Source organism: Citrobacter sp. Cm038, from assembly GCF_030333105.1.
Classification (GTDB): Bacteria; Pseudomonadota; Gammaproteobacteria; order Enterobacterales; family Enterobacteriaceae; genus Citrobacter; species Citrobacter murliniae.
This window is the reverse complement of sequence record NZ_JAOWGO010000015.1, coordinates 1-83,665: the sequence shown is the minus strand read 5'-3', so window position 1 is coordinate 83,665 and position 83,665 is coordinate 1. Positions and strand designations below refer to the sequence as shown.

At 51.8% G+C, this 83,665-nt stretch carries 76 protein-coding genes and 5 tRNA genes; 20 read left to right on the top strand and 61 right to left on the bottom strand.

Annotated elements, in window-relative coordinates:
* Positions 1-112: 112 nt before the first annotated feature.
* Genes hemG through pepQ form a run of 4 tightly spaced genes read right to left on the bottom strand, consistent with a single transcriptional unit; the run spans position 113 to position 4,105 of the window.
* Positions 113-658: a menaquinone-dependent protoporphyrinogen IX dehydrogenase gene (hemG, locus tag OGY01_RS02305; RefSeq protein ID WP_284097280.1), complete on the bottom strand. Its 546-nt coding sequence runs from the start codon at positions 656-658 to the stop codon at positions 113-115.
* An 11-nt stretch (positions 659-669) separates the two neighbouring features.
* Entirely contained in the window at positions 670-2,121 is a 1,452-nt protein-coding gene (gene trkH / locus OGY01_RS02300) for a Trk system potassium transporter TrkH (protein WP_045449175.1), read from the bottom strand.
* A 38-nt stretch (positions 2,122-2,159) separates the two neighbouring features.
* Positions 2,160-2,774, bottom strand: a complete 615-nt coding sequence (locus OGY01_RS02295; protein WP_045449173.1) for an IMPACT family protein — start codon at positions 2,772-2,774, stop codon at positions 2,160-2,162.
* The gene (pepQ, locus tag OGY01_RS02290; protein WP_048223315.1) at positions 2,774-4,105 is read right to left on the bottom strand and encodes a Xaa-Pro dipeptidase; all 1,332 of its coding nucleotides are present in this window, start codon (positions 4,103-4,105) and stop codon (positions 2,774-2,776) included. Before pepQ ends, OGY01_RS02295 begins: the two co-directional genes overlap by 1 nt.
* Before the next feature lie 189 nt (positions 4,106-4,294).
* Between pepQ and fadB the strand changes: the two genes are divergently transcribed.
* Entirely contained in the window at positions 4,295-6,484 is a 2,190-nt protein-coding gene (gene fadB, locus OGY01_RS02285; RefSeq protein WP_286492326.1) for a fatty acid oxidation complex subunit alpha FadB, read from the top strand.
* A gap of 9 nt (positions 6,485-6,493) precedes the next feature.
* A complete protein-coding gene (gene fadA, locus OGY01_RS02280) occupies positions 6,494-7,657 on the top strand; it encodes an acetyl-CoA C-acyltransferase FadA (RefSeq protein WP_048223310.1) in 1,164 nt (387 codons plus the stop codon).
* Between the two features lie 152 nt (positions 7,658-7,809).
* Here the strand turns inward: fadA and OGY01_RS02275 are convergent, their stop codons facing one another.
* The 4 genes from OGY01_RS02275 to ubiD form a co-directional block, all read right to left on the bottom strand.
* Entirely contained in the window at positions 7,810-8,790 is a 981-nt protein-coding gene (locus tag OGY01_RS02275) for a LacI family DNA-binding transcriptional regulator (RefSeq protein ID WP_284097284.1), read from the bottom strand.
* Between the two features lie 7 nt (positions 8,791-8,797).
* Positions 8,798-9,736, bottom strand: a complete 939-nt coding sequence (locus OGY01_RS02270) for an ROK family protein (protein WP_045449165.1) — start codon at positions 9,734-9,736, stop codon at positions 8,798-8,800.
* A gap of 292 nt (positions 9,737-10,028) precedes the next feature.
* Positions 10,029-10,730: an NAD(P)H-flavin reductase gene (gene fre / locus OGY01_RS02265; RefSeq protein WP_045449163.1), complete on the bottom strand. Its 702-nt coding sequence runs from the start codon at positions 10,728-10,730 to the stop codon at positions 10,029-10,031.
* 40 nt (positions 10,731-10,770) lie between these two features.
* On the bottom strand, positions 10,771-12,264 hold the full coding sequence (gene ubiD / locus OGY01_RS02260) for a 4-hydroxy-3-polyprenylbenzoate decarboxylase (RefSeq protein WP_045449162.1): 1,494 nt from the start codon (positions 12,262-12,264) through the stop codon (positions 10,771-10,773).
* Between the two features lie 204 nt (positions 12,265-12,468).
* Here ubiD and rfaH point away from each other — a divergent pair, with 204 nt between their 5' ends.
* Positions 12,469-12,957 carry a transcription/translation regulatory transformer protein RfaH gene (gene rfaH, locus OGY01_RS02255; protein WP_200013160.1) on the top strand — a complete coding sequence of 163 codons (489 nt, stop codon included), beginning with the start codon at positions 12,469-12,471 and terminating at the stop codon, positions 12,955-12,957.
* 6 nt (positions 12,958-12,963) lie between these two features.
* On the opposite strand, the gene tatD is transcribed toward rfaH, so the two are convergent.
* The 9 genes from tatD to udp form a co-directional block, all read right to left on the bottom strand.
* Positions 12,964-13,746, bottom strand: a complete 783-nt coding sequence (gene tatD, locus OGY01_RS02250; protein WP_048223305.1) for a 3'-5' ssDNA/RNA exonuclease TatD — start codon at positions 13,744-13,746, stop codon at positions 12,964-12,966.
* Between the two features lie 41 nt (positions 13,747-13,787).
* Positions 13,788-14,579, bottom strand: coding sequence for a Sec-independent protein translocase subunit TatC (gene tatC / locus OGY01_RS02245; RefSeq protein WP_045449155.1), 792 nt, complete (start codon positions 14,577-14,579; stop codon positions 13,788-13,790).
* A gap of 2 nt (positions 14,580-14,581) precedes the next feature.
* A complete protein-coding gene (gene tatB / locus OGY01_RS02240; protein WP_045449154.1) occupies positions 14,582-15,130 on the bottom strand; it encodes a Sec-independent protein translocase protein TatB in 549 nt (182 codons plus the stop codon).
* Positions 15,131-15,133: 3 nt separating this feature from the next.
* The gene (gene tatA / locus OGY01_RS02235; RefSeq protein ID WP_045449152.1) at positions 15,134-15,388 is read right to left on the bottom strand and encodes a Sec-independent protein translocase subunit TatA; all 255 of its coding nucleotides are present in this window, start codon (positions 15,386-15,388) and stop codon (positions 15,134-15,136) included.
* Between the two features lie 78 nt (positions 15,389-15,466).
* Positions 15,467-17,107, bottom strand: a complete 1,641-nt coding sequence (gene ubiB / locus OGY01_RS02230; protein ID WP_045449149.1) for a ubiquinone biosynthesis regulatory protein kinase UbiB — start codon at positions 17,105-17,107, stop codon at positions 15,467-15,469.
* A complete protein-coding gene (ubiJ, locus tag OGY01_RS02225) occupies positions 17,104-17,709 on the bottom strand; it encodes a ubiquinone biosynthesis protein UbiJ (protein WP_045449146.1) in 606 nt (201 codons plus the stop codon). The genes ubiB and ubiJ overlap by 4 nt, the downstream gene beginning before the upstream one ends.
* A gap of 13 nt (positions 17,710-17,722) precedes the next feature.
* Positions 17,723-18,478, bottom strand: coding sequence for a bifunctional demethylmenaquinone methyltransferase/2-methoxy-6-polyprenyl-1,4-benzoquinol methylase UbiE (gene ubiE, locus OGY01_RS02220; RefSeq protein WP_045449144.1), 756 nt, complete (start codon positions 18,476-18,478; stop codon positions 17,723-17,725).
* A 94-nt stretch (positions 18,479-18,572) separates the two neighbouring features.
* A complete protein-coding gene (gene rmuC, locus OGY01_RS02215) occupies positions 18,573-20,003 on the bottom strand; it encodes a DNA recombination protein RmuC (protein ID WP_144243090.1) in 1,431 nt (476 codons plus the stop codon).
* 140 nt (positions 20,004-20,143) lie between these two features.
* Positions 20,144-20,905, bottom strand: coding sequence for a uridine phosphorylase (gene udp / locus OGY01_RS02210; protein WP_006686084.1), 762 nt, complete (start codon positions 20,903-20,905; stop codon positions 20,144-20,146).
* Between the two features lie 266 nt (positions 20,906-21,171).
* Between udp and OGY01_RS02205 the strand changes: the two genes are divergently transcribed.
* The gene (locus OGY01_RS02205) at positions 21,172-21,981 is read left to right on the top strand and encodes a dienelactone hydrolase family protein (RefSeq protein ID WP_048223301.1); all 810 of its coding nucleotides are present in this window, start codon (positions 21,172-21,174) and stop codon (positions 21,979-21,981) included.
* 84 nt (positions 21,982-22,065) lie between these two features.
* On the opposite strand, the gene metE is transcribed toward OGY01_RS02205, so the two are convergent.
* Positions 22,066-24,327, bottom strand: a complete 2,262-nt coding sequence (gene metE / locus OGY01_RS02200) for a 5-methyltetrahydropteroyltriglutamate--homocysteine S-methyltransferase (protein WP_048223299.1) — start codon at positions 24,325-24,327, stop codon at positions 22,066-22,068.
* 235 nt (positions 24,328-24,562) lie between these two features.
* Between metE and metR the strand changes: the two genes are divergently transcribed.
* The gene (gene metR, locus OGY01_RS02195) at positions 24,563-25,516 is read left to right on the top strand and encodes an HTH-type transcriptional regulator MetR (protein ID WP_045449138.1); all 954 of its coding nucleotides are present in this window, start codon (positions 24,563-24,565) and stop codon (positions 25,514-25,516) included.
* Here the strand turns inward: metR and OGY01_RS02190 are convergent.
* From OGY01_RS02190 to pldB, 3 genes are all read right to left on the bottom strand, one after another.
* Complete coding sequence (locus OGY01_RS02190; RefSeq protein ID WP_045449135.1) at positions 25,404-26,303, bottom strand: carboxylate/amino acid/amine transporter; 900 nt, start codon at positions 26,301-26,303, stop codon at positions 25,404-25,406. The two genes, metR and OGY01_RS02190, sit on opposite strands and share 113 nt — an antisense overlap.
* A gap of 75 nt (positions 26,304-26,378) precedes the next feature.
* Positions 26,379-27,179, bottom strand: a complete 801-nt coding sequence (gene yigL, locus OGY01_RS02185; RefSeq protein ID WP_045449133.1) for a sugar/pyridoxal phosphate phosphatase YigL — start codon at positions 27,177-27,179, stop codon at positions 26,379-26,381.
* Positions 27,180-27,194: 15 nt separating this feature from the next.
* Positions 27,195-28,211 (bottom strand): lysophospholipase L2, encoded by a 1,017-nt coding sequence (gene pldB / locus OGY01_RS02180; RefSeq protein ID WP_045449131.1) that lies wholly within the window; start codon positions 28,209-28,211, stop codon positions 27,195-27,197.
* 110 nt (positions 28,212-28,321) lie between these two features.
* Between pldB and rhtB the strand changes: the two genes are divergently transcribed.
* The gene (rhtB, locus tag OGY01_RS02175) at positions 28,322-28,942 is read left to right on the top strand and encodes a homoserine/homoserine lactone efflux protein (RefSeq protein WP_045449129.1); all 621 of its coding nucleotides are present in this window, start codon (positions 28,322-28,324) and stop codon (positions 28,940-28,942) included.
* A gap of 163 nt (positions 28,943-29,105) precedes the next feature.
* Entirely contained in the window at positions 29,106-29,990 is an 885-nt protein-coding gene (locus OGY01_RS02170; RefSeq protein WP_045449128.1) for an Rpn family recombination-promoting nuclease/putative transposase, read from the top strand.
* 39 nt (positions 29,991-30,029) lie between these two features.
* On the opposite strand, the gene rhtC is transcribed toward OGY01_RS02170, so the two are convergent.
* The 3 genes from rhtC to pldA all read right to left on the bottom strand — a co-directional run bounded on the left by rhtC (position 30,030) and on the right by pldA (position 33,503).
* Positions 30,030-30,650 carry a threonine export protein RhtC gene (gene rhtC, locus OGY01_RS02165; protein ID WP_045449125.1) on the bottom strand — a complete coding sequence of 207 codons (621 nt, stop codon included), beginning with the start codon at positions 30,648-30,650 and terminating at the stop codon, positions 30,030-30,032.
* Positions 30,651-30,713: 63 nt separating this feature from the next.
* Positions 30,714-32,543, bottom strand: coding sequence for an ATP-dependent DNA helicase RecQ (gene recQ / locus OGY01_RS02160; RefSeq protein ID WP_048223290.1), 1,830 nt, complete (start codon positions 32,541-32,543; stop codon positions 30,714-30,716).
* A 90-nt stretch (positions 32,544-32,633) separates the two neighbouring features.
* A complete protein-coding gene (pldA, locus tag OGY01_RS02155) occupies positions 32,634-33,503 on the bottom strand; it encodes a phospholipase A (protein WP_045449120.1) in 870 nt (289 codons plus the stop codon).
* A gap of 163 nt (positions 33,504-33,666) precedes the next feature.
* On the opposite strand from pldA, the gene yigI reads away from it, so the two are divergent.
* Both yigI and rarD read left to right on the top strand, forming a co-directional pair.
* Entirely contained in the window at positions 33,667-34,134 is a 468-nt protein-coding gene (gene yigI, locus OGY01_RS02150) for an acyl-CoA thioesterase YigI (protein WP_005133301.1), read from the top strand.
* Positions 34,135-34,185: 51 nt separating this feature from the next.
* Positions 34,186-35,082 (top strand): EamA family transporter RarD, encoded by an 897-nt coding sequence (gene rarD, locus OGY01_RS02145; protein ID WP_045449117.1) that lies wholly within the window; start codon positions 34,186-34,188, stop codon positions 35,080-35,082.
* 83 nt (positions 35,083-35,165) lie between these two features.
* Here rarD and corA read toward each other — a convergent pair whose 3' ends face one another.
* From corA to lptM, 8 genes are all read right to left on the bottom strand, one after another.
* Positions 35,166-36,116, bottom strand: coding sequence for a magnesium/cobalt transporter CorA (corA, locus tag OGY01_RS02140; protein WP_045449116.1), 951 nt, complete (start codon positions 36,114-36,116; stop codon positions 35,166-35,168).
* A gap of 154 nt (positions 36,117-36,270) precedes the next feature.
* Positions 36,271-36,327 (bottom strand): YsgD/CorL family protein, encoded by a 57-nt coding sequence (gene ysgD, locus OGY01_RS02135; RefSeq protein WP_212723238.1) that lies wholly within the window; start codon positions 36,325-36,327, stop codon positions 36,271-36,273.
* 213 nt (positions 36,328-36,540) lie between these two features.
* Complete coding sequence (gene uvrD, locus OGY01_RS02130; RefSeq protein ID WP_045449113.1) at positions 36,541-38,703, bottom strand: DNA helicase II; 2,163 nt, start codon at positions 38,701-38,703, stop codon at positions 36,541-36,543.
* A gap of 88 nt (positions 38,704-38,791) precedes the next feature.
* Entirely contained in the window at positions 38,792-39,508 is a 717-nt protein-coding gene (gene yigB / locus OGY01_RS02125) for a 5-amino-6-(5-phospho-D-ribitylamino)uracil phosphatase YigB (protein ID WP_045449112.1), read from the bottom strand.
* Positions 39,508-40,410, bottom strand: a complete 903-nt coding sequence (gene xerC / locus OGY01_RS02120) for a tyrosine recombinase XerC (protein ID WP_048223287.1) — start codon at positions 40,408-40,410, stop codon at positions 39,508-39,510. Before xerC ends, yigB begins: the two co-directional genes overlap by 1 nt.
* Complete coding sequence (locus OGY01_RS02115) at positions 40,407-41,114, bottom strand: DUF484 domain-containing protein (protein ID WP_045449108.1); 708 nt, start codon at positions 41,112-41,114, stop codon at positions 40,407-40,409. The genes xerC and OGY01_RS02115 overlap by 4 nt, the downstream gene beginning before the upstream one ends.
* Positions 41,111-41,935, bottom strand: coding sequence for a diaminopimelate epimerase (gene dapF / locus OGY01_RS02110; RefSeq protein WP_045449106.1), 825 nt, complete (start codon positions 41,933-41,935; stop codon positions 41,111-41,113). Before dapF ends, OGY01_RS02115 begins: the two co-directional genes overlap by 4 nt.
* Positions 41,936-41,971: 36 nt before the next feature.
* Complete coding sequence (gene lptM / locus OGY01_RS02105; protein WP_045449105.1) at positions 41,972-42,175, bottom strand: LPS translocon maturation chaperone LptM; 204 nt, start codon at positions 42,173-42,175, stop codon at positions 41,972-41,974.
* A 137-nt stretch (positions 42,176-42,312) separates the two neighbouring features.
* Between lptM and cyaY the strand changes: the two genes are divergently transcribed.
* Positions 42,313-42,633 carry an iron donor protein CyaY gene (cyaY, locus tag OGY01_RS02100; protein ID WP_045449855.1) on the top strand — a complete coding sequence of 107 codons (321 nt, stop codon included), beginning with the start codon at positions 42,313-42,315 and terminating at the stop codon, positions 42,631-42,633.
* Positions 42,634-42,728: 95 nt separating this feature from the next.
* Here the strand turns inward: cyaY and cyaA are convergent, their stop codons facing one another.
* On the bottom strand, positions 42,729-45,275 hold the full coding sequence (cyaA, locus tag OGY01_RS02095) for a class I adenylate cyclase (protein ID WP_045449103.1): 2,547 nt from the start codon (positions 45,273-45,275) through the stop codon (positions 42,729-42,731).
* A 396-nt stretch (positions 45,276-45,671) separates the two neighbouring features.
* On the opposite strand from cyaA, the gene hemC reads away from it, so the two are divergent.
* Genes hemC through hemY form a run of 4 tightly spaced genes read left to right on the top strand, consistent with a single transcriptional unit; the run spans position 45,672 to position 49,752 of the window.
* Entirely contained in the window at positions 45,672-46,613 is a 942-nt protein-coding gene (hemC, locus tag OGY01_RS02090) for a hydroxymethylbilane synthase (protein WP_045449853.1), read from the top strand.
* Entirely contained in the window at positions 46,610-47,350 is a 741-nt protein-coding gene (hemD, locus tag OGY01_RS02085; RefSeq protein WP_286492324.1) for a uroporphyrinogen-III synthase, read from the top strand. Before hemC ends, hemD begins: the two co-directional genes overlap by 4 nt.
* Positions 47,351-47,371: 21 nt before the next feature.
* A complete protein-coding gene (gene hemX / locus OGY01_RS02080; protein WP_045449100.1) occupies positions 47,372-48,553 on the top strand; it encodes a uroporphyrinogen-III C-methyltransferase in 1,182 nt (393 codons plus the stop codon).
* A 2-nt stretch (positions 48,554-48,555) separates the two neighbouring features.
* Positions 48,556-49,752: a protoheme IX biogenesis protein HemY gene (gene hemY, locus OGY01_RS02075; RefSeq protein ID WP_286492322.1), complete on the top strand. Its 1,197-nt coding sequence runs from the start codon at positions 48,556-48,558 to the stop codon at positions 49,750-49,752.
* Positions 49,753-50,292: 540 nt separating this feature from the next.
* On the opposite strand, the gene OGY01_RS02070 is transcribed toward hemY, so the two are convergent.
* The 18 genes from OGY01_RS02070 to trxA form a co-directional block, all read right to left on the bottom strand.
* Positions 50,293-50,369, bottom strand: a tRNA-Pro gene (locus tag OGY01_RS02070).
* 41 nt (positions 50,370-50,410) lie between these two features.
* A tRNA-Leu gene (locus OGY01_RS02065) sits at positions 50,411-50,497 on the bottom strand.
* A gap of 20 nt (positions 50,498-50,517) precedes the next feature.
* Positions 50,518-50,593: transfer RNA gene (locus OGY01_RS02060), tRNA-His, on the bottom strand.
* Positions 50,594-50,649: 56 nt separating this feature from the next.
* Positions 50,650-50,726 (bottom strand) — tRNA-Arg (locus tag OGY01_RS02055).
* A 102-nt stretch (positions 50,727-50,828) separates the two neighbouring features.
* A complete protein-coding gene (gene thrP, locus OGY01_RS02050) occupies positions 50,829-52,214 on the bottom strand; it encodes a bifunctional threonine/serine APC transporter ThrP (protein ID WP_045449093.1) in 1,386 nt (461 codons plus the stop codon).
* Positions 52,215-52,492: 278 nt separating this feature from the next.
* Positions 52,493-53,233, bottom strand: a complete 741-nt coding sequence (wecG, locus tag OGY01_RS02045) for a lipopolysaccharide N-acetylmannosaminouronosyltransferase (protein WP_286492320.1) — start codon at positions 53,231-53,233, stop codon at positions 52,493-52,495.
* Positions 53,233-54,588, bottom strand: coding sequence for an ECA oligosaccharide polymerase (gene wzyE / locus OGY01_RS02040; protein WP_286492317.1), 1,356 nt, complete (start codon positions 54,586-54,588; stop codon positions 53,233-53,235). The genes wecG and wzyE overlap by 1 nt, the downstream gene beginning before the upstream one ends.
* Positions 54,585-55,664: a TDP-N-acetylfucosamine:lipid II N-acetylfucosaminyltransferase gene (locus tag OGY01_RS02035; protein ID WP_045449088.1), complete on the bottom strand. Its 1,080-nt coding sequence runs from the start codon at positions 55,662-55,664 to the stop codon at positions 54,585-54,587. The genes wzyE and OGY01_RS02035 overlap by 4 nt, the downstream gene beginning before the upstream one ends.
* A complete protein-coding gene (gene wzxE / locus OGY01_RS02030) occupies positions 55,661-56,911 on the bottom strand; it encodes a lipid III flippase WzxE (protein WP_200013140.1) in 1,251 nt (416 codons plus the stop codon). Before wzxE ends, OGY01_RS02035 begins: the two co-directional genes overlap by 4 nt.
* A gap of 1 nt (position 56,912) precedes the next feature.
* Positions 56,913-58,043 (bottom strand): dTDP-4-amino-4,6-dideoxygalactose transaminase, encoded by a 1,131-nt coding sequence (gene rffA, locus OGY01_RS02025; protein WP_200013136.1) that lies wholly within the window; start codon positions 58,041-58,043, stop codon positions 56,913-56,915.
* Between the two features lie 4 nt (positions 58,044-58,047).
* Positions 58,048-58,725, bottom strand: coding sequence for a dTDP-4-amino-4,6-dideoxy-D-galactose acyltransferase (rffC, locus tag OGY01_RS02020; RefSeq protein WP_286492315.1), 678 nt, complete (start codon positions 58,723-58,725; stop codon positions 58,048-58,050).
* Entirely contained in the window at positions 58,722-59,984 is a 1,263-nt protein-coding gene (wecC, locus tag OGY01_RS02015; protein ID WP_048223267.1) for a UDP-N-acetyl-D-mannosamine dehydrogenase, read from the bottom strand. Before wecC ends, rffC begins: the two co-directional genes overlap by 4 nt.
* The gene (gene wecB / locus OGY01_RS02010; RefSeq protein ID WP_045449070.1) at positions 59,981-61,111 is read right to left on the bottom strand and encodes a non-hydrolyzing UDP-N-acetylglucosamine 2-epimerase; all 1,131 of its coding nucleotides are present in this window, start codon (positions 61,109-61,111) and stop codon (positions 59,981-59,983) included. Before wecB ends, wecC begins: the two co-directional genes overlap by 4 nt.
* A gap of 55 nt (positions 61,112-61,166) precedes the next feature.
* The gene (gene wzzE / locus OGY01_RS02005; protein WP_045449067.1) at positions 61,167-62,213 is read right to left on the bottom strand and encodes an ECA polysaccharide chain length modulation protein; all 1,047 of its coding nucleotides are present in this window, start codon (positions 62,211-62,213) and stop codon (positions 61,167-61,169) included.
* 12 nt (positions 62,214-62,225) lie between these two features.
* Positions 62,226-63,356, bottom strand: coding sequence for a UDP-N-acetylglucosamine--undecaprenyl-phosphate N-acetylglucosaminephosphotransferase (wecA, locus tag OGY01_RS02000; RefSeq protein ID WP_233617306.1), 1,131 nt, complete (start codon positions 63,354-63,356; stop codon positions 62,226-62,228).
* 203 nt (positions 63,357-63,559) lie between these two features.
* A complete protein-coding gene (rho, locus tag OGY01_RS01995; protein WP_002437993.1) occupies positions 63,560-64,819 on the bottom strand; it encodes a transcription termination factor Rho in 1,260 nt (419 codons plus the stop codon).
* A 78-nt stretch (positions 64,820-64,897) separates the two neighbouring features.
* Positions 64,898-65,026 (bottom strand): rho operon leader peptide, encoded by a 129-nt coding sequence (locus OGY01_RS01990; protein ID WP_071829085.1) that lies wholly within the window; start codon positions 65,024-65,026, stop codon positions 64,898-64,900.
* A 130-nt stretch (positions 65,027-65,156) separates the two neighbouring features.
* Entirely contained in the window at positions 65,157-65,486 is a 330-nt protein-coding gene (trxA, locus tag OGY01_RS01985) for a thioredoxin TrxA (RefSeq protein ID WP_001280776.1), read from the bottom strand.
* Between the two features lie 239 nt (positions 65,487-65,725).
* On the opposite strand from trxA, the gene rhlB reads away from it, so the two are divergent.
* Together rhlB and gppA are read left to right on the top strand one after the other, a co-directional pair.
* The gene (rhlB, locus tag OGY01_RS01980) at positions 65,726-66,994 is read left to right on the top strand and encodes an ATP-dependent RNA helicase RhlB (protein ID WP_045449063.1); all 1,269 of its coding nucleotides are present in this window, start codon (positions 65,726-65,728) and stop codon (positions 66,992-66,994) included.
* 7 nt (positions 66,995-67,001) lie between these two features.
* On the top strand, positions 67,002-68,486 hold the full coding sequence (gene gppA, locus OGY01_RS01975) for a guanosine-5'-triphosphate,3'-diphosphate diphosphatase (RefSeq protein WP_225760304.1): 1,485 nt from the start codon (positions 67,002-67,004) through the stop codon (positions 68,484-68,486).
* Positions 68,487-68,561: 75 nt separating this feature from the next.
* On the opposite strand, the gene rep is transcribed toward gppA, so the two are convergent.
* Positions 68,562-70,583 (bottom strand): DNA helicase Rep, encoded by a 2,022-nt coding sequence (gene rep / locus OGY01_RS01970; RefSeq protein ID WP_225760303.1) that lies wholly within the window; start codon positions 70,581-70,583, stop codon positions 68,562-68,564.
* A gap of 84 nt (positions 70,584-70,667) precedes the next feature.
* Here rep and ppiC point away from each other — a divergent pair, with 84 nt between their 5' ends.
* Positions 70,668-70,949, top strand: coding sequence for a peptidylprolyl isomerase PpiC (gene ppiC / locus OGY01_RS01965; protein WP_015960967.1), 282 nt, complete (start codon positions 70,668-70,670; stop codon positions 70,947-70,949).
* Positions 70,950-71,048: 99 nt separating this feature from the next.
* Here the strand turns inward: ppiC and ilvC are convergent, their stop codons facing one another.
* On the bottom strand, positions 71,049-72,524 hold the full coding sequence (gene ilvC, locus OGY01_RS01960; protein ID WP_286492314.1) for a ketol-acid reductoisomerase: 1,476 nt from the start codon (positions 72,522-72,524) through the stop codon (positions 71,049-71,051).
* 151 nt (positions 72,525-72,675) lie between these two features.
* Between ilvC and ilvY the strand changes: the two genes are divergently transcribed.
* The gene (gene ilvY / locus OGY01_RS01955) at positions 72,676-73,566 is read left to right on the top strand and encodes an HTH-type transcriptional activator IlvY (protein ID WP_048223261.1); all 891 of its coding nucleotides are present in this window, start codon (positions 72,676-72,678) and stop codon (positions 73,564-73,566) included.
* A 51-nt stretch (positions 73,567-73,617) separates the two neighbouring features.
* Here ilvY and ilvA read toward each other — a convergent pair whose 3' ends face one another.
* From ilvA to ilvL, 6 genes are all read right to left on the bottom strand, one after another.
* Complete coding sequence (gene ilvA, locus OGY01_RS01950; protein WP_045449849.1) at positions 73,618-75,162, bottom strand: threonine ammonia-lyase, biosynthetic; 1,545 nt, start codon at positions 75,160-75,162, stop codon at positions 73,618-73,620.
* A 5-nt stretch (positions 75,163-75,167) separates the two neighbouring features.
* Positions 75,168-77,018, bottom strand: a complete 1,851-nt coding sequence (gene ilvD, locus OGY01_RS01945; protein WP_045449050.1) for a dihydroxy-acid dehydratase — start codon at positions 77,016-77,018, stop codon at positions 75,168-75,170.
* 60 nt (positions 77,019-77,078) lie between these two features.
* Positions 77,079-78,008, bottom strand: a complete 930-nt coding sequence (locus OGY01_RS01940) for a branched-chain amino acid transaminase (RefSeq protein WP_045449049.1) — start codon at positions 78,006-78,008, stop codon at positions 77,079-77,081.
* A 17-nt stretch (positions 78,009-78,025) separates the two neighbouring features.
* A complete protein-coding gene (gene ilvM / locus OGY01_RS01935; RefSeq protein ID WP_286492313.1) occupies positions 78,026-78,289 on the bottom strand; it encodes an acetolactate synthase 2 small subunit in 264 nt (87 codons plus the stop codon).
* Positions 78,286-79,932, bottom strand: a complete 1,647-nt coding sequence (gene ilvG / locus OGY01_RS01930; protein WP_286492312.1) for an acetolactate synthase 2 catalytic subunit — start codon at positions 79,930-79,932, stop codon at positions 78,286-78,288. Before ilvG ends, ilvM begins: the two co-directional genes overlap by 4 nt.
* Before the next feature lie 139 nt (positions 79,933-80,071).
* Positions 80,072-80,170 (bottom strand): ilv operon leader peptide, encoded by a 99-nt coding sequence (gene ilvL, locus OGY01_RS01925; RefSeq protein ID WP_001311244.1) that lies wholly within the window; start codon positions 80,168-80,170, stop codon positions 80,072-80,074.
* Positions 80,171-80,523: 353 nt separating this feature from the next.
* Between ilvL and OGY01_RS01920 the strand changes: the two genes are divergently transcribed.
* On the top strand, positions 80,524-82,044 hold the full coding sequence (locus tag OGY01_RS01920; RefSeq protein ID WP_286492311.1) for a YifB family Mg chelatase-like AAA ATPase: 1,521 nt from the start codon (positions 80,524-80,526) through the stop codon (positions 82,042-82,044).
* A gap of 25 nt (positions 82,045-82,069) precedes the next feature.
* Here OGY01_RS01920 and maoP read toward each other — a convergent pair whose 3' ends face one another.
* Positions 82,070-82,408, bottom strand: coding sequence for a macrodomain Ori organization protein MaoP (maoP, locus tag OGY01_RS01915; RefSeq protein ID WP_003018025.1), 339 nt, complete (start codon positions 82,406-82,408; stop codon positions 82,070-82,072).
* 88 nt (positions 82,409-82,496) lie between these two features.
* On the opposite strand from maoP, the gene hdfR reads away from it, so the two are divergent.
* A complete protein-coding gene (gene hdfR, locus OGY01_RS01910) occupies positions 82,497-83,360 on the top strand; it encodes an HTH-type transcriptional regulator HdfR (protein WP_502873398.1) in 864 nt (287 codons plus the stop codon).
* A 103-nt stretch (positions 83,361-83,463) separates the two neighbouring features.
* Here hdfR and OGY01_RS01905 read toward each other — a convergent pair.
* Positions 83,464-83,539, bottom strand: a tRNA-Trp gene (locus OGY01_RS01905).
* Positions 83,540-83,665: the final 126 nt, after the last annotated feature.

Genomic DNA, 83,665 nt, shown 5'->3' with positions numbered 1-83,665 from the left:
GCCTGTAGTCCGTTGTTCCGTGTCAGTGGAGGCGCATTATAGGGAGTTATTTCAGGCTGACAAGGGGAAATTTAAAATAATCTTCCGACTGCGTATTTTTTATTCTTTGCGTTTATTTTAACAACGCTTTGTTGGTTAATTGGGCAATTTCCCGCGCAAAAATCGCGACCTGTTGCCAGTCGGTATATACGACTTCTTTACTTGTATCCGTTTCACCGCCCGACATCTTCATAATCAGTTTGATCATGACACGGTCATACCAACGATAACGAGGATAAAGTAAAGCTCCGGCAATCACCGCACTGCGGTCTGGTCGCCACGGCGAGCTCATCAGAAACTTGCGCGCATAGCTGTTGGTCTGCGGGGTACGCTTTTCCGGCTTACGAGCAACCAGGTTAACGGAGTAGAACGCACTCGGCATCGCATTCAGCCGCGTGGCATGCTTCTTCACGAACTCCTGAAAAGCAGTATGGTAATGACCGTAGCGAATTGATGCACCAATCACCACGCTGTCATAGTTTTTCCAGTCAGGCTCTTCGGTGCGATGCAGATTCACAACATCGGCCCAGACGCCCAGTTCTTTTAGTTCAGAAGCCAGATACTCGGCGATTTCGCGCGTTTGTCCATCCCGGGAAGAAAAAAGAATCAGTGTTTTCACGTGTTACTCCGTTATTCACGCCAGAAGGTAGGGGTAAAGAGTACCAGCAAAGTAAAGACCTCGAGACGACCAAATAGCATATTGGCAATCAGGATCCATTTCGCCACTGGGTTCATACTGGCAAAGTTGTCGGCAACAACGCCCAGCCCTGGTCCCAGGTTATTCAGGGTCGCAACAACAGAGGCAAATGCTGAGAAGTCATCCACACCGGTCGCTATAATTGCCAGCATACTGATAATAAACACCAGCGCATAGGCTGAGAAGAATCCCCATACCGCTTCAAGGATCCGTTCCGGCAGCGCACGATTACCCAGTTTAATACTGTAAACCGCATTGGGGTGGACCAGCCTTTTGAGCTCCCGGTTACCCTGCTTAAACAGCAGCAGGATACGAATGACCTTCAAACCACCACCCGTTGAGCCAGCACAGCCACCAATAAATGCAGAACACAGCAACAGTACCGGTAGGAACAGCGGCCAGCGGGCAATACTGTCCGTAGTAAACCCTGCGGTGGTCGCCATTGATACTACCTGGAAAAAGGCCTGGTTGATCGTCGTTAGCGCCGAACCATAGGTGTTGTGTACCCACAGCACCAGCGTACAGACAGCCACCAGCGTCAACTGCACACCGATGAACATGCGAAATTCCGGGTCACGCCAGTAGACCTTTAAACTACGCCCACTTAATAAAGAGAAGTGCAGACCATAGTTACAACCGGAGATCAGTAAAAAGATAGCAATAATCGTGTTAATAGTGGGGCTGTCGAAATAGCCAACACTGGCATCGTGTGTAGAGAAGCCGCCAATAGCAATGGTGGCAAAACTGTGCCCAATGGCATCAAACGCCGGCATCCCGGCAAACCATAGCGCCAGCGCACATGCAATCGTCAGCAGTACATAGATAAGCCATAACGTTTTTGCCGTTTCAGCAATACGCGGACGCATTTTATTATCTTTGAGCGGCCCAGGCATTTCTGCCCGATAGAGCTGCATACCACCGACGCCAAGAATAGGCAGGATAGCGACCGCCAGCACGATGATCCCCATACCACCAAACCATTGCAGCATTTGGCGATAAAAGAGAATGGCGTGCGGCAATGAATCCAGCCCCACCAGCGTCGTCGCACCTGTCGTTGTTAACCCCGAAAAGGATTCGAAAAACGCATCAGTAATCGTGAGGTTAGGACTTTCGGAAAAGATAAATGGTAGCGCACCCACGCTGCCCAGCACGGTCCAGAACAAGACGACGATCAGAAACCCTTCGCGGGATTTCAGTTCACCCTTTTCCTTACGGTTCGGCCACCACAGCATGGAACCAATTGCCAGCGCGACAAAGAAAGTTTGCGTAAATGCACGACCCGCACCATCACGGTAGATGAGAGCTACCAGTCCGGGGAGGATCATTGTCCCCGAAAATAAGATGACCAGTAGTCCAACGATTCGGGTTATGGCGCGAAAATGCATCTCTGCCGCTTCCTTAATTCTTCAAAATGAGGTGGGGATTATTCTTCAATCGCTAACAATTGCAATGAACCACGACTAAAATCCGCCAGCTTTGCCGAAAATTCATCCACTTTCGCATAAGGAAGCGCTACCCTGAGCCGAACAAATGCCTGGTAATCACTGGAAATTATTTTACCGTCAAACTGCCCCAACAATATTTCAATGCCAGCCAACTGGCCGTACTCACACTGCAAAGTATATTCGGTTAATGGCGTCTTGCGCTGCGTTGTTAACTGACGTAAAGCCTGATTCACGCCGCCGCCGTAGGCTTTCACCAGCCCACCCGTACCGAGAAGAATACCGCCGTAGTAGCGTACCACCACGGCGGTAATTTCACCGACACCGCTCCCCATCAGTTGAGCAAGCATCGGTTTCCCTGCCGTCCCCGCTGGTTCACCATCATCCGAGAATCCCAGCTGTTGCGAATCATTCGGCGCACCCGCCACCCACGCCACACAATGGTGGCGCGCGTCCGGGTGTTCCGCTCTAACTGACTCAACAAAGGCTTTCGCCGCTTCCACACCATCCGTATGCGCGAGCAGAGTAATAAAGCGGCTTTTTTTGATCTCTTCAACAACGCTAACCGGCGCCGCAGGGATTAACCAACTGTCCATTACGCCAGTTTTAAATCCCGCGTCATGTTTTCGACATTGCTCTCGTGGATAACCACGTTATCTTCAATACGAATACCACCGAACGGCTTCAGCGCTTCAATTTTCTGCCAGTTAAAGTGCTTGCTGAATTGCCCTTCGCGCCATGGCGCCAGCAGCGATTCGATAAAGTAAATACCCGGCTCGATAGTCAGGACCATGCCCGGCTGCAGCACGCGCGTACAGCGCAGGTAGGGATACTTTGATGGTGCAGCAAGGTGTGTACCGCTGTCATCCTGCATAAAGCCAGCAACATCATGAACCTGCAGACCCAGCGGGTGGCCAATGCCGTGCGGCATAAACGGCCCGGTGAGATCGTTCTCTACCATCGCCTCTTCACTCATACCGGTGATGATTTGATGTTTACGCAACAGCTTTGCAATACGTTGATGGAACTGAATGTGATAATCCACATAGCTGACGCCAGCCTTCATGGTTGCAATCAGCGCCAGTTCTTCGTCGTTAACGTCTTTCACCAGTTGCGCATAGTCGTTGTCGCTTTTCGCCGACCAGGTTCGCGTCAGGTCTGCCGCATAACCGTTGTATTCCGCGCCAGCATCCAGCAGGAAACTGCGGATTTCTGACGGCGCCTGGTGATCCAGTTTGGTGTAATGCAGTACGGAGGCATGTTCGTTGAGGGCCACGATATTGCTGTAAGGCACGTCGGTGTCACGATGACCCGTGGCAGTCAAATAGGCCAGGTTAATGTCGAACTCGCTCATACCGGAACGGAAGGCTTCTTCTGCCGCACGATGCCCACTCACCGCCATTTTCTGCGCTTCACGCATACAGGCCAGCTCGTAATCCGTTTTATACGCACGATAATAATGAAGATAGTCGATCACCCCTTTCGGGTTGATATTGCTGGCAGCGATGTCCAGTTGCAACGCACGCTCAGGAACCGGGCCGATATAACCAATATTACCGCGTGCAGCTGGCAGTTGGCCGCCAATACCATCGGCTTTTGGCAGCGCAATAATGTCAATTTCTTCCGTCCAGAAAGAGGTCGGTAGCGGTTCAACGTTGTGCCAGTAGTCGACCGGCAAGTAGAACCACAATTTAGGCTTATTAACGCCATCTACCAGCAACCAACAGTTAGGAACCTGCGTGACAGGTACCCAGGCTTTAAACTGCGGATTAACCTTAAACGGATATGGATGATCGTCGAGAAAAACGTTTAACAGCTCGCCGGAGTGAATAAGTAACGCATCCAGCTTAAAACGAGCCAGCGCATCGCGGGTCCGTTCCTGTAAGGTAACAATATGATTTTTATAGAGTGCGGCCAGTGATTCCATTATTTACCCTTCTGTTTTTTTGACCTCAAGTCACCGCATCTTAGCACATCGTTCTGTAGCTGCGTGATTTCTGCCGAGCGTGATCGAATCGTCATTTCTTTAATCATTCATTTGCATTTTATTAACATAAAATACACACTTCGATTCATCTGGTATGACCAGATCACCTTGCGGATTCAGGAGACTGACATGCTTTACAAAGGCGACACCCTGTACCTCGACTGGCTGGAAGATGGCATCGCCGAACTGGTGTTCGATGCCCCTGGCTCGGTCAACAAACTCGATACGGCAACCGTAGCCAGCCTGGGCCATGCGCTTGATGTGCTGGAAAAGCAGACAGATTTAAAAGGTCTGCTGCTGCGCTCGAATAAAGCGGCCTTTATTGTTGGCGCCGATATCACCGAATTCCTTTCATTGTTTCTTGTTCCTGAAGAGCAGCTAAGCCAGTGGCTGCATTTTGCCAACAGCGTCTTTAACCGGCTGGAAGATTTACCGGTGCCAACCATTGCCGCCGTAAACGGTTATGCGCTGGGCGGCGGTTGCGAGTGCGTGCTGGCGACCGATTACCGTCTGGCAACGCCGGACCTGCGTATCGGTCTGCCGGAAACGAAGCTGGGCATTATGCCGGGCTTTGGCGGCTCTGTGCGTATGCCACGTATACTGGGCGCCGACAGCGCGCTGGAAATTATTGCGGCGGGTAAAGATATCAGCGCTGAGCAGGCACTGAAAGTTGGCCTGGTCGATGGCATTGTTAAGCAGGAAAAACTGCTTGATGGCGCGATGGCTGTATTACGTCAGGCAATCAACGGCGACCTCGAGTGGAAGGCCAAACGCCAGCCGAAACTGGAACCACTGAAACTCAGCAAAATTGAAGCCGCAATGAGTTTTACCATCGCCAAAGGCATGGTCGCGCAGACTGCAGGTAAACATTACCCTGCCCCCATCACCGCGGTAAAAACGATTGAAGCCGCAGCACGCTTTGGTCGTGAAGAAGCACTGAATCTGGAAAATAAAAGCTTTGTGCCACTGGCGCACACCAGTGAAGCACGCGCGCTGGTCGGTATCTTCCTCAACGATCAGTACGTAAAAGCAAAAGCGAAGAAGCTGACTAAAGACATTGAGGCACCGAAGCAGGCCGCAGTATTGGGCGCAGGCATTATGGGCGGCGGTATCGCTTACCAGTCTGCCTGGAAAGGTGTGCCGGTTATCATGAAAGACATCAATGATAAATCATTGACGCTTGGTATGACTGAAGCCGCCAAACTGCTGAACAAACAGCTTGAGCGCGGCAAGATTGATGGTCTGAAAATGGCAGGCGTGATTTCAACCATTCATCCCACCCTCGACTATACCGGCTTTGAGCGCGTAGATGTGGTAGTGGAAGCGGTCGTTGAGAATCCGAAAGTGAAAAAAGCAGTACTGGCAGAGACCGAAGAGAAGGTTCGCCATGATACCGTGCTGGCCTCAAACACCTCCACTATTCCAATTAGTGAACTGGCCAGCGTTCTGAAGCGTCCGGAAAACTTCTGCGGCATGCACTTCTTTAACCCGGTGCACCGTATGCCTCTGGTAGAGATCATTCGCGGTGAAAAAAGCTCGGATGAAACCATCGCCAAAGTTGTCGCCTGGGCAAGCCGTATGGGTAAGACGCCGATTGTGGTCAACGACTGCCCCGGCTTCTTCGTTAACCGTGTGCTGTTCCCGTACTTTGCTGGTTTCAGCCAGCTACTGCGTGATGGAGCGGACTTCCGCAAAGTCGATAAAGTGATGGAGAAACAGTTTGGCTGGCCGATGGGTCCGGCATATCTGCTGGATGTCGTCGGCATTGATACCGCCCATCACGCGCAGGCAGTCATGTCAGCAGGCTTCCCACAACGCATGCAAAAAGATTATCGCGACGCGATTGACGCATTATTTGACGCCAGTCGCTTTGGACAGAAAAACGGCCTCGGCTTCTGGCGCTATAAAGAAGACAACAAAGGTAAACCGAAGAAAGAAGAGGATGCCACTGTTGATAGTCTGCTGGCAGATGTCAGTCAGCCGAAGCGCGATTTTAGCGATGAAGAGATTATCGCCCGCATGATGATCCCGATGGTCAACGAAGTGGTCCGCTGCCTGGAAGAAGGCATTATTGCCAGTCCAGCAGAGGCAGATATGGCGCTGGTTTACGGCCTGGGCTTCCCTCCGTTCCATGGCGGTGCGTTCCGCTGGCTGGATACACTCGGCAGCGCGAAATATCTCGATATGGCGCAACAGTATCAGCACCTCGGTCCGCTGTATGACGTCCCGGAAGGATTGCGCAATAAAGCACGTCATAACGAACCGTATTATCCCCAGGTTGAGCCTGCCCGCCCGGTTGGCGACCTGAAAACGGCTTAAGGAGTCACAATGGAACAGGTTGTAATTGTTGATGCGATCCGTACCCCGATGGGCCGTTCGAAAGGGGGGGCGTTTCGTAACGTGCGGGCAGAAGATCTCTCCGCACATTTAATGCGTAGCCTGCTGGCGCGTAATCCCGCGCTTGATCCTGCGGCTCTCGATGACATTTACTGGGGCTGCGTACAACAGACGCTGGAGCAAGGGTTCAACATCGCCCGTAACGCCGCGCTGCTGGCAGAAGTTCCGCACTCCGTCCCGGCAGTAACGGTCAATCGCCTGTGCGGTTCATCCATGCAGGCACTGCACGACGCGGCACGCATGATCATGACCGGCGATGCACAAGCGTGTCTGGTTGGCGGCGTGGAGCATATGGGCCACGTCCCCATGAGTCACGGCGTCGATTTCCATCCGGGTATGAGTCGCAACGTTGCTAAAGCGGCGGGAATGATGGGCCTGACGGCAGAAATGCTCTCCCGTATGCACGGTATCAGCCGTGAAATGCAGGATGCCTTCGCCGCACGCTCACACGCCCGGGCCTGGGCAGCGACACAGTCTGGCGCATTCAGAAATGAAATAATCCCGACCAGTGGCCACGATGCTGACGGCGTGTTGAAACAGTTTAACTACGATGAAGTTATCCGCCCGGAAACCACCGTCGAAGCGCTGTCCACCCTGCGCCCGGCGTTCGACCCAGTCAGCGGTACAGTTACTGCCGGAACATCTTCAGCTCTCTCTGATGGCGCAGCTGCCATGCTGGTGATGAGTGAAAGCCGCGCTCGTGAACTGGGTCTGAAACCACGCGCCCGTATTCGTTCAATGGCGGTTGTCGGCTGCGACCCCTCAATCATGGGTTATGGCCCGGTCCCGGCCTCAAAGCTGGCGCTGAAAAAAGCAGGGCTCTCCACCCGCGATATCGGTCTGTTTGAAATGAACGAAGCCTTTGCCGCGCAGATCCTTCCATGCATTAAAGATCTGGGACTGATGGAGCAGATTGACGAGAAGATCAACCTCAACGGCGGCGCGATCGCACTAGGTCATCCACTGGGATGTTCCGGTGCACGTATCAGCACCACCTTGCTGAACCTGATGGAGCGCAAAGACGTGCAGTTTGGTCTGGCGACGATGTGTATCGGGTTGGGTCAGGGGATCGCGACAGTATTTGAGCGAGTTTAATCAGAGAGTGTCATCTATTGCAGGTCGGGTAAGCGAAATGCCCCGGCAACCATGCCGGATGGCGACGCAATATCGTCTTATCCGGCCTGCAACGACAGCGCCACTGTATAACAATTAGTTGCCGTTTTTCCCGCCTGTCAGGGGCGGGTTTTTTATTTCACAGAACTGGTACGGACCACTAACTGCACGGGTAGCAACAAATTCTGTTCCTGCTGTTCTTCCAACAACAAACGCAGTGCTTCACGCCCCAGTTGCTGTTTATCAACGGCAATGGTGGTCAGCGGCGGATGTGACCAGGCTGCGGCATCAATATCATCAAACCCTACCAGTGAAAGATCTTCCGGGATACGTATACCTTGCTGCGCACACACTCGCTGAACCACCAGCGCTGCCGCATCGTTATAAGCAAAAATGGCATCGGGCGGCTCGGGCAACCTGAACAATTCGTTGACCGCTTCGACCAGTGATTGTTCAGTATCCAGAAGCGGTGGCGCAATGGCTTCATACTCTGGCGGCATCAGTAGACGAGCGTCATACAACGCCTGGCGATAGCCCTTCTCACGCTGGCGAATACTGTAATGAGAGAGTGTGCTGGCAAGAAAGGCAATGCGACTGCGCCCTTGTTCGATTAGATGTCGAGTGGCCAGATAGCCACCCTGGGTATTATCCGGATTGACGCATGGCAAACCAGGCACCCACAAATCCACCAGTACCATTGGCAGCTTCATTTGTTGCAGTAGCCCAAGCAGTTCAGGCTCAAAAAATCCGGCACAGATCAGCGCATCAGGCTGATGCAGCATCACCTGTTCACCCACTGCGTCACCAGGACCAATAGAGAGAAAGCTCAGCGCAATATTGTGATCACGACATACTTCTTCTATGCCCAACAACAGCGGTGAATAAAACGGTAATGCCCGACTAATGTTGTGCTGGCGATGCAACAAAAACAGGACGCGCCTGAGTTTATCGCTACGCAGACGGGAGAAATCGTAGCCCTGCTGTTCCGCCACAGAAATAATGCGCAATCGGGTATCCTCACGCAGCCCCGGTTGCCCTTTTAGTGCGCGGGAAACAGCGCCAACCGACACACCGCAGGCTTCGGCAATATCTCTGATTCGTACAGGTTTCGTCATTTCACTCTCATTGATCGTGCGTCATCATACGGGTAGTTGCGGTCGCAGGCTGTTGTGCACCCAGCCAGGCGGCACCACGTACGCCGCTGCTGTCGCCGTGACGAGCCTGGACAATCGGCGTGCGGCACTGTTTTCCAAATACGTACTGTGCCACCCGCGCCTGTAAGCCTGAATAGAGTATGCCAATATTGGATACTCCGCCGCCCAACACGATAACATCTGGATCAAGCGTATTGACCACGCCAGCTAACGCTCGGGCTAATTGATCGCAGTAGCGCTCCCATAGCAGGCAGGCGTCTACGTCACCAGACTCGACCCGTTTCATTATTTGAGGAACACCGGCATGTTGCGTGGTGTGATTCAGGTACTGACGCTCCAGGCCGCTGCCCGAAATAAAACTCTCAATACAGTTTAACTGCCCGCAATAGCACGTTACCGCCGCGCCGTCCCGCTCTTCATTGTAACGCGGTAGCGCATTATGTCCCCACTCTCCCGCACAGGCATTAGGGCCTGAGATCAAACGGTTATCGACACACAATCCACCACCGCATCCCGTACCAAGGATCACTCCAAACACTACTCCATACCCGCGCCCGCTTCCGTCCATGGCCTCCGACAACGTAAAACAGTTGGCGTCGTTGGTTACGGGCACAGGTATTCCCAGCGCCTGCTCAAGATCGCGTGCGAAGGGTTGTTGATTGAGCACCAGAATATTGGAGTTTTTTATTAACCCATCACTGTCGACTGCGCCGGGCACACCCACACCGACTGATAATGGTCGATTAACGGTCTTCATGGCTTTCACGATAGCGTCCGTGACGACCCGGAAAAAATCGCCGTAGCTCTGCTTTGGTGTACTGCATCGTTCGCGGTAAATAATCTCACCCGTGTTATCAATCACCACTGCTTCGATTTTAGTCCCACCAATATCCAGTCCGAGCCTCATGATTCCCCCATTCGCTTGACGCAAAATTATCTCTGCACAGACTGACTTTTTTGTTTACTAAACACAAAGACAGACATCACAAAATAGAATTTTGACGATAGTTTTTATATAAAAACATGGCAAATAGAGCGTCAAGGCAAAACACCTGTGTTTACTAAAAAATAACGATGAGGGTAATTCGTCACGAACGGGGAGATTCACAGAGACCGAACCAGCAATCTCAGCAATTCAGGGAGTGAGTGATCGGGCATTAACGACCTGAATGCGCCGGAAAAGCTCCGGCGCACCCTGCTTAAATAAATGCGAAAGCGTCGCCAAACAGGCGGTCTTCACGCGCGCTGCGTTCATTGCAAAACAGGTCGCGTGCGATTTTTGCCATCTCAAAACGTCCGGCGATATAGATATCATGTTCCGCCAGGGTACCGTAATCCTGCAATACAGCGGTTAATACTGTGCCCGTGCGACCACGCCAACCCGCTTCAGGTTGTTCCACCACTGGCTCAACGCGCAGATTAGGGTGATTAACTGACAGGGCTTCCAGCTCGGAGAGATCATAAAGATGCTTCTCTTCTCGCCCGCCCCAGTAAATCGTGACATCACGGTCTGGATTACGCGCCAGTGCTGTTAGCAAAATTGAGCGCACATAAGAGAACCCTGTACCGCCAGCGATCAGGATCAGCGGACGATTTTCATCATCACGCAGCCAGGCTTCACCGTGTGGAATATCGACCTTAATTTCCCGGTCTTTCAGAATTCGATCCATAACGGCCATGGCATAAAGATTTAGCTCAGAGGCGCCAACGTGCAGCTCAATGAATCCGTGCTCATCCGGTGTAGATGCCATGGAAAACGGACGCTTATCCCGTTCATCCATCACGACCATTAAATACTGACCAGCACGAAAGGAAAACGCCGCGTCTGGCACTAAACGAACGCGATATACGGTGTCAGTGATAGCTTCTACCGAGGTCACTTTACAGCTTAAGGTTGTCATGCGCTCTCTCTGTCGGATCAATAGGCAAAATGATCGCGCCTCAGGCGCTTTTGCCGTCATTAAAGATGGCCAATTCATCCCAAATTGCGTCAATACGCGCAGTCACTTCAGGATCTTTTTTAATCGGGCGTCCCCACTCACGTTGGGTTTCACCCGGCCATTTATTTGTGGCATCCAGTCCCATTTTTGAACCAAGGCCGGAAACCGGCGAGGCAAAATCCAGGTAATCAATTGGCGTATTTTCTACCAGAACCGTATCCCTTGCCGGGTCCATACGGGTGGTAATTGCCCAAATCACATCGTTCCAGTCACGTGCGTTGACATCATCATCGCAGACAATAACAAATTTGGTGTACATAAACTGACGTAAAAACGACCAAACACCCATCATGACGCGTTTAGCATGGCCAGCGTACTGCTTTTTCATCGTCACTACGGCCAGTCGATAAGAGCAGCCTTCCGGCGGCAGGTAAAAATCGACGATTTCCGGGAATTGTTTTTGCAGAATAGGCACGAAAACTTCGTTCAGCGCCACGCCTAGTACCGCAGGCTCATCTGGCGGACGGCCGGTGTAAGTCGAGTGATAAATCGCATCTTCACGCTGAGTAATGTGTGTAACGGTGAAAACAGGGAAGCTATCCACCTCATTGTAGTAGCCTGTATGATCGCCATACGGGCCTTCCGGCGCCATTTCTCCCGGCTCTATATACCCTTCCAACACAATCTCCGCGCTGGCAGGAACTTCGAGATCGTTGGAAATACATTTAACCACTTCGGTCTTGGTACCACGTAACAAGCCCGCAAAAGCGTATTCCGATAACGTATCAGGTACTGGCGTTACGGCCCCCAGAATCGTTGCCGGATCAGCGCCCAGCGCAACGGAAACCGGGAAACGTTCGCCTGGATGAGCCGCACACCACTCCTGATAATCAAGCGCGCCGCCACGATGAGAAAGCCAGCGCATGATGAGTTTATTTTTGCCAATCAGCTGCTGGCGGTAAATACCCAGATTCTGTCGCTCTTTATGGGGGCCCCGCGTTACGGTGAGTCCCCAGGTGATCAGCGGAGCTGCATCTTCCGGCCAGCAGGTCATTATCGGAATACGGTTTAGATCGACATCATCGCCTGAATAGATTTTTTGCTGACAAGGCGCACCGCGTAACCGCTTAGTCGGCATGTTCAGTACCTGCTTGAACTGCGGCAGCTTATCAAACAGATCGCGAAATCCTTTTGGCGGCTCAGGCTCTTTCAAAAACGCCAACAACTTACCCACTTCCCGCAACGCAGAGACATCTTCTTGTCCCATTCCCATGGCAACACGCTTCGGCGTGCCAAACAGGTTACACAGCACTGGCATTGAATAGCCTTTGGGATTCTCAAACAGCAACGCAGGCCCACCAGCACGCAGGGTGCGATCGGCTATTTCAGTGATTTCCAGATGGGGATCCACCGGAAGCGTGATGCGTTTGAGCTCGCCTTGCTGCTCAAGTTGCGTCAGGAAGTCGCGTAAATCGTGATATTTCATGGCGTCCATTGTGGCCTCTTCGTAAGCGCTTCATTATACGGCGTTCATCATTGCGATGCTGTATTTTTGTTAAATTAGCGTGAACTCTGGCGGTACATCTAAGCCCCGGGAGTATATACCCAACGGATTTCGAGTTGCTTTAAGTCGGGTATAATTAACTTAGCGCATGGCTTTTGTTATGCTTGCGCTCAGAACAAGCGGATAAGAGTTATTATGCAATCCTGGTATTTACTGTACTGCAAACGCGGGCAACTTCAGCGTGCCCAGGAACACCTGGAAAGGCAGGCGGTGAACTGCCTGACGCCTATGATCACCCTGGAAAAAATGGTGCGCGGCAAACGTACCACAATCAGTGAGCCACTTTTCCCTAATTACATGTTTGTCGAATTCGACCCGGAAGTGATCCACACCACGACGATCAATGCCACGCGTGGCGTCAGCCATTTTGTACGCTTTGGAGCAACACCAGCGACGGTTCCCTCTGCAGTTATTCACCAGCTTTCCATCTACAAACCCGAGGGTGTTGTTGATCCGGAAACCCCTTATCCAGGGGACTATGTGATTATCACTGAAGGTGCATTTGAAGGATTGAAAGCGATCTTCACTGAACCTGATGGCGAAGCGCGCTCTATGCTTCTGCTTAACCTGTTGAATAAAGAGGTTAAGCAGAGCGTGAAAAATACCGGTTTTCGAAAAATTTAATCTACCTTAGAAGGTAACTTCAAACAGCGTTCTCACGTTGGAGTCGATTGTTGTTGATAGCCATTGAGGATCTTCCCCGCGCCAGTGTGCAATCCGTTCAAGAATGTGCGGCAGGTAGGCCGGCTCATTACGCCGTGTAGACGGTTTAGGTGTTAAATCGCGGGGCAGTAAATAAGGCGCATCAGTTTCGATCAGGAGCCTCTCTACCGGAATAAAAGGTAACAGCTCCCTAAGCTCCATCCCCCGACGCTCATCGCAGACCCATCCGGTAATACCAATATAAAGCCCTCTGTCCACGCAGTCCTGCATCTCCTGACGTGAACCGGTGAAGCAATGCAGTACCGCGCCTGGAATGCTGTCCAGCCAGGGTTCCAGCAATGCCAGAAAACGGTCATGCGCATCCCGGCAATGCATGAAAACTGGCATCTGCAGTTCAGCGGCAATACGCAGTTGTGCCTCAAAAGCCCGCTCCTGCTCTTGTGGCGTGGAGAAATTACGATTGAAATCCAGACCGCATTCACCAATGGCGACCACTTCAGACTGGTTTGCCAGAGCGACTATCGCTTCTTCGGTTGAGGATTGCCACTGGCTACTATCATGCGGATGGACGCCGGCTGTGGACCAACAATTCGGGTAATGCTGCGCCAACTTTAGCGCCTGCTGGCTTTCATGCAGGTTCGTTCCGGTCAGAAGCATACCGTGAACACCGGCCGCAAAGGCGCGCGCTACAACCTCATCCCTGTCTTTCGCAAATTGTGAACTGGTTAAATTAACGCCAATATCAAACATGCTTCCTCCCATATGACAACCGCCCTGACGGGCGGTTGAATTTATTCTTCGGTTTTCTCGGTGGCTTCAGCTTCTTTTGCATTCTCAGCCTCGTTATCTTCGTCTCGCGTACGTCGCTTACCGACATAGAAACGGGAGAAGAAAACGCCCACTTCAAACAGGCAGTACATTGGTATTGCCAACAGCGTTTGCGAGAAGACATCTGGCGGGGTCAGTAACATCCCCACGACAAATGCACCGACAACAACGTATGGACGTTTCTTACGCAAGTCATCAGGCGTCGTAATACCCATCCAGCACAGCAGCACAATGGCAACAGGAACCTCAAAAGAGACCCCAAAAGCCATAAATAGCGCCATCACGAAGCTAAGGTAACTGGCAATATCTGTCGATACTTGTACGCCTTGCGGTGCCGTATTAGCAAGGAAACCAAAGGCTAACGGGAAGACGACAAAGTAGGCAAATGCCATACCGATATAGAACAGCAACGAACTGGAAACCAGTAATGGCACAACAAGGCGACGCTCATGCTTATACAAAGCAGGAGCAATAAACGCCCATACCTGATACAGGATCACTGGCGCTGAAAGGATCAGCGACACCATGAAAGTGAGTTTTATCGGGGTAAAAAACGGCGAGGCCACATCCGTGGCGATCATCGTCGCACCCTGCGGCATCTGTTTTATCAGCGGTGCCGCAACCATATGGTAAATGTCGTTGGCAAAATAAACCAACGCCAAAAAGATTACCATTACGGCAATAATGCAGTTCAGGAGTCGCTTACGCAGCTCAATAAGATGCGTGATGAGCGGTTGAGTATCTTCTACAGCCATGTTTACGGTTTATCACTCGACGATGGGGAGGATTCGACAACAGGCGCGGCGGTTTTCTTTTCAGCGTCCATCACTGTTTCGGACGCGGTTTCCGTCGATTCAGATGTCCTGGTACCCGTGGATTGCGGTTTTTGCTCCGGCGAGCTGGCCTGCGTTTCAGCGGAAGCAGGAGTAACCCCTTCATGCTGCGCTTCGCTATCTTTCACCACCGGATTATGGATAGTGTGCGCTTCATCGCTCGCTTTCTCAGGCTCGTTAACGCTGTAAGAACGCTTCATCGACTCTGCAGCTTCACGCAATTCATCCATCGATGCTTTCAGCTCCGGCGTCAGATTTGTCAGGCTCGCTTTCTCAACCTTCTTCAGGCTGTCCTGAAACTCCTGAAGCTTAAGCTCCTGGGTCAGTTCATTCTGAACAGTAGTTGCAAGGGAACGCAACGCACGAACCCAGCCCGCGACCGTTTTTACCGCAACCGGCAATCGTTGTGGCCCCAATACGATGAGGCCTATCACGAACACCAATAACAGTTCGCTAAAACCGATATCAAACACGGATTATACCTGCTCTTTATCGTGGCTTTTGGCGTCTTCTTTTTTCACTTCGCCCTGCTTATCGGTGATGGATTTAGCAGTAAAATCAGCGTCCTGACTGGATTTATCCTGCTTGGGTTCATCATCTCCCATCGCTTTCTTGAAGCCTTTAATAGACGCACCAAGATCGGAACCGATGGAGCCGAGTTTCTTGGTGCCGAATAGCAGCACAACGATGACGGCAATGATCAACAACTGCCAGATACTGATACCACCCATACATGTTCCTCTGTCATAGATGATGAATTAATAAGGCCGTAGTATACGTTACACGACCTGCCTTGAGCGATGAAAAATTCAGCGCATTTTGCGCCAGCCGATCAGCCAGGCAATGACGCCGCCCGCTATTAACCAACCAGGCATAAGCCCCCACTCAGGACGGCTTACCAGCAAGAATGTCCCACTTAACAACAACGTCGCGCCAATACCCAATAAATAACGAGATTGTCCCTGACGGACGTGATTCGCATGAAGCTCGCGCGCAATCTTATCAACACTGTGCTGTAAATATTTGCCCTGGCGCAAACTGTCATACACCAGTTCAGGTATTTCTGGCATTTTTTCGACCCAGAACGGTGCTTTTTCTTTAAATGCCCTGACAAGGGCGGGAATTCCGACCTGCTCTTTAATCCAGGATTCAAGAAATGGCTTGGCCGTCTTCCACAAATCCAACTGCGGATAAAGCTGTCTCCCAACGCCTTCAACATACAGCAGTGTTTTCTGCAACAGCACCAGTTGGGGCTGGACTTCCATGTTAAATCGACGTGCCGTATTAAACAGATTCAGCAGCACGTGACCAAATGAAATCTCCGCCAGCGGCTTTTCAAATATCGGCTCGCAGACGGTACGAATAGCAAATTCAAATTCTTCGACGTTGGTATCCGGTGGAACCCAGCCAGAATCTACATGCAGCTCTGCAACCTTACGGTAGTCACGATTAAAGAACGCAATGAAGTTTTCAGCCAGATAGCGTTTATCTTCTTTATTTAATGAGCCAACAATCCCGCAATCTATGCCGATGTACTTTGGATTTTCAGGGTGTTCATAGCTGACAAAAATGTTGCCAGGATGCATATCGGCATGGAAAAAACTGTCACGGAATACCTGAGTAAAGAAGACCTGCACACCGCGCTCGGCCAACAACTTCATGTTGGTGCCGTTCTTCTCAAGCGTTGCAACATCCGAAACGGGGATACCGTAAATACGCTCCATCACCATCATGTTCTGACTGCAATAGTCGGAATACACTTCCGGGATGTACAGCATCGGGCTGTCTTCAAAATTGCGGCGCAATTGAATAGCATTCGCCGATTCACGCAGCAAATTCAACTCATCAATTAATGTCTTCTCATATTCGCGAACCACTTCCGTCGGCCGCAAACGGCGACCGTCAGGCAGCAAGCGAGGAACCCAACGGGCAAGGCGATAGATCAGTTTTAAATCCGCTTTGATAACCGGCAGAATGTCCGGGCGAATAACCTTGATCACGACCTCTTTACCATTCGATTTCAGTCGGGCCGTGTGTACCTGTGCAATGGACGCAGATGCCAGTGGCTGGATCTCAAAATCATCAAACCATGCCTCAACGGGTAACCCACCCATTGCTTCTTCAATTTGCTGTTTTGCTCTTTGTCCATCAAAGGGGGCAACACGATCCTGCAACAGTGCCAGTTGATCGGCGATATGCGGAGGGAAAAGGTCACGACGGGTGGAGAGCATTTGACCAAACTTGATCCACACTGGCCCCAATTCTTGCAACGCCAGTCTCAGTCTCTCACCCAGTGGCTTTTCTTTATGCCGATTAGGCATCCAGAACAAGGTGTAACGCCACAACCGAAGCGGCAGCGTAATACGCATTTTGGGGATGAGTTCATCAAGACCGTAGCTTAAAAAAGTGCGAATGATGAAATAAAGGCGCCGTACTTCACCTGGCGTCATTTGACCTCCAGTTTTTCCAGCCGTTTGGCCAGAGATTCAACCGCACGCTCAACGGCTGCCGTTTCTTCCGCGAACCATGCAACCTCAAGCGGACCAGGAGCCATACGCCACTCTTCAGTGATCGCTTCGGCAACGTAACGCTGCTGACGTTGCATGGTGTGACACAGAAACTTCGCGCCACCACGCAGGGCTTTGCTGACCCCTTCCGCGACGATATCGCCGGTATAGGGCGCTAACAGTTCAGCAGGATCAAACTCTGCAAGGTCAGCCAGAGCGACAAAGTTCTGTACCACCTGAATATCGCCCTGAACTTCCAGCTCGCCGCTACGAATAAGGGTTGTGAGTTGCTGCCGGTCGCGTAATTTCGGTAAAACGCTGGCATGTGTGATCACGGTGCAATCGGCTTCGCCTTCCCAGGCCCCCAGCACATCGACCTGGCGCTCACTAAACACCAGGACTAACGGTGTCGAAAATCCTTTGAGATCCACACGCAGCACCTTGCTCTGCAGACGCGTTCGGGCTGATTTCAGCGCAGGCGAACGGTACAGAAAGGTGTTGAGTAGGTTTTCAACTCCTGCGGTCACTAAGGGTTTTAAAGGCATCCCCGATCTCCTGTCAGAACTTATAGCCACGGTGCAGCGCAACCACACCTGCTGTCAGGTTGTAGTAATCCACGCTTTCAAACCCGGCATCTTGCATCATCGCTTTTAAGGTGTCCTGATCGGGATGCATGCGGATGGACTCCGCCAGATAACGGTAGCTTTCTGCATCGTTGGCCACCATTGAACCAATACGTGGCAGAATATGGAAAGAGTAAGCATCATACGCTTTGCTCAGAGGTTCGATAATCGGTTTGGAAAACTCCAGCACCAGCAAGCGTCCACCGGGCTTCAATACCCGATACATGGATCGTAATGCTTTCTCTTTTTCCGTTACGTTACGAAGACCAAACGAAATCGTGATGCAGTCGAAGGTATTGTCAGGGAAAGGCAGTGCCTCAGCATTTGCCTGGACATACTCGACGTTACCAATCACACCGATATTGCGCAGCTTTTCGCGACCCATTTTGAGCATTGAGTCATTGATATCCGCCAGGACGACTTGACCGGTTTCACCAACCATGCGAGAAAATTTCGCCGTCAGATCTCCCGTACCACCCGCCAAATCCAGAACGGTTTGTCCGCGACGCACGCCACTACAGTCAATGGTGAAGCGCTTCCACAAACGATGAATGCCAAATGACATTAAATCATTCATAACGTCATATTTAGACGCCACAGAATGAAAAACGTGGGCCACCATGTCAGCTTTCTGCTCTTTAGCGACGGTCTGAAAGCCAAAGTGCGTCGTTTCTTGTGAATCTTCCACCATCTCAGTGCCTACTCATCAATAAAATGTTCGAGAAGTGTAACAGATTGGGCCAATTTGCCCTACCCTTCTGCCGGGTTCAACTACCCCAAACGGGCTAGTTCGATTGCTGATTTGCCGCCGCATTATCGGGATAAGCCTCATCCAGCTGCGCCTCCGGGACCGAGCGTAAGCGGTATTCTTCATCCTGAGTTGTGGCTTGTTCAGCCAGTTCAGGATTAATCTCGCGCTTAATTTCTACACCTAATCCACGAAACGCTTCTGCCTGCGACAGGACGTTTCCACGCCCTGAGGAGAGTTTTTTCATCGCCTGTCGGTAGTTGTCCTGCGCTTTGTCCAGACTCTGGCCGATCGCCGACATATCATCGATAAACAACCGCATTTTGTCATAAAGCTTGCTGGCCCGATCTGCAATCTGCTGCGCGTTACGGCTCTGGTGTTCATAACGCCACAGATTCGCGATAGTGCGCAATGCCACCAACAACGTAGTAGGGCTAACCAGCATAATGTTATTTTTGAGTGCTTCGGTTATCAGTTCGGGCTGTCTGTCCAGCGCAAGCAAAAAAGCAGGTTCAACGGGAATAAACATCAGTACATAGTCAAGCGTGCGTAACCCTGGGAGCTGTTGGTAATCTTTGCGTCCCAACAGACGAATATGGTTACGCACAGAGGCAATATGCTCCTGCAACGCGCTCTCCCGGGTGTAGTCATCTTCTGCATTAAAATAGCGCTCGTAGGCGACCAGCGTCATTTTAGCGTCGATAACCACGTCTTTTCCCTGTGGCAGTCTGACAATAACATCCGGTTGCATCCGTGAACGCGCGTCATTTTCAATACTGACCTGGGTTTCATATTCATAGCCTTCACGCAGACCGGAAGCCTCCAGCACTCGCGTGAGCACCACTTCTCCCCAGTTCCCCTGGGTCTTGTTATCCCCTTTCAACGCCCGCGTCAGGTTAACGGCTTCCTGCGCCATCTGCGCGTTCAATTGCTGGAGATTACGAATTTCGTGCGCCAGAGTGTGCCTTTCCTGCGCCTCTTTACCAAAGCTATCCTGAACCTGACGGCGAAAACCGTCCAGCTGTTCACGCAATGGCGTAAGCAAACTATTCAGGCTTTGCCGGTTTTGCTCGTCAACGCGGCGGTTGCTGTGCTCAAAAATACGGTTCGCAAGGTTTTCGAACTGCTCGCTCAGACGCTGTTCACTGTTGATCATCTGGCGAATTTTATCTTCAGCGTGCTGCTGCGTCGCTTCCAGACGGGTGGTGACTTCCCGGAGATCGGCTTCCAGAGAGGTGTTGATGGTGTGTAAGCTGCGTAACTCGTTATTGAGTAGCTCACACTCTTCTCGCCAGTGGGCTTCCTGCGAAAGCTGTTGCCGGGCGGCGCTCAGCGCAATATCCAACTCACGCCGTTCTTCGATGAGATCTGCTCGGATCTGATCGGCACGCGCTTTGGTCGCCAGCCAACCCACAAGCAGCCCTGCAGCCAACGCCACCACAGCACTCATCATAATTGAAATATCCACAACGCCCCCTTACAGCAACGACTTACCTGCACAAAATAGAATTGTGCTGTATAAACGTCCAGTTTAAAAGGAATTTCCTGCGAGGCACTACGCAAAATAAAAAGGCCGAACACGTCGGCCTTTTTACAAAGAAGGGTGTATTACAGCAGGCGACGCGCTGCTTCTACCACGATTTTCACCGCGTGGCTTTCCGTTTGCTTCATGGTTTCTGCATTCGGGATCTCTTGCTGAGTACGGTTGACGATAACACCAGCAACCATACCTGCACGCAGACCCTGACTTGCGCACATAGTCAGCAGCGTAGCGGATTCCATTTCATAGTTCATAACGCCCATGGACTGCCACTCTTCCATAGAACCTTTGAAACGGCTCACCACACGACCAGAGAAGGTGTCGTAACGCTCCTGGCCTGGGTAGAAGGTATCAGAAGAGGCAGTAACGCCCACGTGAGTAGTTGCACCGATAGATTTCGCTGCTTCAACCAGCGCGGTGGTGCATTCGAAGTCCGCAACAGCCGGGAATTCCATTGGCGCAAAGTGCAGGCTTGCACCGTCCAGGCGAACTGATGCCGTGGTTACCAGCACATCACCAACATTGATATGCGGCTGAATAGCACCAGTAGTGCCGATACGCAGGAAGGTACGAATGCCCAGTTGAGCCAGTTCTTCTACAGCGATAGAAGTAGATGGGCCGCCGATACCGGTGGAGCAGACGATCACTGCTTTACCATCCAGTTCTGCACGCCAGGTAGTGAATTCGCGATGAGATGCCAGCTTGACCGGCTTATCCATCAGCGCGGCGATCTTTTCCACACGCTCCGGGTCGCCAGGGACGATAGCGAGCTGGGCCCCTTGTAAATCGTTCTTAGTGAGGCCGAGATGAAAAACATCAGACTTAGACATAAAAAACTCCTCTGTGAATCGGTTTTGTCAGAAGAAGCAAAAAGACACTTTACCGAAGGCATAAACATATTTTCGTGACAGTCATCACCATGATGTAAATCAATTGCATTAATTTACCGTGAAAAAGTGACACACATCACATTAACTACTCATCATCGGGAAGCCTTGCACAAAAGATAGACCGTTTAAGGCAATGTGATTCGTTGCATGTGTCTATAGTTAACAATGCGCTTTTTTGCTGATTATTTAAGGGTACGGAGAATACCATGACAACAATACGACAATCTGGCTTTGCACCTGCTGCATCCCCACCCGCATCAACAACAGTTCACACACCGGATAACGCGATTATCGCAGGTGTAACGTCAATACCTTCTCAAGGCGATGATATGCCGGCGTATCACGCGCGGCCAAAACAGGCTGATGGCCCGCTGCCCGTAGTCATCGTCGTGCAGGAAATATTTGGCATTCATGAACATATCCGTGATGTTTGCCGCCGACTTGCGCTGGAAGGGTATCTGGCTATCGCCCCGGAACTCTATTTTCGCGAGGGCGATCCAAATGATTTTGCAGATATCCCTACGCTACTGAGTGGCCTGGTAGCTAAAGTGCCTGACTCCCAGGTGCTGGCCGATCTGGACCACGTTGCCAGTTGGGCCTCCCGCAACGGCGGTGATGCACATCAACTGATGATCACCGGTTTTTGCTGGGGCGGTCGTATCGCCTGGCTGTATGCCGCTCACAATCCACAGCTCAAAGCGGCTGTGGCGTGGTACGGAAAACTGATTGGCGACAAAACCCTGAACTCACCTAAACACCCTGTCGATATCGCTACCGACCTGAATGCACCGGTATTGGGGCTTTACGGCGGTCAGGACCACAGTATTCCACAAGAGACTATCGAAACGATGCGTCAGGCACTGCGCGCCGCGAATGCCAAAGCGGAAATCGTGGTCTATCCCGATGCCGGACACGCGTTTAACGCCGATTACCGTCCGAGCTATCATGAAGAGTCTGCAAAAGACGGCTGGCAAAGAATGCTGGAGTGGTTCGCACTTTATGGCGGGAAGAAATAACGTATTTTGCCGGGTAGTGGCTACGCCTTACCCGGCTTACAAAACATCTCATCAGAACAGAGGCTTGCACCTCCGTTTTTAATCTTACGCCTGACGCAGGTTCTGCGCGGCTTTGACCATGTTTGCCAGTGCGGCACGGGTTTCCGGCCAGCCGCGGGTTTTCAGACCGCAGTCCGGGTTCACCCATAGACGCTCTGCGGGGATACGTTGCTCAGCTTTCTTCAGCAGGGCTTCAATCCACTCGACACTTGGAACGTTCGGTGAGTGGATGTCGTACACGCCCGGTCCGATTTCATTCGGATAGTCAAATTCTTCGAATGACTCCAGCAGCTCCATGTCAGAACGTGAGGTTTCAATAGTGATCACGTCTGCGTCCAGCGCCGCAATCGAATCCATGATGTCGTTAAACTCGCAATAACACATATGAGTGTGGATTTGGGTTTCGTCCTTCGCCACCGCAGCATTAATGCGGAAAGCTTCCACGCCCCACTCCAGGTATGCTGCCCAGTCGCTGCGACGTAGTGGCAGACCTTCGCGCAATGCCGGTTCGTCAATCTGGATGATGCCAATGCCAGCGGCTTCCAGATCCGCGACTTCATCACGCAGCGCCAGCGCAATCTGTTTAGCGATAGTTTCACGAGTCACATCTTCACGTGGGAATGACCAGCAGAGAATAGTCACAGGGCCAGTCAGCATGCCTTTAACCGGTTTATCAGTCAGTGACTGTGCGTACTTCGCCCACTCAACGGTAATCGCTTCCGGACGGCTGACATCACCAATTACCACTGGCGGCTTCACGCAGCGAGAGCCGTAACTCTGTACCCAACCGTTCTGGGTGAAGACAAAGCCATCCAGATGCTCACCGAAATACTCCACCATGTCGTTACGCTCGGCTTCACCGTGTACCAGCACGTCGAGGCCTAAACGCTCCTGTTCTACAATGGCCTGTTTAATGTGCTCCGCAATGCCGGTGCGGTAGTTGTTGGCGTCAAGATTGCCTTTCTTGAAGTCCAGACGCAGGCCGCGAATTTCCGTGGTTTGCGGGAAGGAACCAATGGTCGTGGTCGGCCATGCCGGCAGGTTAAAGCGCGCACGCTGCGCTTCGGCACGTACCGGATAAGCATTGGTACGCTGGCTGTCCTGTGCAGTGATCGCAGCCAGACGTTTTTCAACGGCTGCATTATGTACACGGGTTGAATGGCGACGAGCCTGAATCGGCGCGCTCCACTCCTCCAGCGCGGCAGTATCACCGCTGTTCAGCGCATCACGCAGCAGCGCCAGCTCACCGCATTTTTGCAGAGCGAAAGAAAACCAGCTCTTCACTTCAGCATCAAGGCGAGTCTCGACACTCAGATCAATTGGGCTGTGCAGCAGGGAACACGAAGAGGCTACCCACAGCGCACGTTTGCCGACAATGTCTTTAATCTGCGCATATTTCTCGGTTAAATCGGCACGCCAGACGTTGCGGCCATTCACCAGACCCGCAGAGAACAGCCAGTCAGTTGGCAAACGTTTGTGCAGTTCTGCCACGTCATCTTTACCATGGACCAGGTCAACATGCAGACCCTGTACCGACAGTGCGGTGATGGTGTCGAGATTCGGGGTTACTCCTTCGAAATAGGTGGTCAACAGCAGCTTCACTTGTCCTGTAAGCGCGTCATACGCTGATTTGTAAGCATCCAGCCACTCCAGCGGCAGTTCCAGCACCAGTGCCGGTTCATCAATCTGCACCCACTCAATGCCACGTTGCGCCAGCTCAGTCAGCACCTGCTGGTAAACTGGCAGAATGTCTTTCAGCAGGCTCAGACGGTCAAACTGCTCGCCCTTCACTTTGCCCAGCCACAGGTAAGTCACAGGACCCAGCAGCACCGGTTTCACTTTGTGACCCAGCGCCTGCGCTTCGTCAACTTCGTCCAGCAGTTGGGTCCAGGTCAGTTTGAACTCCTGACCTTTAGTGAACTCCGGCACCATGTAGTGATAGTTGGTATTAAACCATTTGGTCATTTCTGCCGCCGCCGCCGGTTGACCGGTCGGTGCACGGCCACGGCCAATGCGGAATAAGGTGTCGATGTCGACAGAGCCGTCTTTGTTCTGATGGCGGGCCGGGACGTTACCCAACAGCAAACTGGTGGTCAGGACGTGATCGTACCAGGCAAAGTCCCCCACCGGCAGAAGGTCAATACCCGCTTGCTTTTGTTGATCCCAGTGGCGGGCACGCAGCTCACGGCCTACTACCAGCAACTCTTCACGAGAGGAATTTCCCGCCCAGTAGCTTTCTTGTGCTTTTTTCAGCTCGCGGCGCAGGCCAACACGAGGGAAACCGAGGGTGTGATTAAGTATTGTCATTTTTCTTCCTCTAATTATATGTAAATCCTATAGATTTTGAATTTAGGGAAGGAGGCAAGTTTATTCATCCCTGAGAGCTTACTGAAGTAAGTGACCGGGGTGGAAAAACGCAGCCAACACACCATAAATTTAAAAGACGAAGGATTTTAGCCGTCCAGATGTTTACACATCCATAATGTAAAGGTACTGTGTATTCCTCAAGCGCAATTTGTTCATGCCGAGGTGAAGGACTTTCATGATCGAGATTAAACATCTGAAAACGCTGCAAGCGTTGCGGAATAGTGGTTCGCTGGCAGCCGCAGCAGCGACGCTGCATCAGACCCAATCCGCCCTGTCTCACCAGTTCAGCGATCTGGAGCAGCGTCTTGGCTTTCGACTATTTGTCCGCAAAAGTCAGCCTTTGCGCTTTACGCCGCAGGGCGAAATTTTGCTGCAACTGGCAAACCAGGTGCTGCCACAAATTGGTCGTGCGCTGCAGGCATGTAATGAGCCGCAGCAAACCCGGCTGCGTATCGCCATTGAGTGTCATAGCTGTATTCAGTGGTTGACCCCCGCGCTGGAGAATTTCCGCGCAAATTGGCCGCAAGTAGAGATGGATTTTAAATCCGGCGTGACGTTCGATCCGCAGCCGGCCTTACAGCAGGATGAGCTGGATCTGGTAATGACGTCCGACATTCTGCCGCGTAGTGGCTTGCACTACTCACCGATGTTCGATTTTGAAGTGCGTCTGATCCTGGCACCCGATCACCCGCTGGCCAGCAAAACGCAGATCACGCCGGAAGATTTAGCCAGTGAGACTCTTCTCATTTATCCGGTACAGCGCAGTCGACTGGATGTCTGGCGTCATTTCCTGCAGCCTGCTGGCATTAGCCCGTCGTTGAAGAGCGTGGATAACACCCTGCTGTTGATTCAAATGGTTGCCGCCAGAATGGGTATCGCCGCCTTGCCGCACTGGGTAGTGGAGAGTTTTGAACGCCAGGGTCTGGTGGTGACCAAAACCCTGGGCAATGGATTGTGGAGTCGACTGTACGCCGCTGTACGCGACGGTGAGCAGCGCCAGCCAGTCACTGAAGCGTTTATTCGTTCAGCGCGGAATCACGCCTGCGATCACTTACCGTTTGTGCGGAGTGCGGAGCGACCCAATGCCGATGTACCCACAGTGAGGCCACTATCACAGCCGCACCAGTGATAAAGCTCGGCCAGTGAGGCTGTTGATGCCAGATTGCCAGGTTAACCAACAGTCCCGCAGGCACATGCATATTATTCATAATGCCCAGCGTACCCGCGTCCACCTGCGTCGCGCCATAGTTCCACATAAAGTAACCAATGCCAGATGCCGCCACCCCAAGAAACACCAAGATCCCCCACTGCAACGTGGTTTCAGGCATTTTTTGGGCATTCCCCAACATGAACCAGGCAACAATCGCCACCAGCAACGCCCCCATATAAAACCAGGCAAAGGCGTTGTGTTGTGGCATTGGACGAGTTTCCATCAGACGCTTGTAACCCACCATACCGATGGCAAAGCTAATGTTGGAAAGCTGCACCAGAAGCAGACCGGTCCAGAAATGACTGGTCACCTGATCGTAACGAATAATCCCTGCACCAATCACCGCCAGTAACGCGCTGAACGCGTAACTCCAGCGTAAGCGGCGTCGGCTCATCAGGTCATAAATTAGCGTAATGTAGAGCGGCGTCAGGACAGTAAACAACAGTAACTCTGAAACCGTCAGATAGAGATAGGCACGGAAACTCAGCATATACATGATGCCAAGCTGCATGGCTCCCACCAACATGTACAGACCGATTGTTTTTACGCCGTGCCCACGGGTACGCAGAAACGGCAGGAATACCAGCGCCGCAAGCCCAACACGAACCAGTACCGCAAAATAGCTATCGACATGACCGGCAAGGTACTCGCCAAACAGGCTAAAAGAAAAGGCCCACAGAATCGTGGTAATGATGAGTAACGCCACAATGGATGTCTCTGAACAAAAGGTACACCCATTGTAGCGAAGAGTTTAGTTGACAACTGGTCAACTAAAGAACAATTACTTTAAAAAGAGATCGCGCAGATAGTGCGGCACGGCATCGTCGGCATTGAGACCAATCACATCCAGTTCCGGATGCAGATCTTTCAGGCGCTGATGCGCATTCCCCATAATGCAGCCTTTTCCTGCCATGGAGAGCATCTCTGCATCATTCATTCCGTCGCCGAAGGCAATGCAGTCCTGAAGGCTGTAACCCATCGCTTTCGCTACCGCTTCCAGTGCATGGCCTTTCGAGACGCCGCCAGCCATCACTTCCAGACAAGTGAGAGTGGAGAAACTGACGTTCACGCGATCGCCCCAGCGGGCATTAATCGCCTGCTCCAGCGGTAGCAGCCTTTCGTGTGAGTCGGTGGTGAAAAACACTTTGCTGATGCCTTCCGGCTCCAGTAGCGCAGGTTCAAACAGCGAGTAGTTAAATACCGCTTCTTTGAAAAAACGCATTTCATCCGGGCGATGGCGGTTCATAAACCACTCATCATCGCGATAAACGTTAGTCACGATGTCCGGATTTGCATTCACCACACCAAACAGGTCACTGGCAATGTCACGATCCAGGTTATGCGAGAACACCAGCTTTCCATCAGGATCATGCACACGCGCGCCGTTGGAGGTGATCATGTAGGATTTAATCCCCAGGTTATCGCGAATTTGCCCCACATCAACATGATGCCGACCGGTTGCGAACACAAAGTTGACACCACGAGCAGTCAGCAATTTCAGTGTCTCTTTGGCATAAGGGGACAGGGTATGGTCGGGGGAAAGCAATGTACCATCTAAATCAGACGCAACAACCTGATACATAAGAAAATTAAACCTCTAAGCAAAGCGATTTCCGCTGGATGAGTTATGCCTGTTGAAAAATTCAACAATGGCGTTGAGCGCGACTGAGCGCATTGCGTCCTTTTCAAAAAGGATCTCATGGTACGCGCCTTTTATGACAAGCGGCTGACCTCCTTCTACAGGATGGTCCGCTGCGGCGCGGAGTTCACAAAAACGATCGTGCATGCGGTTATCCACCACACGTTCTTCTTCAGCCTGAATTAGCAGCATTGGGGTAGCGTCATCTCCAGCTCCGGCCAGGACCTGCTCACCAGCCAGAATGCCTTCACGCACCCAGTGATAAGTGGGACCGCCGACACGCAGTTGCGGATCATCAGCATAGAAGCGCAAATTACGCCGATAGCGCTGTCGGCTATGGGTTAGCGAATTCATCCCAAACGGCAGTGCCCGCCAGCGACCGGTTCCCATAGCATAGCCTTCGCGAATGCGCGGGTGCCCCTCGGCCCAGTCAAGAATATGGCGCACCATCCAGTCAGGAAAGCGCATCACAATACCAAACATTGGGGCGCAGAGCGCGATGGCATCACACTGATTAGGATGGCGCTGCAGGAACAGCGTTGCAATCGCACCGCCCATGGAATGCGCCAGTATGTAACGTTTTCTCCATGGACCTGGCTGTACTTCCTGCTGCCAGAAGGCGGCTAAATCGTCAACATAGTCATTAAAGTTATCCACATGACCACGATGCGGGTCCGATAACATCCGCCCGGAACGCCCTTGCCCGCGGTGATCGATAATGAGTATGTCAAAACCAGAATAAAACAGGTCATACGCCAGTTCAGCGTACTTCACGTAGCTTTCAATGCGCCCAGGACAGATAACGATCACACGATCGTTTTTTTCTGCACGAAAGCGGACGAAACGAACAGGGACATCATCTACGCCTGTAAACTCCGCTTCCTCCCGCTGATGCCAGAAATCTGTCAGTGGCCCCATGGAAAAAGCGGCAAACGCGTTTTCTCTTGTTTCCCAGTCTTTTTGCTGCTGAAACATCAGGTATCCAGCCTCGCTGACCAAGTAAAATCGTTTTTTTCGCCGTGTCTGACACAACGCAGCGACAGTAGCGTATTGTGGCATAAAAATAGACAATCCGGGAGTTTCTCATGACCTTTGAATGGTGGTTCGCCTACCTGCTGACCTCTATTATTTTGAGCTTGTCTCCGGGCTCAGGTGCAATCAATACCATGACTACCGCCATCAGCCACGGCTATCGGGGAGCAAGTGCATCGATTGCTGGTTTGCAAACCGGGCTGGGTATCCATATCGTGCTGGTTGGCGTTGGACTGGGAACGTTATTCTCACGTTCGGTTATCGCATTTGAGGTGTTGAAATGGGCGGGAGCGGCTTATCTGATTTGGCTGGGAATTCAACAATGGCGCGCTGCGGGCGCTATCGACCTGAACACCATGGCGAATTCACAATCACGCAGTCGCCTGTTCAAACGGGCCGTTTTTGTCAATCTGACTAACCCGAAGAGTATTGTGTTTCTCGCCGCACTGTTCCCCCAGTTCATTATGCCGCAGGAGCCTCAGTTAATGCAGTATGTCGTGCTTGGCATCACGACCATTGTGGTCGATGTGATAGTGATGATCGGTTACGCGACGCTGGCCACGCGCATTGCAGGCTGGATTAAAGGGCCAAAGCAAATGAAGGCGCTAAACAAAGTGTTTGGGTCACTGTTTATGCTGATAGGCGCTCTGTTGGCATCAGCTCGGCATGCGTAGCAAATGGAACAGTGCTCGCACTGAAATACTGACAGTCAGAACATCTGTACATGGCTTTTCGGGCATCGCCGCAAAGGGATAAAAGTCTTTTATTCTGCGCTATCAGGGGATTAATTGCTCATGCCAGAATTCAGCCACATTCACCTTTCACGGATGATGGACGATGGCGGAAGCAACGACACCACACGATGCTGTATTTAAGACCTTCCTCTCCCGCGTGGAAACCGCGCGGGACTTCATCGAACTTCATCTTCCTCCCTCATTACTCAAAATTTGCAAACTGGAAACGCTGCAACTTGAATCAGGTAGCTTTGTGGAGGACGATCTGCGTCCCTATTTCAGTGACATCCTCTATTCACTGGAAACCACCAGCGGCCATGGCTACGTACATGTGCTTATTGAGCATCAAAGCTCACCGGATAAATATATGTCGTTTCGACTGATGCGCTATGCAATCGCAGCCATGCAACGTCATCTGGAGGCAGGAAACGATACTCTACCGCTGGTTATTCCTGTTCTCTTTTACCATGGGAAGCAAACTCCCTGGCAAGGTTCAATGAACTGGCTGGATCACTTTGAGGATCCGGGTACCGCCCGTCAGCTTTACAGCACGCCATTTCCACTGGTGGATGTGACGATAATCCCCGATGATGAAATCATGCAGCATCGCAGTATGGCAGCACTGACATTAGTGCAAAAACATATTCGCCAGCGTGACATGGCGCAGTTGCTGGATAAACTTACCCGCCTGTTTATGCTGGAGAAGATGAGCGGACAACAAATAATCGTGCTGATAAACTACATGGTGCAAGCAGGGAATACACAAGATGTTCAGACATTACTGTATAAGCTGGCACAGCGCGTGCCGCAGCATGGAGACAAACTGATGACAATGGCGGATCAGCTAAAGCAAATTGGTCGCGAAGAGGGCAAACGTATTGCCATACTGGACATTGCAAAAGCAATGCTTAAGCGAGGTCTGGATATTGATGCAATTATGGAAATGACCGGCCTTTCGAAGGATGAATTACAGAAACTTGCGCAATAAACAGCTCTCCGCCTGGGTCTACCCAGGCGGGTAACCGAATTAACGCGAAATAATCAAATGGATACCAAAACCAGCGAACAACGCGCCAGCAAATCCATCAATCCACTTCGCCAGACGCTGATAGCCACGACGCATTTTCGGTAGCGCAAACAGGCTGGCGACCACGGTAAACCAGGCCAGCGTTTCTACGATTATCAGGGCAAAAATACCCCAGCGCGCGCCGGTACCTACGCTATCACCTACAAACAGCGAGAATACAGAGCCAAAATAGATAATGGCTTTAGGATTCGCCAGGTTGGTCAGCAGGCCTTTGATAAAGCTGCGTCCACTCTGTGCCAGCTCAACCTGCGGTGCGGGAGCAGCGACATCCTGTTTTTTAAACGCGCCACGCAGCATCTGGTAGCCCATCCAGCACAGATACAGACCGCCACCCACCATAATAATAGTGTGCAGCCAGGCCATTTTTTCGATGATCAGATGCAGACCGAGCAGCGCCACACCTGCCCAGACCATGACACCACAGGTGATGCCCAGCACGCCCATCATCGCTTCTTTACGCGAACGGCTGACGGCCGTTTGAGAAACAAAGAAAAAATCGGGGCCAGGGCTCATCAGCGCAACGATGTGTACCAACGCAACGGTAAAAAATAGCGTTAACATAAAATTGACTCGCGGGGGAATAGTTCAGTGAGTCACCATCCTGGCACTTTTTTGCCTGGCTGACTACTCTTCGTCGTCACCATCAACGTGCGCACGAATAAGCGCCATAAACTCTTTGCCGAATCGCTCAAGTTTACGCATCCCTACGCCATTGACGCTCAGCATTTCGCTCGGTGAAACTGGCATCTGTTCCGCCATTTCAATCAGCGTGGCATCGTTGAAGACCACATACGGTGGAATATTCTCTTCATCTGCAATGGCTTTGCGCAGCTTACGCAATTTGGCAAACAGCTTGCGATCGTAGTTGCCGCCAAAGGATTTCTGCATCGCACGCGGTTTTAGCGCCACAATACGCGGCACGGCAAGCTGTAGCGGGACATCGCCGCGTAGTACCGGACGCGCCGCTTCGGTTAACTGTAACGCGGAGTGATGGGCAATATTCTGCGTGACCAGGCCAAGATGGATCAACTGGCGGATCACGCTCACCCAGTGCTCGTGGCTCTGCTCACGTCCAATACCGTAGACTGGCAGTTTGTCATGAGCCAGCTCACGAATACGCTGGTTATTTGCTCCGCGCAGCACTTCGACGACATAGCCCATCCCAAAACGCTGGTTAACGCGATATATCGTCGACAGCGCTTTACGCGCATCCATTAAACCATCGTACTGTTTCGGCGGATCGAGACAAATATCGCAGTTGCCGCACGGCTCCTGACGCCCTTCACCAAAATAATTCAGCAGGACCAGACGACGGCAGGTTTGCGCCTCGGCAAACGCCCCCATCGCATTCAGCTTATGTCGCTCAATATCAAGCAATTGCCCGGCGGGTTTCTCTTCAAGGCAGCGGCGTAACCACGCCATATCGGCTGGATCATAAAACAGCATCGCTTCTGCAGGCAGGCCGTCACGCCCGGCGCGACCCGTTTCCTGGTAATACGACTCGATGTTACGTGGAATATCAAAGTGCACCACAAAGCGTACGTTAGGTTTATTAATTCCCATACCAAACGCCACGGTTGCCACGACGATTTGCAGGTCATCGCGCTGGAATTTCTCCTGCACCTCAGCACGAATGCTGTTTTCCAGCCCGGCATGATAGGCCCCTGCGCTGATCCCACGACTTTGCAGACGTGCGGCGGTATCTTCTACTTTCGCACGGCTATTACAGTAAATAATACCGGACTTGCCGCGCTGTTCTTGCACGTAACGCATCAGTTGATCGAGAGGCTTAAACTTCTCCATCAACATGTAGCGAATGTTCGGTCGGTCAAAGCTGCTGATCTGAATTAACGGATCATTCAGCCCCAGCAGACGAACAATATCCAGTCGGGTTGTTTCATCAGCGGTTGCCGTCAGTGCGACAAACGGCAGAGCAGGAAAACGTTGACGCAGCTGGCCCAGTGCGGCGTATTCCGGACGAAAATCATGCCCCCACTGAGAAATACAGTGCGCTTCATCAACAGCCAACAGCACCGGATTCCAGTGCGCCAGATGTTCAAGAAAGTTATCCAGCATCAGACGTTCGGGCGCAATGTATAGCAAGCGGATTTGCCCGCTGCGGCAACCGGCCATCACCTCAAGCTGCTGCTCGCGACTCTGGGTGGAGTTCAGACACGCAGCCGCTACGCCATTTGCCAGCAGTTGATCAACCTGGTCTTTCATCAGGGAAATCAGCGGTGAAACGACAACGGTTAGCCCGTTCAGCAATAATGCGGGAATTTGATAGCAGAGGGATTTACCGCCACCGGTCGGCATGACGACCAGGCAGTCGCGGCCAGAGAGCACGGTGTCGATGATTTCTTCCTGACCAGGGCGAAACTGTTGGTAGCCAAAGGTTTCCTGTAAAACCTGTTTAGCGCCCATTTCCAGATTCAACACTTCCGCCTGCGCCACATTAACCCCATTAGCTATAAATAAAAACAGGCGCTATTTTCAGCGCCTGAGAGAGAAACTGCAATGTTTAAAACACAATCATTGCGCAGATCAGAAAATGTCATTGAGCATCACGCCCACACCCACGCGCGTCTGATTAAAGTTGTAGTCGATCAACGATTCGCCATAGCCACTGTAGACCTGGGTATAAAGACGAACATGCTTCGTGATGGGGTAACTTAAACCCAGCTCCGCGCCGCCATAGCCCGTATTCCAGTTGTACTGACCTTTGGCGCTTAACACGGCATCCCCCAGGTGATAACCAATTTTGAGCTGATAGTAACCCATGTATTTGGTGATATCGGGGTTGTCATCTGTGCTACCGATGACGTACCACGGTTTCACTTCCACCAGCCAGTTACCCTGTTCTGCCATCAGGCGGGTATACAGGCGGTTCCAGCTACGCGAGGTCGGATCGGAACGACCGTTAGAGTCATGGTTGTACCCCATTTCGACATCACGCAGCGTCCAGCCGGCAAAGCGATAGTCGGTGGCAAAACCGAGGAAAAGTTGCGGCTCGTAGTTGGTTTCGCGAAACGGTGAGGACTCTTCACTATTGGAAAGCTGCCACCATGATTTCTGGGTATAGGAGCCACCGAGCACAGAGTTCGGGCCTAAAATCCCGCGCCAGAGCGGAAACGCCAGGCTCAGCTGGAACTTAACCTCATCTTTACGCGCATTATCAGACCAGCTATAGCTACTGATAGCCTCTTTATTCATGTCGCTGGTATTGGTGTAGATGAGATAGTTGGTGTCATAAGGGTAAAGCGTGAAGGGGTTATCATGCTCCTGCAGCATATTGGCGATAACACTGCCGCGCACCGCTGGTGCATCATGAATCTCTTTCACTGTCGCTTCCTGCGCATACGCGGTCAACGGCAGCATGACTGCTGGTAATAACCAACCCAGAATCGCCCGCATTTTTAGTGTTCTCCAGACCAAATATTGATGAATTGTATAATTATCTGGCAAGTATTCTACATACTTAGCTGGCTTCTCGTTAGTTATCCCGTCTTAAAGTAGAAAACAACAAATAATAAGCATAATATCAACATTTCATTAACCAACGGGGTGTCAGGATCGTATGTCTGCCGTACTTACTGCTGAGCAAGCGCTGAAATTAGTGGGTGAAATGTTTGTCTACCATATGCCGTTTAACCGGGCTCTGGGGCTGGAACTGGAACGCTATGAAAAAGAGTTTGCGCAATTAGCGTTTAATAACCAACCCATGATGGTCGGCAACTGGGCGCAAAGTATCCTGCATGGAGGCGTAATCGCCTCAGCATTGGACGTTGCCGCCGGACTGGTATGCGTTGGCAGTACGCTGACCCGCCACGAAACCATCAGCGAGGACGAACTGCGCCAACGGATGTCTCGTATGGGGACTATCGATCTACGTGTTGATTACCTGCGCCCGGGCAGGGGCAATCGCTTCACGGCGACCAGTAGTCTGCTGAGAGCGGGCAACAAAGTTGCTGTTGCTCGTGTGGAACTGCATAACGAGGAACAACTTTATATCGCCAGCGCAACCGCCACTTATATGGTGGGGTAAGCGCGTAAAAACAGGTAAACTGCTGTTACATTTCTGAACCGAGTTTTCCCGATGGATGCTAAACAAACGCGGCAGGGCGTGTTACTCGCTCTTGCTGCCTATTTTATTTGGGGCATCGCACCCGCGTACTTCAAGCTGATTTACTATGTCCCCGCCGACGAAATCCTGACGCACCGCGTCATCTGGTCGTTTTTCTTTATGGTGGTGTTGATGAGCGTCAGCCGCCAATGGTCGGGCATCAAAACGCTGCTGCAAACGCCAAAGAAGATTTTCCTGCTGGCGCTATCAGCGGTGCTCATCGGCGGAAACTGGCTGCTTTTTATCTGGGCGGTCAATAACCACCATATGCTGGAAGCGAGCCTGGGCTATTTTATTAACCCGCTGGTAAATATTGTGCTGGGAATGATTTTCCTCGGCGAGCGCTTTCGCCGCATGCAGTGGCTGGCCGTACTGTTAGCCGCCTGCGGTGTACTGGTACAACTGTGGACATTCGGTTCACTGCCCATCATTGCGCTGGGGCTGGCTTTCAGCTTTGCTTTTTATGGTCTGGTACGTAAGAAGATTGCCGTCGAGGCGCAAACTGGCATGCTGATCGAAACCCTGTGGTTATTACCCGTTGCGGCAATTTATCTGTTTGGTATTGCAGATAGTCCAACCAGCCACATGGCTCAGAACCCTATGTCGCTAAATCTGCTGCTGATTGCTGCGGGGATCGTAACTACTATTCCCCTGCTCTGTTTTACCGGCGCAGCCACGCGTCTGCGTCTGTCCACGCTGGGCTTTTTCCAGTACATCGGCCCAACGCTGATGTTCCTGCTGGCAGTGACATTCTACGGCGAGGTTCCGGGGGCGGATAAAATGGTAACGTTCGCCTTTATCTGGGTAGCATTGGCGATTTTTGTTGCGGATGCGATTTACACCCAGCACAGGACGCGCAAAGGGCTTTAATATCGTTTACCTGATGGCGCGGGCTTATCTGGTCTACAGATTACGTAGGCCGGGAAAAGCTAAGTCGCCATCAGGCATAAAAATTACAACCAGTTCTTGCGCTTAAAGTACAGATATGGCGCCAGCCCTGCGAGCATCATAAAGACAATCGCCCCTGGGTAACCAAAACTCCAGTGCAGCTCAGGCATAAACTCAAAGTTCATCCCGTAGCTTGAAGCCACCAGTGTTGGCGGCAGGAATACCACAGATACCACCGAGAAGATCTTGATGATACGGTTCTGCTCGATATTGATAAAGCCCATCGCCGCCTGCATCAGGAAGTTAACTTTCTGAAACAGTGATTCGTTGTGCGGCAGCAGGGATTCGATATCTCGCAGGATCTCACGCGCCTGCTCCAACTGACCGCCTGGCAGACGCGCCTTGCGCACAAGGAAGTTCAGTGCGCGCTGGGTATCCATCAGACACAGGCGAACTTTCCAGCCGATATCTTCCAGTTCCGCCAGCGTAGAGAGCGCTTCGTCATATTCATCGCCCTGACGCCCTTCCATAATCACGCGACTGAGCTTTTCCAGATCGCTGTAGATGTTTTCTATTTCATCTGCCAGTTGTTCGATTTTAGTTTCGAACAGGTCGAGCAACAGCTCGTAAGCGTTGCCATCTACCATCGCCTGGCTTCGCGCACGCATACGGTACAAACGGAATGCCGGCAGTTCGCGCTCACGCAGGGTAAACAGGCGCCCTTCGCGAATGGTAAATGCGACAGTTGAGTTGCCCGCGTGATCGTCGGCATCTTCATAGAAGAAGAAGGAGTGAATATGCAGACCGTCTTCGTCTTCGAAAAAACGTGCGGATGCTTCGATGTCTTCCAGTTCAGGGCGCGTAGCCAGATTCTGGCCCAAGTCCTTTTGCACACGGTTTCGTTCTTCGTCATCCGGCTCGACTAAATCGACCCAAACCGAACTGGCCAGGTGCTCGATCTCGTCTGCCTCAAGGCGAGTTAAACGATTGTTTTCCAGTTGAAATGCGCTCAGCATGACCGGGACTCCCAATGCAAAAAATTATCGGACAGTTCGGTGGGCACACAGAAACAAATTGGGTTTCAGACCATTAAACAGCCTGACTCAGCGCGACGGGAAAAAACAGAAGGTCGCTGACAACCGCGAAGGCTATCAGCAAAAAGGGATAGCCTTAGGAGTTGATCCTGGATGACAGGATAATGAGCCAGTATCTACTGGGTGTGTCCAAGGCGAATGTCCTCTTAGCGTAATCGTGCGCGCATGTTACGCCAGCAAAATTTTGACGTCAACACGCAACAGATGGCGAAAAAGTAATAATTTCCCCTCATGCACCAAGGTTAGCAGAATAAGGGTATTTATCTATGATTTCAGAAGATTAAGCGACAGATTGCCGGATAGCGGCTGCATCCTATCCGGCCTACAAATCAGAGCGTTAGCACCTTCACACCGTTTCCAGCCTTGCGTAGGCGGCTACCAGCCATTTTATCCCCTGGCCCTGGAATGCAACCTGCAAACGGCTATGTTCGCCACTCCCTTCCAGATTGACAATAGTACCTTCGCCGAACTTCGCATGCCGAACACGCTGTCCCAGCTTGTAGCCGGTGTCATTTTCCGCCATCGGAGTGCCCATCCGTTGATGGCTCACAGGGCGGCTGACCGTTGCACGTAAACGAACTTCTTCCACGCACGCTTCGGGTAATTCACCAATAAAGCGCGATGGTCGGTGGTAAACCTCTTTACCGTACAGACGGCGCGTTTCCGCATAGGTCAGCGTCAGTTTCTGCATAGCGCGGGTGACGCCAACGTAGGCCAGACGACGTTCCTCTTCAAGTCGTCCACCTTCGTCGAGTGACATCTGGCTGGGGAACATACCCTCTTCCATACCGACGATAAACACCTGCGGGAACTCGAGGCCTTTTGCCGAGTGCAAAGTCATCAGTTGTACCGCGTCCTGCCAGGTATCCGCCTGCCCTTCACCAGCTTCCAGCGCCGCATGGGAGAGGAATGCCTGCAATGGCATTAAATCTTCATCTTCTTCGTTGTAGCTGAACTGGCGCGTTGCCGTCACCAGTTCGTCTAAGTTTTCGATACGCGTCTGGCCCTTCTCGCCTTTTTCCTGCTCGTACATCATGCGCAGACCGGAGTCTTTTACCACCCTGTCGGTCTGCACGTGCAGCGGCATATCGGCCGTTTCCTGGGCCAGCGCGTCAATCAGCTCCATAAAGCGCTGCAATGCGCTGGCGGCTCTACCGGCCAGGGCTTTCTCCTGCAACAGTTCACGACACGCTTGCCACAGCGTCAGCTGGCGGTCACGCGACGTCTGGCGCACCACATCTAAGGTACGATCACCAATACCACGCGTGGGCGTATTCACCACACGTTCAAAGGCCGCATCGTCGTTACGGTTAGCGATCAGGCGCAGGTAAGAGAGTGCATCTTTGATTTCCTGGCGCTCGAAGAAGCGCATACCACCGTAAATACGGTACGGCATACTGGCCTGTAATAAAGCCTCTTCAAGCACACGCGACTGGGCGTTACTACGGTACAGAATGGCGCACTGTTCCAGCGCACCGCCGTTGTCCTGCCAGGTCTTGATACGGTTAACCACAAAGCGCGCTTCATCGAGTTCGTTGAACGCACAGTAAAGCGAAATCGGTTCACCATCGACACCGTCAGTCCACAGTTTCTTGCCCAGACGCCCGTTGTTATTCTCAATCAGGGCGTTGGCAGCGCTGAGGATATTATTGGTCGAACGGTAGTTCTGCTCCAGGCGAATAGTCTCTGCACCAGGGAAGTCGGTGAGGAAGCGCTGGATATTTTCCACCTGTGCTCCGCGCCAGCCGTAAATCGACTGGTCGTCATCACCGACGATCATCACCTTACCGGTATCACCTGCCAGCAAGCGGATCCACGCGTACTGGATATTGTTGGTATCCTGGAATTCATCCACCAGGATGTTGGTAAAGCGTTCACGATAGTGCTGCAGGATGTGTGGTTTGTTGAGCCACAGTTCGTGGGCGCGCAGCAGCAGCTCAGCGAAATCCACCAACCCCGCACGGTCACACGCTTCCTGGTAAGCCTGATAGACTTTCTGCCAGGTTTGTTCAACCGGATTGCCGTAGCTCTGTAAATGGTGCGGACGCAGGCCTTCATCTTTCTGGCTGTTGATAAACCACATTGCCTGACGCGGTGGCCACTGCTTCTCATCAAGGTTCATCGCTTTAATAAGACGCTTAAGCAGACGCAGTTGGTCTTCGCTGTCGAGGATCTGAAAATCCTGCGGCAGATTAGCGTCCATATGGTGTGCGCGCAGCAAACGATGCGCCAGACCATGGAAAGTCCCCACCCACATACCGCCCTGACTGGTCCCCATAATCTGACCAATACGATGGCGCATTTCCGCCGCGGCCTTATTGGTAAAGGTCACAGCCATAATGGAGTACGGTGAGTTATTCTCTACGGTCAACAGCCAGGCGATGCGGTGCACCAGCACGCGGGTCTTACCACTCCCCGCCCCCGCTAATACCAGCATATTGCTGCGTGGCGCGGCCACCGCTTCGCGCTGTTTATCATTGAGGCTGTCGAGCAGGTAAGAAACGTCCATTGGCACCGCCGCGTAAAAGTATGTAGGGCGGATAAGCGCAACGCCATCCGCCAAAAAGCTGGGTATATATACAGAGTTCTGTTGGTGATTATATCAGCGAGGTCAGAGATGCCAACCGTGAAATTTCGATATGCGGCAGTAAACGACTGTCAGATGTTTGCATCAGGTCTGCATTTTCCGGTTTGATCCAACAAGCCTGCATACCACAGCGAATCGCGCCAGCGACGTCTGTTGTCAGGTCGTCGCCCACATGCAGGATTTCACCAATTGGCATATTCAGTTTTTCCGCCGCCAGTGAGTACATGTCGCTGAACGGTTTGGATCGTCCATCCGGTCCGGCACGCAGCACAAACTCAAAGTAATCGCCCAGACCAAACAGTTCCGGCTGCGCATTACCGTTGGTAATAGCAACCAGTGGCCACTTGCGGGCCAGAGCCTTCAATGTGTCATGTGTAGACTGCGGGACGTCGATGCGGCTGCGCCATTTCGCGAAATTCATCATCGCGGCGTTCGCCCCCATTTTTGCCTCTGCCGCCGACAGGCCAGCCTCCAGCATGGCACGCTCTACAGCACGATGGCGCCACTGGGTAACATCATGGTAGATCTCCGGTTCGGCGTCGCGTACAGCCTGACGCAGACGCTGTAGATCGCTATTTTTTAGCGTACTCAGCGCCGGGTGATAATTTTGTACAAAGGCAAGCGCTTCCTGCTCGGTGCGCAGGATCACGGGACGGTTATCGTAAAGGGTATCATCAAGGTCAAAGGTGAGCGCAGAAATGCGCCCCAACGGCCGGTAAAAACGCATTATTTCCCCCGTTTGGCGCGCGGATGCGCCGCATCGTACACTGAAGCCAGGTGTTGAAAATCAAGATGGGTGTAGATTTGGGTGGTAGAAAGGTTGGCATGTCCCAACAGCTCTTGTACACCGCGAAGGTCGCCACTCGACTCCAGCATATGTGTCGCAAATGAGTGGCGTAATTTATGTGGATGCACGTGGCTGTTTAGCCCCTGCTTAATACCCCATTCAGCAAAACGCTTCTGCACATTACGCGCCGAGATGCGTTTACCCAGTTTTGACAGGAAAAGAGCATCGTCATCACCACCAAACAATCCACGCAGATCCAGCCAGTGTTCAATCCACGCCACCGCGTTGCGACCAATGGGCAGACGGCGTTCTTTGCTACCTTTTCCCATCACCCAGACTTCGCCTGTGTCGAGATCGAGATGTTTAATATCCAGCCCAACCAGTTCTGATAGACGCAATCCTGCGCCGTACATAACCTCCAGCATCGCCCGGTCACGAACGGCGAGGGGATCGTTGAGATCGATATCCAGCAGACGGTTAACGTCATCCACATCAATATTTTTTGGCAGATGACGCGGTGCTTTCGGTGCGGATACACCTTTTGCCGGGTTGGCTTTCAGCTCGCCCTGATTGACCAGCCAGTCAAAGAAACTGCGCAACGCAGAGAGGCGCAATGCCAGGCTCGCAGGTCCCAAACCTTTGCGCCGGCTACGCACGGCAAAACTACGAACCATCGCAGCATCACATTGTTGCCAGCTTTGCAGGCCGGTTTCTCCGGCTAACGCGATGATGGCATCAAGCTGACGCTGATAATTGAGTAGCGTTATCGGGCTAAGTTGACGCTCAACGCCCAGATAGCGTAAGAAGCGTGCAACGTCCTGAGAAAGCGGTGAGTCGGTCATACGCGTTCAATCCAGCGCTCCAGCAGCTCCGGCAACATCAGCGAAATTTCCTGTAATAGCTGCGTTCCCTGCCCTTGCTGGTAATGATTGGCATCACGACTGCTAAACAGCATGACACCAAGAGAGCCATCCTGCCCCAGCAGCGACATGGCCACAGAACCGATAGCTTTCGCTTCCGGCATCATGACCAGCAGTTCCGGGCCGTGAAGTGGGCCAAGGTAATGCTGCGACTGACCCAGACGCTGAATACGCAACGGTTCGAACGCCTGACGACTTAATGCCAGATGGGTGAATTTCGACGGTGCGCCGAGTCGCCAGCGATCCGGAAACAAGCGAACCGTAGCGCCTGCCAGCCCCAGGTCTCGCGCCCAGCGATGCAATCGCATCAGCATATCGTCGAGACTGTTGGCTGCCACCAGGCGCCCTTGCAGATTTAACAGACGATAGAACAGACTTTCGTTGGCGTTTGCTTGTTCCATCAATAACGCCATGTTCTCTTCAAGCACGTTGATGTGATTACGCGCCCTTGCCATATGCCATTCAACTAAAGAGATCGTGCCTCGCACCGGGTGCGGGACACGCATCGCTTCAACTGCCTGGGCATTACGGATAAAAAACTCAGGATTACGTTGTAGATAATCGACGACCGCCCGATCGTCCAGATCCATGAGCGTTTCCTGTAGTTCTTCCCCTGGTTGCTTCATAAGTGAATAAATCCGTCGTAGACATGTGCCGCCGGGCCAGTCATATACAACGGATGACCCGGACCTTTCCAGGCGATATCAAGTCGACCACCCGGTAATTCCACGCGCACTTCTTCTGCCAGCAGGCCCTGCTGAATACCAACAGCAACAGCTGCGCACGCGCCGCTGCCGCAGGCTTGTGTTTCACCCGCCCCGCGTTCATAGACGCGCAGTCGGATATGCTCGCGTTTCACTACTTGCATAAACCCGATATTTGCGCGTTCAGGAAAGCGTTCATGGCTTTCCAGAACTGGCCCCAGCGTTTCCACCGTGGCAGTTTCAACATCATCAACCTGAATCACGCAATGCGGGTTACCCATTGAGACTACGCCGCACAATACTGTCTGCTCAGCCACTCGCATAATATAGGTCTTCTCTGCTTTATTGGCGCGAAAAGGGACCTGCGAAGGTTCAAAGTTGGGTTCTCCCATATTCACCCGCACCAGCTCGTCGTCCGTTACGCTCAATACCATGCGACCATTGGCAGTGCTGACTCGAATATCACGTTTGTTCGTTAGCCCTTTCAGGCGAACAAACCGGGCAAAGCAACGAGCGCCATTACCACACTGTGACACTTCACTGCCGTCGGCATTGAAGATACGGTAATGGAAATCCAGCTCCGGATCATACGGAGGCTCAACCACCAGCAGTTGATCAAACCCAACGCCAAGATGCCTGTCTGCCAGGCGGCGGATCAGCTCCGGTGAGAAAAAGACATTCTGCGTTACCGCGTCGACGACCATAAAATCGTTGCCAAGGCCATGCATTTTAGAGAATTGCATTGTTCACTCCGTTTACGCGGGTACAGAGACTTACCGTCAGTAATTCACCTGAGAAGGGCCATCTCCCGTTGCCCGATCGTTTTTCTCGGGCACCGTGGATTGCGTTTGTGGCTCAATGCTCTTTGTCGGAGGCGGCGCGGTTTTATCTGCTGGCGGAAAATAGAGTGGACCTTTCAGACCACAGCCCGTCAGGCTGAACAGAGTAAAAAGTACAGCGAGTGCCTGAAACACGTTTTTCATTATGGATTGCCTGTAAGTTCATACTTTCTGTTTTCTATCATCGCAGGAGAAGGCGTAAAAGCAAGAGTTTGCCTGCAAACTGCAACGTGATTTATTTCGCGTTATACTGCGACCATCACGAAAAACAGGATAAAAAAATGAACGACAGTGAATTTCATCGCCTTGCCGACACCCTGTGGATGACTATTGAAGAGCGTCTGGATGACTGGGATGGCGACAGCGATATTGATTGTGAGATCAACGGCGGCGTATTGACCATCAGTTTTGAAAACGGCAGCAAAATTATCATTAACCGTCAGGAGCCGCTGCATCAGGTATGGCTGGCAACTAAACAAGGCGGCTACCATTTTGATCTGAAGGGTGATGAGTGGATTTGCGATCGTAGCGGCGAAACGTTCTGGGATCTGCTGGAACAGGCAGCAACGCTGCAGGCAGGTGAAGACGTTCGGTTCCGTTAATGTCTTTTTGCCGGATAGGAGCCTCTCCTTATCCGGCTTACAAGCAGCGCTGTGCATCCAGGCCCGGCAAGCATAGCGCCTCCGGGTAAGCGCAATTACGAGAAATACTGCTGCAACATCGGTGTGTCGTTATCCTGATTAGCCGGAGGAATAGGGTTAATCGGCTGAGTACGAAACGGGATTACCTGCGCGCGCCCGTCGGTATTCACGATCTGATAAAACTGCGGCAGGTTAAAGTTGATAAAGCTGGAGCCGTAGGTAAAGCGATCGTGCGACGATGAATAGAAGCGACTGACATCACGTACCAGCTCCTCTTTGCTGCCTTCGCAGTGGTGATACACTTCAACACGGTTACTTTCATCCAGAATATAAATATTAAAGCCCTGTTCATCGCCCGTTTCTTCAAAAAAGAACTGAATGATCCCTTCACTGGCAAAACCATCCACCACAGACGGCAATTTCACATGGTTAGTCTCAACCTGTACGGAAAGACCGTGCAGTTTGTTGTGCGAAATCGCGCCATAAAACTCAATGGCGTTTTCCAGTTTCTGTACTGATACGTTCAGGCGTTCGAAGAACAGTCCCCACGTCTGACCTGAAACGCGCAGCGCTTTGAAGCGTCCGGTTTCATGGCGCGTACTGGAAAGGCGCAGTTCAATGCATTCAGACACCAGTTGCTGGACGCGGGTACGGATCAGGCCACGCAGATGCTGGCTGTAGCAGAAGACTTCAACACTATCTGGCGGCGCCGCGTCCTGGTGCATTTTGCCCAAAATCGTTTTTAACGCTTCAATCATCGCCTGCTCGCCGTTGAAGTGCAGCGTACGCACTTCGTTCCACGAGTTGCGGTACAGCAGATCTACACTACCCACCAGACAATTTTGTTCTTCGCCAAAGCTGAAGACATCCAGCTTACGAAAATCAAAATGCACGACCTGATTACGGAACGCTGCTGTCGGGTCGTATTCAAGGTTAACGATAATCGCCAGATGGCGAATTTCGCACGGGCTATAGAGCGCTTTTGGTGTGGGCGCAGGTAAACGCAGCGGGAAGTGGTGCGACACATCAGCCACCATCTCCTGCAGCTTCGGCAAATCGACAATGCCGTTACCCTTAATAAACAGATGCGTACGCGACGTCAGAAGACCGTTAAACCACGCCCACGCCACCAGCTTGTTCAGGTAGCGGTTATATTCAAGCGGCTGATGGCTGACGATGGAATCCATATTGGGCGCACGGTTGTAGAGATACCAACCTGAACGGTTGGCACGCCCAGGCGGCACATGGATAAAGGTCAGATTCGGTTCCGAGAGATCCGGAGAGATCTGTGGGTTCACCAGCGTCACTTTACCCGGCAGGGCTTCGAACGCAGCATACAACTTACGGGTCAGTACGCCGATATCCTGCGGGCTGGCGCTGACGCTAAGGTTATTGCGGCGCGCAAAGCGGATCAGATTACGATAGCTCTGCATCATCGCGTCGAGTAGTTCGTTATGTGCCTCGCGCACCTGGTCAATCTTCCAGTTGGCGCGGTTATCAAGCATCGTCAGACGGGCGTCATCCCACCCCCACTCTTGCACCAACTGACTTAACACTTCACGACGCCAGCCAACGCACGCGCGCTCGCGGCTCAGTTTCTCGCAGACTTTTAAGTAGAAACATCGACGCACTAAATCCAGACGAGTCGGATCTTCAATCGCCGTGAGGTATTCGGTGACGCGCTCCAGCATCATGCAATACGGATCAAGACCAAAAGAAACGATTTCGCCGTCGTGCAGGCGCTGTTTAATGTCTTTCGCCAACAGGCGTGGGTTCGGGTATTCCCAGGAATAAGCTTCCAGCAGCAGCGTTTTCAACACCGCTTTGTACGGGGAGTCGATACTCTTGTACAACTGCCAGAGGCTGGCACCAAAGTACTCTTCAGCAGAGAGCGAGCTGAGTCCGCCCAGATCCAGCCATTCGTTTGGTGTTAACACCCCCTGCGCGTAGAGCGTCATGACGTAATCGTCGTAATGCTCTTCTTCATCGCCCGGCACCATATTCCACAGAATACGTTTGCCCGCGAGGCGCACGGCGGTGCGATAGAATTCATCAAGCAACAGAATATGCTGCGTCGAGCCACAGTCTTCACCACCCAGGCTGCCGCTTTCATTGTGACGGAAACGGTTTTCATCAATCAGGAAGAAACTGACTTCCACGCCCAGCGAGGCAGCCCAGCTTTCTAACAGGCTACATTTACGCTGCAGCAGCTGACGCTCTTCGCTATCCAGCCAGGATTGATGGCAGACCCAGATGTCCAGGTCAGAGGAACAACTTTGCCCTACTGAAGAGGTACTGCCCATCGAGTAAACGCCGGTAATAGGCAGTTCGCCCTTGGGAGGGTCCTGCGGTGACATACCACGGTACAGTTCCAGTTCATTCAGGTAGTGGCGTTGGGTTTCATCAGGCGTGTAAAAGCATATGCCTTTGGGAACGTTACCATCGAGGTAACCCGGCATCAGCGGATGGTGGTAGTGCAATAATGTCGGCAGCAGACTGTATACCTGCTGGAAGGCAGGTCCCATGGCAGCAAGCGCGCGATCCACACGCAGTTGATTTATGGCATCCAGTCTCTGTTTCAGAGTCTCAATATAGAGGTACAAGACGTATCGCCTGATGTTGCTATCCGTCATGTTGTCGATCGTTGCGGCATATACGCCCGCAAATAATCTTCATCCATTCGGATAAACCGTATGTCAAAAATAACCGTTACCTTTTTTTCGCCCCTCTTTTTTTATGGAGTACAGCCGAAAAAATGGTCTAAAACGTGATCAATTTAACACCTTGCTCATTGACCGTAAAGAAAGATGCGCTACATACAAGTGTAGCACCGTTCGTTACGTGTAAATTCCTTCATACGGTCGGGAGGTTTCTCGTCATTAATCACTGCCAGTGATGATGCAGCGCCTTTTTCCTCTCACTAACGTTTGAGCGTAACGCTGACATCCCTTTGATAAGGATGTTAGGATGGTCAATGATTGATAATGACGGTAACAAGCATGTTAGACAATGTTTTGAGAATTGCCACACGCCAAAGCCCCCTTGCGCTCTGGCAGGCACATTATGTCAAAGACGCCTTAATGGCAAACCACCCCGGTCTGATCGTAGAACTGGTACCTATGGTGACCCGTGGCGATGTGATTCTGGATACTCCACTGGCAAAAGTGGGGGGTAAGGGTTTGTTTGTTAAAGAGTTGGAAGTCGCGCTGCTGGAAAAACGTGCCGATATCGCCGTGCATTCCATGAAGGATGTGCCGGTCGAATTCCCTGAGGGACTCGGACTGGTCACTATTTGCGAACGCGAAGATCCACGCGATGCTTTTGTCTCGAATAAGTACAACACGCTGGATGAACTTCCTGCAGGCAGCATCGTTGGAACATCCAGCTTACGTCGCCAGTGCCAGTTGGCTAAACGTCGCCCGGATCTCGTTATCCGTTCGCTACGCGGCAACGTGGGAACACGGCTGAGCAAACTGGATAACGGCGACTATGATGCGATTATTCTGGCCGTAGCCGGGTTAAAACGCTTAGGGCTGGAGTCGCGGATCCGCACAGCGCTGTCGCCGGAAGTCTCTCTTCCAGCTGTCGGACAGGGCGCAGTAGGCATAGAATGTCGACTCGATGATCTGCGTACTCAAGCACTGTTAGCACCGCTCAACCATGAAGAAACCGCTCTGCGTGTAAAAGCCGAACGCGCAATGAACACCCGCCTGGAAGGAGGTTGTCAGGTGCCCATCGGCAGCTATGCTGAGCTCATTAACGGTGAGATTTGGCTACGTGCGCTGGTCGGTGCTCCTGACGGTTCACAGATGGTTTGCGGGGAACGTCGCGGCACACCAAATAATGCCGAACAAATGGGCATTTCTCTGGCGGAAGAACTGTTGGAAAACGGTGCACGCGCCATTCTGGCTGATGTTTATAACGGAGAAGCACCCGCATGAGTATTCTGGTCACCCGCCCATCTCCCGCAGGGGAAGAGTTAGTGAGCCGTCTGCGCACACTGGGGCAGGTGGCCTGGAGCTTTCCGCTCATTGAGTTTTCGCCAGGCAGGGAACTGGCAACGCTAGCCTCCCGCCTGTCGACACTGACGGAAAACGATCTGGTTTTATCTCTCTCGCAGCACGCGGTCACTTTTGCTGATGCTCAGCTTCAGCAGCAAGGAGAACGCTGGCCCTCCCTCCCGCGCTATTTTGCCATTGGCCGCACCACGGCATTGGCGCTCCATACCGTTAATGGATGCAATATTCACTATCCTCTGGATCGGGAAATTAGCGAAGTCTTGCTACAATTACCTGAATTACAAAATATTGCGGGAAAAAAAGCGCTTATTTTACGCGGCAACGGCGGTCGGGAGTTGATAGGCGAAACGCTGAAAGCACGTGGGGCCAATGTAGATTTTTGTGAATGTTATCAACGCAGTGCAAAGTATTACGATGGTGCAGAAGAAGCGATGCGATGGCAATCTCGCGGCGTGACGACGGTGGTTGTCACCAGCGGAGAGATGCTACAACAGCTCTGGTCGCTCATTCCGCAGTGGTATCGTGAGCACTGGTTACTACGCTGTCGGCTGCTGGTCGTCAGTGAGCGTCTGGCGCACCTCGCCCGGGAACTGGGCTGGCAAGATATTAAGGTCGCTGATAACGCCGACAACGATGCGCTGCTACGCGCATTACAATAACTCTCATAATGGGATGCCATAATGACGGAACAAGAAAAATCCTCCGCCGTGGTTGAAGAGACCAGGGAGGCCGTGGAAACCACGTCACAGTCAGTCAATGCTGAAAAAAAGAGCAAGGGCAGCACCGCACTGATACTAAGTGCAGTAGCGATCGCTATTGCGCTGGCGGCAGGCGTCGGACTGTATGGCTGGGGGAAACAACAGGCAACAACACAGACTGCAACCAGCGATGCGTTGGCTAATCAGCTCACGGCGCTGCAAAAAGCGCAGGAAAACCAGAAAACTGAGCTGGAAGGTATTATAAAACAGCAGGCAACACTGCTGGATGAAGCAAACCGTCAGCAAGCAGCACTGGCTAAACAGCTTGATGAAGTGCAGCAAAAGGTTGCCACAATCTCTGGCAGCGATGCTAAAACGTGGCTGCTGGCGCAGGCTGATTTTCTGGTGAAACTGGCCGGTCGTAAATTATGGAGCGATCAGGACGTTACCACCGCAGCGGCGCTATTGAAAAGCGCCGATGCCAGCCTGGCCGATATGAACGATCCAAGTTTAATCACCGCCCGTCGAGCAATTACTGATGATATCGCCAGCCTCTCTTCTGTCTCTCAGGTTGATTATGACGGCATCATTCTCAAGATAAATCAGTTGTCTAATCAGATTGATAACCTACGTCTGGCCGACAATGATACTGATGATTCGCCGATGGACTCCGACAGCAGCGAGCTTTCCAGCTCCATTAGCGAATGGCGCGTCAATCTGCAAAAAAGCTGGCAAAATTTTATGGACAGCTTTATTACCATTCGACGTCGCGATGAAACCGCCGTACCGCTGTTAGCACCAAATCAGGACGTGTACTTACGTGAGAACATCCGCTCCCGTCTGTTAGTGGCCGCGCAGGCCGTACCACGCCATCAAGAAGAGACATACCGGCAGGCGCTGGAAAATGTCTCCACCTGGGTGCGCGCGTACTACGATACCGACGATGCAGCGACGAAAGCCTTCCTTGAAGAAGTGGACCAACTGAGCCAACAAAGCATCAGTATGGATGTACCAGAAACGCTTCAAAGCCAGACCATTCTTGAGAAATTAATGCAGACCCGTGTGCGTAATTTACTGGCCCAGCCAGCAACATCTCCGGTTGAAGCAGCTCCTGCGCCAGCGCCTCAGGCAGAAACCCCGGCAACCGCGCCGCAAGGAGAGTAACGATGCTAAAAGTATTATTGCTCTTTGTGCTGTTGATCGCCGGGATCGTCATCGGTCCGATGATTGCCGGTCATCAAGGCTACGTACTGATCCAGACGGATAACTACAACATCGAGACCAGCGTAACTGGCCTGGTGATCATTCTGATCGTCACCATGGTGGTCCTGTTTGCGATTGAGTGGTTGCTGCGTCGTATTTTCCGTACCGGCGCACACACGCGTGGCTGGTTCGTCGGTCGCAAGCGCCGCCGCGCCCGCAAACAGACCGAACAGGCGCTGCTCAAGCTGGCAGAAGGCGATTATCAGCAAGTCGAAAAACTGATGTCGAAAAATGCCGATCACGCAGAACAGCCAGTGGTGAATTACCTTCTGGCGGCAGAAGCGGCTCAACAACGTGGTGACGAGGCTCGGGCCAATCAACACCTTGAGCGCGCAGCCGAGCTCGCCGGAAATGACACGATTCCGGTAGAGATCGCTCGCGTTCGCCTGCAACTGGCCCGGAATGAAAATCACGCCGCGCGCCATAGTGTAGATAAACTGCTGGAGGTGACTCCACGTCACCCGGAAGTATTGCGTCTGGCTGAGCAGGCTTACATTCGCACTGGCGCATGGAGTTCCCTGCTGGATATCATTCCATCCATGGCAAAAGCGCACGTTGGTAATGAAGAGCACCGCGCCATGCTGGAACAGCAGGCATGGGTTGGCCTGATGGATCAGGTTCGTGCCGATCAGGGCAGTGAGGGGCTACGTGCATGGTGGAAAAATCAAAACCGTAAGACCCGTCATCAGATCGCTCTGCAGGTGGCAATGGCGGAACATCTGATTGAGTGCGACGATCACGATACAGCACAACAGATCATCATCGACGGCCTGAAACGTCAGTATGATGACCGTCTGGTGCTGCCAATCCCGCGTCTGAAAACAAACAACCCAGAGCAGATTGAAAAAGTTCTGCGCCAGCAGATTAAAGCCGTGGGCGATCGTCCGCTGTTGTGGAGTACGCTTGGTCAGTCGTTGATGAAGCACGGCGAATGGCAGGAAGCCACTCTCGCCTTCCGTGCGGCGCTCAAACAACGCCCGGATGCATACGACTACGCGTGGCTTGCTGATGCGCTGGACAGACTGCATCAGCCGGAAGAGGCCGCTACCATGCGCCGTGATGGCTTAATGCTGACACTACAGAACAATCCCCCGCAGTAATCCTTTAAGCCCGGTAGCGAAATGCTTACCGGGCTTACACCAATACACAGAATCATTCGAAACACATTGAGACAAACTCAGAGCACTTACATAAGTAAGTAGCAGGGTGAGAGGACGCCGCCAATAAAGAGGCGTCTGAAGAGTGAAGTGTATGCATAAAAAAACGCCCGCTCGGTTAAGAGCAGGCGTTAAACAGGTCTGTATGACAACATAATGGGTGCTTCACTCAACGTTATGTCCATGGTGTTCGATGAGGCTAAGCGACATCTGTCAGTGGACGATAAGCACCGTAAACGGCTCTGCGTCATTCCTGAGTTTATGAGGCCTGATGGCGAACATAAGAGATGGAATGAGCATCTACCCAAATATTATCGCACAACACATGGCATGATTGCACTGCAAAAACCAGGTCTTCGGGATTTTTAGGACATCAGGTAATTCAGATCAGATTGGTGGCGTAACGCCGGTATTGACTGGCACAAGAGCAGAGAGAAAGGGAAATCAGAAAACAAAAAACCCCGCCGAAGCGGGGTTCAAAATTGGTCGGCGAGAGAGGATTCGAACCTCCGACCCACTGGTCCCAAACCAGTTGCGCTACCAAGCTGCGCTACTCGCCGTTTTACTGCTTTTTGAATTTTTAGTTCAATTCTTTAAGTCGTGGTGCGAGGGGGGGGACTTGAACCCCCACGTCCGTAAGAACACTAACACCTGAAGCTAGCGCGTCTACCAATTCCGCCACCTTCGCATTTCACAACTTTAAATTAATGGGGTGGCTAATGGGATTCGAACCCACGACAACTGGAATCACAATCCAGGGCTCTACCAACTGAGCTATAGCCACCACTGCAAATCTTTTACGCGGTATTAAAACCACCGCAGCTCCGGCACCTTACTAAATGGTGCGCCCGACAGGATTCGAACCTGAGACCTCTGCCTCCGGAGGGCAGCGCTCTATCCAGCTGAGCTACGGGCGCTTAGCGCCGTTGCGGGGCTGGATATTACGGAGGTCTCGGTCTGCTGTCTAGTGCTTTTTTAAAATAAATTATCGTTTGGTCATGCTTTGTGCGTTTTGTCGCTTATTCCTCCAGTTTTTGGGCCACACCATGACGATTCAGGCCAAAAACCTTATAAATGAGCGTCACACCCAGCAGGAAGGCGATACCGACAAAAAGCGACATACGGGTATCTTCATTAAAGTACATACCGATTAATACGCAAACCAGGAACGCCATCGTCAAATAATTCGCCCACGGGAACAAAATGGAACGGAAGGGATGGCTGGCAATCGCGTCTTTGTGCGCTTTGCGAAAACGCAGCTGGCTTATCAGGATCACAAACCACGGCACCATGCCCGGCAACACGCTGGCGCTATAGACATAGACAAATACGCGCTGCGGATTCGGAATGATGTAGTTCAGGCATGAGCCAATCAGCAAGATGGCGATAGAAATCGCAACGCCGGCAACTGGCACGCCATGACGAGAGACTTTTCCGACAACCGCAGGCAACTGACGATTCTTCGCCAGGGCGTAGAGCATGCGGCCGCAGCTATACATCCCACTGTTGCAACCAGAAAGCGCTGCCGTCAGGACCACAAAGTTGATAATCCCGGCCGCAGCGGTAATACCAATTTTGGCAAACGTGAGAACAAACGGGCTACCGTTGCTACCGATCTCATTCCACGGGAAGATGGTGACGATAACGAAGATCGCGCCTACATAGAAAATCAGGATACGCCACAGCACCTTACCTACCGCGCTACGCAACGTGACCTGTGGGTTTTTGGCTTCGCCCGCCGTGATACCGATTAGCTCCACGCCCTGGTAGGAGGCTACCACAATACACAATGCAGTCAGAAAGCCTTTCCAGCCGCCGGCAAAGAAGCCGCCGTGTTCAGTCAGGTTGCTGAAGCCAATCGCCTGACCACCATTACCAAAGCCGAAGAAAATGACACCCACTCCTATAACAATCATCACAATGATGGTTGTCACTTTGATCATGGCAAACCAGAATTCAATTTCACCATACAGGCGAACCGCAGCCAGATTTGCCAGCGCCACCAGGCCTACGGCAATCAGCGCGGGTATCCACTGCGCCATTTCCGGGAACCAGAACTGCACGTAGACCCCAATGGCGGTAATCTCCGAGATCCCCACAGCCATCCACATAAACCAGTATGACCAGGCGGTGAGATAACCAAAGAAAGGGCTCATATAGCGGTGAGCGTAAACGGCGAACGAACCGGCAACCGGCTCCAGGAACAACATCTCGCCCATGGAACGCATGATAAAGAAGACAAATAGTCCGGCAACGATATACGCCAACAGGACCGATGGCCCCGCCCATTTCAGGGTACTGGCGGCGCCCATAAACAATCCGACGCCAATGGTGCCCCCAAGGGCAATCAATTCGATATGACGAGCCTCCAGCCCACGCTGTAGCTCTGGTTTGTTCTCTGCCATAAATCCTCTTGTTGTGTTTGTATTGTTTCCGGTATTACCGGTTATCGTTATGGGTACATCTTCTTATGCCATAACAGGCCATCCAGCGCCGACCGCTTTACGGTTGGCGCCAAAAACACCACGACACTGAAATGATTGTTGCGAATGGTTTCTTAAAATCGTCTAAATGGCAATTAAAGCATTCAAAAAATAAATAGATTGTGCGAGAAAGCAGCGATTATGTTGTGAATAAGTAGCGCATTTAGCAGAACACACTACTTATCAGAGGAGAGAAAATGTTAGAGATTGCCGGTATAGTGCCAGCGGAGATAGCGCAATAAACGAAGTTGACGGGTAATACGGCTCGGCTGTGACAGTAAGCGGTACAGCCACTCCAGCCCTAAATTCTGCCAGAATTTAGGCGCTCGCTTTACGTGTCCGGTAAACACATCATAGGTGCCACCCACCCCCATATACAGCGCATTCGGATGTACCTGGCGGCAATCGCGCATAAAAATCTCTTGTTTAGGCGAACCCATTGCCACCGTAACAATCTGCGCACCGCTGGCATGAATACGTTCAAACAATGCCAGCCGCTGCTCTGGCGTGAAATATCCGTCCTGGCTACCAACAATATTGACGCGCCACTGTGCTCGCAGTTTTGCTTCTGTTTGCGCCAGTACCTCTGGCTTACCACCAACCAGGAATACGGGTGTGCTCTCCCGCCCAGCGCGCGCCATCAAGGCTTCCCAGAGATCGGCTCCGGCCACGCGTGAAACCTGTGCTTGTGGGTATTTTTTACGCACGGAACGCACCACGCTAATTCCATCTGCATACTTGAACTCGGCGGCATCAATCAAAGCCCGAACCTCGGGGTTATCTTCCGCCGTTAGCATTTTCTCGGCGTTAATAGCCACCAGCGTCCCCTGTCTGAGATGCCCCTCAGCAAACAGGTAATTCAGCGCATGCTGCATATCACGCCAGCCAATAAGTTTTAATCCGCGCAGCGAATATAGCGGCGCAGTTGTATTATCTGTCATTACGATCCTTCAACCTGTGTCCGGGGCAGCGTCTTTATTCGTCTATGGACAAGTCCTGCACTATCAAACAGCCAGAACAATAATTTTGCTACCAGCAAACAGACACCAAAAATCACGAGGAAAAAGACCACTCGCGAGACAAACGAATCCAACCCTTCTCGTGCCAAAACGATCATATTGAAAATGGCACCAAAACAGAAGCTGTGCAAAATCGCCGCCTTATAGCGGTTTTTTTCCTGATTGCCTAACTCATACAGCCAGTCGAACCATTTGATTATCAACCCGACCACGATCGCGCCTAACGGGATAAACAACGCTCCCCCCATAACCACCAGCGAACCAATCAACGTTGGAGAGATAGCCAGGCCCGAGTGGTTGTTCAGCACTTCCCAGGTAAAATAGTTCGCAGAGTTGAGTACGAGACTCGGCCGTCCAGGCCACAGCCAGGAGGGAATAAAAACGTAGAAATCACGGACAATCGGTGCCAGTCCCTGGAACTCAATATTGTGGTAATTCTGCAGTAACAGCGCCAGATTCTCCCACGGTGAGAAGGTATCCCTCGTGAGATACAGGAAAGTATAGAATGCCTCATCGCCGCTCACGTTCATCCCGTATCGCTTCAATGCCAGCCAGAACATGCCGACAATTCCCAGCACACCGGCCGCAGCCAGCATCCACAGTGAAATCCAGCCGCGAATAATGCCGATAAACAAGAAGATGGCAAACGCGATAATGATATTGGCGCGCGTGCCGCCAACAATCATATAAGTCAGAAGACCAAACGCGACGGTGCTCACCAGGAAGAACAGCCACGCTTTACTATCCTGGCGCAGGAAATACACCACCAGCATTGCCGGAATGAAGAAGTAGAAGAAGCGTTTCAGGGCCACACCAGAAACTTCACTGGAGAAGATCTGGCTATAGGACTGCAATCTGAATAACAGGAAACCGTTGTGCATAAAGAAAATGCCTACACTCACCAGCGCAATCGCCATCAGGATAATCCATGTCAGATGGGCCTCAACGCGGTTGATGGTAAACAACGGTTTGCGTGACTTTTCTGGTATTCGCTTACGTAAACGCGTTTTATAGGTCACGTAGTAGACGGCATAGAAACAGGCGGCGGAAAGCAGTGCCTGTAACAGAATTTCCGGTGGGGCGACCGCGACGTCGAAACGGAACACCAGTACGCTGGTCAGGGGAAATCCGAAGAAAAACGTCAGCAAAAACAGCAATGAGAAGAACACATTGAAGTTAAAGCGCACACGCCGAAACTCAAACCAGGTCAGCGTAGCGATAAATAAGGTAGAGAGTAGCCATACTACCAGCAGACCGCTGAATTGCATCAGACTCATAGGGTTTCTCCGGAGGCAATGCTCAGCGCGTTATGCCACGGTTGCAGGTAATTCGGGCTAAAAAAGGTAATCGTGCTTTTATCAACCGAGGCCAACTGACGCTGCGCTTCACGCACAACATCGGCATTGAGTTCATCGGTGGTAAACAGTACCGGGAGGTGCTGCTCTGCCATATCCTGCCAGAAAGGGTTTTCGCGGTTTAGCACGCACGGAATACCGGCCTGGATCAGCAAACACAATGTACCAATCCCTTGCTGACGTGCAAAAATAAAGTAACCGAGATCGCACTGACGCAGTAATGCCAGATAGGCATCAAATTCCAGTTTTTCACTTAGAATTTGCAGATTTCCTGCACTAAATAATTCCTGGCCAGCCTGGCGTACTTCATCAATATACGCCCCGTTATTAGCCGGATAGCCCATTGGCACAATAACGTTCACCGTATCACCGAACTGCTGATGTACGGCGCGTAACGCTGCGATATGTTCATTGCTGCGATCGCCAGAATTACCTACAAGAATCGTCATTTTCCCGCTGCGTTCGCACTCGCTGCCCATATTATTCAGCGACGGATCCATACGCGTAGGGAAATAGAGCAGTTCACCGCGCACACGGGGATGCTGCTGTGCGAAATAGCTCAAATCACCTCGAGTGGCAAACACGCAGCCCACACGGTTTTGCGCCATGCGGCGAATCGGATAAAACAGGCGGAATTTCAGCCCACTGGAGACTTCATACAAATCTGCGCCCCAGATATGCCAGTAAAACTGCTCTGGTTTAATTCCTCCGCTCAACAGCGCCAGCCACAGGCTGGTGTTGAACTGGCCATGGAAGAAGAAACGCTGCTGGCGATCTGCTTTCGCTTTCGCGATTACCGCTTCCGCCAGTGCCTTTTTTCCGCCATAGAAGCTCAGCGATAACGCCGGGCAGCTTGCACTGAATCCCGCATCCTGACCTGCAACCATAAATACGCGCGCGTGCTCGCTCGTCGCGGCCAGCGAATCATTAAAAAACCGCAGTACGGTTTGATTATGGTGAGGGATATCCGATCCCAGAACGTGAACCAGTACTGTCATGCCCGCCTACACCAGAGTAAAAATACGCCACAGCAAAGAGAAAAATAGACCACATAGGTTGCCATATAAGCCTGCGCTGCCCCCAGAGCGCCATGCGCGGGGATCAGCCAGTGGGCAAATGCCGTCAACAAAATGAACTGGCTAATTTCAGCCAAAATATAAAACCGCAGCGACGCCTTCGCGATCACCAGATACCCGAAAACGTAAGCACCGACCTTCAGTACATCGCCCACCAGTTGCCAGGCAAACAGGTCTCGCATGGCAGTAAATTTAGCGGAAAAGAGCAGCCAGATAGCAAAATCACGCAGTAACCAAACGGTAAAACTCGCGGCGGCAACCGCCGGTAACACAAACTTCAGCGACTTCACCACTTCACGCGTAATGTCACGCTTTTCGCTCAGGCGCGACAACGTTGGCAGCAAATAAACGCTGAATGAGGCGGTGATAAATTGCAGATAGGCATCGGAGATACTGCTTACCCCTTGCCAGATCCCAACATCATCCCAGCTGTAATGCGCAGCCAGAAGGTTTCGCATCATTACATATGCCACTGGCAGTGTCACAGAGGTGATCAGCGCCATCAGCGTAAACTTGCTTAACTGCCCTGCCAGACTGTTATCCCATGAAGGTTTCAGGTAGTGCAGTGGAATGGTTCCACGCTTGATCAGCATAAAACTGGCTGGCACAACCACCAGCGCAGGCACCAGCGCCAGGCCCAGCAAAGCACCTTCATAGCCCCCCAGTCGATAGCAGCCATAATAAGCCACCACACCGACCAGACTGCCAACGATCAGCGACAGTGCATTGCCTGCGGCATCACGGAAGCCTTTCATTAACGCCAGTAAGAGATTCGCCCAGGCAATACCCATCTGTACCAGCGCAACCAGACGCACCAGCCCCTGGTAATGCGTATGACCAAACAAACCCTGGCTTATGGGCGCAGCCGCCAACAAAAAGATCACGGCCATCAGTGTGGAGAATCCCAACACCATGGCGGAAGATGTGCCAACCACGTTGCGTAGCCGCGCCGGATCATCATGATGCTGTGCCACATACTTTGTGACACCGTTGAAAATTCCGGCACCTGCCAGCACGCCCAGCACAGTGACCATCTGACGAAAGTTACCCGCCTGCCCGACTCCCGCAGGGCCAAACGACACCGCCAGCAGTTTTACCACCAACAAGCCTGCACCGATTTTTACCAGCGTACTGGCTGCCGTCCAAAGGGACGCTTTAGCAAGCGACATCTCAGGCGAAGTAGTTCAACAGGGTCGTAATTACTGTGCGCTGGTTCACCGGCGACAGATTGTAAAACAGCGGCAGGCGTAGCAGGCGCTCGCTTTCTTTGGTGGTGTAACGATCGACACCCGCGAACTCACCAAATTTATCGCCAGCCGGGCAATCATGCAGCGGGATATAATGGAATACCGCCATAATTTCGGCTTCTTTGAGGAAGTTAATCAACGCCGTGCGATCATCAATATCACGCAGCTTGATGTAAAACATATGGGCGTTTTGCACGCAACCATCCGGTATGGAAGGCAGGTCAATCCGCCCGGCTTTCGCCAGCGGCTCAAGTGCATCGTAGTAGTTTTGCCACAATGCCAGACGCTGCTGATTGATACGATCGGCCACTTCCAGTTGCGCCCACAGATAGGCAGCCTGCAGATCGGACATCAGATAGCTGGAGCCGATATCACGCCAAGTATATTTATCCACCTGGCCGCGGAAAAACTGACTGCGGTTGGTGCCTTTTTCACGGATGATCTCTGCACGTTCGATTAATTTACGGTCGTTAATCAGCGTTGCGCCACCTTCACCACCCGCGGTGTAGTTTTTGGTTTCGTGGAAGCTGAAACACCCAATGTGACCAATCGTTCCCAGCGCACGTCCCTTGTAGGTAGACATTACGCCCTGTGCAGCATCCTCCACTACAAACAGATTGTACCGTGTCGCCAGCGCCATAATAGTATCCATTTCGCAGGCGACGCCCGCGTAATGCACCGGTACGATAGCGCGGGTTTTGTCGGTGATCGCCGCTTCAATCAGCGTTTCGTCAATGTTCATGGTATCTGGTCGGACATCAACAAAGACGATTTTTGCCCCGCGCAACACGAAGGCATTAGCGGTGGAGACGAAGGTGTAGCTTGGCATGATAACTTCATCATCAGGCTGGATATCCAGCAACAATGCTGCCATCTCAAGTGATGCAGTACAGGATGGCGTCAGCAGCACTTTCTCACTGCCAAAATGCTGTTCCAGCCACTGCTGGCAACGACGGGTAAAACCGCCATCGCCACACAGTTTGCCGCTGCTCATCGCAGACTGCATATACTCAAGCTCGGTTCCCACCACCGGCGGTGCGTTAAATGGAATCATTTTGTCACCTGTATAACCAGTACGCAGTGCTTTCCACATTCGCACCACTCTGTATATAACGTTTAAGCGCGGCGGTGTTGCCCATCTGGGTCGCCACCCGCAATGTTGTTTTACCGCGAGCCTGCGCCCAGAAAAGCGCCGCCTGCATTAATTCTGCACCCACACCGCGACCTGCCAACAGGCCAATTCGCACGTCAGTGTTATTCAGCTCACGCAGCGAGACATACCCGCGGATCTCGTCTGTCGCTGTGCGAAAAACGAGGCATTGATGATCGAAAGTGCCCAACACCGCATTTTCAATCCACTGCGCGTAGAAACGGGCGCTGGCATCCGGCGCATACCATGGAGCACGAAAGCGGCTTTGTGCGAACGCCTGGCTCGCGAGCTGGCGTAGTGCCGGGATATCTGCGGGTTGCGCCACCTGCACGCCGGAATTATCGCAGACGCGCGTTACCGGCAACACAAAATCCACTTCGCCTTCTACCAGCGAGAAACCCAGTTGCTGCAAAACGTCTAATTCGTGAGTGTTCGCGGCGGGAATTTTTGCCTGTACCCGTCCCCAGGACTGCAATGCTTCCGCAGTCAGGACCGCCCCGTGCGGGTCAAAACGTACAATGGCGCTATTAACGCCAAAGAACGTATTTTCCCAGATAAGGGGCTCAATATTGGCACGGATTGTCACCGCCAGACTCCCTTGGTATCAACCACATACTGCTGTTGAACCGCATCGCCCTTAATGGCTTTAAATTCATTATGGTCAACCAGCATTACCAGCACATCTGCGCTTGCCAGCGCATCATCCAGTTTCGCCAGCGTGCAAAGACCATCCAGTTTTTTCGGCAATTGATGAATATTCGGTTCCACCACCAACGTTTCGCCGCTATGCCAATGCGCAATACTTTGCGCAATTCCCATCGCCGGGCTTTCACGTAAATCGTCGATATTCGGTTTAAATGCCAGACCAAAACAGGCAATTTTCACTTCGCTGGCAAGTTTGTTACTCTCCGTGAGGCAGTCCGCCACGGCGGCTTTTACCCGATCAACGACCCAGTGAGGTTTGCCATCATTCACTTCACGCGCGATGCGGATTAATTTCGCCTGCTCTGGGTTCTGTGCCACGATAAACCACGGATCGACCGCAATACAGTGCCCACCAACCCCCGGTCCAGGCTGCAGAATATTCACGCGTGGATGGCGGTTCGCCAGACGGATCAGTTCCCAGACGTTAATCCCCTGATCGGCACAAATCAGTGACAGTTCATTGGCAAAAGCAATATTGACATCGCGGAAGCTATTCTCAGTCAGCTTGCACATTTCCGCCGTACGGGAATTGGTCACCACACACTCACCTTCAAGGAAGATGTTGTACAGCTCGCTGGCACGCGCGGAACAGACGGGGGTCATCCCGCCAATCACGCGATCGTTTTTAATTAGCTCAACCATCACCTGGCCTGGCAGAACACGTTCTGGACAGTACGCAATATTTACGTCTGCCTGTTCCCCTACCTGCTGTGGAAAAGTCAGGTCGGGCCGCATTTCTGCAAGCCACGCAGCCATCTGTTCCGTTGATCCTACAGGTGAAGTCGATTCGAGGATCACCAATGCCCCTTTTTTTAGCACTGGTGCAAGAGACTTCGCGGCAGCCTCGACGTACACCATATCGGGTTCATGTTCCCCTTTAAACGGTGTTGGTACGGCAATTAAATACGCATCAGCTTCTACGGGTGTTGTGGTAGCGCGAAGATATCCATCTTCGACTGCTGTTTTCACCGCGATACCCAGATCCGGTTCAACAATATGGATTTCACCACGGTTAATGGTATCTACCGCATGTTGATTTACATCTACGCCAATGACATGTTTTTGACGGGAAGCAAAGGCGGCTGCCGTTGGCAGCCCGATATAACCCAGCCCGATGACAGAAATGGTCGTAAAACTCATAGCGATATCCGATTATTTTTTAACGCGTGTAAAATGCGGCCACACGCCTGCCCGTCACCATACGGATTATGGGCGCGGCTCATGGTCTGATATTCATTTTCGTCATGCAGCAAACGGGTGACTTCTTCCACAATTCGCTGCGAGTCTGTTCCCACCAGACGAACAGTACCTGCAGTGATGGCCTCCGGGCGTTCAGTCGTTTCACGCATCACCAACACAGGTTTGCCCAGAGAGGGGGCTTCTTCCTGAATCCCGCCGGAATCGGTAAGGATCAGCCAAGCATGGTTCATCAACCAGACGAACGGCAAGTAGTCCTGAGGTTCAATCAGAATCACGTTTTCAACGTGGCCCAGGATGCGATTAACCGGCTCGCTGACATTAGGGTTCAGGTGTACCGGATAGACAATTTGCACATTCTGATTTGCTGCAGCAATTTCCGCCAGCGCATGGCAAATTTGCTCAAAACCGCGACCGAAGCTTTCCCGACGATGACCGGTCACCAGGATCATCTTTTTATCAGAACGAAGGAAAGGATAGTGTTCAGCCAGTTCAGCGCGCAGCGTTTCATTCTCGAGTACGCGATCCCGAACCCAGATCAATGCATCAATAACCGTATTGCCCGTGACAAAAATACGGTCATCGGGAATTGTTTCGCGTAATAGATTTTGGCGTGAATTTTCGGTTGGAGCAAAATGATACATTGCCAGACGCCCTGTCAGCGTGCGGTTTGCCTCTTCCGGCCAGGGTGAGTAGAGATCGCCAGTTCGCAATCCAGCCTCAACATGCCCCACCGGAATACGCTGGTAAAACGCGGCCAGACTGGTGGCTATTGTCGTTGTGGTATCACCGTGCACCAATACGACATCGGGTTTGAACTCAGCCAGAATGGGTTTTAATCCTTCCAGGATTCGGCAGGTAATTTCTGTGAGTCCCTGGCCTGGCTGCATAATATTGAGATCGTAGTCAGGTACAATAGAAAAGAGGTTTAACACCTGATCGAGCATCTCCCGATGCTGCGCAGTGACGCAAACTTTCGCTTCAAAATCAGGATCTTTTGCCAGCGCATGAACCAGAGGTGCCATTTTAATAGCCTCTGGTCGCGTGCCAAATACAGTCAGTACTTTCACATCGATTCTCTTAGGATTGGCAGTGAGGGCCCAGCCCCTCACTGCAACGGAGTTGCTAAATCGAGCGACGACGGGTTAACGCGACACCGGCACCGATCAGAGCCCCAACGATGCCCCACATAATCATCAGGAAGGCACGACGTGGGCTATCACGTTTTACCGGTTCTTCCGGCGTTCGCAAATAACGATAGGTCTGAAAACGCGAATCCAGAGTTGGCCCCACGTTCAGCGTGTTCAGCATGGCCCGATTTTGAAAATAGTCCAGATCGAAGTCCGGGCCAACAGCCTGCAGGTTTTCGAGTCGCGCCTGCAGCATCGGGCGTCCGAGTAAAAACAGTTCAGAATCAGGTAATTCATCAGCAGGGACATCGGTTGATGTGCGAGAAATGTTATTTTGTTCTGCAATTTTAAGCGCCTGCTCAATATTATGAACACCGCGAGAGAAAATAGCTTTTGCCACTTCTTCCTGACGTTTAACCTGCGCCTTCATTTGCACAGTGCGCGCAGCCCACGCCCCTTTTAACTCATCGTTCAGATGACCCGCCGCACGCTGGCTGGCAAACGCCACATACTGGCGTAGCAGGTTATTGGCGTCAGGAGCCGTTTCCGCAATCAGCTTCACGCTGTCATTGGTATTACGCGCTGCATCGCCAGCCATAAACTGAATGTTATTAATCAGTTCATCCAGCATTGCCGCGTCGGCTTTACTGTTACCGACCATACGTTGCTTGTAATAATCGGTCTGCAGCCAGAAATCGCGGCGCGTATCCCAGGAAGCAAGTTGCATGACAAATTCTTTATAGGCCTCATCCATTACCGACGGTTGATCCGTTGACGCGAGGCTGGCCTTAATATCCAGATTACGCAAAAACTGTTGTTGGGAATAATATCCGCCCAACATATTAACCGTAGGCTTATCCGAAATGGCCGTTGCACTCCACTCCTGGCGGGCAAAAAAAGTATAGGCGAGCGCAATGAGCGCAAAGGCGAGAGCTATACCGACAATCCACACCTTTCCTGCCCACAAGGTACGAAACAAGCCACGAATATCCAGTTCATTTTCAGCGCTCACGGCGTCTTCCCCCGGTAATGGTTGTGTCATCGCATCCTCAGTTCACTTGGTTAAGTTTGGTTTGCTTTCACGGATTCTTCGCAATCTGCGCTTCACTCGTTTGATAAATCTCGCCACCTTCCAGGCTCGCTTAATGCAGTAACCATAAAGGCCAAATGCCAGTAAAAAGAGCACCAGCATGCCCCATTCAGGGACCAAACGAAAATATTCAGCCAGCACACCGATGGAGGCCAGAATCGCGGCGGCCAGCGTAATCAGAACAAATGCCTGTCGTGAAGTAAACCCCGCACGCATCACCAAATGATGAATGTGCTGGCGATCAGCAGAGAAAGGACTCATGCCTTTACGCAAACGACGGTACATGATTGCCACCATATCCATCAACGGAATGGCGATAATCCACAGTGCGGTAACCGGGCTGATAGGATGCGTTTTACCCTGCGTAGTTTCCAGCAGGATCCAAATAACGGTGAAACCAATCAGCGTGCTACCAGCATCGCCCATAAAGACTTTATAACGGCGTCCAAGAACCCCCAGGTTCAGCAGGATATAAGGTAGAATTGCGGCGATCATGGCAAAGCACCAGATAGCCAGGCTAGTCTGACCATCAAACCACAGAATAAATCCCATCGCTGCGAATGAGACGCTCGACAATCCGCCTAATAATCCATCTATGCCATCTACCATATTAAAGGCGTTAATTGCTGCCCAAACGGCAAAAAGGGTGAGGAAATAACCAAAGGGACCGAGTATCAACTCCCAGGAACCAAAGATATATCCCAGGCTACTCAAATAAAGATTTCCTTTTACCATCATAACAATAGCAATCGCAGCCTGAACAACGGCTCGTATCTTTACGCTTATGTCAAAACGGTCGTCAAGTGCGCCAATCAACACCAGCACACCAGCACAAAAGAGGTATAACGAGGCATGCGGGATGTAATAATCCGAGAGGCCAAACATAAAATTAATTCCTGCAAACACAGAAATCCCACCAACTAAAGGAATGATCCCCTGGTGTCGTTTGCGGAAATTAGGCTTATCCACTAAACCTATTTTTATGGCTACTTTTCGCGCAAAAAAAATAAAAATGGTAGTGAATAAGAAAATACTGATTAGCTCAGATAAAGCAGCGAGTAAATTCACAGTGTATGTGCTCTCAGCATATATCATTTCCTTAAAGTATAATGCGTTACGAGGTCTCCTTGAAGAGACCAACTAAAACATTACACTTCTGACCTCTTGTCGTTCATGCCGCACATTGTGACATCTCTTCGACGCCGACAATAATGACTAGTTTATCCGACCAGACATTAGGATGAATCGCAAAAGCAAAACGCCACGTAAAAACGTGGCGTTTTCGGATGATGCCAGAGTTACGAACGTTTCATCATATCGAAGAAGTCGTCATTGGTCTTGGTCATCGCCAGCTTATTAATGAGGAATTCCATCGCATCAATTTCACCCATCGGATGGATAATTTTGCGCAGGATCCACATTTTCTGCAGCTCTTCCTGAGTCGTGAGCAGTTCTTCTTTACGGGTACCAGAACGGTTGTAGTCGATAGCCGGGAAGACGCGTTTTTCAGCAATTTTACGCGAGAGATGCAGTTCCATGTTACCGGTGCCTTTAAACTCTTCGTAGATAACTTCATCCATTTTAGAGCCGGTATCGATAAGCGCGGTTGCAATGATGGTCAGGCTACCGCCCTCTTCCACATTACGCGCGGCACCGAAGAAACGCTTCGGACGGTGCAGAGCGTTAGCATCCACACCACCCGTCAGCACTTTACCGGAAGCAGGAACCACGGTGTTGTATGCACGCGCCAGACGAGTGATGGAGTCGAGCAGGATGATAACGTCTTTCTTGTGTTCAACCAGACGTTTCGCTTTCTCGATAACCATTTCAGCAACCTGAACGTGACGGGATGCCGGTTCGTCAAAGGTAGAAGCAACTACTTCACCTTTCACCAGACGCTGCATCTCGGTCACTTCTTCCGGGCGTTCATCAATCAACAGAACCATCAGCACGCAGTCTGGGTGATTGTAGGCAATGCTCTGTGCGATGTTCTGCAACAGCATGGTTTTACCCGCTTTCGGCGGTGCCACAATCAGACCACGTTGGCCACGGCCAATCGGAGAAGCCAGGTCCAGTACGCGAGCCGTTAAGTCCTCAGTAGAACCGTTACCACGCTCCATACGCAGACGAGAGTTTGCGTGCAGCGGCGTTAAGTTCTCAAAGAGAATTTTATTACGGGCGTTTTCCGGTTTGTCGTAGTTAACTTCGTTAACTTTCAACAGCGCAAAATAGCGTTCACCTTCTTTCGGCGGGCGAATCTTACCGGAGATGGTATCACCAGTGCGGAGGTTGAAACGGCGGATTTGGCTGGGAGAAACGTAGATGTCATCAGGACCGGCGAGGTAGGAGCTGTCTGCAGAGCGGAGGAAACCAAATCCATCCTGCAATATCTCCAGCACACCGTCACCAAAGATATCTTCGCCACTCTTTGCGTGCTGCTTCAGGATGGCAAAAATAATGTCCTGCTTGCGCATACGAGCCAGGTTTTCCAGACCCATATTTTCGCCGAGAGTGATCAGCTCAGAAACCGGCGTATTCTTTAATTCGGTAAGATTCATAATGGTGTGAGTTCTTAAACTTGGGGTAAATCTCGAACTTAATGTTGTGAATGGTATGGCAGGGTCATCCATGCCTGTTTACGGCCTTCGACTCATGTCTGTTCGCTGTCTGGTCACAGGAAAGTACGCAGAACTGAAACGACAAGACGGATTGAGTGACAAGCCAGGAATCTGTCCACTTCTCGCACGAGAAACAACGGGAAGCAGTGGATAAAACAAGATTCAAACTTAATAAGGTATGTTTAATACGAAGTCAACACTAACTTAGCACGACTCAAGTCGGGCGTCCAGTCATCCGAATCATTTTGGAGTATGGGCGCCCGATCATGATACTTCCTTACGCCAGGTTGGCGTCGAGGAACTCTTTCAACTGACCTTTGGACAGCGCGCCGACTTTCGTCGCCGCAACTTCGCCGTTTTTAAACAGCAGCAGGGTCGGGATGCCACGGATACCATACTTCGGCGCGGTGCCTGGGTTTTGGTCAATATTCAGTTTAGCAACCGTCAATTTGCCCTGATATTCGTCAGCGATTTCATCCAGAATCGGAGCGATCATTTTGCACGGACCGCACCACTCTGCCCAGAAATCAACGAGGATAGCTCCGTCCGCTTTGAGTACATCCGTGTCAAAACTGTCGTCAGTCAGGTGAATAATTTTATCGCTCATAATAACTCCACAGGAATAAGCCTGGTGTGTTGGTGTATACACATCATCCTTCAAGCTGCCTCATTGTTGGCTGCGCTCTGTGTCCCAGTCACGTACTATTGTACGCTCCAGTGACTCATTCACTTGCCGCCTCGACGCATCATGAATGCTTTATGTACTGCATTAACCAACTAAAGGTTGACTTTATTTCACCGGATACGCTTTCGTAAAGCAATAGTAAGCTGATATTCTACCACACTATGAGCAAAACACATTTAACAGAACAGAAGTTTTCCGACTTCGCCCTGCACCCAAAGGTGATAGAAGCCCTTGAAAACAAAGGGTTTCATAATTGTACGCCCATTCAGGCACTGGCCCTCCCGCTTACGCTGGCTGGTCGTGATGTAGCAGGGCAGGCGCAAACCGGTACCGGAAAAACGATGGCGTTTCTTACGTCAACGTTTCATTACCTTCTCTCTCATCCCGCGATTGCCGATCGCAAGGTGAACCAACCGCGTGCGTTAATTATGGCGCCAACGCGTGAGTTAGCCGTGCAGATCCACGCAGACGCCGAGCCACTCGCGCAGACAACAGGACTGAAATTAGGCCTGGCATATGGCGGCGACGGTTACGACAAGCAGTTAAAAGTGCTGGAGAGCGGGGTCGATATTCTTATCGGCACCACTGGCCGTCTAATTGACTACGCAAAGCAGAACCACATTAACCTGGGCGCGATTCAGGTCGTCGTACTGGATGAAGCCGATCGCATGTACGATCTGGGCTTTATTAAAGATATCCGTTGGTTGTTCCGTCGTATGCCGCCAACCAACCAGCGTCTGAACATGCTGTTTTCCGCAACCCTCTCTTACCGCGTTCGCGAACTGGCGTTCGAACAGATGAACAATGCCGAATACGTTGAAGTCGAACCGGAACAGAAGACAGGTCACCGTATTAAAGAAGAGCTCTTCTATCCTTCAAATGAAGAGAAAATGCGTTTGCTGCAAACGCTGATTGAAGAAGAGTGGCCGGATCGCGCCATTGTTTTTGCCAATACCAAGCACCGCTGTGAAGATATCTGGGGCAGTCTTGCTGCCGACGGTCATCGCGTAGGCCTGCTAACTGGCGACGTGGCACAGAAAAAACGCCTGCGAATTCTGGAAGAGTTCACCCGTGGCGATCTCGACATTCTTGTTGCGACTGATGTTGCCGCGCGTGGTCTGCATATTCCGGCCGTAACACACGTGTTCAACTATGACCTGCCAGATGACTGTGAAGATTACGTTCACCGTATTGGTCGTACGGGTCGCGCTGGAGCGAGCGGTCACTCTATTAGCCTCGCCTGTGAAGAGTACGCGTTGAATTTACCTGCAATCGAGACCTATATCGGCCACTCGATTCCGGTTAGCAAGTACAACCCAGACGCGCTGATGACCGATCTGCCAAAACCGCTGCGCCTGACGCGCTCGCGCCCTGGCAATGGCCCACGTCGTACTGGTGGTGCTCCACGTAATCGTCGTCGTTCAGGTTAACTAAGTCATGCTCAACTCTACTTCGCTCTATGCAGCAATAGATCTCGGATCCAATAGTTTTCATATGCTGGTAGTGCGCGAAGTAGCAGGGAGTATTCAGACACTCACGCGAATTAAGCGCAAAGTGCGTCTGGCTGCTGGGCTGAACAGCGAAAATATTCTCTCCGCAGAAGCAATGGAGCGCGGCTGGCAATGCCTGCGCCTGTTTGCTGAGCGTCTGCAGGATATCCCTCAGCCGCAAATCCGGGTGGTCGCCACAGCGACATTGCGTATCGCCGTCAATGCCGATGTTTTTATTGCGAAAGCGCAAGAGATCCTCGGCTGTGCTGTTCAGGTTATTAGCGGCGAAGAAGAAGCGCGTCTTATCTATCAGGGCGTTGCCCACACCACCGGCGGCGCTGATCAGCGTCTGGTCGTTGATATTGGGGGAGCCAGTACAGAGCTGGTAACTGGCTCTGGTGCGCAAACAACCTCACTGTTTAGTCTGTCAATGGGCTGTGTTACGTGGCTCGAACGGTATTTCACCGATCGAAATCTGGCACAAGAAAACTTTGACGAAGCCGAGAAAGCAGCACGTGACGTTCTGCGCCCGGTCGCTGACAAGCTGCGCTTTCATGGCTGGAAAGTCTGCGTAGGTGCTTCTGGCACCGTACAGGCTTTGCAGGAAATTATGATGGCGCAGGGCATGGATGAACGCATTACTCTGGCAAAACTCCAACAGTTAAAACAACGCGCCATTCATTGCGGACGTCTGGAAGAGCTGGAAATCGAAGGGCTAACACTGGAGCGCGCGCTGGTGTTCCCCAGCGGGCTGGCGATTCTGATCGCCATTTTTACCGAACTGAACATTCAGTGTATGACTCTCGCGGGCGGTGCATTACGTGAAGGCCTGGTATACGGCATGCTGCACTTGCCGGTGGATCAGGACATTCGCAGCCGTACGTTACGCAATATTCAGCGTCGGTTTATGGTCGATACCGATCAGGCAAACCGCGTTGCAAAATTGGCAGTACATTTATTCGATCAAGTGAAAAATGAGTGGCATCTTGAAGCTATCAGTAGCGAACTGCTGCAAAGTGCCTGTCAGTTGCATGAAATAGGCTTGAGTGTGGAATATAAGCAGGCACCACTACATGCCGCCTGGCTGGTGCGAAACCTTGATCTTCCAGGATTTACCCCGGCACAGAAAAAACTGTTAGCGACGCTATTATTAAACCAGACCAATCCGGTCGATCTCTCCTCACTCCACCAGCAAAATGCCGTGCCGCCTCGCATCGCAGAACATCTTTGCCGCTTGCTACGCCTGGCGATTATTTTCGCCAGTCGTCGCCGTGACGACTTAGTGCCAGAAATTCATCTGGTCGCAAAGAATGAGCACCTTACGGTAAGATTGCCAGAAGGCTGGCTGGCGCATCATCCGCTGGGTAAAGAGCTTATCGATCAGGAAAGCCAGTGGCAAAGTTATGTCCACTGGCCACTGGAAGTACAGTAACGTTTTACATGCCGGATGGTGATGCCAGCGCATCTTATCGGGTCTGTCAGCACATTTCAGACCCGGCCCGATCGACTATTTCGCTTTCTTTGCAGCCATCATTGCTTTCAGATTCGCCAGGTGACTCTGTCCTTTTTGCATCCGTTCTTCAGCACTCACCACTTTACGTTCCTGTTCCCAGATAACGTCATCCTGCGGTAATTCCAGCAGAAAACGGCTCGGTTCCGGGCGCACCAGTTCGCCGTACTGGCGACGCTCTTTACACAGCGTGAAGATAAGCTCTTTCTGTGCACGGGTGATCCCTACATAGGCCAGGCGACGCTCTTCATCTATGTTGTCTTCGTCAATGCTGCTCTGGTGCGGCAGGAATCCCTCTTCCATGCCCACCATAAACACATACGGAAACTCCAGCCCTTTTGAGGCGTGTAGCGTCATTAACTGCACCTGATCCAACTCTTCTTCGCTCTCCCCGCGCTCCATCATGTCGCGTAACGTAAAGCGCGTCACCACCTGGGTCAACGTCATCGGTTCTTCCAGCTCGCTGCCTTCCAGCATCTCCGTCATCCAGCTGAACAGCGTATTGACGTTTTTCATGCGCATTTCTGCAGCTTTCGGACTGGGCGAGGTTTCATACAACCAGGATTCGTAATCAATGCCGTGGATCAGGTCACGTACTGCTGCAATCGGTTCGCGCTCTGCCAGGCGCTGAATTTCACCCAACCAGTGAGTAAAACGAGTCAGAGAGTCATAACCACGCCCGGTAAGCGTCTGGCTAAGCCCCATATCAAAGCTGGCAGTAAACAAACTTTTATTACGCGTCATCGCCCACTCGCCCAATTTTTGCAGCGTGGCAGGGCCGATTTCACGTTTCGGGGTATTCACTATGCGCAGAAATGCACTGTCATCATCCGGATTGCTCAATACCCGCAGATAGGCCAGCAAATCTTTGATCTCCGGGCGCGAGAAAAACGACGTTCCGCCGGAAATTTTGTACGGAATGCGGTTCTGCATCAGGAATTTTTCGAACACCCGCGACTGATGATTACCGCGATAGAGGATCGCGTAATCTTTATACTGTGTTTTGTTAACAAAGTGATGGGCAATCAGTTCTCCGGTCACGCGCTCTGCTTCGTGCTCTTCGTTATTGGCACTCAGTACTTTTAGTTCAGCGCCATAACCCAGTTCGGAAAAGAGCCTTTTTTCAAAGACATGTGGGTTGTTGGCAATGAGAATATTTGCCGCTTTCAGAATACGTCCGGAAGAACGGTAGTTTTGTTCCAGCTTGACCACCTGCAACGCCGGAAAATCTTTGCTCAGCAGCACCAGATTCTGCGGACGTGCACCACGCCAGGAATAGATAGACTGGTCATCGTCCCCCACCACAGTAAAGCGCGCACGGCGTCCCACCAGCAGCTTAACCAACTCGTACTGACTGGTGTTGGTATCCTGGTATTCATCCACCAGCAGATAGCGGATTCTGTTCTGCCAGCGTTCTCTCACCTCTTCATTGCGCTGTAGTAGCAAAGTCGGAAGCAAAATCAGATCGTCAAAATCGAGAACGTTACACGCCTTCATATGGGCATCGTACAAACCGTAGCAATGGGCAAAAATACGGTCACGCTCCCCTTTAGCGCTAGCCGCCGCCTGCGCCGGAGTCATTAGATCGTTTTTCCAGTTGGAGATCGTCGAGATCAGCTGTTGCAGCACCACTTTATCATCGTCGATCAACCCGTCGGTCAGATCTTTAAGCAGCGCCACCTGATCGGTATCATCAAACAGAGAGAAGTTGGATTTCATCCCCAACGCCGCGTACTCACGCTTGATAATATCCAACCCCAGAGTGTGGAAGGTGGAGATCATCAAACCACGCGCTTCTTTACGACCCAGCGTCTGCGCCACACGCTCTTTCATCTCGCGCGCGGCCTTGTTAGTAAAGGTCACCGCTGCAATATGTCGTGCCTGATAACCACATTCGCGAATCAGATGGGCAATTTTATTCGTGATCACGCGCGTCTTACCAGAACCGGCCCCCGCCAGCACCAGGCAAGGTCCGGTGACGAATTCGACGGCTTGTTGTTGTCCGGGGTTTAAACGCATAAAGGTCACTCAATGAAAGTCGGGAGGGGAGATTTAGAGCATGGTAGTATAGCCAGCCTCAACCATCCCACTCAAGGCACGATCATGGCAAAAACAGCAGCAGCACTGCATATCCTTGTTAAAGAAGAGAAACTGGCTCTGGATCTTCTGGAACAAATTAAAAACGGCGCAGACTTCGAGAAACTGGCGAAGAAACACTCTACCTGCCCGTCAGGTAAAAAAGGCGGTCACCTGGGTGAATTCCGTCAAGGCCAGATGGTTCCGGCGTTTGATAAAGTGGTTTTCTCCTGCCCGGTACTGGAACCCACCGGCCCACTGCATACGCAGTTCGGTTACCACATCATTAAGGTGCTGTACCGCAACTAATAAAAAACCCGGTGAGTATAAGCACCGGGTTTATCTGCCGGATGGCAGCTACGTACTACGATGAAAGTCGGGTAAGCGTTAACGCCACCCGACACATTTTTAGCCCGCGACAGCAATACGCTTCATGTCAGTCATGTAGCCACGCAGCTTCTGACCAACTTTCTCAATTTCGTGGCTGCGAATCGCATCGTTCACATCACGCAGCTGTGCGTTATCTACCGCACCTTCCGCAATCGCTTTACCCAGGTCGCCGGTCTGCAACGTAGTCATGAACTCTTTCAGCAGCGGTACGCAAGCGTAAGAGAACAGATAGTTGCCGTATTCTGCAGTATCGGAAATAACCACGTTCATTTCGTACAGACGCTTACGGGCAATGGTGTTGGCAATCAGCGGCAGCTCATGGAGTGACTCATAGTAAGCAGACTCTTCGATAATGCCGGACGCCACCATGGTTTCGAATGCCAGCTCAACGCCCGCTTTCACCATCGCAATCATCAGTACACCTTTATCGAAGTACTCCTGCTCGCCAATTTTGCCTTCAAACTGCGGCGCAGTTTCAAACGCAGTTTTACCGGTCTCTTCACGCCAGGTCAGCAGTTTCTTATCATCGTTGGCCCAGTCCGCCATCATACCGGAGGAGAATTCGCCGGAGATGATGTCATCCATATGTTTCTGGAACAGCGGCGCCATGATCTCTTTCAGTTGCTCGGACAACGCGTAAGCACGCAGTTTCGCCGGGTTAGACAGGCGGTCCATCATCAGCGTAATACCACCCTGTTTCAGCGCTTCGGTGATGGTTTCCCAGCCGAACTGAATCAGTTTTTCTGCGTAAGCCGGGTCAGTACCTTCTTGCACCAGTTTATCGAAGCACAGCAGAGAACCGGCCTGCAGCATACCGCACAGGATAGTCTGCTCACCCATCAGGTCAGATTTCACTTCCGCGACGAAAGAGGATTCCAGTACGCCAGCACGGTGACCACCGGTTGCCGCAGCCCAGGCTTTAGCAATCGCCATGCCTTCACCTTTAGGGTCATTTTCCGGATGGACGGCGATCAGGGTCGGTACACCGAAACCACGTTTGTACTCTTCACGCACTTCGGTTCCCGGGCATTTCGGCGCTACCATCACCACGGTGATATCTTTACGGATCTGCTCCCCCACTTCCACGATGTTGAAGCCATGGGAATAGCCCAGCGCCGCGCCGTCTTTCATCAGCGGCTGAACGGAACGCACAACGTCAGAGTGCTGTTTGTCTGGCGTCAGGTTAACCACCAGATCAGCCTGCGGGATCAGCTCTTCGTAAGTACCTACTTTGAAGCCGTTTTCTGTTGCTTTGCGCCAGGATGCGCGCTTCTCAGCAATCGCTTCTTTACGCAGGGCATAGGAGATATCCAGACCAGAGTCACGCATGTTCAGCCCCTGGTTCAGACCCTGAGCACCACAGCCGACGATGACCACTTTTTTACCCTGAAGGTAGCTCGCGCCATCGGCGAATTCGTCGCGGCCCATAAAGCGACATTTACCCAGCTGTGCCAGCTGCTGGCGCAGGTTCAGTGTATTGAAGTAGTTAGCCATGGTGATTCCTCGTGATGTTGTGCTTCTTATTGTTCGGTTCGCTGTTGAGCGAGAATGTAACCACATTACAACAGGAAATTTATTGCGGAAATTGATATATTCACAACGTCACATTGCAATATCTGCAACGTCAACATTGAGGGCTAAGCCTGTGGATTTACGCGATCTGAAAACCTTCCTGCACCTGGCGGAAAGCCGCCATTTTGGCCGCAGTGCACGGGCGATGCACGTCAGTCCTTCCACGCTCTCCCGACAGATTCAGCGCCTTGAGGAAGATCTCGGGCAACCACTGTTTGTGCGCGATAATCGCACGGTCACGCTGACCGAAGCGGGAGAGGAGTTGCGCGTGTTTGCCCAACAGACGTTGCTCCAATATCAGCAATTGCGTCATACCCTTGATCAGCAAGGACCATCGCTGTCCGGTGAGTTGCATATATTCTGTTCAGTGACCGCCGCCTACAGCCATCTGCCGCCAATTCTTGACCGCTTTCGCGCCGAACATCCGTCGGTGGAAATTAAGCTCACCACCGGCGACGCCGCTGATGCGATGGAAAAAGTGGTCACCGGAGAAGCCGATCTGGCCATTGCAGGGAAACCAGAAACATTGCCTGGCGCAGTGGCATTTTCGATGCTGGAAAATCTGACGGTGGTGCTCATCGCCCCGGCGCTGCCTTGCCCGGTGCGTAATCAGGTATCGGCAGAGAAACCCGACTGGTCGACGATTCCATTTATCATGGCCGATCAGGGGCCGGTGCGTCGCCGCATTGAATTATGGTTCCGGCGCAACAAAATCAGCAACCCTATGATTTACGCCACAGTCGGTGGGCATGAAGCCATGGTATCGATGGTAGCGCTGGGCTGCGGCGTGGCGCTGTTACCGGAAGTGGTTCTGGAAAACAGCCCTGAACCGGTGCGTAACCGCGTGATGATATTAGAACGTAGCGATGAAAGAACACCGTTTGAGCTGGGCGTTTGTGCACAAAAAAAGCGGCTGCATGAGCCGCTCATTGATGCATTCTGGAAAATTTTACCCAACCATTAAAACCTGGGCGGATAGGACGCTTGCGCCCTATCCGCCCAACGAACGTTAATACTAACCTGCAAGGAAGAAGCGAAACGCCGGGTTGTGAGTCTCATCATGACAGTCATAACCCAACTCGTTCAGTCTGGTTTCAAAGTCCGGTTCATGATCGGCCAGTTCAAATGCAGCCAGCACCCGACCATAGTCGGTACCGTGGCTGCGGTAGTGGAAAAGGGAAATATTCCAGTGGGTACCCAGGGTATGCAGGAATTTCAACAGCGCCCCCGGAGACTCGGGAAACTCGAAGCTGTACAAACGCTCTTGTAGCGGTTTTGACGGACGCCCACCAACCATATAGCGCACATGCAGCTTGGCCATTTCGTCGTCGGAAAGATCCACCACGCTGTAACCACCGTCATTGAGCAACTGGAGGATTTCCTTACGTTCTTCCAGCCCACGGCTCAGGCGCACACCGACAAAAATACAGGCGTCTTTGGCATCGGCAAAACGGTAGTTAAACTCGGTGACCGAGCGCCCACCCAGCAGCTGACAGAATTTCAGGAAGCTGCCCTTCTCTTCCGGGATCGTCACCGCCAGCAACGCTTCACGCTGTTCCCCCAGCTCGCAGCGTTCAGAAACGTAGCGCAGACCGTGGAAATTGACGTTAGCGCCAGAGAGCACATGCGCCAGACGTTCGCCGCGAATATTGTGCTGGGCAATGTATTTTTTCATCCCCGCCAGCGCCAGTGCACCAGACGGTTCCGCCACAGCACGCACGTCCTCGAACAGATCCTTCATCGCCGCACAGATAGCATCGCTGTCAACGGTGATGATGTCATCAAGGTATTCCTGACACAGACGGAAAGTTTCGTCACCGATACGCTTGACCGCCACCCCCTCTGCAAACAATCCGACGCGCGGAAGATCTACCGGATGACCGGCTTCCAGCGCCGCCTTCAGGCAAGCAGAATCTTCAGCTTCAACCGCAATGACTTTGATCTGCGGCATCAGCTGTTTAATCAGCACCGCAACACCTGCCGCCAGTCCGCCGCCACCCACCGGAACAAAAACGCGATCCAGGTGCGCATCCTGCTGAAGTAATTCCAGCGCCAGCGTCCCTTGTCCGGCAATAACCATAGGATGGTCGAACGGTGGAACCCAGGTAAAGCCCTGCTGTTGCGAAAGCTCAATGGCTTTAGCTTTAGCTTCATCAAAATTTGCGCCGTGCAGCAACACCTCGCCGCCAAAACCGCGTACCGCATCCACTTTGATATCCGCAGTCGCGGTCGGCATGACAATCAACGCCTTCACGCCAAGACGAGCAGAAGAAAAGGCAACGCCCTGGGCATGATTACCTGCAGATGCGGTGATTACACCATGCGCTTTTTGCGCTTCTGTAAGGCCCGCCATCATGGCATAGGCACCACGCAGCTTGAAGCTGTGAACCGGTTGTCGGTCTTCGCGCTTCACCAGAATGACGTTGTCGAGGCGCGATGAGAGCTTTTCCATTTTTTGCAGCGGCGTCACCTGTACCGCTTCATAGACCGGCGCACGCAGCACCGCCCTGAGATACTCGGCACCCTCAGGGGTGCCAGACAGGGGTTGTGAATCAGCCATAGTCATTACCCCCCCAATTTCGATTTATCACGTACCGCACCTTTGTCGGCACTGGTTGCCAGACTGGCATAAGCGCGAAGAGCAAAGGAAACCTGACGCTGACGATCTTTTGGTGTCCAGGCTTTATCGCCGCGGGCTTCCTGCGCTTCACGGCGGGCAGCAATTTCCGCATCGCTGAGTTGCAATTGAATACCGCGATTCGGGATATCGATGGCAATCATGTCGCCATCTTCAATGATAGCAATATTGCCGCCGCTGGCCGCTTCCGGAGAAACGTGACCGATAGAGAGACCCGATGTTCCACCGGAGAAACGACCGTCGGTTATCAGCGCGCACGCTTTACCCAGCCCCATCGATTTCAGGAAGGTCGTTGGGTAGAGCATTTCCTGCATCCCCGGTCCACCTTTAGGCCCTTCGTAGCGAATAACAACCACATCGCCCGCTACAACTTTACCGCCAAGAATCGCATCTACCGCCTCATCCTGACTCTCATAAACTTTGGCAGGACCAGTGAATTTCAGAATACTGTCGTCCACACCAGCGGTTTTGACGATACACCCATTTTCAGCGAAATTACCGTACAGTACTGCCAGGCCACCATCTTTGCTGTAGGCATGTTCCAGCGAGCGGATACAACCCTCAGCACGATCATCATCCAGCGTATCCCAGCGGCAGTCCTGCGAGAATGCCTGGGTGGTACGAATACCCGCCGGGCCTGCGCGGAACATCTTTTTCACCGCCTCATCCTGAGTCAGCATCACATCGTACTGCTCCAGAGACTGCGACAAAGTCAGCCCCAGTACGTTTTTCACATCACGATTCAACAGACCTGCACGATCCAGCTCGCCTAAAATGCCCAGTACGCCGCCCGCACGGTGAACATCTTCCATATGGTATTTCTGCGTACTTGGCGCCACTTTACACAACTGTGGAACCTTGCGAGACAGCTTATCGATATCACTCATCGTGAAGTCAATTTCCGCTTCCTGCGCGGCGGCCAGCAAGTGCAGAACGGTGTTAGTGGAACCGCCCATGGCGATATCCAGCGTCATGGCGTTTTCAAATGCCGCCTTGCTGGCAATATTGCGCGGCAGGGCGGAATCATCATTCTGCTCGTAATAGCGTTTGGTCAGTTCAACGATTCGTGAACCGGCATTGAGAAACAGCTGCTTACGGTCAGTGTGGGTTGCCAGCAGCGATCCATTGCCCGGCTGCGACAAGCCCAATGCTTCTGTCAGACAGTTCATCGAGTTAGCGGTGAACATCCCGGAACAGGAACCACAGGTTGGGCAGGCGGAACGTTCAATCTGATCGCTTTGGGAGTCAGAGACTTTCGGATCTGCACCCTGAATCATCGCATCAACCAGATCGAGCTTGATGATTTGGTCGGAGAGCTTGGTTTTACCGGCTTCCATCGGCCCGCCGGAAACAAAAATCACCGGAATGTTCAGCCGCAGAGAGGCCATTAACATCCCCGGGGTGATTTTGTCGCAGTTGGAAATGCAAACCATCGCATCAGCGCAATGAGCATTCACCATATACTCCACCGAATCGGCAATCAGCTCGCGCGACGGCAGTGAATAAAGCATACCCCCGTGCCCCATGGCGATACCGTCATCCACAGCGATAGTGTTGAACTCTTTCGCCACGCCGCCTGAGGCTTCAATCTGTTCGGCAACCAGCTTACCGAGATCGCGCAGGTGCACGTGGCCCGGTACGAACTGGGTAAAGGAGTTCACCACGGCAATAATCGGTTTACCGAAATCATCATCGGTCATCCCGGTGGCGCGCCACAGTGCGCGTGCACCCGCCATGTTTCGGCCGTGGGTGGTGGTGGCAGAACGATACTTAGGCATGCTGTATTTACTCCCGTCTATCTAATAATTGGGACGGTGCGTGCCGTCCCAAATTTATGTTTATTGGTTAACCTGATCCAACCAACCGTATTTATCTTCCGTTTCACCAGTAAAGAGACCAAAGAAGGCTTGCTGGATACGTTTGGTCACCGGGCCACAACGGCCTTCACCCACCTGGATACCGTCAACGCTACGCACCGGAGTGATTTCTGCCGCAGTACCGGACATGAACACTTCGTCGGCCAGGTACAGGGATTCGCGGGACAACACCTGCTCACGCACTTCGATATCAAGATCTTTCGCCAGCTTGATGATCGCGTCACGCGTGATGCCTGGCAGCGCGGAGGAGGTAAATGGCGGGGTAAACAGAATGCCATCTTTAACTTCAAACAGGTTTTCACCTGCACCTTCGGAGATGTAGCCATTTACGTCCAGCGCAATCCCTTCCTGGTAGCCATGACGACGTGCTTCGCTACCCACCAGCAGCGAAGACAGGTAGTTACCACCCGCTTTAGCAGCGGTAGGAATAGTGTTTGGTGCAACACGGTTCCACGAGGAAACCATCGCATCGATCCCCTGATCCAGCGCTTCAGCGCCCAGATACGCCCCCCACGGGAACGCAGCGATGATCACATCCGTGGTGTATCCTGCCGGCGGGTTAACGCCCATACCCACATCGCCAACAAATACCAGCGGACGGATATAGGCGCTGGTCAGATTATTTTTGCGGATCACCGCGCGACAGGCTTCCATCAGTTCATCAACGCTCTGAGATACCGGAAAACGATAGATCTTGGCTGAATCACGCAGACGCTGCATATGTTCGCGATGACGGAACACCACCGGGCCTTTGTGAGAATCGTAGCAACGGATACCTTCAAAAACTGAAGTACCATAGTGCAATGCGTGGGACATCACGTGAACCTTCGCATCTTCCCAACGAATCATCTCGCCATTGGACCAAATGTAATCAGCTTTTTTCGTCGTCATTTTTCTTCCTTTTGCGCTCAGGCGCGGATTTGTTGTGATGTGGTAGAACTCTGGCAGATAGCAACATGTGCAACATCGACCAGTTTAGTTAACTGACTAAACAGTAAGTCGGCCGACCGGGGGCTGGCAACGGTCAATTCGATATTTATATTTTGAGCATCGGAAGCTGCTTCCATGTTCATGGAACACACCTGAAAACCACGATGGCGTACCACGCGTAAAACACGTTCTAACGTTTCCGGATTGAAACGAGCCTCAACGGCGACCTGATGTTGCATCATGATAATTTCTCCAGCATTTCTGAGTTACTGGCACCTGGCGGTACCAGAGGCCAGACGTTCTCAAGTTCGTCGATTGAGACATGAAGCAGGTATGGACCCTCACTATTCAGCATAGTGTCGAGTGCCGCTTCAACCTGGTCTTTACGGGTAATGTGTTGGCCAGGGATGCCGAAGGCGCTGGCTAACATAAGAAAATCGGGGTTATCGGTAAGAGTGGTTTCGCTATAACGTTCCTGGAAAAACAGCTGCTGCCATTGTCGCACCATGCCTAACCGCTGGTTATCGAGTAAGACAATCTTCAGCGGCAACTGCTTGCGTTTTACGGTGCCCAGCTCTTGTACGTTCATCATAAAAGAGCCGTCACCGGAGATACAGATTACCGTATCGTCCGGGCGAGCCACCTGTGCGCCTACCGCCGCAGGTAAGCCAAAACCCATTGTCCCAAGGCCACTGGAGGTGATGAAGTTCTCCGGGCGAGCGTAGGTCATGTGCTGTGCGGACCACATCTGATGCTGACCGACATCGGTGGTGACTACGCTATCGGCAGGTTTACGGTCGGACAATTGTTTTAATAACAATGGCGCGTAGATAGCTTCGCCAGGATGATCGTAGCGCCAGGCATGTTCAGCCCGCATATCTGTGGCATATTGGCACCATTCGTTGATGGTCAACGGTTGTTGTAATGCGGGTAACAGCGTATTCAAATCACCTTGCAGCGCAACGTGCGCCTGACGCAGCTTGTTCATCTCGGCCGGATCGATATCCATATGGATCACGTTGGCATTCGGTGCGAAAGTATTCAACTTACCGGTCACCCGGTCATCAAAACGAGCACCGACAGCAATCAGCAAGTCGCACTCCTGCACGGCAAAGTTTGCAGCTTTGGTACCGTGCATTCCCAACATACCCAGGTAGTACGGGTACGCTGCATCGACAGAACCCAGACCTTTCAGTGTACAAACCGCTGGGATCTGCGTTACTGCAATGAACTCACGCAGAGCCGGAACCGCCTGCGCCATGCCCACACCGCCGCCAACGTACAGAACCGGCTTTTGTGCCTGCGCCAGCATCTTACGGGCTTGTTCAACCTCAGGATATGGGAAAGCCGCTGCGTTTTCGACGGTAGAAAAATAGGGTTCCAGCGACCCACTGGCCAGTTGGATATCCTTTGGGATATCCACCAATACCGGGCCTGGGCGACCAGAATTCGCAACCTCGAAAGCTTCAGCCAGGATGCGTGGTAACTCTTCAAATGATTGCACCAAAAAACTGTGTTTAGTACATGCCAACGACAATCCCAGAACGTCCACTTCCTGGAACGCATCGGTTCCGATAAACGGGGAGGACACCTGGCCGGTGATGGCAACAACGGGAACGGAATCTAACAAGGCATCAGCCAGACCGGTGATCAGGTTAGTAGCACCTGGACCAGAGGTGGCAATACAAACGCCGGTTTTACCCGTTGAACGGGCATAGCCAATCGCCGCCATCGCCGCACCCTGCTCGTGTCGGCACAACAAGTGTTCTACGCCACCGTCATACAATGCATCGTAAACCGGCATAATTGCGCCCCCGGGATAACCAAAGACGGTTTTAACCCCTTGTGCACGCAACGCATGTACCACCCACTGTGCCCCATTCATAGTTACATCCCCGCCGTAAATCTTGAGAAACAGAATTTTATGCTACCGTTCACTTTCTGCTCCTCGTTTATGTTTTTAAGGTCAAAAAAAACCCCCGGACCTTTCGGTGCGGGGGTCTTAGTTCGTTAAGGCTTGTTTTCTAAGCCTTTCCTCGTCCAAGTGCAGCCCCGCACGGTGGGATAATAATCACCACCACGCTAATCACGACCAGGCTAATCACTCGTAGAAGGGCTGTCATTTTTGTATTTTCTTGCATCTTGTTCGAAGGAATACCTAAAGAGTTACCATAGAATTTAAAGATGACACAAGATATTTTTACATTCATTTTTCTGACGCAGTTAACGGTTTATATAAACACCGTTGTTTTTTATACAAAAAATAGAAAATGAAAATATTTCACGTTATTGAGCAATTTCGACGGCGCTATCTATCGACTTTGAGCTGATTAACTTACCTTTGCTAGCACGATTCCAGAGGTTACATAGGCAGTTTGCAATTACACAAAAATACGTGAATAAGCATCTAAAAACATCAAAAAGACAAGATATTGCCGCTATTTTTTACGACATAATACCTATCTCAGGAGGGGATATGTCACTGTCAATTGTCTACACACGCGCCGCGCTTGGTGTGAATGCGCCACCCATTACCATTGAGGTACATATCAGCAATGGTCTGCCAGGTTTAACCATGGTGGGGTTACCCGAAACGACGGTGAAAGAAGCCCGCGATCGGGTTCGCAGTGCGATTATTAATAGCGGGTATGAATTCCCGGCAAAAAAGATAACGATTAACCTCGCCCCGGCAGATCTTCCCAAAGAAGGGGGGAGATACGATTTACCTATCGCCATCGCGCTTCTGGCCGCTTCTGAGCAGCTTACAACTCATAATCTCAACACATATGAGCTGGTAGGCGAATTAGCGCTTACAGGCGCACTACGCGGCGTTCCAGGAGCTATATCCAGCGCGACCGAAGCAATTCGTGCAGGCAGGCAAATTATTGTCGCAAAAGAGAATGCAGCAGAAGTTGGACTGATACACGGTGAAGGGTGTTTGATTGCCGATCACTTGCAGGCCGTATGCGCATTTCTGGAAGGTAAGCATGATTTGGAAAGGCCGATATCCGCAGATTCCACACCCAGAGTTTTTCCTGATGACCTTAGTGACGTCATCGGTCAGGAACAGGGTAAACGAGGGTTAGAGATCACCGCTGCAGGCGGTCACAATCTCCTGCTAATTGGTCCTCCCGGGACGGGGAAAACGATGCTGGCAAGTCGTCTGAGAGGGTTGTTACCACCTCTTAGCAATGACGAGGCTCTGGAAAGCGCCGCAATTCTCAGTCTGGTCAATTCCGACACGATACAAAAGCAGTGGAAGCAACGTCCATTTCGCTCACCTCATCACAGCGCCTCATTAACCGCAATGGTGGGTGGTGGATCCATTCCCGCGCCAGGAGAAATTTCTCTGGCACATAACGGCGTATTGTTTCTGGATGAATTACCCGAGTTTGAACGGCGTACGTTGGATGCACTACGCGAACCTATTGAATCCGGGCAGATCCATTTATCACGCACTCGGGCAAAAATAACTTACCCTGCACGATTTCAACTGGTTGCTGCAATGAACCCAAGCCCAACGGGCCACTATCAGGGAAACCACAACCGTTGTACCCCAGAGCAAACGCTACGTTATCTCAGTCGATTATCAGGTCCTTTTCTCGACCGCTTCGATCTCTCACTCGAAGTACCCCTGCCGCCTCCAGGCATACTTAGCCAGAGCGTAATGAAAGGAGAAGACAGCGCTACAGTGAAGAAACGCGTCATGGTGGCAAGAGAGCGTCAGTATCAGCGACAAAAGAAATTAAACGCGCATCTGAATAGCCAGGATATACATAAATTTTGCGAGCTGCGCAGCGATGACGCACGCTGGCTGGAAGAAACGTTAGCGCACCTTGGATTATCCATCCGCGCCTGGCTACGGCTGATAAAGGTCGCTCGAACTATTGCAGATATTGAACAATGCGACCATATAACCCGCCAGCACTTACAGGAAGCTGTTGGTTATCGGGCAATAGACAGATTATTAATTCATTTGCAGAAACTACTGGCATAAAAAAAGGGCTTTCGCCCTTTTTTTATTAATCATCTGACTCGGTGTAATCTTCAGCACCTTCTACCTGAGGTTTCCCGCCAGACAGAGTGTGGAAACGCTTCGGACGCTTAATACGCGTCATGTATTTAGACCACACACGTTCAGCTTCGGTAACCGGCTCACGTTCACCACGGCATACCGCAACAAACAGTTTTTCTTCTTCAGTTACCGGTTCACGCTTGCCCAGATCCAACTCATTGAAGGCATAACCGTGACGCTCAAGCAGCTGTGCCTCTTTAATGGTGAAATCACCATGACGGGAGAATCCGCGGGGATAATATTTATTGTCGAAATATCGATTAGTCGTCGTAAAGCTTTCCGCCATCCTGCACGCTCCTAATTCTTTGGCCGAGCTATTTATGGCGCGGAGTATTAGTTACGCTTGACAGAGCGTCAAACAAAAGATTTAAATCATTACGACAAATAATTTTACGGAGCGAGTTGTGGATACGGAATTGTTAAAAACTTTCCTGGAAGTTAGCCGGACACGCCACTTTGGTCGGGCTGCTGAAGCGCTCTACCTGACCCAATCGGCAGTAAGTTTTCGGATCAGACAGCTGGAAAATCAACTTGGTGTGAACCTCTTCACCCGACACAGAAACAATATCCGTTTGACCGCTGCGGGTGAAAAATTATTGCCCTATGCAGAAACGCTGATGAATACGTGGCAAGCAGCACGTAAGGAAGTTGCAAATACCTCGCGACATAATGAGTTTTCTATCGGAGCCAGCGCATCCCTTTGGGAGTGCATGCTTAATAACTGGTTGGGTCGTTTGTATCAGTTGCAAGAGCCACAATCCAGCCTGCAATTTGAAGCCAGGATCTCTCAGCGTCAGTCATTAGTTAAACAGCTTCATGAGCGACAACTTGATCTGCTGATCACAACTGAAGCCCCAAAAATGGACGAATTTAGTAGCCAATTGCTGGGATATTTCACGCTGGCACTTTATTGCAGTACACCATCACTAACAAAAGATGAATTGAATTATTTGCGCCTGGAATGGGGGCCGGACTTTCAACAACATGAAACTGGATTGATCGCAGCCGATGAAGTTCCGGTGCTTACCACCAGTTCAGCTGAACTGGCAAGGCAACAACTTTCTGTACTTAAGGGGTTTAGCTGGCTTCCCGTCAATTGGGCAAAAGCAAAAAGCGATCTCCACACAGTTGCCGACAGCGCTACGCTTTCACGTCCATTGTATGCAGTTTGGCTACAAAATAGCGATAAGTACCCGCTTATTCGAGATCTTCTAAAAACGAATATTTTGGAAGGTTAGAGAAAATACTGGCAAGGATGCCGGGAAACTGAAATCAGGAGGGTCTATTGGCACAATTTTCAGGTAAAAAAAAATCCTTAGCAAAAATGCTAAGGATTGTTTCTGGCAGGGGCGGAGAGACTCGAACTCGCGACACCCGGTTTTGGAGACCGGTGCTCTACCAACTGAGCTACGCCCCTAAATTTTATTATCATTAAGCCTGCATTAATAGCAGGCTTAATTTTCTAATAAGTGGCGGAACGGACGGGACTCGAACCCGCGACCCCCTGCGTGACAGGCAGGTATTCTAACCAACTGAACTACCG

Bases quoted from the DNA above. Each gene is read 5' to 3' on its own strand.
- trkH (WP_045449175.1), bottom strand. From the start codon at position 2,121: ATGCATTTTCGCGCCATAACCCGAATCGTTGGACTACTGGTCATCTTA.
- OGY01_RS02295 (WP_045449173.1), bottom strand. From the start codon at position 2,774: ATGGACAGTTGGTTAATCCCTGCGGCGCCGGTTAGCGTTGTTGAAGAG.
- pepQ (WP_048223315.1), bottom strand. From the start codon at position 4,105: ATGGAATCACTGGCCGCACTCTATAAAAATCATATTGTTACCTTACAG.
- fadB (WP_286492326.1), top strand. From the start codon at position 4,295: ATGCTTTACAAAGGCGACACCCTGTACCTCGACTGGCTGGAAGATGGC.
- fadA (WP_048223310.1), top strand. From the start codon at position 6,494: ATGGAACAGGTTGTAATTGTTGATGCGATCCGTACCCCGATGGGCCGT.
- OGY01_RS02275 (WP_284097284.1), bottom strand. From the start codon at position 8,790: ATGACGAAACCTGTACGAATCAGAGATATTGCCGAAGCCTGCGGTGTG.
- OGY01_RS02270 (WP_045449165.1), bottom strand. From the start codon at position 9,736: ATGAGGCTCGGACTGGATATTGGTGGGACTAAAATCGAAGCAGTGGTG.
- fre (WP_045449163.1), bottom strand. From the start codon at position 10,730: ATGACAACCTTAAGCTGTAAAGTGACCTCGGTAGAAGCTATCACTGAC.
- ubiD (WP_045449162.1), bottom strand. From the start codon at position 12,264: ATGGACGCCATGAAATATCACGATTTACGCGACTTCCTGACGCAACTT.
- rfaH (WP_200013160.1), top strand. From the start codon at position 12,469: ATGCAATCCTGGTATTTACTGTACTGCAAACGCGGGCAACTTCAGCGT.
- tatD (WP_048223305.1), bottom strand. From the start codon at position 13,746: ATGTTTGATATTGGCGTTAATTTAACCAGTTCACAATTTGCGAAAGAC.
- tatC (WP_045449155.1), bottom strand. From the start codon at position 14,579: ATGGCTGTAGAAGATACTCAACCGCTCATCACGCATCTTATTGAGCTG.
- tatA (WP_045449152.1), bottom strand. From the start codon at position 15,388: ATGGGTGGTATCAGTATCTGGCAGTTGTTGATCATTGCCGTCATCGTT.
- ubiB (WP_045449149.1), bottom strand. From the start codon at position 17,107: ATGACGCCAGGTGAAGTACGGCGCCTTTATTTCATCATTCGCACTTTT.
- ubiJ (WP_045449146.1), bottom strand. From the start codon at position 17,709: ATGCCTTTAAAACCCTTAGTGACCGCAGGAGTTGAAAACCTACTCAAC.
- ubiE (WP_045449144.1), bottom strand. From the start codon at position 18,478: ATGGTGGAAGATTCACAAGAAACGACGCACTTTGGCTTTCAGACCGTC.
- udp (WP_006686084.1), bottom strand. From the start codon at position 20,905: ATGTCTAAGTCTGATGTTTTTCATCTCGGCCTCACTAAGAACGATTTA.
- OGY01_RS02205 (WP_048223301.1), top strand. From the start codon at position 21,172: ATGACAACAATACGACAATCTGGCTTTGCACCTGCTGCATCCCCACCC.
- metE (WP_048223299.1), bottom strand. From the start codon at position 24,327: ATGACAATACTTAATCACACCCTCGGTTTCCCTCGTGTTGGCCTGCGC.
- metR (WP_045449138.1), top strand. From the start codon at position 24,563: ATGATCGAGATTAAACATCTGAAAACGCTGCAAGCGTTGCGGAATAGT.
- yigL (WP_045449133.1), bottom strand. From the start codon at position 27,179: ATGTATCAGGTTGTTGCGTCTGATTTAGATGGTACATTGCTTTCCCCC.
- pldB (WP_045449131.1), bottom strand. From the start codon at position 28,211: ATGTTTCAGCAGCAAAAAGACTGGGAAACAAGAGAAAACGCGTTTGCC.
- rhtB (WP_045449129.1), top strand. From the start codon at position 28,322: ATGACCTTTGAATGGTGGTTCGCCTACCTGCTGACCTCTATTATTTTG.
- OGY01_RS02170 (WP_045449128.1), top strand. From the start codon at position 29,106: ATGGCGGAAGCAACGACACCACACGATGCTGTATTTAAGACCTTCCTC.
- rhtC (WP_045449125.1), bottom strand. From the start codon at position 30,650: ATGTTAACGCTATTTTTTACCGTTGCGTTGGTACACATCGTTGCGCTG.
- pldA (WP_045449120.1), bottom strand. From the start codon at position 33,503: ATGCGGGCGATTCTGGGTTGGTTATTACCAGCAGTCATGCTGCCGTTG.
- yigI (WP_005133301.1), top strand. From the start codon at position 33,667: ATGTCTGCCGTACTTACTGCTGAGCAAGCGCTGAAATTAGTGGGTGAA.
- rarD (WP_045449117.1), top strand. From the start codon at position 34,186: ATGGATGCTAAACAAACGCGGCAGGGCGTGTTACTCGCTCTTGCTGCC.
- corA (WP_045449116.1), bottom strand. From the start codon at position 36,116: ATGCTGAGCGCATTTCAACTGGAAAACAATCGTTTAACTCGCCTTGAG.
- uvrD (WP_045449113.1), bottom strand. From the start codon at position 38,703: ATGGACGTTTCTTACCTGCTCGACAGCCTCAATGATAAACAGCGCGAA.
- yigB (WP_045449112.1), bottom strand. From the start codon at position 39,508: ATGCGTTTTTACCGGCCGTTGGGGCGCATTTCTGCGCTCACCTTTGAC.
- xerC (WP_048223287.1), bottom strand. From the start codon at position 40,410: ATGACCGACTCACCGCTTTCTCAGGACGTTGCACGCTTCTTACGCTAT.
- OGY01_RS02115 (WP_045449108.1), bottom strand. From the start codon at position 41,114: ATGAAGCAACCAGGGGAAGAACTACAGGAAACGCTCATGGATCTGGAC.
- dapF (WP_045449106.1), bottom strand. From the start codon at position 41,935: ATGCAATTCTCTAAAATGCATGGCCTTGGCAACGATTTTATGGTCGTC.
- lptM (WP_045449105.1), bottom strand. From the start codon at position 42,175: ATGAAAAACGTGTTTCAGGCACTCGCTGTACTTTTTACTCTGTTCAGC.
- cyaY (WP_045449855.1), top strand. From the start codon at position 42,313: ATGAACGACAGTGAATTTCATCGCCTTGCCGACACCCTGTGGATGACT.
- hemC (WP_045449853.1), top strand. From the start codon at position 45,672: ATGTTAGACAATGTTTTGAGAATTGCCACACGCCAAAGCCCCCTTGCG.
- hemD (WP_286492324.1), top strand. From the start codon at position 46,610: ATGAGTATTCTGGTCACCCGCCCATCTCCCGCAGGGGAAGAGTTAGTG.
- hemX (WP_045449100.1), top strand. From the start codon at position 47,372: ATGACGGAACAAGAAAAATCCTCCGCCGTGGTTGAAGAGACCAGGGAG.
- hemY (WP_286492322.1), top strand. From the start codon at position 48,556: ATGCTAAAAGTATTATTGCTCTTTGTGCTGTTGATCGCCGGGATCGTC.
- thrP (WP_045449093.1), bottom strand. From the start codon at position 52,214: ATGGCAGAGAACAAACCAGAGCTACAGCGTGGGCTGGAGGCTCGTCAT.
- wecG (WP_286492320.1), bottom strand. From the start codon at position 53,233: ATGACAGATAATACAACTGCGCCGCTATATTCGCTGCGCGGATTAAAA.
- wzyE (WP_286492317.1), bottom strand. From the start codon at position 54,588: ATGAGTCTGATGCAATTCAGCGGTCTGCTGGTAGTATGGCTACTCTCT.
- OGY01_RS02035 (WP_045449088.1), bottom strand. From the start codon at position 55,664: ATGACAGTACTGGTTCACGTTCTGGGATCGGATATCCCTCACCATAAT.
- wzxE (WP_200013140.1), bottom strand. From the start codon at position 56,911: ATGTCGCTTGCTAAAGCGTCCCTTTGGACGGCAGCCAGTACGCTGGTA.
- rffA (WP_200013136.1), bottom strand. From the start codon at position 58,043: ATGATTCCATTTAACGCACCGCCGGTGGTGGGAACCGAGCTTGAGTAT.
- wecC (WP_048223267.1), bottom strand. From the start codon at position 59,984: ATGAGTTTTACGACCATTTCTGTCATCGGGCTGGGTTATATCGGGCTG.
- wzzE (WP_045449067.1), bottom strand. From the start codon at position 62,213: ATGACACAACCATTACCGGGGGAAGACGCCGTGAGCGCTGAAAATGAA.
- wecA (WP_233617306.1), bottom strand. From the start codon at position 63,356: ATGATATATGCTGAGAGCACATACACTGTGAATTTACTCGCTGCTTTA.
- rho (WP_002437993.1), bottom strand. From the start codon at position 64,819: ATGAATCTTACCGAATTAAAGAATACGCCGGTTTCTGAGCTGATCACT.
- trxA (WP_001280776.1), bottom strand. From the start codon at position 65,486: ATGAGCGATAAAATTATTCACCTGACTGACGACAGTTTTGACACGGAT.
- rhlB (WP_045449063.1), top strand. From the start codon at position 65,726: ATGAGCAAAACACATTTAACAGAACAGAAGTTTTCCGACTTCGCCCTG.
- gppA (WP_225760304.1), top strand. From the start codon at position 67,002: ATGCTCAACTCTACTTCGCTCTATGCAGCAATAGATCTCGGATCCAAT.
- rep (WP_225760303.1), bottom strand. From the start codon at position 70,583: ATGCGTTTAAACCCCGGACAACAACAAGCCGTCGAATTCGTCACCGGA.
- ppiC (WP_015960967.1), top strand. From the start codon at position 70,668: ATGGCAAAAACAGCAGCAGCACTGCATATCCTTGTTAAAGAAGAGAAA.
- ilvC (WP_286492314.1), bottom strand. From the start codon at position 72,524: ATGGCTAACTACTTCAATACACTGAACCTGCGCCAGCAGCTGGCACAG.
- ilvA (WP_045449849.1), bottom strand. From the start codon at position 75,162: ATGGCTGATTCACAACCCCTGTCTGGCACCCCTGAGGGTGCCGAGTAT.
- ilvD (WP_045449050.1), bottom strand. From the start codon at position 77,018: ATGCCTAAGTATCGTTCTGCCACCACCACCCACGGCCGAAACATGGCG.
- OGY01_RS01940 (WP_045449049.1), bottom strand. From the start codon at position 78,008: ATGACGACGAAAAAAGCTGATTACATTTGGTCCAATGGCGAGATGATT.
- ilvM (WP_286492313.1), bottom strand. From the start codon at position 78,289: ATGATGCAACATCAGGTCGCCGTTGAGGCTCGTTTCAATCCGGAAACG.
- ilvG (WP_286492312.1), bottom strand. From the start codon at position 79,932: ATGAATGGGGCACAGTGGGTGGTACATGCGTTGCGTGCACAAGGGGTT.
- ilvL (WP_001311244.1), bottom strand. From the start codon at position 80,170: ATGACAGCCCTTCTACGAGTGATTAGCCTGGTCGTGATTAGCGTGGTG.
- OGY01_RS01920 (WP_286492311.1), top strand. From the start codon at position 80,524: ATGTCACTGTCAATTGTCTACACACGCGCCGCGCTTGGTGTGAATGCG.
- maoP (WP_003018025.1), bottom strand. From the start codon at position 82,408: ATGGCGGAAAGCTTTACGACGACTAATCGATATTTCGACAATAAATAT.